The sequence below is a fragment of the Microcoleus sp. S13_B4 genome (genome assembly GCF_036700885.1).
Classification (GTDB): domain Bacteria; phylum Cyanobacteriota; class Cyanobacteriia; order Cyanobacteriales; family Microcoleaceae; genus Microcoleus.
On sequence record NZ_JAUBPU010000012.1, the window covers coordinates 1 to 115,343 of the forward strand.

The following is a 115,343-nucleotide window of genomic DNA, read 5'->3' on the forward strand; positions in this document are numbered from 1 at the left end:
TAAACTTTGTCCTGTTGCTTCCAGAAATAGACCTAGCAAGGCTCGCAGACTTTTTTGTTGATATTTGCTTGGCATTAAATCCATCAAGGTATAGACTAATGCTTGGGCGTAATTAAGGATGGTTAACATTAACTTATCACATTGTTTATACGCCCTTTATTTCACATTTTGGTACAGGATGCAAGGGCTTATTGAGAATGGTGCAAGATCTCAGTTATTAAGGAATGAAAAATCAATAACTTGATGAATTATCAAATATAATGAAGAACAAGGCTAGATCGCTTACTTTACCAAAACTGAGAGCAACTTGCAACAGTTTTTTTATTACAATACTCCGGACAGTTTTTGGAACGATACTACAAGCTTACGCGGGGCAAGGAGCATAAAAAAGTCGAATTAAATATAAGTCAGGGGTGGAGCTGACATTGATTTAATTATCCACAGGGGCTGCGAAGTCAAGCGAGGATAAGCCATTGGGTCATATAAACACTGTCCGGAGTATTGTTATTACAGTACCCTATTTTATCGCAAAACCAATGTTTTATTCTAGTTCAATTGAGTCATAAATGAAGAAGTTTTATAACTCTTTATCAGAGAAAGATAAAAGAAGGTATGCAGGAATAGAGGCTCAAAAATTGGGATGAGGTGGAATTAGCTATATAATGAAACTTTGCGGATGCAGTCGAAATACTATTGTCCAGGAAATTAAAGATTTAGAAACAATGAATGAAACGACTATTAATAATTTAAGGATTAGAAAAAAAGGAGGAGGAAGAAAAAGTATTTTAGCTACCAGGAGCGGTATTGATGAAGCCTTTTTAGAAGTCTTAAAATTCCAGACAGCGGGAGACCCAATGAATGAGCTAATTAAATGGACTAATTTGACGTATAAAGAAATAGCTGTCGGACTGAAAAACGCCGGATTTTGTGTGAGTCTTTCTCTAGTAGGACAACTTCTAAAGAAACATGGATATGTGAAGCGAAGAGCACAAAAGAAACAGACAACAGGAATTAATAAAAATGGTAATGCTCAATTTGAAAATATTGCTATACTCGATACAGAGTATAGAGAGGCGGCTAATCCCATCCAACCGTTTTGATACAAAAAAAAAGAAGTTTTAGGGAATTTATATCGTCCGGGAGCTCTCTATACAACCGAGCCTGTCACTACTTTCGATCATGATTTTTGGAGATTAGGTCACGGAAAAGTAATTCCACATGGGATTTATGATGCTCAAGAAAATCGAGGATATATAACATTAGGCAACAGTAAAGATACAAGTGAATTTGCTTGTGAATTTCTGAAAAATTGGTGGAATAATTATGGAAAATTGATCTACCAGAATGCCACTTCAATTGTAGCAAAGTGTGATGGTGGAGGTAGTAACAATGCTAATCATTATATCTTTAAAGAAGATTTACAAAAGTTAGTTAATGAAATCGTAATTGAGATAAGGATTGCCCATTACCCTCCTTATACATCTAAATATAATCCCATGGAACATCGACTCTTTCCTCATGTTACGAGAGCTTGCCAAGGAGTAATTTTTACTAATATAGAATTAGTCAAATACCTGGTAGAAAAAACTCACACTAAAACCGGGTTCTCTGTAGTTGCAAATGTGCTTAATAAAGTCTATAAAATTGGTCTAAAGGTAGCTGATAACTTTAAAAAAACTAGGCAAATTATTTTTGATGAATACTTGCCAAAAGGGAACTATAGAGCCGTACCTCAAACTTAATACTTCATCAAGTTATTTATTTTTCAGTCCTTAGAGGCTTCCTGAATTTGGCTGGCAATCGGCAGTTCGATCGTAGCAAGCAGAGAATGTATCGGATCGTACAGAAGCGCGATCGCGTTGCCCAGAAGCACTTCTTTGCTGCCCTGAGCGATCGCACAAAAGGCAGGGATAGAGACACTATGAAGGCATTCAGAAGGCGAAGAGGTGCGGTTGAAGTGCAATCCTTTCAGTGGCTCAATCGTCCCATCTTGACGAATTGCTTGGGTAATGCACTCCGTCAATTCCTCTCGGTTAGCTTGATCTCTATTTTGCTACCCTTACTCCTTTTGGGCAACCAGTTCTAGCCATCAAATGGCTAAAATTGGGCTAACAGGTACTCACGATCGGAATTTGAATCACAAACTTGGTATCCTTACCTGGCGTTGAATAACACTCTAATTTGCCACTATGTTTCTCAGTGATGATTTGATAGCTGATAGCTAGTCCCATCCCAGTTCCCTTGCCGATCGGCTTGGTGGTGAAGAAGGGATTAAAAATGTACGCTTGGACGTGGGTGGGAATGCCTTTACCATTATCCTCGATCACAATCTGTGCCCACTCTGCTGCAATGGCAGTGCTAATTGTAATCCGGTTCGGATTCGCCTCAGAGGAACGCTGAGCGTTGCCTTCTTCCAAAGCATCGATCGCATTCGTGAGGATATTCATAAATACCTGATTCAATTGCCCAGCGTAGCATTCCACCAGGGGAAGATCGCCGTAATCCTTCACTACCTCAATTGCAGGGCGATCAGTTTGTGCTTTGAGGCGGTGCTGCAAAATCATCAAGGTGCTATCGAGCCCCTCATGGATATTGACAGGTTTCAGCTCGGCTTCATCCATACGGGAGAAGTTGCGTAGGGACAGCACAATCTGGCGAATGCGCTCGGTGCCGACGCGCATCGATGCTAGCGTTTTCGGCAGATCTTCCTGCACAAACTCCAGATCGATGTCCTCGGCTGCGATTTGAAGTGCGGGTACTGGATTGGGATAGTGCTGCTGATAAAGCTGTACAAACTCTAATAGATCCTGAGTATATTCCTGAGCATGGGTCAAATTGCCATGAATGAAATTCACTGGATTATTAATTTCATGGGCAACTCCGGCAACGAGTTGTCCCAAACTAGACATCTTCTCACTCTGAACTATTTGGGCTTGAGTGCGTTGCAATTCGTTCAGCGTGTTCTTCAGTTCAACAGTGCGAAGGTCTACCCGCTCTTCCAATTCTTCATTACTTTTCTCTAGTGCTTGAAAGGATTCGCGCAATTGATTTGCCATGTAGTTAAAGGAATGAGCCAGCGTATCAACTTCTTGAATGCTACTCACTTCTACCCTTTGGTCTAAGTTGCCAGATGCTATGGCTTTACTTGCCTGATTGAGCCTTTCAATGGGATTAGTAATCCAACGTGCTGTGAACACCCCCAGTACCGATGCTCCAATCAATGCTGCCAGTGAGAGCAAAAGGGTGAGACGGGTGTTGGCATCGATTTCTGCCATAAATACTCGTTCTGGCACACTCATCACGACTAACCAATCCAAACCATAGGTATCGCGCCAGGGAGACACCTGCACGTAATGAGTTTCTCCCTGCACGTCAAGCTTCAATTTTTGGGTTGCGTCAATGTGCTGAAAATGATTGAAGTGTTGTTGGAGAGATTTCGCGGTTTCCCGCACGAGCGAATTTGGACTGTCAATCGCCTTCAATCGGTGAATATCCTTATTCCGGCGGATATAAAATGGCTCTTTATCAGAGCTAGCAATCAATGTGCCATCCCGTTCCAGCAAAAACACCTGCCCCGCACGACTCACTTCTAAATTCCGTAAAAAATCACTCAGGGATAAGAGTGAAATATCAGTGCTGATCATCCCTAACAGTTGATTTTCTGAATCATACAGCGGACGAGCCGCTGCGATGGTAATGTAGACCGAGTTTGGATAATCGACCGTATAAATCTGCGACCACACAGGCTTATTCGCCTTGATTGGATTGTTATACCAAGGTTGCGCGAAATTGTCCCAATCCAACACTGCGAGAACTCGAGTGCGCTTCCCTTGGTCATCTAAGGCATAGCTATACCAATTTTTCGGTGGTCTCGGACCCCAATCATCCAGCGTGATGGTTTTACCGTCGTAGCGCCCAGTCCCAACGCCTTCCCCCGATTTTAAACCAATGCCCAGATAGCTGATGTTATTTGCATCAAATGCTTGCATTTGCCGCCAGAAATACTGACCGACTTTTTGGCGATCGCGCACATCTAGCAACCCCATCCGCACAGCATCTGCATTGAGCTGGCTGATCTTGTGTGGAATGGATAGATAGGCACTCAAGTGTTGGTTCACGGTGCTGCCAGTTCGTTCCATCAACTGATTGGCTAAATTATTGACTGCTTTCTGTCCATTCCGGAACGATAGATAGCCAACAAGACCCACCGCTCCAAAAACTTGCAGAACGAAGGGAACAATCAGAACCAGCCTTAGGGGAAGCGCCAGTCTCGGAGAAGAGCCATTTGTTGGGTTCATAATTACCAGGATAAGTGTTGAGGTACAGCTCCCTTTTAGAATTCCCACTCTATTGTGTCTTTTCGATGCAGATGGCTAAATCACCGGGGAGTAGAGAGTAGGCAATGGAAATTAGGGCAGGCGCGATCGCTGCCCAGAAACACTTCTTTGCTGCCCTGAGCGATCGCACAAAAGGCAGGGATAGAGACACTATGAACGCATTCCGAAGGTGAGGAGGAGCGATTGAAGTGCAATCCTTTCAGCGGCTCAATCGTCCCATCATGACGGATCGCCTGTGCAATCCGCTGGGTCAGTTCGTCTCTGTGGGCTTGCGCTCTATCTGCCTCACGCTTTGCCTGCGGGTTGCCCATTAAATCCATATCGGACTTTTCACTCTTTTGGCAGCGTTCATTTCTAAGTTTGCAGGATTGTACAACAATCTTAGACGATCGTCCTATTGCTTCCCCTTGAAGCTTCCTAGAATGAAGCTAAAGCAATAAAAAATGATGCCGGCGAATTGCAAGCGTCGGGATTTTTGTTAAAGAGAAAACGCAGGTTTGATTGAGCAAGAGATTCGCCTACTGACAACCAAAAGGCATCAAGGCTAACCTTGCTTCTTAAAAAATCCATCCCTATTTATAGAGCTAGCCCTAAGTGCTCAATCTCTATGATTGGGGTAGCCAAAGGAATTAAGAAATGGACATCAAAAGAAGTGGCTCACAACCTTCCGTCAAAGGACCGGCTGAGTATTTTACCGGCACTGTTCGCATTGACCCCCTATTTGAGGCGACGGCATTGGTCGAGCTACTGCGCTGGCGTTTGCTCGTGAGGGCGCTAACGTCGTGGTCGCCGACGTTTCGGAACAAGGCAATCAAGAAACGGCACGCATGATCGAAGAACAGGGCGGACGAGCGATCGCCGTCAAGTGCAACGTAACGCAAGCCGAGGACGGGAAAGCGGCTCTGGACAAGACCATCGAGACCTCCGGGCGATTGGACTTTGCTTTTAATAACGCTGGTGTAGAGCAGAAGAATGCAGCAACAGCGGAAATCGAAGCGGAAGAGTGGGATCGGATCGTAGACATCAACCTGCGCGGCGTTTTTCTGTGCGTGAAGCACGAAATCCCGCTGATGCTCAAGCAAGGGGGTGGCGCGATCGTGAACACATCATCGGGTGCTGGTGTCATAGGCATCAAGGGCGGAGCTGCATACACCGCCGCAAAACACGGCGTGATCGGACTCACCAAGTCGGCGGCGCTCGACTATGCGTCGCAGAACATCCGCGTCAATGCCGTCTGTCCCGGCTACATCGACACCCCAATGATGGGTCGCTTCACCGGCGGCACAGACGAAGGGCGCGCGAAGGTGGTCGCGGAGGAGCCGATCGGACGGATGGGCAAGCCCGAGGAGATCGCTGCAGCCGTCGTCTGGCTGTGCTCAGACACGGCTGCCTTCGTCGTTGGGCACGCCCTGGTCATGGACGGCGGTCAAACGGTGCAGTGATGTTCGTCGCCAACACGATCGAACCCTAAACGCACCCCAACAAAGCATTGTCGCGATCGCTACCTTCACCGCCAAGGGCGATGACTCATATCGCAGGTCAGCGACAGCAGTAGCAGACACCAAATGTAAACAACTAGGAGCATCAATTCATGTACAACGCCAAAGCTTATTCCGCAGCTAGCGCAACATCACAACTGGCATCTGACACGATCGCACGGCGCGACCTAACCGAACATGACGTTCAGATCGAAATCCTCTTTTGCGGCATCTGCCATTCCGATCTTCACATGGTGCGAAACGAGTGGGGCGGCGGCACGGTCTACCCGATCGTTCCCGGTCATGAGATGGTGGGACGTATCACCCAGGTTGGCTCGGCAGTGACGAAGTACAAGCCTGGTGATCTGGCAGGAGTCGGCTGCATGGTTGATTCGGATGGAACCTGTCCCCAGTGCAAAGCTAACCTTGAACAGTTCTGCCCTTCCCTGACCCTCACCTACAACTCCCCAGACAAGCACTTGGGAGGCGTCACTTATGGTGGTTACTCCGATAGCATCGTCGTCGATGAACGCTTCGTTCTGCGAGTTCCCACCAACCTCGATCTCGCCGGGGTTGCGCCGCTCCTCTGCGCCGGGATCACAACCTATTCGCCCCTGCGCCACTGGGGAGTCACCGAGGGCAAGAAAGTTGGCGTGGTCGGTCTGGGAGGATTGGGACACATGGGCGTGAAGTTCGCTCGTGCCTTCGGCGCTCATGTCGTCGTCTTCACCACTTCGCCCGGTAAGACGGAAGATGCGCTCCGCCTCGGTGCCCACGAAGTGGTCGTCTCCCGCAATGCCGACGAGATGCAGCAGCACGCTGGCAGCTTCGATTTCATTCTCGATACCGTCTCCGCCAATCATGACATCAACGCCTATCTCAACCTGCTTCGCCTCGACGGCAACATCACCCTTGTCGGTGTACCTGAGAAGCCCCTGGAGGTCGCGGCATTCAGCCTGATCATGGGCCGCCGCAGTCTCTCCGGCTCTAACATCGGCGGCATCGCCGAAACCCAGGAGATGCTCGACTTCTGCGGCGAACATAACATCACCGCCGATGTCGAAGTCATTCCCATCCAGAAGGTCAACGAAGCCTACGAGCGACTGCTCAAGTCTGATGTGAAATATCGCTTCTGTATTGATATGGCATCTCTGAAATCTGCATAACCGAGGTGGAATCTCGAAGGACTAATCATGCAGAAGCGCAAACTTGGTAATCGTTACTCGCAGAGGAGGTGAGTGTGGAGACCACCCGTTTGGAGGCATTTAGCGACGGCGTATTCGCGATCGCCATCACCCTGCTCATACTCGAAATCAAAGTGCCTCCCCCCGGTACGGCGCTCGGCGCAGAACTCCTCGGACTCTGGCCGTCCTACCTCGCCTACGTAGTCAGCTTCCTGGTGATCGGCGCAATCTGGATCAACCACCACGCCATGTTTAAACACATCGTCCGCGTGGATGGAATGCTGTTGCGGCTTAACGTCCTCCACCTGATGCTGATCGCATTCCTGCCGTTCCCAACCGCCGTACTAGCCGAAGCGTTTCACCGAGGAACGGACGAGCCAATTGCCGCCGCTTTCTACGGTGGGATTCTGACCGTAATTGGTATCTTCGTCAACGCCATGTGGCGGTACGCGGCTCGTGGGAATCGGTTGATTAGTACCCACCTCACAGCAACAAAGATACGGAAAATCAATCGGCACTTTCTCATCGGTCCGAGCGTTTACGCGATCGCTACCGTAGTCGCGCTGGTCGTGCCCTGGCTGGCGCTGCTGATCTTCGTCCTCCTCAACGTCTTCTATCTCTGGCCTCGCTGGGGTCACGAGAGCGCCCCGTCCCGCATCGGCGACCCCACTGTGAGCAGCGATCGCAGCGAAAACGACTGACAGCGGCGGGAGCGATATCAGTTCCACATCAAAGGAGAAAAACAATGCAAACGCGCAAACTTGGCAACAGTAATCTGGAAGTCTCGGCGATCGGGCTGGGCTGCATGGGAATGAGCTTTTCCTATGGCCCGCCCAAAGACAAACAGGAGATGACTGCTCTTCTGGGGGCTGCGGTCGATCGCGGAATAACATTCTTTGACACTGCCGAAGTCTACGGCCCGTACTTGAACGAAGAGCTTGTGGGTGAAGCCCTCGCTCCCTTCCGCAACCAAGTGGCGATCGCCACCAAATTTGGGTTCGACATCAGTCCGAATTCCGATCCCCGTGGCATGAAAGGTTCACCCGGGCTCAATAGCCGACCGGAGCATATCAAGGAAGCCGTGGAGGGGTCGCTCAAGCGGCTGAAGGTGGAGGCGATCGACCTGCTCTATCAGCACCGGGTTGATCCGAATGTGCCGATCGAAGACGTGGCCGGAGCAGTGAAGGAACTGATTCAGGAAGGTAAAGTGAAGCACTTTGGACTCTCTGAAGCAGGAGTGCAAACGATCCGTCGCGCCCATGCCGTTGTGCCAGTCACGGCTCTTCAGAGCGAATACTCGCTGTGGTGGAGAAAGCCTGAAGCGGAAGTGATACCGACCCTTGAGGAACTTGGCATCGGACTTGTCCCGTACAGCCCGCTGGGCAAAGGCTTCCTCACGGGCAAGATCGACGAAAACGCGACCTTTGACAGCTCCGACTTTCGCAGCACCCTGCCTCGCTTCACACCAGAGGCACTCAAGGCGAATCAAGCCCTGATCGATCTGCTTGGCAGTATTGCAGAACGGAAGCAGGCAACACCAGCTCAGATCGCGCTTGCTTGGCTGCTGGCCCAGAAGCCGTGGATCGTACCCATTCCAGGTACGACAAAGCTGCATCGCTTGGACGAAAACATCGGGGCAGCCTCCGTCGAACTCACGCCTGCCGATCTGCGTGACATCGATGATGCCGCCGCCAAAATCACAGTACAAGGCGCTCGGTATCCCGAAAAGTTGGAGCAAATGACCGGTCGCTGAGGGGCGAATAATACGTTCTCTCGTTGACATTACGGTCACCGTAGCAGACTACATACGCGAGACCAACGACTGCTGTGGCAATACCGACGAGTAGATGGAAAAGGTCAGTGATGAACAAGACTTGATTAAGATCCGAATAAAAGGAAAATAGGCGTTGCTGATTTACGGTATGCAAGGCAAAATATGCAAGTCATAGAAACCATTTTCGACACAGTTTCTGGATTTTAAACTGATTTTTTCATACCCTGAGTAAGCAACGCCTCTGTGCGAATGTTTTGTGTGGTTTAATTGCCTATTGCCATCAACCTAAGAAGCACTCTCTTGGGTTAGATTGGGTTTTGCCTCCTTCTGCTTAACCAAAACAGACGTTAGTTAAAACGGAATTTCCTCATCTTCATCTTCCACAGTTTTAGCCGTCATTCGCCAACTCGTAATATACTCAATTTGCACATCAATTTTGTTAATCGCTTCCCCTAACCGCTTTTGGATGTATTGAGTCAGCGTCACCATCAAATCTAACTCAACTCCCACAGATAGTGCAAGTTTTGCCAATCTAGCAAAATCTACCTTCAAAATCGAGGAACTGGATAACTTAAAATGGGGAGTATTTTCCTGATTTTGCACCAACATTGCTTTTTTAATGCGCTCTTTCAGATGCTCAAATTCTGAATCCAGCAACTTCCATTCAGGCAAAATTTCTTTGTACCTTTCCCCCAATGCTGTTAAATCCTCACTCTCCGGTTCCGGCGCAATTTTCTTAGGAGATTTTCGCCGCTGCTGTAAGTTGGAATTCAACCGCCAACTAGCAATCTCCTCAAGTTCCAAAGATGGATCAGCGATGAGTTGGCCTAACTGTTTTTGAATTTCTTTCGTCAGTGTCACCGGAAAATTCAACTCAATTCCCTGAGTTTGCGTCACTCTTGCCAGTGTCATAAAATCAACTTTCATCATTATTGAACTGGAAAGCTGAAAATAATAACTATCTTTGAGCTTTTGGGCCATCATCCCTGCTTTAAATCTTTCTTTAAGTTCAGCGATTTCTGAATCTAGCGGCTTCCACTTAGATTCTATTTCCTGATATTTTTCATCCAATGCTGTCAAGTTTTCCGTTGCGGGTTCGGGGTAACATTGGGCAAGGATTTCTAGCAGGCGGCGATGCACTTTAGCTAAATAAACCGCATCCATCTTGGCATATTCTAGCTGCTTCTGAGTCAGGGGACGTTTGGCCCAATCGCCGCTTTGTTCTGTTTTATCGACATAAGCAATGCCGCAAAGTGTTTCTATTAAAGTTTTGAGTTGTCGATTAGGTAATGGCAGGATGTAAGTGGGAATCTTTCTCACCATTTTTAATGTGCAAGTGACATTTTGAGCATCGTCATTGCCCAGGAATCTGATGTCATAGCTGGCGTTGTGCAAGACTTTTTCAATATTTGGATTGACCATGATTTGGTTGATGAAATTTTTTGCCAATTCAGGTTGATCCAAGACATCTAGTAGAAAAGTGGCATCTCCACTCGAATCTGTGGAGTCAGCTAACACCTGAATCAGAGATAATCTGGGGTTGGATTTATAGTCTGCTATTTCTGTGTCAACCCACAGGATTTTAGCTTGGGCCAATTTAGTGATGATTGCTGTGATGTCGTTTTGTGCTGTTAAATAAGGCATTTTTACAGACTTTGGCTATTAAATTTATGCTTATATTATGCTATGGCAATTATCGGATCGATTGTCAACGATCGCATTAAGGACACGGCAATGCCGTGTCCCTAGAGGTATTTTTTCATAATTAGTATTAAATATTGACCAGTCTTGGAGGCAGAAACCGGGAATAGACGATCGCACTTTGAACCTTCAACAGCAGTAAGGTGCACCGAAGCGCACCCTACAAACCATTAACTTTTACTCTTCTACGGCTTCCTCAGATGCCGATTCTTCGGCAGATTCCTCACCCGCAGCCGGCACCAAAGCCACAGCTACGATCGAATCATCCTCATCTAACCGCTGCACCCGCACACCCGTTGCTGTGCGCGATTGAGTAGAAATTGCACTCACAGCCTGACGGATAATAATACCTCGGTTGGTAATAATCATCAATTCGTCATCTTCGTTGACAATTCGCAGGGCAGCCACCTGATCCTTACCCTTTTTCGACTTGAATTTAGTAGCGGTCAATCCCTTACCAGCCCTTCTTTGTAGGCGGAATTGAGAAACTGGAACTCGCTTGCCATAGCCGTTGGTGGTGATTACCAACACCGAAGGAACTTCGCTGCTAGCTGTCGGAATTTCTTCGGCATCTTCGCCTTCAATTTCCTCGGCTTGCAGTTCTAATTCTTCGTCTTCCAATTCCACATCTTCTGTTTCCAATTCAGCCATTTCTGCCCCTTCAAATTCCGCTTCGCCAGTTTCTAATTGAGCAATATTAGCTCCCTCAAATTCCGACTCTTCTGTTTCCAATTCAGCAATTTCGGCAACAATTGAACTGGGCAAAATGTCCATGCTAATCAACTCATCGCCCGATCGCAATTTCATTGATTTTACACCCCGCGTCGCGCGGCCGACTGGGCGCAACTGTTCGTGATTGGTGCGGAAATGAATTGCCATGCCTTGGCGCGTACCGATGATGATGCTGTCACCCACTTTTGCTCTCCGTACCCAGCGCAGTTGGTCGCCTTCTTCTAGAGAAATCGCGATTAATCCATTAGTACGGATGTTGCCAAAAGCTGAAAGTGCGGTTTTCTTAATGTAGCCGCTGCGAGTCAGCATCACCAAGTATTCTTCGCTGGTGAATTCTGTGACTGACACCATAGAAGTGATTTTTTCTTCTATAGGAATCGGCAGCAGTTGCACCACGGGAGTGCCGCGGGCAGTCCGGGAACAGATGGGAATTTGATAAGCTTTGACAGAGTAAACTACGCCCCTGTCGCTGAAGAACAAAACGCTGTCATGATCGCAGCAGGAAAGGAAATGTTCTACTCCGTCGTCTTCTTTCATTTTCGCGCCTGCTTTGCCGCGAGTAGCGCGACTTTGGGCCTCGAAAGTGCTGACCGGCATCCGCTTGATGTAGCCTTGCTCTGTGATCAGAATAATTGCTTGTTCGTTGGCAATTAAATCTCTTTCATCAATTTCTCCTTCGGCGTGTTCGATGACGCTGCGTCTAGGAGTGGCGATTTTGGTTTGGATTTCGACTGCTTCAAATTCGGCGATTTCTAAGATGCGTTCCCGGCGCGCTAAGATATCTTCCAAATCGGTGATTTTAGCTCGCAATTCTTCGTGTTCTTGCTGAATTTTTTGCGCTTCTAATGCTGTCAAACGCCGGAGCTGCATTTGCAGAATTGCGTCGGATTGCTGTTCCGAAAGACCGTAATTATCCATCAATTCCTGTTTGGCTGCTGCGGAGTCGGCAGCGGCGCGAATTAGGTGGATAATTGCATCTAAGTTGTCTAGGGCAATTAATAAGCCTTGCAGAAGGTGGTCGCGTTCTTCTGCTTTGCGGAGCTCATATTGAGTCCGGCGAGTAATTGTCTCAATGCGGAAATCCAGGAAGACATTGAGGAATTGGGAGAGCGTAAGTAGTTGGGGTTCCCCGTTTACTAGCGCTAACATATTGGCTCCAAAGTTGGATTGGAGCGGTGTTTGTTTGTAGAGGTTGTTGAGGACGACGCGGGGATAGGCGTCGCGCTTAAGTTCGATCACGATCCGCATTCCGTCTCTATCGCTTTCGTCGCGAATGTCGGAAATTCCATCTAATCTTTTGTCGTTGACAAGTTCGGCAATTTTCTCAATTAGGGCTGCCTTGTTTGTTTGGTAAGGCAATTCGGTGATAATAATTGCTTCTTTGTCGGGGCGGCCGGGATGTTCGATGGTTTCAATGCCGGCGACTCCGCGCATTGTAATCGAACCGCGACCGGTGGTGTAAGCATCGCGAATGCCGCCTCTGCCCAGAATTTGCCCTCCGGTGGGAAAGTCCGGGCCGGGGATGTACTGCATCAATTCCAGGTCGGTAATTGCTGGATTGTGGATTAGTGCTACCAAACCGTCAATTATTTCGCCCAAATTGTGCGGCGGAATGTTGGTTGCCATCCCTACAGCAATCCCGGAGGAACCGTTGAGCAAAATTTGGGGGATGCGTGCGGGGAGTACGAGGGGTTCTTGCTGGGAACCGTCGAAGTTGTCGCCGAAATCAACTGTTTCCGAGTCGATGTCGCGCAGCATGGAGTCGCTAGTCAAAGCTGTCAGGCGACATTCGGTGTACCGCATGGCAGCGGGCGGGTCGTTGTCAACGGAGCCAAAGTTGCCGTGGCCGTTGATCAGGCGTTCCCGCATGGAGAAATCCTGAGCCATCCGCACCAGGGCGTCGTAAACCGCTGTATCTCCGTGCGGGTGATACTTGCCCAGCACCTCCCCCACGACGCGGGCGCATTTGCGGAAAGGTCGATCGGGAGTCAAGCCCAATTCGTTCATGGCGTAGAGAATGCGTCGGTGAACGGGCTTGAGACCGTCCCTGGCATCTGGTAGCGCCCGACCGACAATTACGCTCATGGCGTATTCCAAGTACGATCGCGACATCTCATTACCCAGATCCGTCGGGATTATCCGCGACTCAGAGGTGCTCATAGGTTGAAAAACTCCGTTAAAAATTTAAATTTGACCGCTATAAATCTCAAAAATGCGATAAAATCGGTTTGGATTCAGTAGAGCTGCCAAATATTGCAAATTACTCCTGAAATTATATCACAATTTGCCTTGGACTTTATGGGAAAGTGGCCAGAAAAATTAAGGGACGAAACAAGGACAATTGATAATTTGTCAGTTGGTGATTTGGTCAGCGGTTGGCAAAAGCTAGAAAGGTTTTTTTATGCGGTCGGGTTTCATGCTTTGGTAAGTTTTTTTGAGGGCTATATAAAAAATTAAAATGGTTGCCCGATCGCCATTTTAATTTCACAAAACCGCAGGCCTTCTTAAAGCAAACTAAAAATCTAAAATCTAAAATCTAAAATCTAAAATTAGCCGATGCTACCCGTCATCTACTCCGAAGATTTCTTGCTGCACAAGACTGGAATGCTTCACCCAGAGCGACCAGAACGTTTAACGGCGATCGCCAACGCTCTGAAAGCTGCTCCTTGGGCGGCTCAAATTGAGTGGCAACTGCCCACCCCAGTGGCGCAGCGCGAACAAACACTGTTCTCGGCTATCAAAAAAGTTCACTCGCAAAGATACATCAAAGAAGTCGAACATTTGGCTCATCGGGGAGGCGGCTACCTCGACGGCGATACGCCGATTTCTGCTGAAAGTTACGACGTAGCGCTGCTAGCGGCAAGTGCTTGGCTCGATGGGGTCGATCGAGTGGTGGCTGCGGGGGAACCGGCTTTTGTGCTGGCAAGGCCGCCGGGACACCACGCCGAAAACGCCCGCGCGATGGGTTTTTGCTTGTTTTCCAATGCTGCGATCGCTGCTCACTACGCCCTGGAACAGCCGGGAATCAACCGCGTCGCTGTCCTCGACTGGGACGTACACCACGGCAACGGTACTCAATCTTTGGTGGAAAACTGTCGGCAAATTGCCTACTGTTCCCTGCATCAATCTCCGTGCTATCCGGGAACTGGAGATGCCGAGGAGCGCGGTCTCTACGAGAACGTGCTGAACATTCCCCTGTATCCGGGCGGCGGCATAGCTGAATACATGAGCGCCTTTGAATCTCTTGTGGTGCCTTTTTTGTCCAAATTTGAACCGGATTTGTTGATAGTCAGCGCTGGTTATGACGCTACTGCGTCTGATCCGCTGGCGAGCATGACTCTGATGCCGTCAGATTTTGGTACTTTCACCGGATACTGCCTGCAACTCACCCGTCGCATCGCCTTTGGATTGGAGGGGGGTTACGCGCTGAAAGAGTTGGCGGAGTCGGTTGTGGCGACGATTGACCGATGCCTCAATTAGCTGGAAAATTGGGATAGGGAAAAATAAGGTTGAGAAGCTCTGAGGACGGCATGGAGAGTTGTTGAGGGCGATCGTGCTTGAGGGTCTTTTTCCCTCTGACTTCTGACTTTAGTGACAAGCATCACAAATTTAAGAGATCTAAGTCACTTGGCAGCACAGTCTGGGTCACAGATTTTTAACCAAAAAATCACACCGTGTCAATGTGTTCGATCGCCTTTGGAGTCACTCCCAGAGTGCATAATACAAATACAACAAGCCTGTTAAAATTTTATCTGTCTCAATCAAGTAGGAGGTTTATCATGTCAGTATCCCAAATGACACTCGAAGAGTTATTTGGTCAGGTCATGTTCTCCAGCGTCGTGACTCGCCACGACCGGAGACAGCTCAGATCTGCACTCTTAGAAAGAACACTGAATGAAGATGAGTATGCCATCATCAACCGACTGCTGTACAACGTTCGCCGCGGTTGGGTAAAAATTGTCGATTAAAGACATGGCAGCGGCTCCCTGTAGGGGAGTTAGTACCATTTTCGATTAAAGAATTGGTAATTACTGATAACTATCGGGGTTGAGATCACTGGCCTACAGTTACATTGTTTCGGGAACTGGTTAAAAGTAGAACTTGCCACTGCGGGAAGTTTTTTGTGTTTAATAGTTGGCTCGAAAGTGTAATGGGTTTGACCAGGGTGTTAATTATCAAAATCTCGCTCCAAATCAGCCTATAGGTAGAGATAATTATAAAATAACAGGTTTCGGGTGCATCTCTACTTGTTGAACAATTGTGAGTTTTGAGTTACTAACTGAGAAGTTATAATTAACTCAAAACTCATAATTTTTTGGAGGTAAGATTGGAGATTGGAGATTGGGAAAACTGATGAATATCAGGGTTGAAAACCACTATAAAATTAATTTTTTTAAAACTGATATTAAGAATCAAAACTATAAGCAGTTTCCGGTTGAGGAGGAGTGTGCGATCGTTACAAGCACACCGAGTCGCATTGGTCGATCGACCATTCCGGCAATTTGAGCCCGGAAGTGTCAAAATATTAACAACCAGTTCATCCCCAAAATATATGGCTCCCGCCGTTTTAATTGAAAATCTTCAGAAACGCTACGGCACTGTAGAAGCCGTTAAAGATGTTTCCTTCAAGGTAGAACCGGGGGAAATATTTGGTTTGCTAGGCCCCAACGGTGCAGGCAAAACCACAACCCTGCGGGTACTTTGTACTTTGAGTGCGCCCGATAGCGGACGCATTGAAGTGTCTGGCATTTCTGCTGTCAGTCAGCCGAGAATTGCCAGACAAAGACTAGGCTACGTCGCCCAAGAAGTGGCTCTTGATAAGGTGCTGACGGGGCGGGAACTCCTGCAACTGCAAGCAGCACTTTACCATTTGCCGCGCAATACGATTAAAGGGCGGATTGACGAAATGGTGAAACTCCTCGGTTTGGAAGAGTGGGAAAATAAAAAGACGGGTACTTATTCCGGCGGTATCCGCAAACGCCTCGACTTGGCTGCTGGGTTGCTTCACCAGCCGGATGTTTTGGTGTTAGACGAACCGACTGTCGGGCTCGATATTGAAAGCCGGGTGGTTGTGTGGGATTTCCTGCGACGGTTGCGGGAGGAAGGTACTACGGTTTTGATTACCAGCCATTATCTCGAAGAAGTTGACGCTTTGGCCGATCGCGTGGCGATTATTGACAAGGGTACGGTGATTGCACAGGGCACGCCGGAGGAGTTGAAAAATCGGGTTGGGGGCGATCGGGTGACTCTGCGGATTCGGGAGTTTTCGCCGATGGAAGAAGCCGAAAAAGCTAAAACTCTGATGCAATCTTTGCCTTTTGTGCAGGAAGTAATTGTCAACACGGCTCAAGGAAATTCTCTCAATTTAGTAGTAACACCGCAAAGCGATGCGCTGGTGACTATTCAGCAAGCTTTAAAAGATGCGGGATTGCCTACTTTTGGGATTGCTCAATCTCGGCCGAGTTTGGATGATGTGTATTTGGCTGCGACTGGTAAGACGCTGTTGGATGCTGAGTTGGCTGCTGCTAGCAACCGCGATTTGAAGGCGGAGCAAAAACAGGCGATGCGCTCGTAATTTGAAGGAAGAGGGAAGTTCGGCAACGGATTTTGTAACGGATGTAACGGATATAAGGAAGAGGGAAGAAGGAAGAGAAAACCTTCTTCCTTCTGCTATATAATCTTAAGAGGAGAGTGAAAAAATACGCTCGTAATTTTGGGCGATATTAATAAATAAATCTTGTTTTAGAAGTTGAAGCGCCTCCTTTCCGAGAAGATGCAACAGGTGCTATTCGGGTGGGAAACTCAAGAGTTTTGCTGGAATTGGTGATTAGAGCTTTTCAGGATGGTGCGTCGCCGGAATCAATTGTGCAGCGTTATTCAACTATGTCATTGTCGGATGTCTATAGTGCGATCGGCTATTATATCCCACACCAAGAATCAGTAGAAGCTTATCTCAATTATCGCGAGCAATTAGCAGATTCAGTCCGTCAGCGTTTGTTAGGCATTCAACCGGACATTATCCATTCTAGGTGAATTAGCGTTGCCTTGTCGATATAGAGCGAGCGGTGTTTCTGCCATGTCTAGATCGAAAATTCCCAGCTATGTAGAATTTATTATAATGACTATATAACCTCATCTGCTGGCTTGTGACGATCGCCCGCCCAACACCACCAATACCTCCAGACTTGCTACTGTAAAGATAGTGAGATTTAATCAACAAGCAATTATGAGCGGTACTGTTACATCCCCCAACAACCTCAACCAGCAGCGGCCACTCTCCACAGCATCCGCTGACACTTCCAGTTCCCTGCTGGCCGACTTCATCCAAGAAACTCTCGCCTTAACCAAGCGCCTGTTTATTCAATTGCAGCGCCGTCCCTCCACGCTAGTTGCAGGCATTATTCAGCCGCTGATGTGGTTGGTTTTGTTCGGAGCTCTGTTTGAAAATGCTCCCGCCGGCTTGTTCGGCGAAAGCCAGAATTACGGACAATTTCTCGGCGCTGGCGTTATCGTTTTTACAGCATTTGCCGGGGCGCTGAATGCTGGTTTGCCGATTATGTTCGATCGCGAGTTCGGATTTCTCAACCGCCTATTAGTCGCGCCGCTGGCTTCGAGATTTTCGATCGTCCTGGCTTCGGCTATTTTTATCGTCACCCTCAGCTTTATCCAAACCGGCACAATCGTTACAGCGGGGGCGTTTTTGGGCGCGGGATTCCCCGGAATTGCCGGACTAGGGGCGATCGCCCTAATTGTGCTGCTGTTAGTTTTGGGCGTCACGGGCTTGAGTCTGGGTTTAGCCTTCGCTCTTCCCGGCCACGTAGAATTAATTGCGGTAATTTTTGTTACTAACTTGCCGCTGTTATTTGCCAGCACAGCCCTCGCGCCGCTGTCATTTATGCCAGAGTGGCTGCAAGTTGTGGTGACTCTCAATCCTCTAAGTTATGCGATCGAACCCATCCGCTATTTGTACCTGCACAGCGATTGGTCGTTAGCAAGTGTGGTGATGCAAGCTCCTTGGGGTAATGTTACCTTTGGAGGAGCGCTGTTAGTATTGCTAGCTTTTGATGTCGTAGCGCTGCTGAGCATTCAACCGCTGCTGCGACGCCGATTTGCTTAGTTAGGGCGATCGTTTCACCAGCACCGTCAATTCTAGGACACGGCGCCGTGCCTTTCGTCGTGTCAACTTAACTTCAAACCTACTCAGAGACTGCTGTTTGGCGATTAGGCCCAGATCCCCCCTAACCCCCCTTTTTAAGGGGGGGACAAGAAGCGGTCAAAGTCCCCCTTCTTAAGGGGGATTTTGGGGGATCTGGTCTCAGCTCAAAGCGAGATTTTTCAATGCTTCCAGGCTGGTTGTGGACAAGAGGAAGGGCAATGCCGTATCGTTAGCCCCAGCGAAGTAATATAATATTTAGTCACAAGTCAGAATATTGTTTAGATACAATTGTTTTTTTGAAGATTCAACTAATAAATTATGAACACCAAAACTTCTAAATCGGGCAAATGGATGATTGGGATTACTGCAAGCGCGATCGCATCCTGTGCTCTGTTCTCCCCTCAAGCAAGCTTTGCTCAAGCCAGCGGTTTAAATAATGCCCAACCGCTGCAAGACTTTCAAACTCAAGACAATACCGACCCCTTTTCCGGCCGCAGCAGCGGAAGCGCAATATTTGATTTAATTCACAGATCCCAATTGGGAGGCGGCCGCAGCATGGAAGAATTTAATAGCGAACAGCGCCAAAATTTGAACGATGCGGCAGCAGAATTTCGCAACAAACAGCGCCAACTACTGGAAAAGCAAGCTGTACCTTCTGAAGGGGCGATCGCACCAGCAGAAATTACCGCCCCCGTCCCTTAAATTTACAACTGCTGTTTGCTCATTTCTCAGTCCGCGTGAGCGAAGCCAGCGCTTAGGCGGACTTCGTTTGTCTAGCAGCGATTTCAAGATCCGAATCTTATCTAAAAACCATCGCCCTTAATCCCGTTCCAACCACGCCCGCATTTTACCCGGATTAAGCAAACCGTAAGGATCGACCAACTCTTTAAACTGCAACTGTTCCACATTAATACTTTTCATCCCTCCATCTTCCAATATATAAGTGTGAGGATTAGCAATCATTGCGCCTTGCTCTTCGTGATAGCGAATAATTTCATTGAGGCGTGATTCCGTAGTGTAGCGAACTATTTGCAAAGCCGCGGCGATCGCCCTGCCATTAATCCGCAAAAACTCCAAGTGCATCAACACCTCATCCCCATAATAATTGTACAGTTCCTCAATCAATTTCAAACCTCGATCGGGGGGAAAAATCGTCTGCAAATAAGTCAGAGAGGGGTCAGCGCTGCGAGCGTGCAGAGTTGTATGATTCCAAGTAAATTCAGCAATAGCTGCACCTTTGCTCGCTGCTTGCGCGTCTTTTTGATAGCAAATTGTGCCACCATATTCGCGCACCAAATCTTGCAGCGGTTCCAGACAAGATTCTGCTACCATTAACAAAGCGCAGTGCTTACCTTCAGGAATCGCCTCGCGGAAAGCAGCAAAATAAGCAGGAATCGGCCAAGCACAAACACAAATTAGTTTTTTGATAATTCCGTCAGCATCGCCCAAAGCTTGACCGAAGTTGGCCGATGTCATAAAATCGTCAAAAGCCACGATGATTTCCGCCCAAGCATAAGCAGGGGCGAGGGGAATTTCTAACTCAGTAATAATCCCATTTGTGCCGTAAGCGTGATTGACTTTTTGCACTTCATCGCCGCGCAATTCGATGACGCGGGGTTCGTCTTCCATTGTAACGACTCGAACGGCATGAAGATTTCCCCGATCGCGCAATTGCCCGTAAGTTATCGAACCAATTCCCCCACTACCGCCGCCGATAAATCCCCCAATCGTTGCGGTGCGATAGGTTGAGGGAACCATCCGCAATTCCCAACCAGTTTCTCGCGCTTGTTTGTCGAAAACCGACATTTTCACCCCTGGTTCTACGCAAGCTAAACCCGGTTTTATCCAGCGGATACTGTGCATTTTGGTGGTATCTAAAATGACGCCGCCCTTGAGGGGAATGCACTGCCCGTAATTGCCCGTTCCTGCACCTCTAACAGTTAGCGGAATTTTGAATTTGACGCAGGCTGCCGCAATCCGCAAAACTTCGGCTTCGCTGGCGGGACGAACTACTAAATCTCCTGTTTTATCACTTAAGAGAGGTTGCAAAATTGGACTGAAGTGATAATAGTCTTGAGATAGCTTGACAACTTGCGCGCGATCGCTAATTATTTCAATTCCCGATAGTTCCGAAGAAAAAGCATCCCAGTCAATACTTTGAATCGCATTTGCAGTCATTTTGTTTTCTCAATCCTGACAGGATTATATATTTTCTCAAGCATAACTTAGTAACCTAAAATACTAACTGCAATCTTTCTTTACGCAGTAAGGTGCTGAGGTTTCATCCTACATAGCAAAGCTGGTTTTTTCAATTAATAAATCCCCCAAACACTGCCATACCGTAGTATTTCCAAGGAACTGCAACAGTCTCAAATCCAGATAAGGCAAGCATTTCCAACTGTGCCGAAACTGTAGCTAGGCGATCGGGATTAGAATACCCGTAAGAGACACTCGTCCCCACATTTGCGCGAATTTGTGCTAACGTTTCCCCCTGATTTAGCGCCCAATTTTCTCGCGCCGCTTGATAAATATCTTTCATTGCTGCTGATTCTGCTAAAAGAGGATCGGCATTCCAAAAACAGCCACCAGCATTTAAACTTTCGCCAATGCGTTGAAACAATTTCAACTTCATGTCATCCTCAAGATGATGAATTGCCAGAGATGAAATGCAAGCATTGAATTTATCGCCCAAGCCTGATAAATTTGGATTGTTCGCCCATTCTCCAAAATCCATTTCTATACCAGTCCACCGGGCTGCGTATCCTGCAGACTCTATTTTGGCGCGGGCAAAATCAAGCATTCGCGGCGAGTAATCGACAGCCACTATTTCCGCAGATGGGTAGCGTTTGAGAACTTTTAAAGTGAGTTCCCCCGTACCGCAGCCGAGTTCTAAAATGCGGTGGTTTGTGTTAGCAATGCAGCCTGCTACTACATCCAGCATTTCGTCATATTTAGGTAAAAGTCGCCGAATGCCCGTATCAAAATCAGCAGTATTGACAAAAACTTCTCCCGGAAAAATTTCCTTGTTAGTAGGTGAGACAGTAGAGTCAGAATTCACGATCGCCAACCATAGACTACAATTGCTATCCTAACCGAGATAAAGCAAAAAGTGCGTGAAGTAGGGACACGGCACTGCCATGTCCTTAACCGAGCATCTGTACTTCACTCAACAGAAAATCTCTATAAAGTTATGGGTATTCTTACGGATAAGCGAAACACTCGCGGTAAACAATAATTAACCCTCAGTTGCACTCAGAGAGTCTTGCTTTACCCCGGACGCCAGCAAAACAGTCTGAGAAAGCAGTGTTATGTTAGTAGTGCATAAATTCCAATCAAAATTAAACCTCACACTTGGGGATACCATGCGGCAGTTGATTTATCGAATTCGGGCTGCCATCAGCCAATTAATTTACAAGCGAATTATCCTTGCGGTGACAATTTTATTTTGTGTAGGTGTAGGAGTAGCGATGGCAAATATGTCTCGTCTTTCCTCCACTCTAATCGAATCGCAAGCCCTCCAAAATGCCACCCTCTATGCCCAAGCTGTTAAAGAAGCCCGCACCCTTTACAGTTCCGATGTTGTTCGTCCTCTAAACACCGCTGAAGCAATTAACTTTACCCACGACTACAACCCGACAAAAGTAACAGTTCCCGTACCAGCCAGTTTTTTAATAGAACTAGGCAACCATATCACAAAAAAAAATCCCGAAGTATCACTTCGTCTCTATAGCAACTACCCGTTTCCCTGGCGACGAAAAGAAGGCGGAGTCCGAGACGATTTTGAACGGCAAGCTATTACGTATTTGACGCAAAACCCGACACAAAAGTTTTTCCGCATTGATGATTCTCGCGGCAAACCAGCCTTTCGGTATGCCGAGGCAGATATTCTAAGTTCTAGCTGCGTTAACTGTCACAATACTCACCCTGACAGTCCTAAAACTGATTGGAAAGTGGGAGATGTGCGGGGGATATTAGAAATTACTCAACCTCTCGATACCATCACTCAACATACTCAAAGTGAACTTAACAATCTGTTTTTACTGTTAGTAGGACTTTCAATTTTAGGCATCACAGGCTTAACTGTATCTATCAGCAGGTTGCGCCAAAATGCTAAACAATTAGAACAGCGTGTCAGGGAACGCACAGCACAATTGGAAGAAACTAATGTAGAATTGCTGAAAGAACAGGAAAAAAGCGATCGCCTGCTGCTCAATATTTTACCCCAATCCATTGCTACCAAGTTAAAAGACGGTCAAAGCAGTATTGCTGACGGCTTCGCAGAAGTCACGATTTTGTTTGCAGATATCGTAGGGTTTACCGTGCTTTCATCACAAATCTCTCCCGAAGAATTGCTCAAGTTTCTCAACGAAATTTTTTCAGCCTTCGATGGCTTAACGGAAAAGTACGGCTTGGAAAAAATCAAAACAATTGGAGATGCTTACATGGTAGTGGGAGGTTTGCCAAATCCCAGCACCAACCACGCCGAAAGCATTGCGGAAATGGCTTTAGGTATGCAGGAGGAATTAGCAAAATTTAATGCCAAACATCATGCAGGAATTAACATTCGCATCGGCATCAATACCGGGCCGGCAATTGCGGGGGTTATTGGCACTAAAAAATTTATTTACGACCTCTGGGGCGATGCCGTCAATACAGCAGCCCGCATGGAATCCCACGGAATTGCCGGCGCGATTCAAGTCACACAATCAACTTACGATATCTTGCAAAATAAGTATCGGTTTGAAGACAGAGGAATTATCGACATCAAAGGCAAGGGCGATATGAATACTTATCTGCTTGCAGGCAGGCTAGTCAGCCCAGTTTCGGTTTAATTGTTTATTATATTATTAAGGGGTATGCTAGTTAGTCCGAAGTCATCAGTCATTCGTTGTTAGTCGTCAGCCAAGAACTAACAGTTAATAGCTGCTGGCTTTTGACTGCGGACAATTACAGGAATTACACAGGGGATGTGAGAACCCGGTTTCTGCGCGGTTGCTTCGTTGACCAACCAAAAATTTATTACGAGAAACCGGGTTTATTTTCTTATGTCCTACATTAGCCATTTGCAAAATAGTAAGTTTTATGTTATCGCGGATTTTATCATTCTTGAAATTTTTCAAATCTCGCTTGTCTAGGCAAATAGCTTTGTGGGTATTTGCTAGCATTCTTGTCATAGAGGGAATTATTTTAGTTCCCTCTTATTTTCGGCGAGAAAATGAACTTTTAAGTCAACTGGAACAGGTATCTCGGGCGACTGTTGATTCCCTAGAGTTTTTGCTCCAACAAGATATTTCCGATCGCACTTTCTTGCAAGAAGAAGTAAAAAATATTATTAAGGATTCTCAAGTAGTTTTAGGACTATCTATTTACCAAGCTAACGGTCAGCTAATATATACACTTGGCGAACCCCCAGAAATCAGTTTAAAGCAACTAAAAAGATCTCGTATAGTTTACAGTCACAATTTCGATGGCAAGAGGTACGATATTGCTTGGACGGAGCGACATTTTGGAGGCGATTACATCTTAATTGTTCGCCATGATGCTTCCACCGTTCAGCCGGAACTCTACGCTTTTATCGCACGGATTGCTGTTCTAGTCATCATTATATCAGCCTTTGTCACTTCTGTGACTATGTTCTTTTTAGGGGTGACAGTAATTGCACCTATCTTGAGATTGCGCGATGACTTAATCGCTGCTGGAGACGCTTTGAGCAAAGATCGAGAACAACCTGATTTCTACTCTCTGTCTGTCAAGCGTGATGACGAGTTGGGAGAACTCATGGTCGCATTCAATCAAATGTTTCACCGAGTATACAAGGAAATCGCCCAGCGTAAACAAGCTGAGGAAGTATTGCGCGCCGAACAAGAAAAGTCGGAACGTTTATTACTAAATATATTACCGGTAATGATTGCCGATCGCCTAAAACAAGGTCAGATCAATATTGCGGACGGATTTGCCGAGGTTACGGTTTTGTTTGCTGATATTGTGGGCTTTACCGAAATATCTTCGCGCACGTCTCCTGAAGAATTAGTCGAGTTGCTTAACAAAATATTTTCATGTTTCGATAGCTTGAGCGAGCAATACGGCTTAGAAAAAATTAAGACGATAGGCGACAATTATATGGTAGCAGGCGGTTTGCCGCTTCCCTGTACAAATCACGCCGAATCTATTGCCGAAATGGCCCTGGAAATGCAGCAAGAAATTATGAAATTCCGCGACGAATGCGGTGAAACTCTCAATATCCGCATTGGCATTAATACTGGGCCTGTTGTAGCAGGTGTCATCGGCACTAAAAAGTTTATTTACGATTTGTGGGGAGATGCTGTGAATACAGCAAGCCGCATGGAATCTCAGGGGCTTCCGGGTAAAATTCAAGTTAGCAGCTCAACTTATGAGTTGCTGTGCGATAAGTATTTGTTGGAAAAGCGCGGTAAAATTAATGTTAAAGGCAAAGGAGCAATGACGACTTATTTGCTGAAAGGCCGAAAATTGTAACTGACAATTTTAACCAGCGCCGGGGAATACGCGATCTGGCGGCAGACGTTGCAGGGCAGCCGCCTTCAACTCTAAACTAGATTTTTTTTAAACGAACCGCGAAGACGCTAAGGACACGAAGGAAGAGAAGAAGAAAGAATCAAAAATAAAAAGTTCATACGTGAGTAAAAATTGCTATATTAAAAGGCGACTTGATATTAGTTGTATGGGTAAAAATGACTGCGAATCAGGAACATAATTCTGCAATTTCACCGATTTGGCAGCCCTTCACGCAAATGAAAACGGCTGCCCCGCCGCTGAAGGTAATTCGCGGCAAAGGATCGGTGCTGGAATTAGCAGACGGGCGGCAAATTCTCGACTGCATTTCTAGTTGGTGGGTGACTGTTCACGGGCACAGTCATCCGGTTCTGGCTGAGGCTCTTTATGAACAAGCCCAAAATTTAGAACACGTAATCTTTGCGGGATTTACTCACGAACCGGCCCTGAAGCTTGCTAATAAATTGCTAACTCATACGCCTGCTTCTTTAACGCGGATTTTCTTTTCTGATAACGGATCGACTGCTGTTGAAGTTGCTCTGAAAATGGCTTTTCAATATTGGCGCAATCTCGGAGAAACTAACCGCACTAGCTTTATTAGTTTTGAGGGAGGTTATCATGGCGATACTGTGGGCGCGATGTCTGCTGGCAGAAGTTCGCTGTGGTGGGAATCTTTTGCACCTTTAATGTTTGCTGGGGATGTTGTTCCTTTTCCTGCGACTTTTGACGGCGACAGCCAGGTGGAAAGCAATGAGGCGGCGAGTTTAGAGAAATTGGAGTTTTTGTTAAAGCAGGGCGGCTATGCGGGTATTTTTATCGAACCTTTGGTGCAAGGTTCTGGGGGGATGCGAATGTGCCGCCCTGAGTTTTTGCAGGCGATCGCACAACTTGCCCGCCAGTTTAATGTATTGTTGATTTACGATGAAGTAATGACGGGTTTTGGTCGCACGGGTGAACTGTTTGCCTCGGTTAAATCTGGAACTTCGCCGGATATCCTGTGTTTGTCTAAAGGATTGTCTGGCGGCTGCTTGCCAATTGCTGTCACAATGGCCTCGGAGGATATTTATCAAGCTTTCTGGCGAGATGAATGGGACAAAGCTTTTTTTCACGGTCATTCTTACACCGGAAATCCCCTAGCTTGTGCGGTGAGTGTAGCATCTATGGAGCTTTTGGAGCAAAACCCAAATGTTTATCAAGGGATGGAAAAACTCCACCACAAATATCTGAATCAATGGCTGAGAAATCATCCTAAACTCGAACGGATTCGGACTTGTGGCACCATCGTAGCAATGGATGTGAAAACGGAAAGCGTTTCCGGTTATTTTAATGACATTGCTCCTGTATTGAAAGCCAGATTTCTCGAAGCGGGGTTTTTGCTCCGCCCCTTGGGAAATACGCTTTACTTGATGCCTCCCTACTGCATTTCTCCTGATGAACTAGAATCGATTTATCGGGTAATTCGTCAGGTTTTGGATACTCTGTAAACCCTTTAATTTTAGTAATGAATTTACCCAATTGGAACGATTTGGCTGACGACGCGCTGGCGGGCAAATGTATCTCTCGCGAGCAATCTTTAGCCGTATTGCGCGCACCGGATGAGGTTTTGCTGGAACAACTAAATGCAGCTTATCGGGTGCGCCGCCACTACTGGGGAAACCGAGTCAGGCTGCACTATTTGTTAAATGCTCAAAGTGGCCTTTGTCCTGAAGATTGCCATTATTGTTCTCAGTCAAAAATTTCGACTGCGGAAATTGAGAAATATCCGCTTTTAGCTAAGGAGAAAATTCTGGATGCCGCCCAACGCGCCGCAGATTTAAAAGCAGGTACGTTTTGTTTGGTGATTTCGGGCCGCCAACCTAGCGCATCTACTTTCGATCGCGTTTTGGATGCTGTCGAGACTGTGAAGGCAAATTATAACCTGAAAATCTGCGCTTGTTTGGGATTGTTGAGCGAGGAGCAAACTCATCGTTTGGCTAAAGCTGGAGTCGATCGCGTAAATCACAATCTCAATACTTCCGAATCATATCACTCGGACATTTGCACGACTCACACTTTTGGCGATCGGGTTGAAACCGTCGAACACGTAAAAGCAGCGGGAATCACAACTTGTTCCGGCGGAATTTTGGGGATGGGCGAATCGGATGATGATGCGATCGATTTAGCGCTTTCGCTTCGCAAGTTGGGCGTTACTAGCGTGCCGGTCAACTTTTTTATTCCGATTCCCGGCACACCCTTTGCAGATGTGAACAGGTTAACTCCCCGCCAATGTTTGCGAATTCTCTGTTTGTTCCGATTTTTGCTTCCCAGCCAAGAAATTCGGATTGCTGGGGGACGGGAGGTGCATTTGCGATCGCTGCAACCTCTCGGACTCTACCCCGCTAATTCTATCTTTGTTGGCGATTATCTGACAACTCCCGGACAAGCTGCCCATCAAGATTGGGACATGATTCGAGATGCGGGATTTGCGATCGAATCCCCCGAAGGTTCTCTCTTAGAAGTTGATTCAGCAGTTACCAAATCCGAACCAAAACCCCTGGCTGTTTAACTTTTATACCAGTAGTCAATCGGATGAAATAGAGTAGGATACGGCAGTGCCGTGTCCCTACCCAATATCTATATTTCACGTTTACGCATGGGCAAGAGAAACCTGGTTTCTGAGGTAGCAAATGTGTAAGCCGTAAGTTCTTACATTGTAGTCATAAACCCTTATTCTACGGTTGACATTCTTCAATCTAAAATCTAAAATCTAAAATCTAAAATCATACAAGGGGGGAAATTGTGGACAAACGCGAAGAAATTACGATCGCAGAATACCAGCTAACTGCCGAATCTTTCCGAGAAGGAACTTGGCATCACGACGTATCCCAAAATCGATCCGCACTGACGGCTGCTATGCCCCGCAATCCCGGTAAAATTCTCGATATAGGATGCGGCCCGGGACGAGATTTAGTAGCGTTCAAGAGCCAAGGACACACAGTTGTAGGCTTAGATGCAACTCCAGCTTTTGTAGAAATAGCTAAGAAGTTATCGGGATGCGAAGTTTGGCAGCAATCCTTTCTGAATCTCGAGTTGCCAAAGGCAGAATTTGACGGTATTTTTGCCAATGCTTCCCTGATTCACGTTCCCAGCGACGAGATGGTGAAAGTGCTGCAAGATTTGCACAAAGCCTTAGTTGTTAGCGGTGCAATTGTCATGTCAATGTGCCGGGGAAATTGGGAGGGATACGACGAGCGGCCAACGGGAAAACGCTATACAGCCGGATGGGAATATCATACTTTAGCACATTGTTTAGAACAAGCGGGATTTGCCATTGTCAATCACTACTATCGCCCCCCCGGCTTACCCCGCGAAGCTCAATCTTGGGTAGTAATAGTGGGCAGAAAAATCTAACGTAAATTGGAAATAGGCAATCGGTAATTGCAAATCATTCCCCTCTCTTACTCTGCGTACTCTGCGCCCTCTGCGTTTAAAGAAAAAAACTACTTTACAACCAATTGACAGAAAATTGTTGTATAATAATCCCCAGTCAAATAAACCAATTTTTGCACCCTTAAATCAAAATTGATATGACAGAGAAATTCCACATTTTTTTAGCTGGTGCTAGTCGAGGAGTCGGCTTAGAAATCGCGAAATGTCTGACAGCACAAAAGATGCAAGTAACTGCACTTTTGCGATCGCCCGCCACCAGCACCGAATTAGAAGCAATGGGCATCAAAGTCGTGACTGGCGATGCTTTGGATGCAGCAGCTATGGAAGCTGCGATGGCTGGCGGCGATCCAATTCATGCCGTAATCAGCACAATTGGCGGCTTGCCAAAAGATGGAGAAAGAGCCGATTATTTGGGAAACAAAAACTTGATTGAGGCGGCTGTCAAAGCAGGCGTGCAAAAATTTATTTTAGTTTCATCCATCGGTAGCGGTAAGAGTGCCGCTGCTTTGCAACCGCAGGTTTTGGAAACTTTGGGTTCGGTATTAATTGAGAAAGAAAAAGCCGAAAATCATTTGATAGAAAGCGGGATAATTTATACAGTGATTCGTCCCGGCGGACTCAAATCGGAACCTGCCACAGGCAACGGTATTTTAACAGAAGATTGTCGAGTTGCTGGAACTATTCACCGGGCGGATGTAGCGCAGCTAGTTTGTGAGTGTTTAGTTTCTGATGCTGCTAACAATAAAGTTGTGTCGGCGGTAGATAAACAGATGGTTTACGGCAATCCAGAATTTGAGGTATTAAATCTCTCGGGGCGGGTTTAGCGCAAAATAAGCTGTCTGGCATCTAAATTGTATTTTTTGGGCGGGCTAGGAGCAACGGCCCACAGGAAAATTGAACTTTTGTGGAACAGGCATCTTGCCTGTTCATAAAAAGCCTGCGCCCACCCCACAAGAAAATTGAACTTTTGTGGAACAGGCATCTTGCCTGTTCATAAAAATGCTGCAAGATTTGGCACTCAAGAATCGAAAGGCTTAATCCACGATCGCCCGATCGCCCAATCCAAAACCAAACCCGCGATCGCAAACAATACTACACTCTCGACACCGCGAACAGCAAACGGCAATAACTCCTGTAGGGCGGGCATCTTCCCGGGTTCAAAAAACAATCCAGCATCCAATTGTCCAAAAGCCCGCACCAACCCAAAAGCCAACACCGCACCAGATTTAAGCTGCGGGTTAACATCTCGGCGAATCGCATAGCGGTAAGTCACGCCGAACAAAAAACCGCCCAAAAGTGCGATCGCCCCTCGGGCGGCAAAATTTAGGTCAATTTCCCTTACCTGCAAACTCGCCAGAGAATCAAACCTATCCGCTAGAATTAAGCTATTACCAAGGGCGATCGCCCCAAAACCCAGCAAACAAGACAAAGCAGCAACACTCCCTGCCTTCAAAGATTCTACCCGTTCAGCGGCACTAAAATTTGACGAGTCCTTCACGGCGCCCTCATTCTTAAAATGGCTCAAATTGATTTATCATCAGAAAATTGGGTAGAAACCTCGTCCTTTTAGGACGGCTTTATATTACAATATAATTGGTCAACGACCCACCCGAGACGATGGATCAAACAGCCTATACGAGCGAAGTTCAGCCTTGTGCTGGCGGCGAAGCAAAATCGGTAGACCGGGAAAAGAGGATAGGGCAATGGTAAACATCCCTAGAATCAAAACTACGAAGAATTCCGTTTGGTATTTGATACGTAAAAACCGCAGGGCTTGCGGGGTTAGTCTGTGGAGCGAACATAAGACCAAATCTCTTTTAGGGTGGAGGCAGTTGCGAAGAAGCAGAAATTCAAATCGTGAGGTTTGGGAATCCCCGTACCTTCAGGTCGGGGTGGATGTCAAAAGGTTTGCAGTCACTTTGTACAGTTTGTTCAATAAATAGCTATGGATATTTTGTCACTCGGTTGGGTTTCGGTGCTAGTTCTGTTCTCCTTCTCAATTTCAATGGTCATTTGGGGACGCAACGGTTTCTAGATTCCAGAATAGCTTGCGGGGCGAGCTTTTTAACTGCCCCGCATTTTTGGTTCATGCTATTTAAGCAAATCAAAATAACACGAGTTGTAAACATGACAGCCAAAAAAATATTAATGCTAGTCGGCGACTTTGTAGAAGACTACGAAGTAATGGTTCCCTTCCAAGCACTGCAAATGGTAGGTCACACCGTCCACGCCATCTGCCCGGACAAAGCAGCAGGCCAAACAATTCGCACCGCAATTCACGACTTTGAAGGCGATCAAACCTACAGCGAAAAACCCGGTCACAACTTCACTTTAAACGCGACTTTTGACGAAATCAACCCGGCCGACTACGACGCTTTGATTATCCCGGGAGGACGCGCCCCAGAATACATCCGCCTCAACGAACAAGTGCTGCAAATTACCCGCTACTTTGCCAACAGCAAAAAGCCGATCGCATCTATTTGTCACGGCTTACAGGTTCTAACAGCAGCAGGCGTACTCGAAGGCAAACGCTGCACCGCATACCCCGCTTGCAGCCCCGACGTACTCCGGGCCGGCGGCAAATATACAGAAGTTCCAGTTACCGAAGCCGTAGTCGATGGCAATTTAGTCACCGCCCCCGCGTGGCCAGCACATCCTAACTGGCTGGCTGAATTCCTGAAAGTTTTGGGAACGAAGATCGAACATTTAGAGAAAGTCGAAGTGTGACTATTTTCACAGTCAAAGTTAAACCGAATTCCAAACAGCAAAGCATCGAAGAGCAACCCGACGGCAGCCTTATAGTACATCTCAAATCGCCGCCAGTCGATGGTAAAGCAAACCAAGAATTAATCATGCTGTTGGCAAAAAAGTTTAAAGTGCCGAAATCTGCGATCGGCATTAAATCCGGTTTTTCCTCCAGAAATAAACTTGTGGAAATTCCCATGGAACCTTTAACTTAGAAAGAAACCTAATAACAAATCTGTCTAAAGAGGGATACAGACTCAACTTTAAACTCCTATATTAATAGTTGTAGAGTTAGAATAAAAAAATATGAGCATTGAAAATAGAGTCGAAGCAACAGCGAAGAATATTGAAGGCAAAATCCAAGAAGCTGTTAGCGAAGTTACAGGCAATCAGAAAAATAAATTAGAAGGTCAAGCCAAGCAAGACCAAGCATCAGCAATTCACCTGAAAGAAGACCTCAAAGATAAAGCAAAAGAAATTGTAGACCGCGCTTAGTAACTGTATTCGCTACAATTTTCCTGCCTACTAAATCCCGCAAACGATATGTTTGCGGGATTTTTTTTATAATCAGCCTAAATCATTTGTACCAATATGTATGGGCGGGTTTTACCAACCATAATTGCCAAAAACTAACCATCTCATAAACCCGTCCCCACCCAGCCCTAAATTCCGAAAATTGAATTTAACGGTTGGGCGACGATGCTTAATCGGGGTTATTCGTTGGGTGGGAACGGGTTTATCAACATTATGGGTGCGTGGCAAAATTCATCGGCGAACCGCCCCTACAGATTCTAGTAATTCATAATGCAAAAGCATTAATTTTGTGGCGGGAATTGTTTCCATTGCATAAGTTTTGCCATCTTGATGAGAAAATTCTACCTCAAAAGCACTGCCATCAAATTCCATCACGACTGTTCCTACTTGTCCTTTATATAATTTAATGATTTGTTTTGTTTCAAAATGGGTTACTTCTAAATCTTCCGTTAAAGCAACAATATCTAGGTCTTTAATTGTTTTCATTGTTTTTACCTCACTTTTTGAGGGGATAACAACTTGTTAATCTGGGGAAAATTTCACCTGAGCGGACGATCCAAGCTGCTAGAATCAGAGATTCACCTACTTCGGTTTTCAGCAGCAAGAATTTCATGTTGTAATGTGTTCCGTATTCATTGTTTTTTTGAATAACAACATCTTCGTGGATAGCAGCTTCTTTTAAAGCCTGTTTGAGCATTTCAGCATTTTTTAGGGTAATGCCTAACTTACTGGCCAACAAAACAGCTTTATTTTTTCCTTCTTGAGGATTCGGATTTAGAGAATATTATTCTATTTTATTGCCTAAATCTGCTACATGACCCTTGGGCAGTTTCACTATTAATAACTGTTTTTGAAGGACAAAATAGAATATTAGTCGGCTACAATAATCGAGTTTTACTCATATGTCAATTATATCGTCTTTGAGTTGGGGGGCAGGTTTATCAAAATTATTGAGGGGTGGTAAAATTCATAGGTGAACGCTCCCCTACAGATTCTCCTTTTTGGCCCAATCCCTGCGCTACGCAGGGCGAAGATGCTGTTTGGCGAAGATGCTTTTTGGCCCATTCCCTGTTTTGCCGATGCCCAATTCCCCATGCCAATAAAAAAGCTAGGGATGGATATCCCCAGCTCGAAACATAGCACAATTAGTTGTTCGAGTTGGTAGGGCGATGTTTCAGAATCGACCCCACCCACTTTTACCCAAATTAAATCAGGGTAATGTCAGCAGCCGTCACGTTCGGTCTGCCATTCAGATTTGCCAGCGTAACGCCTGTGTCAGGACCAGCAGTACCGTCCGAGTCAAATCCTAGTCGTCCGGTTCCATTTTCATAAAAGAGGAACGGCTGTGACGCGCTCGCTCCGGCTGGACCAAACTGGCCAGTGTAAGCACCGCTCTCAAGCACCAAGAACGACCTCGAAGAAAGTCGATTCGTACCTTCGACGGCACTCAATCCGGGGAAGCTGTTGAATTGCAAGATAAACTTGTCTTGACCGACCACAAAATCGCCGATTTGGTCTGGCCCACTACCCAATGTGCCGCCCTCGCCGAAGTTGTTGTAGTAGAAGCTGTCATTACCCGATCCACCAAGCAGCGTGTCAGTACCAGGCCCCCCACCGAGAGAGTCGTTACCGTCACCGCCAATCAAATAGTCGTTCCCAAAGCCGCCCAGCATCGTGTCGTTCCCGCCGCCAGCATTTAAGGTATCGTCCCCGAATGTTGTGTTGGATGTATCGCCGAACAGTATGTCATCCCCGTTACCAGTAGTTATGACATCAGTGCCGTTGCCACCAATAATGAAGTTGCTGCCTAAGGTATCGGTAATCAAGTTGGCAACTGTGCCGGTAAAGGTGACGCTGCTAGCGTAGGAGATGAAGTCGTTACCGGCAACGTTGCCAATCACACGATCGAACTGGCTGCCAAAGATGATGGTGTCACTTCCCTCGCTACCGTTCATGAGGTTGGTGACGGTGAAGCTGCTGCCAGTAGTAGGATTGGTGTAGCCAATTAACAGATCGTTGCCCAGCCCGCCGTCTAAAGTAACCAAAGCAGTACCAGTAGCATTACCAAAAAAGGCCCTGGTAGCATCGATACTATCGTTGCCATCTCCACCGGCTGCATTAGTAAAGGTACCGCTCAGGCTGTCGTTGCCATCGCCGCCGATCATCGTATCGCTGGAGAAGGCAGCGACGATCGTGTCATTGCCCGTCCCGCCGTCGAGCAAGTTGCGACCCGCGAAGCCCGGAAATGCACTGGAGGCGCCTACGCTCGAGATTACATTCGGCACCGACGCCGACACGATGAAGTCGTCGCCTGCACCTCCCAACGCAGTATCAGAAGTGGCAAAAACGTTGATCGTGTCGTTACCGTCGCCGCCGTCAAAGAAGTTTCTGCCGCCGCCAAAGTCGCCGATCGCTCCCTTGAGAGAATCGTTGCCGGCACCGCCAATCAAGGTGGTTCTCTCAATGCCGATCGTAATGACGGAGGAGGTAAATGGGCTGCTTTGCGTACTGTTGGTAATGAATAAGATGTCGTCGTCATTATCGCCCGACAGGTAGCTGTTGCTGGCCACACCTCTTAGGGTATCGTTGCCTTTACCGCCAAAGAGAGTGTCTCTTACATTGATACCTACAACCAAGTCGTCGCCATTATCACCCCGCAAGTAGTTGCTGCCTTCATTGCCAGCGAAGCCAATACCCAAACCACCCTCTAAAGAGAGGTTGTTGCCACCGCCTGCGATGAAGAAGCCGATCGCGTCATTACCCTTGCCACCGTAGAGGGAGTCTCTTCTCTGCGCCCCTCCCAGCAGCGTATCTTCGTCCTGATTACCAAAAATCAGGTTAGCTTCGACTGTACCTTGGAGGAAGTCTGCTCCCTCGCCGCCGGCTATGGTAGCCTGGGCTTCGGCGACTATGGTGTCCGAGCCTGCGTCGCCAAACAGCAAAGCCGGAGTGCGCTGAGATCTGATTGAATCTTCGTCGTCGCCACCGTATATGGTATCGTTCGGGCCAACTGAAATCAGAGTATCGTTATCGGCTTGGCCAAATATTAAGCTGCCGCCCAGGGTGGAAGTTCTAACGAAATCCGCCCCAGCTCCGGCCAATACTGTATCCGGGCCTAGTCCCGGAAGGTTTAAATCTAGTTGATTAGGATTGTCATCTAACGTTGTCATAAAGCTTCACTCCTCTACTTGTTGGTCATCGCTGGTGCGACTACAGACACTGCCTAGAACACCGAATGTTTGGATTCCGCTGTAGTTTAACCTGTTTGCCAGCCGCAAGTCTAGCCTACTGGCGTTAACCCTGTCTAGACTTTCTCCCTCGCGGATTTTTTGCTTGTAAGCTTTTATTTTCAAAGTCTTCACCCTTTAATAATCCTGGTGCACTGTCTCAGGTGCTCACGCTCCATAAGACGCGGCTCATATTCTTAATGTTCCATTCTGGATTGGCGGTCGGGGATCGCGTCCGGGGAAGGAAATTAAAGATTAAAAAAGGCAGATCTGGGTGATCGGGAAGACAAGGGAAATGGCGAGATTTGTTACTTGGTAACAAGGCTTTGTGGCAATTTCCGGTTTTCCAGGCAGGGCCATCATTTAATAATTCTGACCCGGATTGAACTGCGTACCGCTCCGGGCTTTAAAAGTCTACGCCCCGCTTTAGTTCTACGCCCCGATCGCCGTAGTGTTTGTGACAGTATACCTCGGAGTGTACGCTTGCCAAGTCAAAGTAAGCATGGGGTTTGTGGCAGCGCCCGGTGATAATAATTTCTGTATCCCGCGGCTTGCGTAGCAGGGCTTCTACGATCGGCTCTACCGGCAGCAGTTCTAAGTCTACTGTGGGATTGAGTTCGTCGAGAATAATCGTTTTGTACCAGCCGCTGGCGATCGCACATTTGGCGATTTCCCAGCCGCGTTCTGCTTCTATGCAGTCTAGCTCTTGCTGTTGCCCCCGCCAAACTATAGCATCTCGGCCGCACCGCTGGTGGTCTACTAGCTGCGGATAGCTTTGGCGCAAAGCTGCGATCGCCGCATCTTCTGTATAACCCGTGCCACCTTTTAGCCACTGCACGATTAACACCCGGTGAGATTGGTCTTGACTGATACCCCTACCTATTGCCTGCAAAGCTTTGCCCAAAGCGCTCGTAGACTTGCCTTTCCCCGCTCCAGTGTATATTTCGATACCGGAAATATGATGCTCTGCCGCTGCGGGGTGATAGTGGGGTTTCATTTCTGAGTGTAAGTCGGCAATCTCCAGCAAAGCTTCCGGGGCCGCTCGGCCTGTGGCGATGACTTCTAAATATTCTGGTTTGTTTTTGAGGGTTTGGACTACTTCGTCAACTGACAGCAAACCCAAGTCCAATACGGGGTTTAGTTCGTCTAGTACCACGACGGAATATAGCTCGCTGGCGATCGCTCCTTTGGCGATATCCCATCCTCGCTGAGCTTCGGCGCGATCGAAGCGGGTGATTGCTTCGGCCCCAAAATATTCGGCTCTGCCAGTACGCACTTGGTCGATCAAGTGGGGAAATGCCCGTTGCAAGGCTTCTATTGCCCCGTCTTCGTCGTAGGAGCGGCCGGGGCCTTTGAGAAAGCGCAGCAACAAGACTCGCGTGGGCGAGTCAGAATTAATACCCAGCCCGATCGACCGCAACACTACTCCCAAAGCTGCCTGAGACTTGCCTTTACCAGCGCCGTCGTAGACGTGAATCTGACCCGCGGCGCGTTCCGACCGGGATGAGGCTGTCCGAATACCAATGCCATTCCTTACCATAATCAGCAGTTGTTTGAGTCTGTAGCGGGGTGGGTATTCGATCGCGCGCCTTGAATGTTTAATTTTTCCATTCTGTTGGCGGATCTCAACAGATTATACGATAACTTCTAACCCCCAATCTTTTAAGCAGCGAGCTAAAGCAATCAGGTACTCAAACCTCCGGTTAAGATTATTCCGCTTGTGTTGTACAATTAAAATTTAACACGGACTGATATACCTAAAGGCTTATGATTGCGAGTGTTTTCCCATTTCGGACTGTTTTGGTGCAAATTTTAATTATGTTTTTGGCGATCGCGATCGAATCGTGGTTTTTGCAAAAACTCCTTAAACTCGGCCCCAAAACTAGCATTGAATATACAGCCATCCTCAATCTATCTTGCACTTGCGTAGGCTGGTTAGTTTTCTTCGGCATTGAAAGCGTTCTTACCAAAGATTTGCGGGAACAGCTTATCGGTTATATTTTATTAGGTAGAGGCGATAATGTTTACGCTCCAATAACTATGATAGCCCTCTCAGTATTAGCAGTAACTTTTCTAGCTAAGTGGCAGGGATTAGAATTCATAGATAACATGGTTTCCGGCAATAAAAAAGCTTCCAAACCTCAGTTTTTAGGACCACCAACCCTCACCCGCCGTCCTCCCAAAAAAACTTTTCAAGTAACTACCCAGTTTGGGGGGATTTTAATCGCCCACACTGTTAGCAATATCGTTATTTTAACCGTGTTGTTTTTGCAAAGCGTCTATTGAAATTTATGATGAAGCAATTTATTGATGTCACTCAGCAACTAACTAAGCTGACGAACAACCTTTGGGAAACCAATAAAAAAATCCAAAAGGCGATGATTCCGCCTAAAGTTGTCCACTGGAAGACTCCTTTACTGCTCAGCATCTTTTTAGCTTTGCTGACAGTGGCGGCAGTCACTGACTGGCGGACGAGAACTTTGCTTTTTGATATGAGCTGGTTATTTTTTACACTTTCAATGGGTTTGCTGACCAGCCAGCAACCTTTTGTGATTAAAGGAGTAAGTCTGAGTCCGTGGGTGACAAGCATTTTAATTGGGTTGTGGTTGCTGGTAAGATTGCCGTCGGATAGGAAGGAAATAGCGTGGATATCCGGCCCACTTATAGCAGTAGTAGTTCTTGCGACAATAGAGATTTGGAATAGCGAGTCAAAACGGGAAGGTATCAGGTCGTTGGTGCGCCCTCAGTTTTTGATGATTACTCTAGTTCACCTGCTGTTTTCCTGTTGGTTTGCTTTTCACTTTTTAATTCAAGGTTGGATAAAACAGTATCCCAGCGTTTTATCTCAGGATTTGAGGCAAAGCGATTATGTGGTGACATTTCAACAGCCAACTATTAATCGTTCCCGAGGAGTTGTCATCCTCAATGCAATGGAGCGATACCTGCAAAATGAAGCCAGAACAAAACCGTGGGCGCAGGTAGAGCAAATGTTAATAGATATTGACAATGAGCGATTTTTTCTGCGGAATCAAGCTTTAAAAACAACTGGGATAGTCCCAGAAGATGCGAGCTGGGATGTCAAAACTTCGATCGTCCAAGGAGCATCCCGCTATCAGTTAGAGATGCAGGCAACTTGGCTGGGATTGGTTTTTAGACCGGAAATATATTCGTTTACAAAATCTTGCGAGGTGTTCGAGATAGGAAATAGGGCGACTGTAACCTGCGATGCGATAAAACGCTCTCAACCCGGACAGAAAAAAGATGGAACGGCGGGGGACAGTCAAGTTTGATTCTGTCTCTGTTAACTAATTGCGATCGGTATAGCGGGAGAGTGGGAGAGTCGGAGAGTGGGAGCGTCTGAGAGTCTGAGAGGGAAAAAATCTTCACATCGATCCTCTTCCCTCTTCCTTCTTTTTACTCTGAGCGAAGCCGAAGAGCCTTCTTCCTTCTTCCTTCTTCCTTCTTCCCTCTTCCTTCTTCCTTACCTAAAATATGGCGAAATTTTTCAGCGGGTTAATAACTAGATGAATTTGAGAAGAATCTTGACAGTCGCGACCAATGTATTTTGGGAAGTAATTCGCGATCGCATCCTTTACTTAATTATTATTTTTGCTCTGTTGATGGGCGCGTCCGTACGGTTGATACCGGAATTGGCGGCGACAACCGAAAAGAAAATTATCTTAGATATCGGTTTGGCTGCTATGAGCCTCCTCGGTCTAATTGCCACAGTCTTTGTGGCTACCGGATTGGTCAACAAAGAAATTGAAAAGCGGACTGTTTATCTCTTAGTTGCTAAGCCGATAAGTCGGGCGGAGTTAATTGTGGGCAAGCACTTAGGGCTATCGGCGGTGCTGGCGGTGCTTGTAGCAGCAATGACTGTTATCTATCTGGCTATTCTGAGTTTGAGCCGCATTCCTTTCCCTTTAGAAAGCATTTTAATCGCTTCGTTGTTTGTCTGGTTTGAGCTGTGTCTAATGGCCGGTGTCGGGATTTTATTTGGGGTTTTTAGCAGTTCGCTGCTGGCAACTTTACTGACATTTGGCGTTTATTTGATGGGACATTCGACGCGGGATTTAGTGGCTTTGGGCAAGTTAACTAAAAATCCTGGAATTGAACAATTGATGATGGGACTTTATTTGGTTTTGCCGGATTTAGCCCGATTCAATTTGAGAAACGATGCTATTTACGGACAAGTTCCTTACTTGGCAGGTTTGATTACAGATGCTGGCTACGGTTTGCTGTATGTGGTGCTGCTGTTGTCAATTGCGATCGCCATATTTTCCCGCCGGGAATTTTAAACAGTTCGCAGCATCGGACTTTAGTCCTAGGATTGAGAGGACTAAAGTCCGATGCTGTGAACCACTTTTATAATCGAATTAGCGCGCTAAGATATAGACAAGGTTATCGATCGCCCATCTCGACTAAAACTCAAACTTTTATTGGTAAAATGAGGTGACTTATGACTACTATAATTCACAAACCGATATCGCAGCTCAAGATTACTTGGCCGCTGCTACCGGATGATTTCATCCTACCAGACGACCCGGTGGAAAATATAGAACATCCTTTAATCTCTAACGGTTTGTGCCAGTCTGTAGTGAATTCCCCCGAACTAATGCAAGACGCACTCATAGTTTCTAATTTTGCTTTGTGCGCTGCTGTGGACGATCGCACTATTTGCAAAGCCCCAGACTGGATGTACGTGCAGCCGGTTCAACCTTGGCCTCACAACTATCCCCGCCGCAGTTACACGCCTCATACCGAAGGAACAGTCCCTTTGGTAGTGATGGAATTTCTATCAGCTACTTACGGCGACGAATACTCTGTGGAACACACAGAAGAAATCGGCAAGTGGTTTTTTTACGAACAAGTAATCAAAGTTACTCGCTATGTCATTTTTCGACCGCATACAGGCAGAATAGAAGTTTATGCGCTTGAATCAGAGCGTTATGAAAATCAAAATCCTGATGAAAACGGCCGTTATTTAATACCTGGATTAAATCTATTTTTGGGAGTGTGGCAGGGAACTCGCGAAGGCAGAACCGGATATTGGCTGCGCTGGTGGACGGCGGGCGGAGAACTGCTTTTGTGGCCGGAAGAAAGGGAAGAAAATGAACGCCAGCGAGCCGATCGCCAACAGCAAGACAAAGAGTTAGCCGAGACGCTGCTGGGACAGGAAAGACAGCGAAATCAAGAACTTTTGGCTCGATTGGCAGCCCTCGGTATCGATCCAGAATAGCATTAGAAGTCCGATGGAAGTGGGAAAAAGGAACAGGTTCGAGGGAAAAAGGGAACCCGATCGAGATATGCTTTCCTCCTCCTTCTTTCTTGAGTTTGCTTTCTTACTTCTCTGTTTTTAACAAAAAGTTGAAATTATGTTAGTAGAAAAACTCCAACAATTACAAGATATTTTCGCACAGATGGAACGGGCTTTGATTGCCTACTCCGGCGGAATTGACAGCACTTTGGTAGCAAAAATCGCTTTTGATGTGTTGGGCGATCGCGCTTTGGCAGTAACGGCTGTTTCGCCGTCTTTACTGCCAGAAGATTTAGAAGATGCACGGATTCAAGCAGCAGAAATTGGCATTGCCCACCAGGAAGTAGAAACTCAGGAAATGGCAAATCCAAATTACACTTCTAACCCGGTTAACCGCTGCTACTTCTGCAAAAGCGAACTGCACGATACTTTGAAACCGCTAGCACTAGCAAAGGGTTATCCTTATGTGGTGGACGGGGTTAATGCTGACGATTTAAAGGATTACCGTCCCGGAATTCAGGCTGCAAAGGAACGCGGCGCGCGATCGCCTTTAGCAGAAGTAGGAATTACTAAGTTTGAAGTGCGGCAATTGGCAAAAGAATTGGGTTTGCCTTGGTGGGACAAACCGGCTCAACCTTGTTTGAGTTCGCGCTTTCCTTACGGCGAAGAAATCACTGTTGGAAAGTTGCAAAGAGTGGGGCGCGCTGAACGCTATTTGCGACAGTTGGGACTGAAAAATTTGCGAGTGCGATCGGATGGAGATACGGCGCGCATTGAGTTGCCTGCTGAGGAGATTCAGGAGTTTGTGGTAAATACGGATTTGCCTGCCTTGGTGGCGGTGTTTCAAGAGTTTGGTTTTATGTACGCGACTTTGGATTTGGAGGGGTTTCGCAGCGGCAAATTAAATCAGGTTTTGCAGCCGGAGTTGTTGCGGCCGAAAGGTTGATTAATTATCCTGAAAAGACGATCGCAATTTCGCTAAATTTGCATAAATTATGACTGCTGATTAAAGGAATAGTATAAACTAAACTAGGAGCAAGAGTAGCAGTAAGTTTTATGAAAGTTAAATTTAGGTTATTTGCCGTCGTGTTGGCTTTGTTGTTGTCGGCTTACGTCCCCTTTCGGGTTTTAGCTAACCCGCAACCTTCGGGAGATACAGTTAGTTCTGCCCTGTGGTGGCAAGTTGCTGTGTACAATCAGGTACAACAAATTAAAGAACGGCAATATCAAGGGTGTGTGTGGGGCGATTCTATTTCCTCGGCTCTGGGAGACTCTTTGGGAGCAGAAAATTTTAATTTTGCCATCGGAGGGATGAGTTCAGTTTCGCTGCTAGAACAGCTTAAACTTTTAGTACCGCAGCGGTTTACCTGCGAAAAAGCGATTGTGGCGATCGGCACAAATGATGCTATGTACGGCATTAGCGACGAGCAGTTTGTCAGCAATTTGAAACAGGCGATCGCCGTGATGCGATCGCTCGGAACCAAACAGATTATTCTGATTCCTGCTTTTTACTCAACTCTTGCTGCTAGCTACAATCCTAAATTTGCAGGAACAATTGCCAGAGTAGACGAAATTAATGTTCTCATTGATAAAGTAGCGGCAGACGAAAATATTCCTGTGGAATCTAGTGGCATACAAGCATTGTTTAAGGAAAAAGCTCTCAATGCAGATTTAACAATAGACGGGGTTCATCTCAATGCCAAAGGTTTAGATATATACAGAAAAGTTTTGTTAAATATTGTGCATCCTCCCTTAACAACTCGCAATTTTTATGAAATAAAATAGCAATCCGATCTGAGTCTCACAACACAACGCCCTCTTGTCTTCCTAGACTTCTTGTATAGCAAGACTTTCAGATTTTACATATCTAGAAAATCACTTATGATTGCTATATGTGTTTAAATTATTACTTTAAATTCCTTGCGGACTTTAATCGTGTGTTTTGAACTCAACGACCCCAATCAATTTTTTTGCAGGGAGGACTGAAGTCCTCACTACAAACTTATAAGGGTTATTTTACCTGACTAGATATCAAGGAGTGGTTGTCGTAGTTTGTGGCTGAATTTGCTGCGGCTGCTGATTTTGGAGCTGAAGTTGCTGCTGTTGAATCAGAAGCTGCTGATTCTGAAGATCTATTTGCCGCTGTCTGTCTTCAAGTTGCAGTCTTCTGTCTTCTGCTTGCTGCAATCTATCTTGACGCTGTATCTCTCTTTCTAGCTGTCTGTCTTCACGCTGCTCTTGTCTGTCTTGACGTTGTTCGCGAATCTGTCTGAGTTGATTCTTACGCTCGAAATCCCCTCCCAAAAATAAGTTTTGAAAAGCGTTGATAGTTGCTTGAAACCCCGTAAAAACGCCGCTAACAGCGCTGATCCCCGTTGCAGCTCCTGCGATCGGCTGCAAAAAACTGTTGATATTGTCTCCTACCCTAGCATAGCCCGATCGCGCTACTAGAATCACATCGTTGTTGCGAAGAGTTGGGTTATTATTAGGATTCAACCCTTGAGCAAAATCCACCTCTATCGTGCGGCGAGACACAGTACCGTTGGGGTTCAAACGCAATAGTTCTACCTTGTCTTTTTTAGCCCGCAATTGATTGAAACTGCCTGCGGTGAGCAAAGCTTGGTGCAGGGATGTACTAGGCCGCACCTGCAAAGCCCCAGGCCTAATTACTTCTCCTACAATATTGATGCTAATCGCGTTCGGAGAAAAACTGCTATTTGCGACTTGAGAAACTTCAGCTAAGTCTACATTAGCTGCCGTCGGGATAATGACGCTATCTCCTTCTTGGAGCAAAATATCTTGAGTTGCGTCGCCTTTTTGCAGCAAATCCCACAGATTTACCATGATAGTTTGTTCGGTGCCACCTCTGACTCGGCGGCGGATTTGCACGCGGCGAATGTCAGCTTCTGTAGTGATACCACCAGCAATTTTCAATGCTCTAGTTATTGTTGGTAAGCCTACAACTGCTCCTTGCTGTTGGTCGATAGATACAAAACTTAACTCTGTTTGTTGGTTGGTCGATCGCACATCCGAAGCAAATACAGTATAAGGCCCCGGTCGGTTCACTTCCCCGACAATTACCACGCCAATTGGTTTAGTAATATCAGCGGAAAAATTAGCACTGGCTCTTTGACGGACTTCTTGAGTATTAAGGGCACTTGCTGTCGGTACAAAAATTGTATCTCCATCTCGAATGGTGACATCTTGACGCAAATTTCCCGTCTCTAAAAAATCCTGCAAATCTACCGTAGTAACTTGCTCCGGCCCGCCTCTGCGGGGACGGCGAATTTGGACATTTCGCATATCTCCTGCTGATGTCACGCCTTTTGCAAGTTGCAGCATTTCCATCAAAGTCGGGAATTTTACTCCTCCTCCTTCTCTAGTGGGATTAATCTTGTAGGAACCGGGGCGAGTAACTTCGCCGGCAAGACCTATATTTAGGGGGCGGGCGACGATCACAGTCACGGTAACAACAGGAACATTGATGAAGGGTTCGTATCGCTTGGTAATCACGTTAGCGGCTTGTTGCAGCGTCAACCCTTGAATTGAGACGCTGCGAATGATTGGCAAATTGAGCGTCCCGTCAACTAATACTTGATATTCCTTGCTGAATTCAGGGACGCCGAAGATATCTAAAGCAATGCGATCACCCGGGCCTAAAGTATAAGCTGCTTCTTGTGTCAGCGAACCAAGATTGCCGATCGGCGGCAAACTCGAACCCGGAGGTGGCGGCGGCGGTACTCTCGGTTGGTTTGGGTTCCTAGCGGGCGCAGGATTTCTGATGGCAGGCAACTGAGCTCTACTGGGTAGCGAACTCAATAGCACCAGGAGTGCTGACAAACTCAGACTTGTAGCGGTTTGAACGGTATGTTTCATCTTTCTTCCCTGGTTGCAGCCTGCCAATGAACAAGAGCAATTTAGCTAGTTGATTTTAGTTTATTTTCCCTGCTGTCAAGTGTAGCCTCGGTTCGCTGCAAAATCCACAGGTGGAATCATAAAAATTGTGCGATCGCACTTAACTATTTTGCCCCCTCTTTGTAAAGAAAGTGTAAAGCCCGCCAACTGTTCTCAGGATTAGGATCTCGTTTGATCACAACTCTTGGTACATAACTCGGGATACAAATCAACCCGCCACAGAAAGGAGATAGGAAAAAAACGCCCTAATTTGAGGTAAAATATTAGATAATTCTATCTGCGGGACAAAGACAAGTGTCACTAAAATTGGATAAAGTAATTCCCTGGGGACGCTGCTTGGATGAATACATAGGAATGTTTAGCTTGACATCAAGTGACCTCAACCTAGCAATTCTTGATTGCGCGGGCGGCCCGGCGAGTTTCAATGCCGAAATGACTCGCCAAGGTAAAAAGGTAATTTCTTGCGATCCAGTTTATCAGTTTACTGCGGTGGAAATTGGCGATCGTATCCAAGAAACATATCAAACTGTGATTGATGCTGTTAAGGCAAATGTAGATGGCTATCTCTGGAATAATTTTGAATCGCCGTACCAGCTAGGCGAAGTGCGAATGAAGGCGATGCAGGAATTTTTAGAAGATTTTCCATCAGGCTTGCAGCAAGGCCGCTACCTGAATGCTGAGCTGCCAGTTTTGCCTTTCGAGAACGGCCAATTCGATTTAGCTTTGTGCAGCCATTTCTTATTTGCTTATTCTCACCTGCTTTCCGAAGAATTTCATCTAGAAGCAATTACAGAAATGTGTCGGGTTGCGAAGGAAGTCCGGGTATTCCCTCTATTGCAGAGTTTTAGCGGGGAGGAATCAGATCACTTAAACCCGATTCTCACGGAATTGAAAAAGAGAGGTTTTAGTGTAGAAATTCAAGAGGCTCCCTATGAGTTTCAAAAAGGCGGGAATAAGATGCTGCGAGTTAGGGGGCGAATGTAATTCGCGGCTCTACAAACTTTTATCCCCCCACGCGGAATGAAATAAAAATATGGTGAGTAGACTTATTTCCTAAATCTGGAAACAGCAGATTAACGCAGATGCCTTTCAAGATATTTGGCGACTTTTTCAAGATATCGAGAAAAAGCTTGATCGCGTACCTGATTTTGAATACATGGCAAAATCCATTGTAAAATTAAAAACACGATCGCACCCTATAACTCCTTACCCCATCCGCTATCCATCTGCGTCTATCTGCGTGCATCTGCGGTTAAAAAAAATCTCATCAATAGCTTCGCAACCAATCAAATTACCAAACTTTGATATAATATTACATCTAGAAGCAAAACTCAAACCAACTCATGCCCCAAACAGTCTGGATCGCACGACACGGAAACCGCATCGACTTCGTTAACCCCGACTGGTTTCTCACCGCAGAACGCCGCTACGATCCCCACCTTTCCGAAGACGGTCACATTCAAGCGAAACAACTCGCCAATCGCCTCAAAGGAGAGGGAATTTCTCATATTTTTGCTTCTCCTTTTCTGCGAACTGTCCAAACAGCTAATCACGCGGCCGAAGCTCTCGATTTGTCAATTAAACTAGAGTGGGGACTGTGCGAATGGCTGAATCCAGAATGGATGACAGAAATGCCAGAAACTGAGTCCGTCGAAGCTTTGTGCAGGCGTTTTCCCAGGATTGATGCTTCCTATAAAGGCGGTATTGCTAATTATCCCGAAACTGGGGAAGCTTGTTTCAAAAGGGCGGGGGAAACTGCTAAACGCCTCGCGGCTGAGTTTCCCGAAGATATGTTATTGGTAGGTCACGGTGCGTCGGTTTTAGGAACTGCGATCGGGCTGGTGGGCTGTGCTGAAACGGAAATTAACGCTTCTTTGTGCTGTTTGGTGAAAGTGGTGCGGGGTGAGGGAGAATGGTCGATCGCACTTAATGGCGATACTTCTCACCTGACTGACTCTGAAGCCGTTATCCGGTTTAATTAAAGTTGAGATTCGTGCTAAAAATCGCATTTTATGCTATGTGTGTAAGGTGCGCCGAGGTGCATCCTACGTTAATCTGATTAGTCCGACTCTGGGTGTTATTGTTTAATCTCGATCGCAAATTTTAAATCGAAAATCTCAAATCGGTATGGCTGGACACAGTAAGTGGGCGAATATTAAACGCCAAAAAGCTAGAGTTGATGCCGTTAAAGGCAAGGTTTTTGCTAGAATATCTCGCGAAATTATTGTCGCGGCCCGCAGCGGAGTTCCCGATCCCGCTGGCAATTTTCAACTGCGGACGGCTATTGAAAAAGCCAAGGCGGCGGATATTCCTAATGAAAACATAGAAAGGGCGATCGCCAAAGGTGCTGGCTTGGCGGGGGGAAGTTCGGAATTAGAAGCTATTCGCTACGAAGGTTACGGCGTTGGCGGAGTTGCTATCCTGATTGAAGCGCTGACAGACAATCGCAACCGCACAGCGGCTGACTTGCGAGAAGCTTTTACTAAAAATGGCGGCAACCTGGGCGAAACTGGTTGTGTGGGCTGGATGTTTGACCACAAAGGAGTTTGTACAGTACGCGGCCCGATTGATGAGGAACAATTGTTTGAAGCGTCGCTAGAGGCGGCTGCGGAATCTTATGATTTGATATTAATTGATGAGGATACTGAAGGTGCAGAGGTATTTACAAGTGTGGCTCATTTGGAACAACTGGCTGATATTTTGAAACAAAAAAAATTTGCAGTTTTGCAGTCGGAAAATCGCTGGATTCCGAGCAATACAGTGGAAATAGACACTCCTGAAAAAGCTCGATCGCTCCTTAAGTTAATGGATGCACTGGAAGATTTGGACGACGTGCAAAGCGTGACGGCGAATTTTGAAATGACAGATGAATTGATGTCTTCCGTCATGGTGTAACAATCTAAATCACCAGATTTTTGCCATCCGCAAGACAAATCCCGGTAACTCTGGATCGCCGCTGACTGTTTGAGGATTATCTAATATTTCAGGTTCGCGATCGGGACGGTAGATGTAGACTTTTCTGCTTTTGCGATCGAGCAAAAAGCCGAGTGATACACCGTTCTCAATATATTCTTGCATCTTGTTTTGCAATCCCTTGAGAGTGTCACTAGCAGACCGCAATTCAATCACAAAGTCTGGACAAATCGGTGCGAATGAGGCTTTTTGTTCTTCAGTTAAGGCATTCCAGCGCTCTAGTTTAATCCATGAGGCATCGGGAGAGCGGGTTGCTCCATTCGGCAAGGTAAAGCCTGCACTGGAGTCAAACGTTTCACCTGTGCCATCTTGTTCTGCCCAGTTCCCCAATTGTAGGGCAATCTTACCGTTTCGATTCCCTGTATCTGAAAAGGCGGGTGACATGATAATGACTTCCCCACTGGCTGTACGCTCAATTCTCAAATCGCGATTAACTAGACAGAATTCATAGAACTGTTCAACAGTCATCGATTGGATCGCAGGGAAATTGACCGTCATTGGGACGCTTTCGGTTTGGATTAGCAGCGTCGTCATGGTTTTTCCTCAGTTGGTGCAGGCGTGATAGAATACCTTGAGCTTACACTATTTTAGCTTGGCGATCGAAAGTCTTAGTCGCTCGGCGAGTCCGAGGCTTGTATCCGTTTTTGCGCGGGATCAATAATCTTTTTTCCCAGTCAGCAAATAAGTAACCATGTATCCCTTGCCCTTGATTTGAATGGCACCGCGCTTCTGAAAAGTATATTTATCTTTTAATATCTCGTAGGTTTCGGCGGTCACTTGAATGCAGCCGGTAATCCCGTGGGATTCCATGCGCGAAGCAATATTTACTGTGTCGCCCCAGAGGTCGTAAATAAACTTTTTTAAGCCGATGACGCCGGCAACGACAGGGCCACTGCTAATCCCGATCCGAATGCTGAAAGGTTCCAAATGCTCTAAACTCAGGAGCCGAATTTCGTGCAACATATCGATCGCCATGTTCGCAACCGCCTCCGCGTGATCCTCTCTGGCCGTAGGCAAACCGCCGACAACCATGTAAGCGTCACCAATAGTCTTAATTTTCTCCAAACCGTGGCGATCAGCCAAGTGGTCAAAAGCCGAAAAAATATCGTTGAGCACTTCCACCACCGCCGTCGCTGAAATTCTCGACGAAAGCTCTGTAAACCCCACAATGTCGGCAAACATCACAGTTACTTCCGCAAAACTTTCGGCGATATTGTGTTCATTGTCCTTCAAACGCAGGGCGATCGCTGCCGGCAAAACGTTCAGCAGCAATTGCTCAGATTTAGCTTGTTCGAGTTCCAACTGTAGGTAAGCAGCCTGCAACTGTTCGGCTTGGCGAATTCTTTCTCGGGCTAGCTTTTCGATTTGGGCGGTGCGGCTCAAAGCTGTCAGCATATATGTCACCGGAATCAAAGTCCACAGCATCCCCATCGTCAGAGTTCCCCAAGAGCGCCAGTGCTTGCGAATCCTCCGAATTTCCGGCGTTGCAGACACGTACATAGACCACTGGCGGCCGCTAATTTTCAGCCGCCTTCTGCAAGCTGTATAGTTCGGGCCTGGATTGTCAAGAATCGGGCAGTTTTGCATCAGGGATCGGTCAGCAGTGGCTGATGCTGGAAGCACTTGTTGGCTCGCGGATTGGAACTGCACCGCAAATTGCTGAATTTGGCGCTCAGCAGGGAGATTTTTGAGAACTGGTTTCCCCGTTTGGGGTAACAGCGACGGTGCTTCTTGCTTGTCTGGAGTCTCGCTAACGAGATAAATATTGAGGTAGTCAGTATTGCGTCCTTTTAAAGAGATTTGGAAAATATCTTTGTCTCGAAATACGCCCAGAACAAATCCTTGTAGCAGTTGGCGACGGGATTCCAGGGTAGTGGGTTTACTGCTGTTTTCGTAAATCGGAACTATGCCCAAAAGACCCTGTTCGGGGGAATTGCCATGAGTTAAGCCGATGTAGTTGGTGACCATCATTTCTCCTGTATCGCGCCCTCGATCGAGCGCGACGCGGATTTCTGGGTGGGAGGCGAGGTCAAAGCCTAATACTGTCTCGTTTCCGGCTGGTGGTTCGACGTAGAAAGCCGGGAAGTATTCGGAACGCTGGAGGGCCTTGCGGAGTTCTCCTCGCGGGCCGCGCTCTGTAATCTCGAAGCTGGGCTCTGTTTCGGTTCTAGCTTTGGTTTCGTAGTTGCGCCGCTGCGAATTGGGGACGCGGGGGGCCCAAGCCAGGAGTTGCAGGCTGGGGTGGACGGATAGGGGCCGAGCAACAAACCGGGCAAAAGAGGAACGCTCGACGGCGCTGAAGGCTTTCATGTAGTCGCTGAGAGCGAGAACAGTATCTAAGTCGGAGTTGAGCTGGCGTTCGATGCCGATCGAAATATCGTCGATGCGGCGCTGCATTTCGTAGTCGCGGCGCTTGTCTTCCCAGTCCCAAACCAAGGCGAATGCCAGGATCGACAGTCCGACACCCAAAGCCAGCGTCAACCCGGCTGGAATGTAGCGAGACCAGGATAAAGGTAGTTTTTTCAGCATAATTGCCTAGCGAATAAGGGCAGCAGATTAGCACACCGCTGAGTGCGATTTGTTTCGGCCTATAGATTAATGGACGATCGCTCAGCAGGGGATTTCAATCCAGAATTCCGCTCCCTGTCCGGGCGCTGAGATGCACCGCAGGCTTCCCCTATGTTTTTCTACCACAATTTGATGGCTGATGGATAATCCTAAGCCAGTTCCAGACCCTACGGGTTTGGTGGTGAAGAAGGGGTCAAATAGTCGCTTGCGAACCTCTTCGGTCATTCCCGGGCCACTGTCGGCGATGCAAACGACGATACGATCGCAATGACTGAGCTGACTTTTAGGGTCGCAGTTCAACCCGCCTTTTTTCATGAGGGTGCGAATCACGATCGTCCGAGGTTGCGGTTGGTTTTCTAGAGCGTCGATCGCATTGCTGATAATGTTGAGAAATACCTGATTTAACTGCCCCGGACAACAGTAACTTTTCGATATTTTTCCGTATTCTTTAATAATTTCAATTCTGCTTTTTTGACTTTCCTGATGCAAGCGGTGCTGCAAAATTAACAGCGTGCTATCAATTCCTTCGTGAAGGTTTACCAACTTCATTTCGGATTCATCCAGTCGCGAAAAGTTCCGCAGCGACAACACAATTTTACTGATTCTTTCTACTCCTACTGTCATGGAATTTAGCATTCTTGGCAAATCTTCTTTCAGGAAATCTAACTCTAGATCCTTAACTTTTTCAGCAATCTGAGGAACTGGGGACGGGTAGCATTCCTGGTAGAGATTCAACAGTTCTATTAAATCCTGAAAATAGTTGTATGTGTGAGAAATATTGCCGTTAATAAAAGTTGCTGGATTGTTGATTTCGTGGGCGATCCCAGCCACCATCTGACCGAGGCTCGACATTTTTTCTGATTGAACTAATTGGATTTGAGCGTTTTGTAGCTGTTCGTAGGCTTCTTGCAATTGGGCTGCTTGTTTTCTTAATTGAGATTCGGAAGCTTGCAGTGCGGCGGCGGAAATTTTGCGGTTAGTTATATTTTCAATCATCCCTAATTTATAAATAGCTTTTCCTTCCGCGTCTCGAATCAAAGTAGCTGTCACGTTTACCCAAACAATTTTACCTGTACCGGCAAGCTGGCGGATTTCAATTTGATAGCTAGTAATTTCTCCCCGCTCAAGAGAATCAGCAACTTGGATATCTTTTTGATTATCTTCGGGGTGCCCAAGTTCTATAAATGTTTTGCTCAGCAATTCTTCGGCGGTATATCCCAGCATTTCGCAGTAAGTTTTATTGACTCGCACTAACTTGTAATCGTCTAAGTTGGCTAAGTAGATAGCGATGGGTGCATCTTCAAAAATTGTGCGAAATAGTTCCTCGCTGGCCCGGAGTTGAGCTGCTAGGGAAAGCCTGTCGGTGATGTCTTCAAACGTAGACAAAATGCCGACAACATTGCCGTAATTGTCGTGTAAAGGTATTTTATTTGTATCCAGACAGCGCTGGGTACCGTCGGCTTGCATTTGGAATTCTATGATGTGATATTCGGGGGTGTTTGTTGCCATGATGCGCCGATCGCAGGATCGAAAAAATTCTGTTTCTTCGGGCTTCCAAGGCATATCGAAGTCGGTGAGACCCGCTATTTCACTGGGGTGATTGAAACCTGCGACGTTGGCAAAGTTTTTGTTGCCTCCCAAGTAAACTAAATCTCGATCTTTCCAGGCGATTAACTGAGGAATGTTATTGATTACCAACCACAGCATTTTTTGGGATGTTTCCAAGGCCTCCGTGCGTTCTAGGACGCGCTTTTCAAGTTCTTGATTGGCTTGTTGCAGGGCTATTTTTGATTCGCTGAGGGCGATTTCTGCTAGCTTGCGATCGCTGATGTCGATTGTCACTCCTTCCCACAGTATATCGCCGCCCGGTTGCAGTTCGGGGCGAGCGATGCCGCGAATCCATTTTAGTTTTCCCGATCCGGTTACGATCCGCCCTTCATATATCCAAGGTTTTAAAGTTTTGCCGGAAATTGCGATTGATTCTAACAGGGTTTTTAGGTCTTCTGGATGCACCGTTGCCCAAATCAAATCGGAGTTTTGTTGAACTTTTTCGGGATCTAATTCGTAGAGTTCCCAACAGCCGGAACTGACATAAATGAATTGATCGGAACCGTCGGGATGCAGCAAGTATTGATAAATCATTCCCGGCACGTTGGCGGCCATTTTTTTGAATCTGGCTTCGCTTTGCCGCAGTGCTAATTCTGCAAGTTTGCGATCGCTAATGTCAATCAACAAGCCGTCCCAAATAATGTCATCTTTTTCGCCCGGTTCTGGCCGGGAAGCCCCGCTAATCCACTTAATCCGATCGCCCGGAAAAACTAATCTGCCTTCCCACCGCCAAGGTTCTAAAGTTTTAGCTGATATAGCAACTGATTCGTGGAAGCTGGGCGCATCCTCTGGATGAATGATTTCGATAGCGGGAATAGCTGAATTTTGGAGTACCTCTGGTTCTAATTCCCAGAGTTCGCGGCAGCCGGAACTGACGTAGGGGAATGACACAGTGCCGTCTGTTGCTAACTGAAATTGATAAATCATTCCGGGAAGGTTGGCGGCTAGTTTTTGAAACCTTGCTTCGCTTTGCCGTAGTGCTGTTTCTGCTTCTACGCGATCGGTAATATCGTAAAATGCCGATAAAATTGCGGTTTCGCCATTAAAATTAATCGCTCGCATAGACATTTTTACCCAAAACAAACTGCCGTTTGGTTTCTTGAGGCAGATTTCTTCGCTGTCACTAAAGCCGTTTTCTTTGACTAATTCTATCAATTGACGGCGGTCATTGATATTGGCATAAAGTTCAATTTTTTTGCGTCCGATAAGTTGTTCGGGACTCAAACCTAAACTTTCTCCGAGGGCAGGGTTTGCATACAGAATTACGCTGTCTTCTAGGCGCGTAATTGACATGGGAACGGGAGTCACAGTGGCGATCGCCCGCAATTTTTCTTCGCTTTCTTGGAGGGCTGTTTCGGCTGCGACTCTTTTGCTAATATCGTTCTGAACTCCGATAAAATGAGTTAATTTTCCCTCATTGTCTAAGATGGGGGAAACCATTAATTCGTTCCAAAAAGGAGTTTGGTCTTTGCGATAATTTTTGAGAACTACCTGAATTTCCGTTCCCGCTCGCAAGCTGCTGCGGAGTTTGTCTAATTCGGCCTGATCGGTATCGGGACCCTGCAAAAACCGGCAGTTGCGTCCCATAACTTCTTCGACACTGTAACCGGTCAGTTTCTCAAAAGCAGGATTGCAGTAGATAATAGGTGTGTCAGGCTTGCGAGCATCGGCGATGAGGATGCTGTTGCTCGACGCTGCGATCGCCCGCTCTAGGAGAGACAGGTTAAAAGAGTCTGTTGTCATCTGTGGCAATATTCACGCTTCTTCGGAGCGGACAGAAGAATAAAAAATTATAAACACCTTAAGGCTATTCTTATTCTATAATCTTATTTTTAATTTAGCTTTGTTAACAAAGTCACCAGCCCACAAAAGTCGGCGATGGAGACGACTAATACTATTTTAGATGTTAGATTTTAGATTGGCAAGGACTGATTCCATTATGGTTTGGGGCACGGGCCTACTTCCCTTTTGGTTTGAAAGTAGTACAACCGAAGGCATTAGGCACTAATCCCGAAAACAGAAGGTGAAAATACCGAAGGCTCAAAGAAAACAGAGGGTGAAAATACTGATATATTGAACTTTTTTTCTTCTCCTCCTTCCATCCGGCTCGTCAACCCTTTTAAATTGATAAGCTGATGGAAGAACCTTGAGCAGTTTTGCTTACTTCAATCCTGGCTTGAAAAGCTTCTTTCAGGTGAGGCATATGGGTAACGGTGAGGATGCAGGCGAAGTCGGAGGCGATCGCATTAATTGCAGCAATCAGCCGATCGCACCCTTCAGCATCCTGAGTCCCAAATCCCTCATCAATAATCAACATTTGCAAAGCCGTACCCGCCCGCTGAGACAGCAGTCTCGCCAGCGCCAGCCGAATCGCAAAATTAATCCGAAAAGCTTCACCGCCCGAGTAAGTTTCGTAGGCGCGAGTACCACGAGCATCAGCAATTAAAATGTCTAAAGTGTCAATCAATTTAGTTGCTTTTTTAGAAGCAGCCGCCCGCTGAGTAATAAATTGAACGTGCAATTGATTCGCGCTCAATCTCGACAATATCTGATTAGTTTCTGCTTCGAGTTGAGGCAAAACATTTTCAATCATTAAAGCTTGAATGCCGTTTTTACCAAATGCTTGACCCAACTCTTGATAAACTCGCTGCTGGCGTTTAGCAACTTGCATTTGCTCTTTTTGAGCTACTAGCTGAACTTGGAGATTTTCCAGATTTTGCTGCTGCTGCTGGAGGCGTCCGAGATTTCCCAAATGTTGGTCTAACTGCTGGCGGCGGCGACCCATTTGCTGTTCGATCGCACTTATGCGGGCTGTGGGATCGGGATGTTCTTGCAATTGCTGGTTCATCGCGGAAGTTTGAGCGCTGACAGCTTGCAAATCTTGATCGCGCACAGCGATGGAATTTGCTATTTCATTAACCCGCTGCTGCACTTGCGGGTACTGCACAGTTGCCGATCGCAATTTTTCGGCGCGGGCGATCCAAAACTGCGATCGGCGCATTTCGCTGCGGACGTGTTCGTGCTGTTCCAAATTATAGCCAACTTCCGCAATGTATCTATCTAAAGACAGAATTTTCTGCTGTATTTCCGAGCTATTTTTTTGCTGTTCTAACTGTTGCTGTACTGTGACTAATTGAGTTTGCAAATCCGGGCGGCGGGCATTAATTTTATTCAGTTTCTGGTGAGCGTCTTTGATTTGAGCTTGCTTAATTTCCGCCCACCGCAAGCGCTTTTCATCGCTGCGGGCGAGGGAGTGGCTGCGATCGCTGTAATTGAGCTGTTGCAGTTGCTGTTCGATTTGCTGGAGTTCGCCCAAGTCATCGGCTGCATATTCGCCGGTGCGTAGCAACCGCTCTATTTCTGCCGCGTCTTGACGCATACTTTGCAGCCGATTTTCATCTTGGCTGAGTCGATCTAATTGTGCTTGTAAATGGCTGCGACGTTCTCGCAATTCTTGGTAGGGCGCTAATTCCTCTTCTAGTTCGCGGTATTCATGTCTGAGAACTTGAATTTCGCGCTCAGAGACGGCCAACTGTTCGCGCACAACCCACAGTTGATTCCAAATTTCCTGCTGTTGCGTGTGGTGTTTTGTGACTACCAAATTCCAGTAGTGTTCGTCTAAAGGTCGATCGCACAAAGGACAATTGCCAAAATTTGCATCCCGCACCATTAAAGGCGAATTCGATGGCTCGTTTTCCGCAAAATTCGAGGCTTTACCTTCACCTGCGCTGGTTTCTCCTTCATGTTTCCGCAGCAGTTGCAGTTTTTGGTCGATCTCGGCGAGTCTGGTTTGATAGTCGCGGCTTTTGGCTTGCAGGTTTCCGAGAAAGTCGTGCCTTTCTTGACCTTTTTCGCGAACGCGCTGCTGATAAACTCGCTTGTTTTCCAACTGCAAAATTTGATTGGCGATGGCCGAGATTTCCTGCTGTAATTGTGGCTGTCGCTGCTGCTGCTGAACTTGCACCTGTCGGTTGATTTCGTCTAAGCGGGCGGTTAAACCGGCGCGGGCGCGATCGAGCTTTTGTTGCTTTTGCTGCTGCTGTTGTAGCAGCGGCGAAACTTGCAGTTGCAGTTGCTCTAGTTCGTTGAGGCGCGATCGAACTGCTTGCAACTGCGCGAGTCCTTTGTCAACCTCCGGCTGCTGTTTGAGAATTTCCAGAACATCTTTTTCATCTTGTTCTAAAACCTCTAATTGAGCTTCTAACTGCTGAATTTTGCTTTGCAAAAAGCTGAGTTCTTGCCGTTGCTGTTCTTGCAATTGCTGACGCTGATTTTGGGCTTGTTGATTGGCTTTGAATTTACCAGCCAGAGTTTCTTCTGTGGCTTGCAAGCTTTGGAAATACGCGATCCCTGCTGTTATTTCCTTTTCTTGCCCTAGGAGGGCTTGCAGCTCATTTTGCTGCTGTTTGGCTGCGCTGAGTTCTTGCTGCAAGCGGCGGCATTCTTGAGTGATATTGTAGTGCTGTTGCTGGTGGCCGGCGAGGAGTTTTTGCCAAGTTTGGCGGTTGTGGTGCTGGAGTTGAAGTTGCTGCAACTCGGTTGTGTCGGCTTGCTGCTGCTGCTGAAGCAAGTCGGTTGCTTGCTGCAATTGAGTTTGTTCTGAAACGATCGCTTCTTTTTGTTGCAGTTGCTCTTGTGTTGTCTGCAAGCCGTGTTTGAGAACTTCTACTTGGGCTTTAAATTCTCTCGACTTTTCCTTGGCTTGTTCCGATAAAGTATCGTAGCGATCGAGCTTGAGCAGGTTGGCTAAAACTTGTTTGCGTTCGATCGGCTTTTTGAGCATAAATTCATCAGCTCGCCCCTGCCGCAAATACGCCGAGTTGATGAAAGTATCGTAATCGAGTTTGATGTGTTCGAGGATTTTTTGCTGAGTTGTTCTCAGACCTTTGTCTGTGAGCGTGCGAAAATTAAGTTTTTCCTCGCTCTCGGCAGAATTCAAGCTAACTTGAAATTCCAAACTTCCCGATTGTCCACGCCTGCGGTTGCGAATCACGCGATAGATTTGGCCGCCGGTGGAGAAAGTGAAATCAACGCGCACATCAGTTTCGCCGATGTGGATGATATCGTCTTCCGTATCGCTGCGACAACAGCCCCAAAGTGACCAGGCCATCGCTTCTAACAGGGAAGATTTGCCAGCACCGTTAGGCCCGCAAATGCAAGCGGTGTGCAAGCCGCGAAAGTCTAAAGCAGCTTCGCGATAGCTGAGAAAATTTTTGAGTGTAAGTTGTAGAGGAATCATTTAGGCCATCGCGCCATACAATCTATCTATAAATAACACTATTTGTACGCTGTTGCCTAGTTATTCAATCCAGATCCAGAACAATTGTCAGTGCTTCTGCACTTTCTTCCATAATTGTCTCGGACAAGGTTCCGAGTTGTCGGACAAATCTTTGTTGGGAAACGGAACGGACTTGAAAAGCATCGGCGGCGGAAAGTTTCGCCAAGCCATTTTCTGATGTCGGTTCGAGCTGCACCATCCAATCAAGCGGGGAAAAAAGATCGTTCCATGCTGTAATTGGAACAATTACTTTGAGCCGCAAATTTCCCACTTCATCATCGCTGACAACCACAACTGGTCTAGTTTTGCCGATTTCATCTCCCACCGTTGGATCGAGTCTGACAAGCCAAATTGCGCCCTTACGCATTAGTTTTCACCCCTGCGTTCAGGTATTCTTCCTCTGAATCGAAATACGGTTCGCTGTCGGGCGACCACAAATCGTGAAGCGGCCCTCCTGGTTCATACAAGGGGACTGCTGCTTCGGCTGCGGCTCTGAGTCTCCGTTTTCTCTCAACTTTGCGCTGGGCTTTTTCTTCTATTTCTTCGCGCATCATCCGCGAAGCTGTTTCGATGATTTCTAGGCGTTCTTCTGCTGTCAGATTTTTGAGTGCTGCTAAGATTTCTGTTTTGGTCACGGTTTTTTCGGGTGATTGGTGAGAAAGTGCGATCGATCCGGGAGCATCCCGATACTCGGCTACAAAGGAGATTTGTGCGGTTTTTACTGTACGGGCTTGCGACCTTACGGGTAGTTGTTGGGATTTTCAACTATCAAACCCTCACTTGTTGCTGCTGCATTCAGCTCCCCGTCAGCAGATACAAAAGTCATCGCAGGCAAACTGTTAGCTGTGCAAAGGTTATTTATGCCACAGCCTGTTGCTAGCTGCACAGCATCATAGCCTCGCAATCCGTAGGTTTCAGCTAATGCCATTGCAGAGTTAATAATGCTTTCGGTGAATTCTACAACCTGATACTCAGATTGTAGGTCACTCCTGAACTGATTGCACGCTGCTGTAGCATCTGTCGCATTGATACTTCGGCCGCGCGACTTTCTGGTAATTGCAGCAACAATTTCAACACTTGTAATAGCAGCAATCAATATATCGTTGTTAAGTGCAGGATCGCACAAACTCAAAACCCATGCCGAACCTATTTCATTAATGTAGCGTTTGACCAGCGCACTGCTATCTACAAAATAAATTGTCATCTAGCGGCGTTCCTCAATAATTGTCTCAGAAACAGGCTTGCCCTGTACCTGAATTAGTCGCCGTTCTGTTTGCTGACTCCCAGAAGAATGCTTGATTTTTTTTACTAAACCAGAAGTTAACAGCGCTTGGTGCAATTTTGTCCGTTGAGCAGTTTGTTCTTTCTGGGCCAGATATATCCCTATAGCGCGCTCTAGTTGCTGTAGTTCTAGCAGTTCCAGAGTGTCAAGCTGATTGAGGATTTTGTTGAAGATTCCCTGCGGCATAGGATTCTACTTTTTACGCTTGGCTAGTCTGTCTATTATATAACTATCAGACTTGCACGCTGTCATGAATATTCCGGCTTTCTGGACTTAGATTGATGGCTGAAACGACCTATTATCCTTCATCTATCGGGGTTGTGCGTCCAGGACGAGTAAAGAAACCCGGTTTCTACGAAGATTTCAAACCCTACATTACTGGTCTGTGCTTATGGCGCACCCTACATTGATCGCATAGGCAGGCAGATTTTCCATCATCAAAAAGGGTTGACTGTATTCCTACAGCCAACCCCGCGCCTATTTATTTATTTGTCCTGCGTTTGCTCAAACAGCAACACTACCGTGTCATATTGGGGAACGTATAGCCGACACCGACTAACAATCCCACGTCAGCTCCGTCAACAAAACCAATATTCAGTCCCGCTGTTGCTGTAAAATTTCTCGTCAGCGGCACATCTACACCCCCCGAAATCAGGAAGCCAAAATTACCGTCATCCCCGGTAGTAACTATCACGCCAGCACCTGCATAGGGAGCAGCACTAATCACAAAATCTTCGCTGACTTCGACGGTCTCTTGAGATACAAAATCGAAGGTAACGGGAACTAAAAGAGTTAAGTTATCGCGGAACAAAACAGTCGGTCTCACCGACAAATTGTTCGTCAAACCGATTTTGCTAATAATCGCAAATGAACCGTCGCCTAAAGCTGAATCTCCGCCAAAACCTACATTGCCGCCAATGCCGATGTAGCTGGGCCCAGAACGGGTTGCTCGGCCTGGTCGGATTTGAGTTCCTTGAGCCACTTTTTTAGTTGGTTCTGAAGCAGTTGCTGGTTTTTCAGCAACTTTCGGTTGGTTTGTCAAAGCTGAGGCGGAAGTGCTGACAGGATTGCTCAACAATTCTTGTGCTGTTTTGACTTCTTTTTCTTCCTTCGTTGCTGTTACTTCAAGATTATTGCTCTCGGCAACAATTGAGGTAGGTCGATCGCTCTTTTTGGCAGTCTCGACTTTTGACTCCACTTTGACACCATTATCAGCAATTTTAGCGGTTTCTTCCGACTTTTCAGTCTCAGCAGCAATGGAGGTATTGGGCGCTGTTTCTGTTCCACCAATTTCAGATGTTGCTGCTGCCGATTTTTCGGGTGCAGTAATAGATACTGGCAAGTTGGCTGCCGGTTCAGAGGCTGCTGGCTCTGCCGCTTCTGTTAGTTCACTCCAACTGATAGAATCAATTTTTTTATTACTAGCCGTTGTTTCTGCGTCGGGTTTAACTGCTGAAGTTGCCGCAGGCTCAGAAATTTGGTCAATATTTTGAGCGGCTATTGTTGCAGTTGTAGCGACATCGGGCAAGTTGCCAGTTTCAGCTTTCGCTGACATGGGACTGCAACAAACAGCTAAAGCTGCAAGATTTATTAACGCAAAAGTAGACTTGGAAAATAGACTATTCATAGAAACTCCTCAATGAAGGGTGTGTTAAAAGTGTAAGTGTTTGAGGGCGACCGTCAAGAGCTTTGCTAAAAAAAGACACAAATATGAGTTGTGTTGTTCCTAGATTGGCATTTTACCGTTGAATAGTCAACTCTCAAGCTGATTAGATTCAAGAACGGACGCCCGGTTTTGAGGCTAATTTTAATTTACAGATCGATCGGCAAAAAATCAATCCTAGGGGTGATTGCACCCTTGCTCCTGTTTAATTGAGGGGTCGATCGCGCGTCTGGCTTGCATTCTACAATACTGTACTTGGGGGCGCTGCACTCCCAGCCACGCCGGAAAAATCCGGTTTTTGAGGGCGCACCAGCTCGAAACCAAGAGACAACAAGCTTTCAAAACAGTTTTGCCACCCCCGCCGTCCAAAGCAAGTGCAGTTAAAACAACGTGATCGGCTGCTGCACAGTCCCTGACAATTAATGTAGAATAATACCACCGATTCGAGAAATATTTGTGGCTCGATCGTGTCAATATTACTTAATTTTATGAAAATTGTGTAAAATTTAGTGTTCTATTTGTAAAGTTTAGCCTTCGCTTTCGCTCAGGGTCTGACCATCTAACAACAGCACGCAACTAAACAAGTAAAAAAATACAAATTATCTCATCTCAACCTGACTTTATGAGCAAAGTTCTAGTCATATTAGGCGAATTGAGCGATCGCGACATCGATTGGATGCTCGCCAACGGCACCCGCACCCAAATCCTCCCCGGCACCACCCTCATCACCGAAGGTAAGCCCTTAGACGCCCTGTACATAGTTCTGGAGGGAACTTTGAGCGTTGCTGTATCATCTTTGGGCGACAAAGAAATTGGAAAAATTATTTCCGGGGAAGTTTTGGGCGAAATGTCTTTTGTAGACGGGAGGCTTCCTTCTGCTAGCGTCACGGCAATTGAAGAGTGCCTCATCCTGTCAATTCCGAGGCGGCTGCTAACTGAAAAACTAGAGCAAGACGTGCTTTTTTCCCTGCGGTTTTATCGCGCGATTACCAAATTTCTTTCGTCGAGACTGCGGGGTACAGTCCAGCGCTTCGGCGATGATAGTGAGGGTTTAATATATCAAGAACCCGACGACGAGGGGGCTATCCCGGAAAATGTCGAAAATCCCGATTTGGCTGAATCGAGATTTCAATGGCTGTTGGAGCGTTTGAAGGGGAGTTGAAGGAAGAAGGAAGAAGGAAGAGGGAAGAAGGAAGAGGGAAGAAGGAAGAAGAGAAAAGAACACCTATTTTCAATTTCCTATTGCCAATTGCCAATTCCCAATTCCCAATTAAAAAACATATTTTTCAGCGACGCGCCAGTAGCGGGAAAAACGCTTCAAATCAATGTAACCATCGTAGCGGACAAAGGGTTCCGGTGGCAAAACTTCTACAGGGATCGATCGCTTAATTTCCCCGCAAATATCCTGAAACCGAGGACTGGGACTTTCCGCAGTCACCACTTGATTAGCGCCGGATTCGATCGCAAAAGCGATAACTTCCGCAGCCACATCGCCCCGCCGAATAACTACAGGCAACTCCAGCAAACATTCGTAAATAAACACCATTCGTTTGAGACTCAACTGCCATTCATCAATGAGTGCATCATCCCAAACCCAGATGGCGGGTGCCTCTGGGTGCGCTTGAAAAGCGGGGCCTTCAGGACTCAAGCAGTCGCCGTGCAGCCAAATAATCGGATTGTTCATAAATTAGTAATTGTTGACTGTTGACGGTTGGCTGTTGACTGTTGACTGTTGGCTGTTGATTGTTAACTTATGACAACTGCCAACTGACTTTTTAATTTCTGCTACCTTTTTTATGGCCTTGCCAACTTTTAGAACCGCCGCTACGATCGACCTTTTCTCCCGAAGGAAACAACTTCCCTTCCAAATATTCGTAAGTTCCCTCAAAATCGCATTGCCCGTAGAGAGGACAATCGCGACAATAAACCCCCTTAGTGTAACGCTCCAAATTTTCCCGATTAAAAAAATAAGACTTGTGGCTAAAAGTGCTGGCTACCCACTGCCAAGAAAGATTATTGCTCGCCGGATCTCCATCTAGCAAATGTTGCAAAAACCAGCGAGCTCCGGCTTGCCAACGAACGCGCCGCCAGTGTACGAGATAAGCGGCCATCCACATCCGCTGGTGGTTGTGCAAATAACCAGTTTCTCGCAACTGGCGACTGAAACTGTCGATGCACACCAAACCAGTCGTGCCCTCGACGACATCCTGTGGCAGAGTTTCGCTGTAATCTTTAGCAGTGTAACCAGTTTTGTAGGGTTCCTGGTCTTGCCAAATCCCGTTGCCCAATTCGGCGTACAGTCGCTGCCAATAATCCCGCCAACCCAACTCGTTGACGAGTTTTACAGCCTCTTCTGGATGTCGCACCTTCTCCAGTACGGCATCCCGGACTTCCGCAAGACTCAAAACTCCGTAGCGCAAATATGGCGACAAGCGCGTTACTCCACCGTTGAGGAAATTGCGGGTTGAGGCGTACTTGCTGGGGTCTATTTGTTGTAGGGCTGTCTCGGCTGCTTTCCGCCCGCCTGGGGTTGGGGGTACGCTGCTGTCCCGGGCGGCGGCTTCGGGGAACTGTTGGCGCACGTAGGCAATTAATTCGTCGCGGTTGGCAAATTCCCGCTTCATGTCCTGACTCATGGTTTTTTCAAGCGCCTGCTATTCTTTCCTCATGTTAAAGCTATTCGATCGGGCGTGCGGGTCGATCGCCCTACATTGCCCTTCACTCCTGGTAACTCAGATCTTGCACCATTGTCAGCAACAGGCTTTCGGGCCTGTTCCACAAAAGATAAATATTTCTTGTGGAACAGGCCCGAAAGCCTGTTCATAAAAGGCTAATTGAGAATGGTGCAATATCTCAGTGGTAACGTACAGTTTGCCCCAGCCACAATCGATCGTCGGATCGCAGGCAAAATTACCATCAAAGTGAATACACTTTAATCGTAAATATACGATGCTGCTTTTATAGTAGTTTCTAGCAAAGTACATCTATCCCTCGATTCACCGAGATTTGATAGAAATTTGATAGAAAGCTGAAACCCTTACAGAACCTTGAAAAATCAATATGTACGCTAAAAAACCAGCCCTACCAGAGACGATTACTGTTCAGTCCGATAAAGGTAGCCTTCGGTTACAATTCAGCACTAAGTACAATCCCATTTTTGGCGGGAAGCGGAAGCATCAGGGTTTAGGGATGAAAGACACACCCGAGAACTGGCAAAAAGCAGTTGCGATTGCTTACCGGATTGAAGGTGACTTGCAGCACCCAGACTGGCAACAGTTGTTTGACCCCAGTTTTGCTAAGTACGGTTTAAAAACCAAGTACACCGCTGAATTGAAATTAGCAGCACCAATACCTGAGCCTGAACCTGAGATGACAGTAGGGGCAATGTGGGAGGATTACTTGATTTGGAAACAACCACAATTGCAGCCGACTACGTTTGAGACTATTTTTCGCGGAACTTACACCAACATCATCAAAGGATTGCACTGGGATTATTCCCGACATGAATTTATTGACAATGGAAGTGAAATATATAGCCTCTTGCTTTCAGACAGCAATCTAGAGCAACGGATTACTCAACAAACTGCAAGTGTTAGAAATAAAGTACGGGTTCAAGCCGAACTTTCTCAAGCTTTTGCCAGATTACAATCTATGGGTAAAACAAAGCTTACTGTTAACCCGTTTGTGAGTATCGGTGGAAATACAGAAAATAAAACGGATAAGTACAAACCAACAATTAACGCAGCAGGAGAAGTTAAAGAATGGTGGGAGACTGATAATACTGACATTGATTCTAATGAAAGCGACCGTCGCGCTTTTACTAAGGAAGAGCGAGATACTATTATCAAGGCATTCTATGAGTCTTCAAGTCGGAGACATCGCCAAGCTGCGCCGTTAGTTGAATTTCTGTTTTTAACTGGATGTCGTAGTGGTGAGGCTTTCGCAATGCGATGGCAAGATGTATTTATTGGACGTAACAAAAACTATGTCATATTTAGTAAGTCTTATAACGGACGATTGAAAAACACTCAAGTTACTAAAACGGGTGAGGTGCGACTGTTCAAAATTTACCCTAAGCTTAACGATTTGTTGAATCGGATTAAGCCTATTAACGCTAAATACACTGATTTAGTTTTTGTTAATACACAAGGTAATTCTTACAACACGAATACTTTTGGTGACTTATGGCAAGAGGCCCGTTGCGGTGCAAAAGATAAAGTTTATTGCTATCCCGGCATAGTTACACAACTTGCAGAATCTGGCGCAATCAGTTGCTACCTCAGTCCTTATCATACCCGCCATACGTTCATTACCCTTATGGCAGAGGCTGGCACAGACTTACTTCTGTTAGCTACTGCTTGTGGTAACAGCGTTGAGATAATACAACGACATTATTTAGGGGTTAATACAGAAGCAAACTTCCCAGATATCTAACCTGTTTTTACCTGTAGAGAGTGTTAAAGTAAGTACACTCAGGGATAGATATAATACCAAAATCTTATGGAAACTTTTCCGGCGGACGCTCAAGCGATCGCCAGCTTAGCTAACCGACAGCAGCAAGGTACAAAACAACTCGACAACAGCGAAGTTCAAGAGTTCGATCGAGCCATGATGCGCCGCTGCATAGAATTGGCTCGCCGTGCTCTCGGCAAAACCGCACCCAACCCCCTTGTCGGTTCTGTAATTGTTCGAGACGGCAAGATTGTCGGCGAAGGGTTTCATCCCGGTGCCGGTCAACCTCACGCCGAAGTTTTTGCGCTCCGGGAAGCGGGGGAACTCGCCGAAGGAGCGACCGTCTACGTGAACCTGGAACCCTGCAACCACTACGGCCGGACTCCCCCCTGTTCCGAAGCTTTAGTTAAGGCCAAGGTGGCAAAAGTAGTGGCTGGCATGGTCGATCCGAATCCTTTGGTAGCTGGAACTGGTCTGGCCCGGCTGCGAGAGGCTGGCATTGAAGTGGTGGCGGGAGTGGAAGGGGAAGCTTGCCAGAAACTCAACGAGGCTTTTGTACACCGGATTTTGTACCGTCGGCCTTTTGGAATTTTGAAATATGCGATGACTTTGGACGGTAAAATTGCTACCACTACCGGCCACAGCGCTTGGGTGACAGGCAAGGAGGCTCGGAGCGAGGTACACCGGGTGCGCGTCGGCTGCGATGCTGTGATTGTTGGGGGAAATACGGTGCGTCTGGACAATCCCCTACTGACGAGTCACAAGCCTGATAGGAATAATCCCCTGCGGGTGGTGATGAGCCGCACTCTGGATTTGCCGAAGTCGGCTTGGTTGTGGGAAACCTCTGTGGCGGCTACTTTGGTGCTGACTGAACCTGGGGTTAACCCGGAATTTCAGGAATTTTTGATCGCAAAAGGGGTGGAAGTTGTGGAATTGTCGCCGCTGACGCCGACTAATGTTATGGCTTATTTGTACGATCGATCTTTTCTTTCTGTACTCTGGGAGTGTGGCGGCACTTTGGCGGCCGAGGCAATTGCTGAGGGTGCAGTTCAAAAAATTATGGCTTTTATTGCTCCTAAAATTGTCGGCGGCCAAGGAGCTCCAACTCCTGTAGGAGATTTGGGGTTTTCGGTAATGACTGATGCTTTGACTTTAGAGCGGGTTTCTTGGCGCGCAGTGGGTGCAGATTGTGTGGTGGAAGGCTATTTGAAAATTAAAGATTGAAAGTTAAAAGCGAGTCTTTCTAGTTTTTGATTTTTAACTCTTTTTATGGTTGAAATTCTGATTTGGAGTTTGATGGTTGGCAGTCTCGGCTTGGAGGCGGCGCTCGCGGGTGTATTGGTGAGCCGCGAGCAATTGGCTGCGTGGCAAAAATACAACGAGGAGGAGGAAGTTTTGACTCGGTACGAATCTCAAGAAGATAATTTTAATGGGCCTGAAAATGCGCCCTCGAATGGCAATCCCAAAACCGCTCCTAATGCTGTTGATTTGACGGTTTGGGAGTACAAGATTGTGCGGGCTAGCAACGATTTGTTTCGCAATCCTGCGATTTTTCACAAGCTGTGCCAAGAAGAGGCGGAAGTTGGCTGGATTTTGCTAGAAAAGCTCGACGACAGGCGAGTGCGGTTCAAACGTCCGATCGCGCTGCGGGACGCCCCAAGGCCTAATTTACCCACCTTTGACCCTTACCGCACTCATTACGGCCCGATCTCTAATGCGATGAGTTGGGCTGCGGCGATCGTGTTTCTGAGTGCGATCGTGCTTCCTGCGGTTTTGGGCTATGCTTTGGTGTCTACTACTCTAACCAGAAGTCGCTCTAATTGGCCTCCGACACCTGTTCAATCTTTGCCCTCTCCAAGGAGGGGGTAAGAAACTAATAAGTGAAAGATCGGCCCCATGGAAGATGGAAGATGGAAGAGAGAATTGTTTGTTTTAATATCAAGTACGGTAAAAAATTTATAATTAGGTTTGTAGTGAGGACTTAAGTCTTCTCTTCTCTTAAGAGGGTGACAACAAACAATTATATTATAAGTCATTAACCGGACAATATCTAACTGACAAACCCGCAGAATAATTTAATTATAAATTTTTATTTAATTCTGCATTCTGTCTTCCACCTTCAGATTTGGATCGCCTTCGAGTGTAAACCCTCATGTCATAGAAGCGGTGTGGGAGAAGGAGCGGAAAGCAATCTCAAGTCATAATTGGTATCGCCTTGAAATTGAGAAACGCGGACGACATAAGTCCCCGCAGGTAAAGGCCCATTGCTGACAATTGTTTCTGAAGACGTGCCTAACTTGTTAGACGAAGCAATAATATCGTCTAATCCAACTGCGCCGTTGCCGTTGAGATCTTGAATTAATTCAACATCAACATCTGCACTCAAACCGTCAACAGTGACACTGAAAAGGCCGGGAGTATTGAGGATGAAACTGTAAATGTCGGCTGGTTGGGCAGCGCCCACAAAATCGCTCGCAATTAGACTGTCTGTGAGAATACCCAGGCTTTTTGCTGCGTTCAAATTGTCGGCGGGATCGGGGAGAGCGCTCAACAGTCCTTCTTGTTGACCGAATTGAATGTAGTGGTCGATCGCACTTTTAACTGCGCCGCTATTGACTGCTGCTGCTACCAGCGGATATTTTTCTAGATAAAAGCTGGGATCGAAGAAAACGCTGGCTTTGCGGTTTTCTAATTGACCGGCTTTGAAGTAGTGTTCAAATGGGGTAAATTGATTTGTTTGGACTGCTGTCTGCACGTCTGGGTTGCTTGCTAGATAGAAACCAACATCGAAGAAAGGGTTGGGGTTGCGTCGTTCAAATTGACCGAATTTAATAAAGTGATCTGCTGCTGAAAAGCCATTGAGTTTGGCTGATACCGCTACATCTGTATTGGTGTCTAAATAATAGCTGGCGTCGAACAGGGCATTCGGGTCGCGATTTTCAAATTTGCCAATTTTTCGGTAGTGATCGAAGGGACTCGATACCGTGCCTCTGGCAACTGCTACGGCGACATCTGGGTTGTTTTCGAGATAAAATTTGCTGTCGAACAGTGTTCTGAGGGTTAGCATTATTAAAAAAATCTCTCTGGACTTTAGTCTGGAAATTGCACGATCAAGAATCCAGTTTACATCAAAGTTTTGTTTTGTGAGGAGGTCTTAATTATGGCTAAATCTGCACTGATGGCAATGCTGCGCCGCGCTGCGACTATTGCCCAGAAATCAAGGGAAACGGGCATTCCGGCTGATGAACTGCTGGGGATGCTGAGCGATCGCACTCCCAATTCTCCCATATCTCGGCGCCGCTTGCTGCACGGGGGCTTAGCTGCTGCGGGGGCTGTCGCTGCTGCCACTTTTACTAGGGAGGGAGGGGGAGCTTTTGCTCAACAGGGCGGACGATCGCCGATTTTGGTTGTGGGTGCGGGAATTGCGGGTTTGACGGCGGCTTATCGCTTGCGCCAAGGGGGCGTGCGCGCCGATATAATCGAGGCAACTAACCGCGTGGGGGGGCGGATACGCACTATACCCAAGGTGGCTGGAACGCTGATTCCGGCTGATGTGGGGGGAGAATTTATTGACACCGGCCACACTACTTTGATTTCCCTGGCGTCGGAATTGGGCCTGCGCGCGATCGACTTAGCCCAAGTGCAGAATGGACTGGTGAAGGATACTTTTTTCTTTGAAGGGCGCCGCTTTTCTCTTGAGCAAATAATCGCGGAATTTTCGCCACTAGCGAGTAAAATTACTGCTGATTTGCAGGCGGTTGGCGATGAAATTAGCTATCAAGATTTTACAGAAGCAGCGGAAAGATTGGACAATCTTTCGATCTCTGAATATGTAAGCCAAGCTGATACTAGCACGATTGTCCGGCAGTTACTCCGCATTGCTTACACGACTGAATACGGTCGAGATCCCGAAGAACAGTCGGCGTTAAATCTGTTGTTTTTAATCGGTTCTAAAGCTGGCAGTTTTGAATTGTACGGCAACAGCGATGAGCGTTATCAAATTGACGGTGGCAACAGTCAAATTATCAACAGTTTAGCAAGTCAATTGTCGGGCTCGATCGAAGCGGGGACGGTTTTGGAAGCGATTACTCTTTTACCGGATGGCCGCTATCGGGTAAATTTGCGATCGGGACAAAGCGCGTTCGATCGCACTTACGAGCGAGTTTTGTTAACTTTGCCGTTTAGCACTCTGCGAGACGTTAGAATTAACGTACCTTTGCCCCAACCAAAGCGTAGGGCAATCGAGCAATTGGGTTACGGTACTAATTCTAAGTTAGTTACCGGCTACCGCAGCCGCATTTGGCGAGAACTTTACCGATCGACTGCTTCTGTTTATAGCGATTTAGGATTCCAGAATACCTGGGAAGCTACGCCTTTTGCTCCTACTCCTAACGGTTTAGTTACTAATTTTACAGGAGGAAAGCAGGGTTTGTCGCTCGGTGCCGGAACTCCAGAAGACCAAGCACAAAGATTTTTGAACCAATTTGAAAGAGTTTTTCCCGGAGTGAGAAATTTGCGATCGGGCAAAGCTGTGCGAGCTTATTGGCCGGGAGAACGCTTTTCTAAAGGTTCTTATGCCTGCTATTTAGTCGGACAGTGGACGCAAATGTACGGGGTTGAAGGCGAACGAGTTGGCAATTTATATTTTGCCGGGGAACACACTTCGCTGGAAAATCAAGGTTACATGGAAGGCGGTTGCGAAACTGGACAAAGGGCGGCTGTTGAAATCTTGCAAGATTTGGGTTTGATACCTGCTGCTGATTCTGTGAATGCTCGAACTGCGAGCAGTTTGAACAGTCGCCGTTCGAGCCGAAAAGTTCCTGGAGCGCGGAATCTTGGGAATAGAAAGCCGAGTATTAGATAATCTCGTAAGGCGCGCATCTAAATTCTTGTGGGCCGTTGCTCCTAGCCCGTGCATCTAATTCTTGTGGGGTGGGCTTATAGCCCGCCCAAAAATTTAAATTAGTCGTAAGGTACACCATACAGAGAGATATGCAAACGTAAAATTCATGTGAATTATTATGTACAAATTCTTGCCAAAAAACATGATTATTTTACCTTTAACACTAGCTTTATCTAGTTTGCTAATGTCGCCGATATCGGCTCGCCCTTTGCTTACAGACTTTACAAATACACTTGCTCAAAATTCACCAGTTGATGAACCTTTTTGCTACATGAAAACCCCCGACGGCAAAACAGTAGACTTGGGCAAATTGTGCGAGAAAGAGCCAGCTTCTGGAACTTCCCCAACTTGTATTTCCGGTTCCAACATTTCTGCAAAAGTGTCAATTGCGGCGGCAAATTATGACGGCAAGTTTTTCAGCGGTCAAGTGCTTAATCAAGGCTGCAAAACAATCAAGAATGTCAAAGTCAATTATGAAGTTTTGGACGAGTCAGGCAATTTAATTGACAACGGATTTATCTACGCTGAACCAGTTACTCTTGCACCCGGACAGTCAGCCGCGTTTCGGGGTGCAGTTGTAGCGGGGGCTAAGGTAGAGGCTACTCATGCCGACGGTCAAGAATGATGGTTGAGATTGGCCCGATCGCTGTTATCATATTTTGGCTCAGATATCTCTAAAAACAGAACTTGCGAGGGCAAAATATCTTGAAAGCTCGATCGACATACTGGCAAATCTTACCCTACCTCCGTCCCCAAAAACAAACCATCGGTAAAGCATTAGCTTGTACCGTAGTATTTACCATATTTTGGCCAATTATAGCGTGGCTAGTTGGCGAAACAGCAAAATTTATAGGTAAAGGAGATTTACAAGGGTTTGCTCAAATTGCTGCACTCAGTGCCATTATATTTCTAATTCGCGGTACAGCCCAGTATGGTCAAGATACGCTGATGGCCAAAGCTGCTTTGACTATTGCTTTAGAAATTCGCAAAAAAGTCTACTCCCATCTTCAAACTCTCAATCTCGGCTACTTTGAAACTGCCAAAACCGGAGACTTATCCTACCGCCTCACCGAAGATATTGACCGCATTGGCGAAGTAGTAAATAAATTTTTTCATCAGTTTATTCCTTGTGTTTTGCAGCTAATTGCCGTCCTGGGATATATGATTTATCTCAACTGGCAATTAACTCTAGGTGCATTAATTATTGCACCGCTGATGGCTATTTTAATTGGTTGGTTTGGTGAAAAACTGTTAAGTTACTCGCGGCAAAGTCAAAATCGTATCTCTGATTTATCCGCTTTGCTGACAGAAGTATTCAGCGGTATTCGTTTAATCAAAGCATTTGTGGCTGAAGACTACGAAATTGCCCGCTTTGCAGAAGAAGCAGAACAGAACCGCCGCGCTAAGTATTTGTCCGAACGAGTAAAAGCACTTCAGTTCGTTGTAGTTGGCTTTCTGGAAGCGATGAGCGTAATTTTGCTCTTTTTCCTAGGAGGTTGGCAAATTTCTCAAGGAAACCTCACAGGTACTCAATTTATCAGTTATATCGCAGGGGTGGCACTTTTAATTGACCCCATCGCTATTACAACTGCTAATTACGGGGATTTTAAGCAGGGAGAAGCTTCTAGCGATCGCATTTTTGAATTATTAGCAATTGAACCCACAGTAGTCGAAAAGCCTGGGGCGATCGAACTTCCCCATGTTACAGGCAAAGTCGAATACCGCAACATTAATTTTGCCTATAACTCAGAGACACCCATTCTGCAAAACATGAGTTTGTTGGTGCTTCCCGGAGAAATGATTGCCCTTGTTGGTGCATCCGGTGCGGGTAAAACTACTTTAGTAAACTTGTTACCGAGATTCTACGATCCCCAAGCGGGACAGATTTTAATTGACGGTATTGATATTCAAGATGTCACCTTAAATACTCTGCGGAGGCAAATCGGAATTGTACCGCAAGAAACTATTTTATTTTCGGGTACGATTGCTCAAAATATTGCTTTTGGGCGATCGTATTATGAACTAAAAGATGTTGAAAAAGCGGCGCAAATTGCTAACGCTCATCAATTTATTAGTGAGTTTCCCGACGGTTATCAAACTTGGGTAGGAGAAAGGGGTGTAAATTTATCTGGGGGACAGAAACAAAGAATTGCGATCGCCCGTGCAGTTTTGCTTAATCCGAGAATATTGATTTTGGATGAAGCGACATCGGCGCTGGATTCGGAATCCGAAGGTTTAGTGCAAGAAGCGCTGGAAAGATTGATGCGCGATCGCACTGTGTTTATTATCGCGCACCGCTTGGCTACTGTGCGGAGAGCCGATCGCATTTTAGTTTTGGAAAAAGGCAGAATTGTCGAATCTGGGACGCACGAGGAGTTGCTGGAAAAGGGATCTCGATATGCTGGCTACTACGCTCAACAGTTTAGTCAGTAGGCTATGTTAAAAACCGAACCGGGTTTTTGGCCGTTTCTGCTGGCCTCAACGAAGTATTATCGAAAAAACCCGGTTTCTGGCTACCCGTGCGTAAGTCCTGTTCTAGATGAATAGCGCATATACTTAAAATACAACAACTACCCAAGATATTAAACACAACGAGTCAGTATAGCCATGCCTGCTAAAGATGCCTTTCACGAAGTCGTTAAAATCGCTCTCCAGAAAGATGGATAGCAGATTACTCACGATCCCTACACTTTACAGGCAGGAACTCTCGAACTTTACATCGACTTGGGTGCCGAAAAGGTGGTTGCGGCAGAAAAAGACGGACAGAAAATCGCCGTTGAAATCAAAAGCTTTATTGGCCCATCCAAAATATCCCAATTTTACACAGCTTTAGGACAGTTCATTAGTTATCGAGCAGCTTTACAACAACAAGAAACTGACCGCATTTTATACCTGGCAGTACCCAGTAATGTCTACGATAGTTTTTTCACAATGGGGTTTATTCAGTCTTTAGTTCAACAAAATCAAGTTCATTTGATGATTTACGATATAGACCAAGAGGCGATCGCACAATGGCAAATGTAGACCTTTATAGGCAGCACATCCAAAATCTCCTCTCCCAACACGCTAGTCTTGTGTGGGATGAGCGCATTCAGGCTCAAACTATCTTTGATGTCGAGCGCGATCATTATCAATTAATATATGTCGGCTGGCGCAATCAGCGACGAATTTATGGCCCGGTTTTGCACCTGGATATTAGGAACAATAAAATCTGGATTCAGCAAGATGGAACTGAGGTGGGTATTGCTAACGAACTCGTAGAATTGGGAGTTCCCAAAGAAGATATTGTACTTGGGTTTGACCCGCCTATTCTGCGAAAATTGAGTGAATTTGCAATAGAATAAATTAGGTTTAACTGTTCCAGTAGTTTCTTTATTATTGAAGTTCCCGGTCAATTTCTTCAACAGTTCTGGAAACATGACGGCTGCGGATTTCTGTAAGCAATTCCAACACTTTACGCCGCCACGGAGGCTTTTCTGGTATAATCACAAAAACTTCAACCTCTTCGCCCACAGATCCAGGCGGCACTTGAATTTCAAGTTTATTTCCTGCAAGAACTTTGGTTGTAATCCGTATTGCTGACTGCATACTTCCTCCTTTTCGATGATTAATTTTCAACAGCACCTAAAGCTTTGAGCGTGGCTTTTTCAACTTCCGTTAAACCCGTAACGCCCGCGATATTCATCTCCTCATAAAGTCCGTCTGTGAGAGTCTTGATGCACTCTCCTGTATTGACATCCCAGAGTTTAATCGTGTTGTCACTACTACCACTGGCAAGCCATTTACCGTCTGGACTGAAGGCGACTGAAAGAACGGCGTTTTCATGTCCGCTTAAAGTCCGCAAACACTCTCCCGTATTGCTATCCCAAAGCTTAATAATGTTGTCATCACTGCCACTTGCAAACTGTTGATTGTCGGGACTGAATGCGATTGAATAAACCGAATTATCATGTCCGGTGAAAGTCCGCAAACACTCTCCGGTATCGCTATCCCAAAGTTTGATAGTATAGTCATCACTGCCACTTGCAATCCATTTACCATCAAAACTAAAAGTGACTGAATTTACCCAATTATTGTGCCCGGTAAAAGTCCGCAAACACTCTCCAGTATGACTGTTCCAAAGCTTGATAGTATTGTCACTACTGCCACTGACTAGCCATTCACAACCGGGACTGAAAGCAACTGAACGCACTCTACATTCACGATCGGTGAGAGTCAGAAAACACTCTCCGGTATGGTTATCCCAGAGTTTAATAGTAGTGTCATAACTACCACTAACTAGCCATTTACCGTCAGGACTAAAGGCGACTGAATAAATCCAACTTTTATGTCCTGTGAAAGTCTTAATACACTCTCCAGTATGGATATTCCAAAGTTTAACAGTGTTGTCCCAACCGCCACTGACAAGCCATTGACCATCGGGACTGAATGCGACTGAACTCACTCTATTTTTATGTCCTTTGAAAGTCTTTATACACTTTCCGCTATGCCTATCCCAAAGCTTGATAGTATTGTCACTACTACCACTGGCAAACCAGTCACCGTCGGGACTGAAGGCGACTGAAAAAACCGCATTTTCATATCCGGTCAAAGTCCGCAAACACTCTCCGGTATGTCTATCCCAAAGCTTGATAGTATTGTCAAAACTGCCACTGGAAAGCCATTCACCGTCGGGGCTAAAGGTAACTGAACTCACCCCATTTTCATGTCCGGTGAAAGTCCGCAAACACTCTCCAGTATGCCTATCCCAAAGCTTGATAGTATTGTCAAAACTGCCACTGGAAAGCCATTCACCGTCGGGGCTAAAGATAACTGAACTCACCCCATTTTCATGTCCGGTGAAAGTCCGCAAACACTCTCCGGTATGGCTGCTCCACAGCTTGATAGTTTTGTCATAACCGCCACTGGTAAGCCATTGACCGTCGGGACTGAAAGCCACTGAAAGAAGCGAATTTTCATGTCCGGTGAAAGTCCGCAAACATTCTCCAGTATGCTTATCCCAAAGCTTGATAGTATTATCAAAACTGCCACTGGCAAGCCATTTACCATCGGGACTAAAGGTAACTGAGCTTATAGAATTTTTATGTGCTTTTAAAGTCCGAAAACACTCTCCTGTATGGCTATTCCAAAGCTTGATAGTCTTGTCATAACTGCCACTGGCAAGCCATTCACCATCGGGACTAAAAGCAACTGAACGCACTGAATTTTCATGTCCGGTGAAAGTCCGCAAACATTCTCCTGTATGACTATCCCAAAGCTTGATAGTATTGTCAACACTGTCACTGGCAAGCCTTTCACCATCCAAACTGAAAGCAACTGAATGCACTGAATTTTTCCGTGCCCGACAAGTTAAAAGTTCTTCGGCACTGACTGCATCCCACAAACGAACAACACCATCACTACCACCTGTAGCAAATTGTTTGCCATCTGGACTAAATGAGACCGAATTAACTGTACGAAAGGCTTTAGCAAAAACTGACTCTGCTAAATTTGCTTCAGCAAAATTGACGCGGCGCAGACTAGCATTTGTAAAATCAGCACCTAAAATAACTGCACGAGAAAGGTCTTTTGCTTCTAACGCAGTTCGATCGATTTTCACCAACAGCGTCGCCGCATTCCCTCCCACATAACCTACCTCACTTTCTGTTTTTCCCCGCGTTGCTTCCACAATTTCCAATAATTCCTCCGTAGCTGCCCCTACATCGAGGCAGGGCCGGCACGAGGACACCGCCCCTACCATTGGTAACAACAAATCCATTACTGCTTTTGTCAGCGGCGCGTGTCCGAAACTCTGACGGAGTTGCCCTAAATCTTCAGCAACAAATCCCTGCAAAGGCGCAATAAGTTCACCATTATTTCTCTTTTGGGCTTGCAATCGACAATAATTAGACCAAGCATATTTTTGAGGCGCTGCATTAGGATCTAAACAAGACTGTTCAGGCGCAACTAATTCGGTAAAATCTGCGGCCAAAACTCCCAATTCCGCCGCAAATTTGTAAGCGACAAAAAACTCTAATAACGAACGGTGCGCCGGAGTATAATCGCCATCTGCATTGCGAATTAGCATCGTTTGACCCATCATGTCGTAGTGCCAGTGGTCTAAGTCTTTTTCCTCCTGCACGACGGAACCAAACAGGCCTCGAATGCGATCGGGAAAACCGCGATAATTGAGACTCATTTGGTTGGTAGACAGCATTTCCCAAGACAGTTCGCACAAAAAGTAAAGCTTATCTGCTACAGAAGTAAAAGTGCGTTCTGCTTTGATATCTCTTTCTATCTTCCGCCGCACCGCATACAGATAGATCCGCGACATATCGACTGGTTTTCCAGCTTCAATATCGGGCAATGCTTCCAAAATTAACTCGGTCATCACCGGGCGGCGCGCTAAATCCAATAGTTGCAGGTTCCCCATCACTTTTTCGACAGTTGCGGCTTCTGTTTGAACTGACAGCGCTTGCCGAATTTGCTCGTCGTTAAATTTCTCTAATTCTAAGACTTCAAATTGGGGAGTTTCGCCTGTTAAAATGGTTGTTGATGCTTGCAGTTCTGCATTGAACAATGCCCGTCCTTCCTTGCCTTCAGGAAAGTGTTCGGTACGGCAAGTAAGGATGACTTTTGCGCCGGGAACGACGGTTTTTGCTAGTTCCCAGAAGTTGTTGATGGTTTCTTGCCGATCGCACTTAGCGGCCATTTCATCAAAACCATCGAAAATCAGCAGAAATTTGCCCATGCGATTGAGTTGTTCAAAAGCCGAATAACCCGCCAAAGGTATCTCGTGCTTCCGAAAGAAAAACTCGGAAAACAGCGACTCGACACTAACTGCTTTGGCGTAATCTCGCAAAGGAATTACTAACGGCAAACGCGGACGTTCTAAGCCGCGCTTTTGAGCTTTTTTGTAGCGTTGCAGCGCCATCCAAGCATAGTGCATCGCAAACCAAGTTTTACCCGTCCCAAATTCTCCTAAAACAGAAATATGTTCTTTAACTGGGTCATCTAACCACAGGTCAATATAACCTTCGATCCAGCCCTCTCGATCGCCATAATGACTCACGCCTATCTTACACTGAGTATCGGGGTCAAGTTCTTCTTTTGTACAAGCTAACGGCACATATTTAGTATCAATTCCTCGGCTGGTGATTTCAGTTTCTAGCCAATCCAGATAAGCAGTAAAATCGGCATCTTGGTCGAGTAATTCATCAAAAGTATAGCAAGCTAAATTACTATTTTCGGCTTTTTCTACTTCAATCCGTGCGGCGCTACTAATGCGGCGGGCAGTGACTAACCAGCCTTCATCGGTGCGCTGTTTTTCCACCGACTCGCGCAAGGCTGAGATGTCTCTGAGTCCTGCTTCTCCGGCAATTCCGCGCACTAAAATGCGATCGTACCGATTGCGTCTGACGGGGACATTGATAATCCATTCAAAATAGTTATCTTCCGAGATTTGATATGGCTCAAACTTATAACTTAATGTTTCAAACCAACCTCGAACTTGTTGCGATAAAATAAAAACTTTAGACTTTTGAATATTTCTTGATTCGGCTGCTGGAAGTACGGGATAATCTTCACATTCCAGTCGTGCAAATTCGGTGCGAATTCCTTCGAGTGTGGGGAGGCGTTCGATGCGATCCATTACCATAGATAGGCGTTTTTGCAAAGAGGCGATCGCATTTCCCACCATTACATCTCCCAGCGTCCGCGTCCGCTTTGCTACTTCCATAAACACAGCGGCAAATGCCATGAATTCCCGTCTGGGGTCAATGCCTAAATCTCGAATTTCTTTGCCTAAAGCACTCTCATTCAGATAGTCATCGCCTGCTTTAATTAAAATGGCGGGGCTATCGGACTCGAAGGCTTGGCGAAATGCTGATTCAATCTCTTTTTGGCGAAACAGTTCTAAAATCTGTTTGGGTTTGCCAGCGCCGTATTCTACTAAAGTATAAACATAAACTCCGCTAAAATCTGCGGGCGGAGCATCGGGGTCGAGATTAAATCTTTTTAAGATTTTGATGACAGTTTCGTTGCGCTGAAACTTGTCTTTGATAGTGCCGAAGGGAATTGCCGTCACGATGCTGATAACTAAGTCGAGACTAATTAACATGATTTAGGCTTTCCTGTTTTTCCGTGGAAGTAATGCTCAAATCTAGAATCGGTAGGCTGTGTCCCTGAAATGCGCTGCGGGTCGTAAATTGCTCTAATTCTATGTTAACAGAAGTTACGCACTCCGGCAAAAGAAACCGGTTTTTTACAGACTCTGCTGGCTGGAAGGAAATATTTTCCGAAAAAACCAGGTTTCTGACTACCCGTGCGTAGGTTATATTCAGTTAATTAGCTTAGCAAATTTTACAAAGAATGACAAGAATAAAAGAGAGCAAAAACCGACATATTTTGTAGTAAAATTAACGATCATATTAGTTGTTATATCCTGAATGCAAAAGTTAAAATATAGATAACTAACAAATAAAACTTGCTATCTATGAAAATACAATCTTCGGTCTTAGTCCACCTGGGATTTGGCAAATATGTACGATCGGACAAAGTGACAGCAGTAATCCCAATCGAAGCAGAACGCGGCCCCGGACGACGCACTTTCGTCCACGTAGACGGCGAAGCAGACCCGATTGTTGCTTCGCGCGGTGAAGATACGATCGTGCGCGATTTGGTGCAAGAACCGCGCGAAATTACTCAAGCTCGCCAACAACAAGAAATCCTGCAAGATTTACTGGCAGATTTGAGCAATGTCAATGTCACCGTCCGCCGCATCAGCCGCGATGAAGGTGGACTCGATCTAGAACTTTTAGAGCGTCGGATTCGCCAAATCTTAGACGCCTAAAAATTAAAGACCGCCCGGGCGGTCTTTCTTATTGTTTGTGTCGCTAAAAATTTTAAGTTATGGGTTTCAATGTAATTTCGAGATCCGCTAAACCAGTGAGTTTTTCCACGACTGGCTCTTCTTCAACTCGCGGTACAAAAATAGTTAAAGCTCCCGGGATGCACTCAATAGAAACCGGAGTCATGCCGAAGATTTCCCCGTCTACAACCACTTTTTGAGGCGGATCGGCACTAATCGTTACTTTTTTTGCCCGCAAATAACCGATGTCGTCGCGATCCGTAGGATTGCCACTCAAAGCTGTTTGCAATAGATGATAAGAAGCCGCGATCGCCCCTGCTTTATTCTGAGGTGCAACCAGCGTCACATCCAGCAAGCCGTCATCAAAAATAATCCCCGCCGGGCCTTGAGCTAAAATGGAAGTAGCCGGCGCTGCATTCGCCACCGTCACCGCCACAGCAGTAACGCTGATAATTTTATCCTCGGTTTCGATTTCCGCTTCAAACCTTTCTAAATTGTTTAACTGTTTAATTCCCGATAGAATGTAAGCCAACATTCCCCAGCGATTCTTCATTTCGCGATCGGCTAGTTCGACGGTTTCTGCCTCAAAGCCCACTCCAGCTAACAAAACCATCGGCATTTCACCGTTGCAAATCGCCGCATCCACCACCCGCGTCAACCCTCCCAAAATATTTTCGCAGGCGGTGTCAATAGTATTAGGAATGTCTAAAGCATTAGCAAAAGCATTAGCAGTTCCCCGCGAAATAATTCCTAAAGGAATATTTGTGCTGACAATCGCGCCGGCAACCGCTGATAATGTGCCGTCGCCCCCGGAAGCAATAATTGCCTCAACTCCCCTAGCAACTGCTTCGCGGGCGATTTGATCGGCGTCTAATTCTGGGGTTGTCAGCCGAATGTCTAAGTCAATAAAAGGCTCTAAAAGTTCCTGAATTCTAGCTAAGTCTTGGTCGGGGTCGCTGTTGCCGGCGACGGGATTAAAAATTAGGCAAGCTGAACGGTTCATATTTGGTAATAGGTAATTGGTAATGGGTAATGGGTGAACTGAAACCCTCGATTTTTTTCGCTTGTATCGAAGTTTCGATCGCCCTAAATCCCCCTAAATAAGGCCCACTTTGAGTGTTCTTGTCCTCCCCCCTTATTAAGGGGGGTTAGGGGGAATCAACACTCAACTATAACCCTGATTTAGACATGGTTGTAACCTTAAGTTTACACAAATGCAAGGCCCGCCAAACTCGGACAACCACCCTCACCTATTTTTCAAAGGTTTAATTAAGACTTGACAAAAGTCCACTCTAAGACTTCGCGCGGAGCTTTGTGCAGCGCTTCCTTGATTTCCTCGTTGCTGTCGAACTGCACTCGATCCAAATGACACGCTTCGACGTTCACAGTAAATTTATCGTCTTCAAAAGGCCAAGGAGTTACAGTCACGAGTTCGTTGCTGTTCTGTACAATATCGTAGCGCTTGCCGTCGGGGCCGACACTAATTTCTAAAGCTCGTTCTCCGGCGGGTAACTCGCGACTGCAAAGAATTAATGATAGCCGATCGCACCACTGGAAAAAAGCATAAGCTGCTGTAGCATCTTCCTCAGAAATTTGCAACTCTTTTTGCCATTTTTTTTGATTTTCCAGTTGTTCGTCCAAAAACTCGTCGAGTTCCTTCGACTCTCCCCGCTTTCCTTCATTGAGAAAGCTCATGTGCATAGAAATCAGCATGGCTACCCACCTACCGCGATATAGCGCATTTTGCGCCATGGCTTTAATTTTCGGCAGAGACGTTTCCGTCTGCAACGTAAAATCTAAGGGCGCGCCCGCTTCAGTCAATATATGTTCTTCCCACTCTTTCTCTAAATCGTCGTGATGAGAAATCGCTGCGATGGTTTCATATAAGCGAAGCGGAGATTTCGAGCGCTTCCACTGGCCGCCAAGTTGGGCGGCGAGCAAAGCGTGGGCGCGGTGGTAAATAATTTCCCAGCCGGTGGCGGTTAAGTTAGCAATCATTGAATTTTTCTCCTCAATTAAGTTAATACGAGTATTTTGTGAAAGCATTCGGCTCTCCCTCCCCCTAACCTTAAAAACGGGGGAATCGGTCAAAGTCTACCTTTTCAAGGTGACTCGATACTTGCAGAAAAACTCAAGTTAAATCACAAAAGGTTCGATCGAGATATCCTGCCATTTCCCCTCAAATCGTTCGACAATCAAAGGTCGGATGCGGAACTTCGGGGGACACCCATCGAGAACATCAATCCGCAAACACGAATAAGGACGGCGTTTGTGGGAACCTTGGCCGCTGCGGCCGACAAATAGCAAAGATTCCGCTATCCGCCGATCGCCTTTTTGCGATCGCCCGCCCTCACGCGCCAATCGATCGGCTTCTGGACTCCATACTTCCTCCAACACCGGCCCTTCCGGGCGCTGGCGGCGGAGACTGTGGCCGCTTCCCCCGCATACAAGCCAATTAATCCCAGAGTCGCCGTGGCCGGTATTCCCTGTCCGCAGGTATTCCAAACAGTGGGCGTGGCCCGTCAGCACCAAATCTACTAGCGGACGCCCCCGCGCCTCCTCCCCAACTGCATCGGCCACTCCGTCGAGCACCTCGCGCAATCGCAACCGCACCGCCAAAGTTTGAGCTTGATTCCACTTTGTCGCCTCTGTCACGTAGGGGGGGTGGTGCAGGTAAATTACCCGCCCCCGCACCTCGGAATCGCGCCAAGAGTTAATCAGCCTTTTTTTGAGCCATTCGAGCTGTTCAACGTCTGTGGCGGCCGTTTTGTCGGGGGACAGTTGTTTGTCAATATCTATCAGCATTTCGTCAACTTGCTCTAATTTGGCGGCCAAGTCGTCTAGCTGTTCGGCTTCCTCAAGAATTTGGGGGTTGAGCCGATCGCAGATTTCGAGCATTGCCAATTTTTCTTGTTCCAATTTCTGCCGATCGAGTTCCAAATTCTGGCGGCGAATGTCGCCCTGTTTGGTTTTCGGGATCGGCAATGGCTCGTTGAAGGTGTTGGAGTCAAGGGCGAAAAAGTCTATGCCGCCGCTGCGGAAAGTGTAGTAGCGGTTGGGTAAGCGGGTAAAGCGTCCGGGTTGGTAGCGGATGCAGCGGCCTGTGCTGCTGCTGGCGGTGTAGTGGGCGTCTAGGTGGCGATCGAGCTCTCCCGGCATTTTGTGAGCTTGCAGGTAGTCGAGAAAGGCTTTGGCGTAGGCATTTCCGCGATCGGAACCGTGCCAGCCGACATCAAGATCCAACTTGGAACCCAACAGCCGGCGCAGCGGCAAAGCTGTCGCCGACAGAATGCCGTAGACTATCGGCAAGTCGTAATAGTCGTGGTTTCCCGGTACGGGCAAAAACGGAAAATTAAACACCATGCGATCGTAGGCAATCCGAGAGGGATGCTCACCGCCGACTATAAATTCTCGGTAGGGGCGAATAAAGTTTTGCAAGTAATATTCGCTGGAACCGACGAGATAAACTACATCGCCCGTGTGGAGGACGAAACGGCAAGTTTCGCGTTCGGAGAGCATCTGTTCGGCAATCTGCCGCTGGGGATTGTGGCCGCGGTGATTGCCCGTGCCGCTGTCGCCTACGACTAAAAACGAAAACTCTGGAGAGTCGGTGGTTGGAGATTCCAAAACCATCCGAGTTTGGTCGATTCCCCGATCGACGATCGAGTGTTCTTGCCACCGCACCCGCTCGTTCATTTTGCGGATTTTGACTTTTATTTGCGGGTCGGAAACGAATTTCAATTCACCTCTTCTCCAAAATTGCTGAGTTCCTAGTTAATAGTGTAGCGATCGGACGAGTTTTTACATCTCTCTAAAAGCTGAAAATCGACGCGCGGGTGGTCAGAAACCGGGTTTTTGACGACAATACTGCCTGACAACTGACATATTGCACCCTTCTCAATCAGCCTGTTATGGGCGGGCTATGGGGTTCACCCCACAATAAAATTCACTCTTTGTGGAACAGGTCGTCGGGCCTTTTAAGCGAGAATGGTGCAATGTGTGAGACGATCGCACTCTCCGACTCCAAGCGCGATCGAGTCCTACACCCTGCCCCAAGTGGGCAACATCAGATAGAACGCAGTAAACAAATATAAAATGGAAGCAATACAACTGTCTTTGTTCTCAAATGAGTCAGAACCAATTCCTGCCAAAAAGCAGAAGAAAGCAAAATTAGGGCGTTACGAACGCATCCAACGCGAACTAGAAGCAAATGACTGCGATCCTTACAAGATATTCATTGATGTTGAATCTCAGTCACTGCCAAAACCCGACTATACATTTGTCGATCTTTTTTGCGGTGCGGGCGGCATGACCCAAGGTTTATTGCAAGCAGGTTTTCGACCAGTAGCCTGTGTAGAAATTAATCCTATCGCCTCGGCAACTCATACAAAAAACTTTCCCGATTGCCATCACTTGTGCGACGATATAAAAAACTTAAATCCCCAAAAGTTGCTCGCTGAAATTGGTTCGCCAGAAGTTCATGTTGTTGTAGGCGGGCCGCCGTGTCAAGGCTTCTCAGTTGCAGGAAAACGCGACCCCAACGACCCTCGAAATCGCTTATTTAGAGAGTTTGTCCGCGTTGTCTCTGAAATACGTCCTTGGTATGTTGTCATGGAAAACGTACCGGGAATATTGACTCTACAAAAAGGATCTGTTAAGCAAGCCATTTGCGAGGCTTTTGAGGAAATTGGCTATCCCCATGTGTCCGTTGCTGTTCTGGAATCCGCAACCTATGGAGTTCCGCAAATCCGCCCGCGAGCTATTTTTATTGCCAACAGATTTGGGATGCAAAATCCCTATCCGAAGCCGCAATAGTTGCCGGAACAATACAAAGCGATTGAGTCAGCAATTGATGATTTACCAGAGTATACTCCCATCCCAGAAATTAACCACCAATGGACTCGTCATTCTGTTGAGTACATGGAAAGACTTGCTAAAGTTCCACCAGGCGGTTCTTTGTATGAAAGCTACGCCGATGCTTTCAAGCGACAGTATCCTGGAAAACCCAGTATGACTGTTAAAGAAAATCACGGTGGCACTCATATTCATCCTTATCTTAATCGCGTTATTTCTGCTCGCGAAATGGCTAGATTGCAAACTTTCCCAGATTCATTTATTTTTGAAGGTTCAATGAAAAAGGCAATGTGGCAAATTGGAAATGCCGTGCCGCCCCGTTTAGCAGAGTGTATCGGTTTTGCACTTATTCCATATTTGAGCGATATTGCTTTGAACAGACATAGCTCAGTTAGTATGTTCCTCCTACTAAAATCTTAAATCTTAAATTAGTAAAAAACACAAGCGCATCTCAACTTGCTATTAATGGTTTTGTCAGATTCAGAAGTCCATTAGCCTTCTCTTTCAGCTTATCAACCTGTCATTTATCATTACCTACTAAATTTCTCACTTAATTATCCAAATAGGAAAATGCTTTTTGAGATAATTGTTCATCGGTAAATATCCCTACTTCTTTCAAAACATTACTCAATACTTTTTTACTCAAACGTAAAAGCTTTTCATCAAAAGATTTCCAATCAGTATCCGATCGTTCTTTTATTATACGAATATGCACTTTATTTCGACTGTTCCTTAATTCATTTATATTATCATAAATTTCTTTGTTTTCACCTAAAAGCTTTTTGTTCCTTGCTTGATCGAGCATTTGGTATAAAGTCATCTCTTTCAGGATGGGATCTTTAAGTTTGAAAGATATGTCACTTTCAATCTTATAGTATTCTCCGCGAGAATTTTTTTTAATACCCGAAACTTTACCCGTAACTGATTTCCACTCAATAGTATCTGTTTCATCATTGTTAATTCTTTCAAAAATTTCATTTTCAATTTTATACTCTTTGCCCCAAGAAGCTTTTTTAGTATTTTCTATCTTCATAACTGATTCCCACTGAGTAGTTGCTGGTTTACCCCGAGTCAATATTAAATAGTATAATATTCCCTCAATTATTCCTACAGTAATAACAACAATACTTTTAATTGTCTGTCTTTGTAAAACATTTGTTAGCCTCAAGTATTGATTTTTATCGCTAACCAGAAAATCAAGATATTCCAAATGTTGCAGATTGTAGCAAATATTACTTGTTAAAGCCTCCCGATATTGATATTTTGTATCATCTTTTTTTATAAAATGCTCCATCAAGCATCTTAAGTCATCTATCGGCGTAGGGAAATACTTTGGCACTTGTTGTTGGTTAATTTGACCACTTTCTACTGTTCCCATAATTCTTTACCATTCTATAATAATTTTCATTTCCTAATTCATTAACCCATATAAATGAGCTACCCCTATCATCTATCTTAGCTTCTCAACCTTTTACTAGCAATCTTTCGCGTCTAGACATTCTGGACTAGGATTGCGCTCGCTAACATTCACTACATATCAACAGTGTATTATTATATACTGTTGTACTCATAAATTTTTACATTTCTTAACCAACTCATCAATATAGCAACAATTTCATGCAGCCTGAAATAATCGTTCTAGCAACTTATTAATACATCTCCTATCAGTACAGGATGATTGTTGATGTAGACAGATTCTGGTGATGGTTTTTGTTGCAACATAGTATCTCTTGTTACGCTATCTGTAATGGTTTCCCCAACGTCTTAGGTTCTGGTAAAGGTTGGCCATCTTCTTGATAGATTTCAATCAAGGTTTCTAACAATTCTTGTCCGTGTTGTGCCGCTTCCTCGTAAGTGTGTCCGTGAGTGCAAGGCTGCATGACATCGGTAAACTCCGGCAAGCTGACAACAAAAAGTCGATCTTCTTTTGACCACTGAATGATGAGACTGTAATGGCTATTCATTTGGAACCATTTATTGGCGAATAGAGAAGAATGCCAGCTAACGAGGTTTAGCATATTGTAGCCGATCGCCCGAAATTCCCCCTCCCGACTGAAGACGGATGCTTCGCAGATGTACAATAAGACGATCGCATTCCCCAACTCCCACCGTGATAGAGCGCTACACTTTGCCCGAAATGGGCAACATCTGGACTGAAACCGCCAAACTGAAAAGCTGGCTGCAAGTAGAAATCGCTGTCTGCGAAGCTCAAGCCGAACTCGGCTACATCCCCGCCGCCGCAGTCGAAGAAATCAAAGCTAAGGCTAATTTTGACCCCAAACGAGTCCTCGAAATTGAAGCCGAAGTCCGCCACGACATGATCGCCTTCTTGACAAATGTCAACGAATATGTAGGCGATGCCGGCCGCTACATTCACCTCGGCTTAACCAGTTCCGATGTGCTCGATACCGCTTTGGCGCTGCAATTAGTCGCTAGCGTCAATATCTTGTTAGAACGTGTCGAAGAATTGAGTCAAGCTATTCGCTATCAGGCTCAACAGCATCGCAATACCGTCATGGTTGGCCGATCGCACGGAATTCACGCCGAACCCATCACCTTTGGCTTTAAACTAGCAGGATGGCTGGCAGAAGTCTTTCGCAACCGCGCCCGATTAGTGAATTTGCGATCGTCCATTGCAGTCGGCAAAATCTCCGGCGCAGTCGGAACCTATGCTAATATTGACCCGCGAATAGAAGCGATCGCCTGTCAAAACCTCGGACTCGAACCCGATACCGCATCCACTCAAGTCATTTCGCGCGATCGACACGCCGAATACGTCCAAACCTTAGCACTCTTAGCAGCATCGATCGAGCGTTTTGCAGTAGAAATCCGCAACCTGCAACGCACCGACGTTCTCGAAGTCGAAGAATTCTTTTCCAAAGGGCAAAAAGGCTCATCCGCCATGCCCCACAAACGCAACCCGATTCGATCGGAAAGACTCACAGGGATGGCGAGAATCGTCCGCGCCAACGCCGTCGCAGCCTTAGAAAATGTGGCGCTTTGGCACGAAAGAGACATCTCTCACAGTTCCGTAGAACGGATGATTTTGCCCGACAGTTCCACTGTCACTCACTTCATGTTAGTAGAAACCACAGACTTAGTAAAACACCTGTTAGTCTATCCCGAAAACATGAAACAAAACATGAACATTTACGGCGGAGTCATCTTCAGCCAGCGAGTGATGTTAGCCTTAGTAGAAAAAGGGACCAGTCGCGAAGACGCCTACAAAATTGTGCAATCTTGTGCTCACGAAGCTTGGAACAAACCGGGCGGCAATTTCTACAATTTAATTGCTAAGGACGATCGGGTAACAGCTAAGATGACGACCAAAGAAATTGATGATTGTTTCGATCCACAGTATCAATTGAGGCACTTAGATTTAGTGTATCAGCGCTTGGGAATTTGAGGATAATTAACAATTAAAAATGACGCATAGAGAACAGATCGAGCGTTCTCGCGCTTGTCCCACAGTCCGCCGGGGGTTAAAACCCCCGTCTCATAGCTAAAGTCGGTTAAAACCGACTGAAAGACTCATAAAATAAAAGTTTTAGAGAAATATTTCAGTCCTCTTCAGAGGACTTTAGCTATGAGACAGGGGTTTCAACCCTTGTCGGTCTGGCGGGCTGGCAGACAAGAGGAAAAAGGCGAAAATCCCCGAAGATGTGAATTGTGAAAACCCATATAAAAGCTCAAATTAACAGAGTGATGAAAATTCGTCGATTTACAAGATATCTAATTGTATTCATCCTCGTATTACTATCTACAACCACACTGAATTATACAAGATCGATTCGCGCCCAGGAGCCGCCACAAGTGCAAATTACCCAACCAGAACCAAACCCAGTAGTACCTGAAAGTATTTTCATGAGTCAACTTCCGCGTTCGGCGCGACTGGTTGACATCCGCACCGTAAATCCCAACATTCGCCTCGATATCCGATACGCCACTACTAATAATTTCTTGAAACGAAAACTTTACCCTATATCCAAATGCGCTTTGAGAAGTTCTGTTGCTCAACAGTTAGGGCTAGTTCAAACAGATTTGGAAAAAATCGGATTGGGTTTGAAAGTTTACGATTGCTACAGGCCTTTCTCTGTCACTAAGCAAATGTGGCAAGCTTGGCCAGATCCGCGCTATGTTGCTAATCCTGCTAGGGGTTCGCGGCACAATCGCGGTGCTGCTATTGATTTGACTTTGGTCGATCGCACTGGCAAAGAATTAGAAATGCCTACACCTTACGATGATTTTACCGAAAAAGCTCATGGAGATTATCAAGGCGGCAGCGCAGAATCTCGGAAAAATCGTCAAGTGCTTAAGGATGCAATGAAAAAACAGGGACTTATCGGTATAACAACTGAATGGTGGCACTTTGATTCGGAAGATTGGCAGAAGTTTGCGATTCTGGATATATCGCTTTCGGAGATTCCTTAATTATAGTAGCCGCTTTGACCGTAAGGCTATAGACTAGAAGCAGTTTCTTTTCCTTTACAGCTATCTGAAGGAAAGCAATCGCGGGCAGTTATGATAGCTTTACATTCTGTGACGAGAATGTAAAGTTTATTTGCCCCTACCTACTTATCTAAAAAGCCACTGGAAAATTTTATGTTTAGTTATTGGTTGGTGAATCAAAATTTACTAGCTTTGGTCGTTAATAATGCAGTAGACAATAGGAGTATATTAACTACATTTACTATTTTGTCTATATTAATTTTAATTAGCTTCAAAAAAAGTGTAAGAGAGCAACCTTTATCAATTTTACAGACTAATCAAATGAAAGGAATTGCCATCCTGATCATCATTGTTCATCATGTAGCTCTTGCTCTGGGCAATCCGGGTTATTTATCTCTTCTTCATCACCTAGGTTTTCCCAGTGTATCTATTTTTTTGGTACTTTCGGGATATGGAATCTTTTTATCTATACAAAAAAAAGGATTAAATAACTTTTTTTCCAAAAGAGTAATGAGAGTTTACATACCATTTATCTTAGCCATGACTTGTAAAATTTTAATATTTGATTATTTTATATTAAACAAAAGGAGTAGTGTTGGAAATTCTTTACTCAATATATTTTTGGCTCCCTCAACTTTGGATATGAATATGTGGTTTATAGTATATATTCTTTTTTGGTATTGCATTACTTATGTAATTTTTAGTTTGAATAAATTGAATAAATCTAAAATATCTTATTTTTTTTTAACGGCAATACTTGTCGGTATTTCACCAGCACCCGACACCTGGGTTGATAATTCTTTTAGTTTTCCGTTTGGTTGTTGGATAGCGGCAAACTCCAAAATAATTATTGAAAAATTGGAAAACTTACTCGGAGGGAAAAAGCCAAAATTATCTGGTATTTTTGCTCACCTAAAAAACCACCTCAATCATTATATTGAAACTTTTACTTTATATCTATCCTTTGGTATTGTATGTTTACATTTATGGGTATGGATGAAATCCCCCAGTGCTAATGCCAACATTTATTCTCCTCTAATTAATGTTATTGCTCACGATATTATAGGTATTTCCTTCTCTATTTTGATAATTGGGTTAATAATCTTATTAGGGAAATTCCAAATTCGCTCTCCCTTTCTAAACTTTTTAGGCGAAAACTCTTTTGAACTATATTTAGTTCATGGTACATTGCTGAGTTTATTCACGCTCATGTCAGGAGTGGATTTTGCGGTTACTTTCTTTGTTTATTTCATTATTGTCTGTATCAGCAGCATAGCTTTGAAAAAGCTTAGCTCCTTAGTCTCTGACTTATTATTAAAAAATGTTAGTAATAGTTAATGTTAATTCAGGACTAAACTCCTTACTAGGAACCTGCACATTTATCGCACTTGTACTAAAAATTCGTATTCGTATCCCCGGAAATTGGAGTCTAATTGTAATTTGTAATTCCCAGTAACTGGCACTTTTCCAGTCCACTCTGTTTCATTGCCTTGATAAGGATCTTCAGCTAAAAGTTTGCCACTAGGAGTTATAATTTGCGGGAAAACCTCTTTCCGATTCCTAACAGTCATTGTTTGACCTTTTCTGGCGCGAATCCGGTAAGAGTGGCTGCCGCCGCCGATAATTCGACCTTTGACGATCGCCTCATCTCCTCCCGGCAGAAAATTAATCTGCTGGTTGATGTTAGAACAACTGCTTTCGGTGCGTCTTTTCGCAACCCAACCGGGAACTGGATCGGTAATTCGCAGCCAACCGTTTTGTTCTTCGGCGACTGAAACAAAGGTATTATTTTTAAGTTTTCCTACTATTTGGCTGTCGCTTAGTTGCGGGATCGATCGCACATTTAGCGGTGGATTGCGATCCCTGACTACAGCCTGGGTGATTTTGCAACCAGAATTTGGCGGTGTGACAACTACTGGCTCAACTTTTCGCGGAGAGACTCCTGCAACTAGCGAGGGTTGAAGTGCTGGGGTTTTGGCTGGTTGAGATTGAGATAGGGGAGATTCCGGGGCCTGGGTTTGTGCTTGCAGAGATTCTGGTTGCCGAGATTCGGGGTTGTTGCTCGGCACCGGTGCAATCTGGTTTCTGGTGGATATCGGCGATTGTGCAAGGGGAGGATTGGATTGTTTCATCGCACCCGACTGTATAGTTGCAACAGCCACTCCCACCGCTGTTGCCAGTCCTGCTAAGCTTACTGTGATGATTTGAGCCTTCGTAAATGACATAAAAAACCCTCTGTGTATCTATACTAATAATTTTTGTTTGGGAGTTGAGGCGATCGCGAGTAAATTTATAGTGGAAATACCTAGTGCGGGCCCCAGGGTCAGGATTTTTAGATAAAATTTCAGACCCATAATTGTCGCAATAATTTGAGTCAATATATACTGGACGCCTATACTGATGGTAATCTTGCTCTGGGTTATTTGCGCGCCAATTTACGAAAGTAAGCGTTCAGCGCGAGGTACATAAAATGTCAAAATTGATTCCTCTGAGATTACAACCACCTCGCGATCGATTATTGGAGGAGGTGAAGCAGGAAGTCCAAGCAGGACGATCGCAGTCTTTGCACGCCGCTGTGCTGGCTAATCTCAGTCAAGACTCGTCGTCTGTTGGTGTTAACCGCTGTTGGGATGTGGAAGTGAAAGCGGGCAACCGTCCGAGTTTTCGGCTTCCTCCCAAAGCAAGCGTTGCTAAAGTGTTTGATCGCAGCGGCGGCAAATTGGTAATTTTGGGAGCCACGGGTGCAGGCAAAACTACGACGCTGCTAGAATTAGCTCGCGTGTTAATTTCCCGCGCCCAAAAAGATGTTAGTTTGCCAGTACCAGTGCTGTTTGAACTCGGATCGTGGAAAGCAGAATCCGGGGCGATCGCCGATTGGTTAATTGTTCAACTTCAGTTCAAATACGGCATCTCTCCTGCTGTCGGCAAAAAATGGATCGCCGAACAAAAATTGCTGCCTCTCCTCGACGGCTTGGACGAAGTGGAAACCCACCGCCAAAATATCTGTATTCAAGCAATTAATGAGTTTGTTGAAAGCGAATTTAAACCCAAACATTTAGTAGCTTGCAGCAGTTTTGAAGCTTACAAAAACTGCGAAACGAGATTTCGCCTGCAAGCCGCAGTTTTATTGAAACCTTTAACAGAAACTCAAATTCAAAATTATCTGCTAGAAGCCAGAAGCCGCGAACTTTGGTACAGCATTGAGCGCGAGCCGGAGTTGTTGAAATTGGCAAAAGTTCCCTTGCTTCTGAGCATGATGGCTCTGGCTTACGACGATATTTTAATTGAAGCTTGGAAGCGCATAACTTCCGCAGAAGAACAGCGCAAATATCTGTTAACTGCCTATATTCGCCACCAAATGACCGGGCAAGTCAAGCAGTATCCCAGAGGTAAGGAACTGCGGCCGGAACAAATTCGCCACTGGCTGGGATGGTTGGCCAGAAGGATGGAACAGCAAGGAATTCAAGAATTTTACCTCGATCGCATACCGTCTAGCTGGCTGCAAACAGCCGATGAACGGCGCAAGTATCTGTTTGGAGTTAAGCTGGTTGGCGGGCTGATTTGGGTGATTTTGGGATTAATTGCCAGCCTAGTCTCCGGGTCGATTTGGGAATTAATTGCCGGTGCTGTTGCGGCGGTAATTAGTGCTTTGTTGCCGGGAATTCCGGGGATTGAAAAGTTTATATTGCACCTCGTGCTGTGGTCGAAGGGCTACATTCCTTGGGATTACAGGCGTTTTCTGGATGCTGCGAGCGATCGCTTGTTGCTGCAAAAAACTGGCGATCGGCGCTATCGATTTATTCACGATTTACTGCAAAAACATTTTTCGGAAATCTAAAAACCGGGACTTGACAAAATCAAATAATTATGATATCCGTCTTGCCAATCGTGCAGGGTTCAATTGCCGAATTTGCGATCGACTCCTAGATCGACACCCCCAAAAGGTTAAGATTCTAATCTGACCCTCCTGCAATCATTGCTTCACCTCTTATGGCAGAAACCTTATTGTTCAACGCCCTCCGCGAGGCGTTAGACGAAGAAATGGCCCGCGACTCCGCCGTATTCGTACTCGGCGAAGACGTAGGCCAATACGGCGGTTCCTATAAAGTCACCAAAGACCTATACAACAAATACGGCGAACTTAGAGTGCTCGACACCCCGATCGCCGAAAATAGCTTTACAGGCCTGGCAGTAGGCGCAGCAATGACGGGACTGCGGCCAATCATCGAAGGCATGAACATGGGCTTTTTGCTGCTGGCCTTCAACCAAATTTCCAACAACGCCGGAATGCTGCGCTACACATCCGGCGGCAACTTCAAAATGCCAATGGTAATTCGCGGGCCAGGCGGCGTGGGCCGGCAACTCGGCGCGGAACACTCCCAGCGCCTAGAAGCATATTTCCAAGCAGTACCCGGTTTGAAAATAGTCGCCTGTTCGACTCCCTACAACGCCAAAGGACTCTTAAAATCAGCCATCCGCGACGATAACCCGGTTCTGTTTTTCGAGCACGTCCTTCTTTACAACCTCAAAGAAAATTTGCCAGAAACAGAATATTTAGTGCCGCTGGACAAAGCAGAAATTGTGCGATCGGGCAAAGATGTCACAATCCTGACTTATTCCAGGATGCGACACCACGTCATGCAAGCCGTGCCCACCCTGCTAAAAGAAGGTTACGATCCAGAAGTAATCGACCTAATTTCTCTCAAACCCCTGGACATGGAGACCATCGGCGCATCCATTCGCAAAACTCACAAAGTAATTATTGTAGAGGAGTGCATGAAAACAGGAGGCATTGGTGCCGAACTAATTGCTTCGATTAGCGATCGATTTTTTGACGAACTCGACGCACCAGTTTTACGCCTGTCTTCACAAGATATCCCCACACCATACAACGGTAATTTAGAAAGACTGACAATTGTGCAGCCCACGCAAATTGTCGAGGCAGTCCAAAAAATGGTAGCTTTGCGAGTATAAATAGTGATTAGTCAGTAGTCATTGGTGGACTGTTGACTGTTGACTGATGACTGTTGACTGATGACCGATGACTGATGACTGTTGACTAAAATCAGCCAACTGCCAACTGACAACTGACCAATGACTAATAATTAAATATGCAAAAACAACGTTCAATATTAGCCCTAATTTTTGTTTTAATCATCGCCGCCATTACTGTAACAGTAACAATTCCGACGCGGCTGGGATTAGACTTGCAAGGAGGGTCGCAACTCACAATTCAGGTAAAAACTACCCCCACAATTCCCAAAATAGACCAGGGAATGTTAGAAGCAGTGCGGCGGATTGTCGAAAACCGGGTTAACGGTTTGGGCGTTTCCGAAGCATTAGTCCAAACAGTAGGAGAAGACCAAATTCTCGTGCAGTTGCCCGGAGTAAATGACCCGCAGCAAGCAGAACGAGTTTTGGGTGGCACGGCCAAGCTAGAATTTCAGGAACAACTGCCCGGAACAGAAGCACAATTAGGCATTGAAAGGCAGTTGCAGCAGGAATTGCTGGTCAAACAAACAGCATTGAAAACTAGCAACAATGAGGCCGCTATTAAAGAAAATCAGGCTGCTTTGAAAAGAAGCAATGAGGCGATCGCCAAACTCTTCAAAAGCAGCGGACTCGGTGGCGAAAACCTCAAAGACGCTCAACCTCAACCCTTGGCGGCTGGGAAGAACTGGAACGTTGCTCTCCGTTTCGATACCAAAGGAGGCGAACTCTTTGCCCAAATAACGAAAAATTTAGCCGGCACCGGACGCAGTATCGGTATTTTCCTAGACGAAAGAATGATCAGTTCTCCAGTCGTCGGCGTTGAATTTGCCCAGACAGGAATTACTGGTGGGAGTGCCGTAATTCAAGGCAACTTTACAACCCAAGAAGCCAACGATTTGGCAGTGCAATTGCGCGGTGGCGCTTTGCCTGTGCCTGTCGAAATTGTAGAAAACCGCACCATCGGCGCTAGCTTGGGTAGAGACAGCATTCAAAGCAGTATTAACGCAGGTATCGGCGGCTTAGCTTTAGTCTTGATTTTCATGGTTGCCTACTATCGACTCCCCGGCGTAATTGCCAATATTGCTCTGTTAATTTATGCTCTGTTAACTTGGGCAGCTTTCGTGCTTTTGGGAGTGACATTAACGCTGCCGGGAATTGCTGGTTTTGTGCTCAGCATCGGGATGGCCGTGGATGCTAACGTGCTGATTTTTGAGCGCACGCGGGAAGAGTTGCGGGCGGGGAAATCACTTTATCGATCGGTAGAATCGGGTTTTTACCGAGCTTTTTCCAGCATTTTAGATGGCAACGTAACTACTCTCATCGCTTGTGCTGCTTTGTTCTGGTTGGGCGCTGGTTTAGTTAAAGGGTTTGCTGTAACGCTGGCCTTGGGCGTGGTAGTAAGTATGTTTACTGCTATTACTTGCAGCCGCACTCTACTTTTGGTAGTGTTGGGCTTTCCAGCATTGCGGAAACCTCAGTGGTTCTGTCCTAATTTGTCGAAAACTGCTAATAGTTAACAGTTAACGGTTGACAGTTGGCTGTTGACTGTTGACTGTTGACTTCTTTTCTCTTCCTTCTTCCTTCTTCCTTCTTCCTTCTTCCTTCAAATTATGAAATTCAGTGTTATCAAACAGCGATCGATCTGGTGGAGTATGTCCGCCGCTATTATCCTCGCAGGTATAGTGTCGATGGCGATTTCTTGGACTCGTCCCGACATCCGCGCACCGCTGCGCCCAAGTTTAGATTTTATCGGTGGCACTCGCCTGCAATTTGAACTCGACTGCACGAAACCGGAAAATTGTAAACCTATCGATCTTGCTGCTGTGCGCGAAGTCCTGGACGCCCAAGGTTTGGCAGGCAGCAGCATTCAAGTTATCGGCAAAGAACAGCGCGGTTTGTCGCTACGCACGAAAACTTTGGATGTCGAACAACGTACAAAGTTGCAAACAGCATTGAACGAAAAAATAGGCGCTTTTGCCCCGAAATCTACTCAAATTGATACGGTTGGGCCTACCCTCGGTAAACAATTATTTACTTCGGGATTGTTGGCTGTATTTCTTTCGTTTGCTGGCATTACTATTTATCTGACAGTCCGATTTCAGTTAGATTACGCCTTTTTTGCTTTTGTAGCTCTGTTTCACGACGTGTTCATTACTGTTGGTATTTTCTCAATTTTAGGTTTAGTTCAAGGTGTGGAAGTTGACAGTTTATTTGTAGTGGCAATCTTGACAATCATCGGTTTTTCTGTTAACGATACAGTGGTAATTTACGATCGCGTGCGCGAAGTAATCAAGCTAAATCCGGGACAGTCGATCGATCAGATTGTCGATGATGCGGTCATGCAGACCCTGGGAAGGTCAATTAACACGACGATGACAACGCTGCTGACATTGTTTTCAATCTTTTTGTTTGGGGGCGAAACCCTCAAATACTTTGCTTTAGCATTGATTGTCGGCTTTATTGCGGGTGCGTATTCGAGTATTTTCATTGCCAGTACGCTGCTAGCTTGGTGGCGCAGTCGCACGGGCCACTCTATCCCCGTCCCCGTAGAAGGAATCAACCAGTCAGAGGAAGTTTAATTGACTGTTAACTGTTGACTGTTGACTGTTGACTGTTGACTGTTGACTGACTAATAACTAATGACTAATAACTAATGACTAATGAAAGCGACGCAAATTTTAAAATAGAAGTCCAAAGGCTTCACAAACTAACAGTTTACGGCCGCTGGTTAACTGTGATAGTGCTGTGGATTAGCGTCGGTTCTTTGAGCGTTTGGGGTTTGCGCCGCGAAATCGCTTTGTGGTTAGAACACCTCACTTGGGCGGCGGTGCGCTACGGTTTATCTTTTCATCGCTGGCCGACTCTCGGTTTGGGTTTGTGCTTGGGAATGACTTTAGCTGTGCTAACTTGGCAAAGTCGTAATAGAGTGCGAGGATTGCCCCAGCGGGAACAACAGGGTTTGGAACAACAAGTGCGCCGCATTCGCCAGCGCGGGCCAAGCCATCCTTTGTGGAAGTGGGTTTGCAAAGGTTCGCGGTAGCGATGGGCTTTATTCTTTAGTCTCAAGCCAGAGGAACCAAAGTTTGACTCTTAAGTGCTTTCAACGGCCGAGTCCCTAACTTTTATTGCTTCTTCCTTCTTCCTTCTTCCTTCTTCCTTCTTCCTTCTTCCTTCTTCCTTCTGTTGTATCACGCAAAGCGAGGCAAAATATGTGCTGCGGAAGACTGTTGAAGCGGAATTTCGATCGCAAATTCTGCTCCTTTTCCCGGTTCCGAAAAGCACTTCAATTCGCCGCCGTGTTGGTTGACAACAATTTCATAGCTAATCGACAGTCCCAAACCCGTTCCTTGGCCGACAGGCTTAGTAGTAAAGAAAGGGTCAAACAACCGCTTCCGAACATCTTCTGTCATCCCCGGGCCGTTGTCAGAAATCTTAATTAGTACCTTTTTCTTCTCAATTAACTCCGTGCGAATCCGAATCGCAGGAATCAGGCGGGTAGAGTTAGAAAGTGGTGATTGACTATTTGTACAAGGCTGCTTTTGCTTGCAGGACGACTTTTTATGGCTTTTTTTATCGGTATTTTCCTGTTGGTTCGACTCAACCAGAGCGTAAATGGCATTAAGTAAAATATTCATAAATACCTGATTGAGCTGTCCGGGATAGCACTGCACCAGCGGCAAGTCGCTGTATTCTTTGTGAATTTCTATCGCCTCCTGCCCCGGTTTCCCTTTAAGCTGGCTTTGCAAAAGCATAATCGTGTTGTTGATACCGTCGTGAATGTTGACGTGCTTCATTTGAGCTTCGTCTAATCTGCAAAAATTCCGCAGCGACAAAACGATGTCGCGCACTCTTTCTGCACCTTGCTGCATAGAATTTAAAACTTTCGGTAAGTCTTCCACTACATAATCGAGTTCGATTTTTTCTGCTTCCGCTTCAATTGCTGCGATTGGTTCGGGACAGTGCTGTCGATAGATCTCGATCATCCGCATTAAACCTTGCGTGTACTCTTTAGCGTGGTGCAAATTGCTATAAATAAAGCCGATCGGATTGTTAATTTCGTGAGCTACTCCTGCTACTAACTGCCCCAAAGAAGACATTTTCTCTGTTTGAATTAGTTGAGTTTGAGTGCGCTGAAGTTCCAGCAAGGCAAGTTCGAGGTGTTGGGCTTGATGTCTCAATTGCGCTTGCGATTCTCGCATCGCCACGGTTGATAACTCGTGAATTTGCAACTGAGAAAGCAGCAGTTGGTGTACGTCTAAAAGTTTGTAAGTTTCCGGTTCTACTTGTACTACAATTGGTTCGTGGATTAATTCGGGCGATCGCTCCAAAGACTGCCGCACTGCGGTCATAATTGAGGTTTCGCGATCGAGAACCAACATATCAGTTTTAGTAAAGCGGTAGAGTATGACCAAAGGCTGTTGAGAAAATAACTCCAAGCTGTAGGGGCGGCTCATGTGTTCAAAATAACGCCGCCGCGAAATCATCCCTATAAACTTTCCTTGCTGAGTGATGATAATACCCGGAACTAAAGGGTTTCCTTGAAAAATTTTAGCAACTTCGTCCCCCGGACACTCAGACTCTAGAAGAAAGTCGTACAGGGTTAATTCCTGTAGAGTCGATCGCAAACCCAGTGGCGATTTTAGGGGACTCAACCCGTCAGTTTCATACACGGCTCCCTCCTTTGGTAATTGGCAGTTGCGGTTGGCTGCTGGAGTCTTGCCTACTATTTAGACTGCCTTTTCAACTCTTTTTAGAGCTTAGTTATCAACTTTCCTCTGCTCCCTGGAATCCAGTTAATTCAGCAGGATTTTTTTGGCCTTAAATCGTGCTGGTGTCCCCCGAAACGATATTGCAAATTAGATTGATTTAACAGTAAACACCTCTTTGAAACCTGACTATGTATTAAATTTTAGATATCCAAGATTTTACCAATCCGAATATAGCAGTCATAACTATTTTTAATGTTTGATGACCTTAATGTGGTTCAGATGGATAGACATCTGCGACCTGTGGCAGTACATTTCGTATTACCCCTTGCGTAAAATTATATTATAATAAGACAACAATAGCGACAACTCGGCAGCCGATCGCCCGATTTTAAAATTCAGGCAAAACAGGTTTCCGGCAATTGCCCATAAATCTCAATTGTCAGTTTTTTTGCACAAATACCGATCGCACTCAACCCGCAGATTGTATTGTAGGTAGTCTCCGAGCTAGGGACAGCCGATTGCGAGCAATTTGTCAAGTTCGGCAGCTTATACTTTAGCCACATCGAGACTCCAAAGCTGCACCGACGAAATTTTTCCCAGCCGATGCTAAAGTTGTGCGATCGTAACTAAAACTCACTTTCCACACATCCGCTTAATGTGCCTTAAAAGTTTCCACAAAACTACCGTCGGGCCACGAACTTGAGATTCAAACTCTGTCGCTGGCAAATCCGACACCGAGAATCAAGAGGAAGCAGAAAGAAATAATTCTATTTTACCCGACTTTTCCCCAACTTCAACTTCAATTTGAGGAAGTTGGTTTGGTTACGATAATATTTCGATCATTATTATTTCTCCTCCCCCTTGATTTTAGGCAATTCTCATTAGAAACTCTAAGATGTTGATTTGAGGAACATCGGGGGGTGGGGTTTGGTTGGGCGATCGCACTGAGCTAAATTGAAATGACATTTGAGGAAAGTAAGCGACGGTTTCCATGTGCGGTTTGCCGAACTAGAGGTGGTAACTCTATAGACAACGGGACGATCGTACTTTCAGTACAATGTCAGTATTTCAACCGGTACACCTGTTGAGTCTGAGTCTCTAAGAGTGTGAAAGTCCCTTTAATCCTTGGGCTGTCTGGATCGGAGGTTTTTGAAGAGTAGGGCGGTGCGAGGCCCAGAAGCAGACTGTTAACCAAGCGGCACTAGGGAAGTCGGCAGCTAGGGCCTACCGAGGAAGGATTTTAGGCGATCGCCGTTAAAGATCAAGAGAGAAAAGCACGATAGTACCAGCAGCAATATCACCCAAAAGAATGATTGATTGACAAAAAGTGGCGTGTTATATTTCTAAATAATTCTATACAAAAATACTTTTACCTAAAAGGAGAACAAAAAATGGACACCCCTACAGAGCGCCTACAAGAACCGGTCGGGACAAGAGAACTCGAATCAATACCTGTATCTGATAAAGTTTCTTCCCAAAAAGTTACTGAGGTTAATTTTGAAACGACTCCTTTAGAAACCCCAGCTTATACTCACGACAAAGTTAGCGTCGAGGAGTTGAAGATTAACGGCAACGATTTGGTTGCTAAAGTTAAAGAACTAATTCACGAAGGCAATATCCGCCGCATCATTATCAAAAATGAAGAGGGACGGATATTGGTAGAAGTTCCTCTGACGGTGGGAGTAGTCGGGGGAGTCATTGGTGCCGCATTGTTTCCAGTCATTGCAGCAATAGGAGCGATCGGTGCATTAGTCGCTCACATGACCATCATCATTGAAAGAACCGAGTAAAAAAACTCAGTTCTTAGTAATAGGTGATGTCCGGTTAATTTCCCGTAATCAAGCTTGTTGGTAGTGAGTAAGACCCTCCTCTCTTTATGCAGGAGAAAAAATGGTTTTTATTACTACTAACTTAATTGTGGTTATCTAACCGGACTTAAACAAATTTCAAGCCCAAACAGCCTTTATAAATAGAAAGCAAGTAACTGTTACTAATCTCTTCTCTTTTTTCCCGATTTATCTGATGAATTGTCTTGCCCCTCCGGCCGTAAAGTTGCCACTTTTAAGGGTGTCATGAATCATCTATAGCCCGACTAAATCATTTGTGAATTTCTTACTCCCGAGCGAGCGGGTTCCGGGAGGGTTGGGGTGGGGTCAAAAATTTACGACTCCTGCGATTGCTATATGCTTGCTCTGCAAGCATTATAAATAATTCATTTAGCCGGTATTCTTTGTTGAAGTCCGGCTACTTCTATTCCTTTAGGGACTGGGGCAATCACTCTGAGGGTAGAGCCTGCTTAATACCTTGGCGAGTTAGATTGGATACAAATGAAGGAAAAACCAAAAGTTCTCTAAACTCCCTAAGCAGAAAGCTGTTAAGCATTTAAACTGGCATGAGCCAAACACCCAACGCTTATACGTGAATCTTGACAGTAAATCAAAATAAGTGATTTAACTGCTCAACAGCTGAGCTCAAGTTTTCAAACCAGAGCATCTCCTACAGACAAAAATTTTTTGAATAGTTGTGGCTAAGATAATTATGAAACCTAACGAAGAAAATAGCTCTAGCCGTGAAATTCATCAAGAAGTTCACACCGATGCAACTAACGGTCACGTCAGTACAACGCGAACTACTACAAGTGTTCCGAGTACAACAGAGAAAGCTTCTAAAGAAGCGGCTCATCACCAAGGTTATGTACAGGGTGAAACGGCCGAAAACCACCGCCAACTTGGAGTCCAAGAAGTCCGCGATAATGAGAATGCTGGTCGCGGGTTACTGTTAGGGATTCTTCTTACTTCTTTGGTAGGCTTAGTTCTGGGCAGTGTATATTACTTCAATCGGGGTGAGGAAGCTCCTACTCCTACTGCTGCTCCTGTGATTGTTGTACCGAAAGCGAATCAGCCTTCACAAACACCTGCTCCGACTCGGACTATAGAGAGAGAAAAAACGATCATTCAAAAGATTGTTCCGGTTCCGGTTCAACCATCTCCAGTTCAAAAGGCAAGTCCGGCTCCTCAAGCAAGTCCTGCTCAAAAGGCAAGTCCGGCTCCTCAAGCAAGTCCTGCTCCCAATATCAATATTACAATTCCAAATTCACAGCAGCAAGCAGCACCATCTCCATCTTCGCCGTCAAATAATAGCAATACTACGGTTCCGAATTCGCAGAGGGAGCCAGCTTCCACTCCGCCAACTCCAGCACCTGAGAGTTCAGCTACTCCATCTCCAACTCAAGATGAGGGCGCTCCGGGAGCAGGTACCAGCGGCGGAACTAATACCGAAAGCCAGAGCGATTCTAATTCTACGAATACGCCTGTACCTGAGCGCAACTCCGGCGCAGAGGGTGCGACTGGTTCACCGCAATAGAAGTTGGATGTCGAATTAGTCCGCTAGGGGTTCAAATCCCAGACTCATAGCTAAAGTCCTTTAAAGAGGACTTTTTTTGATGGTTTAAACTGAGATATTGCACCATTCTCAATAATCTTTTTTTGGGCGGGATCTCCTGCCTACCCCACAAGAAAACTCATTCTTTGTGGAACAGGCCCGAAAGCCTTTTAAGCGAGAATGGTGCAACATCTCAGACTAACCGGACATTGTGGCTGAACTCAAGAAACCTGGTTTCTGCGATGGAAAACGTTTTAAGAGTGTGCCAACCTATCCTAAGAAACAGTTTGGTGAACTAATTTAACTTTCCCTAAAGCCGTCTTCCTGCTGTCAAAGAGTTTCATCACGCCGGAGGAGATGGTCTCGATGACATCGGGAGCGCAGTAAGAGAGAAACTCTTCCGACGAAGTAGGCTCTGCAAAAAACTCTTGAGCTTTCTTCAAAAAGTTTTCTGTTTCAGAAAAGCCGATAGATTTGATAATAAACGTAGCTACGGGAGAGTTTTTAATATCATAGGGAGATTCTTGATTTCGTCCTATTGCTAACAAATTTAAAACCTCTTTTTCCAACTGAGTTTCTAATGGGTAGGCGATCTGTTTGTTGGGCAAGTAATCCTCCAAAACCGAGGTCTTAAATCCGGGTGCACGCAATTCTCCCATCATAGTAGAAAGGGGAATATCGCGCCCCAAACGGTAGGAAAGAGCTTCTAGAATGGCGATGGTAATTAGCTTGACCCCCAGATAAAGTTTAGCAACTTCGATATTTTTGCGAGTTCGGGCAATCAGGTTAGCGTAGGTTGCATCGTCCGGCTCTTGCATAAACTGCTGGAAAACGAGTTCTGGTTTGAGGAAGTTCAAAAATCCTTCCATTTTTTGCAGAGACTTGCGATATCCGGCAACAGTATAGGAATTTACATGGATCAATTCGTGGTTTGTTTCTGGCATCAAGTTCCAGGTATTGTCTAAGAAATTAGAGGACTTGGGAGAGGCAAAATTCTCTACATCCCGATTTGCTAACCTGACCGCTCGCTTGACAATTTCTACGGTTTGGGTATCGCTCCATCCCAATTTAAAATCGCGGTTCGCACTTACCAAACGCTGGTGCAACAGTTCGATAGCACTCAAACCGCTGGGCGAAAGCGGACGAAAAGGAATAGTAGCTTCGATACAAGCGGCGATTTCGGCGATCGTACTAGCTGGCAAAAAAGGCTCCAAACATTTGGCAGCAATAACGGCACTCAAAAATTCGTTTTGACCGGCAAACGGAGAGAGAGTCTTGCCGGGAATAAACCCAAAGACTGAGGCCACGAGGTGATACATGACATCGTTCGGTAGTTCGGTTTCATCTCTAATAACTAACTGCGATCGCACTTCTTTGACAAAAGGACAAAGGGCGCTGCTAATATTAAAACTAACGCCCTGATCGACTTGCACGTACACGAGGTCGTGAAACAGCGCAGCCAGCACCTCGATCGGATCGACTGACCCCCCGACCTCAAAAATGTGTTCCGACGTGTGAAAGTAGCGCCAAGGCCCTCTCATCGTTTGAATGATTAGCTCAGCTATCTGCTCCAGCTTGGGAATGTCTACTCGACCTCCCAATTGCTTGATCGAGCTTACCAAGCAATCCAAGCACCGTTTTTGTTCTGCCAAAAGCTCCATTTACACACCTCCAGTGCATTCCCTGATTGTCTTGCGCTTGATTGCATGGTATCAAAACGCGCTGCGATCGTGCCATGATTTGTCACTCAAAAATTTTAAATTTTAGGGTGAAACACCGAGAGGGGGCCAGGGAAAGAGGAAGAGAGAGCAAGAGGGAGGGAGAGGGAGGGAGAGGGAGAGCGAGAAATTAAATATTAAAAATTAGGTCGTTGTGGAGATTAGGGCTACTTGGGCGATCGGTATCCTAAATTACACTAAAGATGACAAAAAGTGGGTAAAAAATTGATGAATTCTTGAGGAAATTATGATGATTTTTTGACAAAAGCTGTGCCTGGGTATCATTTACACCAGCTTCAAACTGCGTTGGTATAAATACTGCGTCCGACCTCAGAATAAGATTCCTAGACGTGCTGATAAACCTCTTGATATTTGCGGTGATACACTTCAGTTGAGTAGCTTTCGGGCAGTTGGCCTAAAACTGCCGCGATCGCCACTTTACCTGCTGCTTTGGTTTGCTGTCGCATCCCCCAATCTAACACTAACAGAACTTACGCAACTGTCACAAGTCATCCTGGTACCATGCAGCACAAAATCAGGCAATAAACATGGGAATATGGGGACGTTTCACTGGCTCAATTAAATAATTAGACAACATCAATCGAGCTTAAATACCTCCTTAATCCCTCAGTCCCCCTCTGCTGGGAATTCGTATGTTTAGAAGCGATTTAAATCGCCGAATCAACTGTTATCTTCCCAACTTCTTTAAGAAGTCGGGGATCGGGGGATTGTGTCTTTTGAGCCGTTGCTGACTTACTGCATCCGATCGATCGTCCGATACTGCACCGCCTCCCCCACATGATTCGTTTTCAAGCTTTCATCCCCCGACAAATCAGCAATAGTTCTAGCGACCTTCAAAATGCGATCGCTAGCCCTCGCCGACAGCCCCAACTTCCGAATCGCCATCTCCAATAAATTCCGAGAAGCATCATCCAACTGACACCATTTGTTAATGTGACTGCTTTGCATCTCCGCATTACAGCGCAAACTAGATTCCGACTGAAAACGGCGAGTAGCGATCTCTCGCGCCCGCTGCACCCTCACCCGCACCGGTTCCGACTCCTCCCCCGTCGGCTGTCGCGTAATTTCCTCGGGTTTCAAACGATTAACCGCCACTTGCAAATCGATCCGATCCATCAAAGGCCCCGAAAGTTTTGCCCAATATTGCTCCCTCTTTTGCGGCGAACAAGTACACTGTTGGATCGAATCGCCGTAATAACCGCAAGCGCAAGGATTCGTACTCGCAACTAAAGTGAATTGAGCCGGAAACATCACCGATTGTCTAGTTCGAGAAATCGTCACATAACCATCTTCCAGCGGTTGTCGCAAAAACTCTAAAACATCTCTTTTAAACTCAGTTAATTCATCCAGAAAAAGAATGCCGCGATGTGCTAAAGAAATTTCACCCGGACGCGGAAAACTGCCGCCACCTACCAAAGAAGGCCCCGATGCCGAATGGTGAGGACTGCGAAAAGGCCGATCGCCCACCAAGCTCCCTTTATCCTTCAACAACCCAGCCACCGAATGAATTTGAGTTACATCCAAAGCTTCATCAAAAGTCAGCGGCGGCAAAATACCCGGCAAACGCCTCGCCAACATAGTCTTACCGCTCCCTGGCGGTCCCACAAAAATTAAATTGTGTCCCCCCGCCGCCGCAATTTCCAAAGCCCGCCGCGCGTGAGTTTGCCCCTTTACATCCTTTAAATCTAGACCTGAAAACCGCGTTTTTGCTAACTCTTCTCGACCGTTTACTTCTACAGGCGAATAAACTTCAGGATTGTTCAAAAAATCAGTAACTGCAAAAATATTCTCAAAACCATAAACAGATATTCCGTGTACTAAAGCCGCTTCCTGCGCGTTACCAGCCGGTACAACCAACCCCGAAATACCCATTTTTTGAGCAGCAGCGGCGATCGGCAAAACCCCAGCCACAGCCCGCAAACTTCCATCTAAAGAAAGTTCCCCTAAAAACAAATAATCTCCCAAAAGTTGACCGCTGACTTGTTCCGATGCTGCTAAAATGCCAATGGCGATCGGCAAATCAAAACTCGGCCCTTCCTTCCGCAAATCCGCCGGAGTCAAATTAATCACAATACTCCGCATCGGAAAAGCATATCCCGAATTTTTCAGCGTAGCCCTAACCCTTTCCTTAGCTTCTTGCACCGCAGAATCGGGCAATCCCACAACCACAATTTTCGGTAGCCCCCCTGACACATCAGCCTCAACACCCACCTTTACCGCGTCAATTCCTACGATCGATGCACTCCAAACCCTAGCAAGCATTTTTCTTAATCCTTAATTTGCCTGTCCTTGATTCATCATCTATTATGATTAACAATGACTAATGAATATCGGGAGAGGCAAGAAAAACTTTTCCTTGCCTCTTCTTTTTCTCCTCTTCCCTCTCTCCTGCTGGGTCTTCCCTCTTCCCTCTTCCCAACATCCGTTACATCCGTTACAGAATCCGTTGCCGAACTTCCTTCTTCCTTCGTTAACAACCCATGACAACTCAAGAAACGCTTTTCAGCAAAATCATCCGCAAAGAGATTCCGGCAGACATCGTTTATGAAGACGACTTGGCCCTCGCGTTTAGAGATATCCATCCGCAAGCACCCGTCCACATCCTCGTCATTCCCAAACAGCCTATTGCCAAATTAGCCGATGCCGAGTCGGAAGATCATGCTCTCATGGGACACCTGCTGCTGACTGTCAAACGGGTAGCAGAACAACTCGGACTTAGCAACGGCTATCGCGTCGTCATTAATAGCGGCAGCGACGGCGGCCAAACTGTAGACCACCTGCACCTTCACATTCTCGGCGGACGGCAGATGAAATGGCCCCCAGGCTAAAGCCTAATTTTTACGCTGAACTTGCGGACTCATCCTCAGAAACCCGGTTTATTTCTATTGCCCAGCGCTTCAGAAACCGGGTTTCTTTTTTCGTCAATAAACCCGGTGGATTCGCTCTGATTGAGAATGCAGCCCGATCGCACTAGAAACCCGGTTTTCAGTATTCTCTCGATAAAAATTTCCCCTCGCAGAATCCACCGATGATATGTAAATAAATATTAAAAATCATCTCTTCACGACCTAATTAACAGATATTTAAATAGAAAGAGAATCGACCTGAACAAAAATAATTTGCTCGAACTGCTGAACCAAGCTACAGACAATAGATTCAGTTCTTCTGGCCGCTGTATTTAACCGGTTAGGTGTGTAATTTTACTTTGTAAAAAAATACAAATATTTACTAATAATCAAGTTTTTGTAAAAGTTTGTAAAATGTTTAAATTGTCAGCAGGAATCCCTTGGCAAACTTTAGTGAAGGGTGTTACTAATATAAGCGTGGGGCATCCCCACAACGAACCTTGAAAATTCAATTAAGCAATCATAAACCAAATGACAACAACCGTACAGCGTCGCGAAAGCGGCAACGTTTGGGAGCAGTTTTGCAACTGGGTAACTAGCACCGAAAACCGCATTTATGTGGGTTGGTTCGGCGTTTTGATGATTCCCACCTTGCTGAGTGCCACCATTTGCTACATCATAGCCTTCATCGCTGCTCCTCCAGTGGACATCGACGGCATCCGCGAACCAGTTGCAGGTTCCTTGATGTACGGCAACAACATCATCACAGGTGCTGTTGTTCCTTCATCGAATGCGATCGGGCTTCACTTCTATCCCATCTGGGAAGCAGCTTCCCTCGATGAGTGGTTGTACAACGGCGGCCCCTACCAATTGGTAGTTTTTCACTTCCTCATTGGCGTTTTCTGCTACATGGGTCGTGAATGGGAACTGTCCTACCGCTTAGGTATGCGTCCTTGGATCTGCGTCGCTTACTCTGCACCAGTTGCAGCAGCCACCGCAGTATTCTTGATTTACCCGATCGGACAAGGCAGCTTTTCTGACGGTATGCCCTTGGGTATCTCCGGCACATTCAACTTCATGATCGTGTTCCAAGCCGAGCACAACATCCTGATGCACCCCTTCCATATGTTGGGAGTTGCTGGTGTCTTCGGCGGTGCTCTGTTCTCCGCCATGCACGGTTCCTTGGTAACATCTTCTTTGGTTCGCGAAACAACCGAAACTGAATCTTTGAACTACGGTTACAAATTCGGTCAAGAAGAAGAAACCTACAACATCGTTGCAGCCCACGGCTACTTCGGTCGTTTGATTTTCCAATACGCGAGCTTTAACAACAGCCGTTCTTTGCACTTCTTGTTAGGTGCATGGCCAGTTGTCGGTATCTGGTTTACCTCTTTGGGTATTTCCACGATGGCGTTTAACTTGAACGGTTTCAACTTCAACCAATCCGTTATCGACTCGCAAGGTCGCGTCATCAACACTTGGGCTGATGTCATCAACCGCGCTAACTTGGGTATGGAAGTAATGCACGAGCGCAACGCTCACAACTTCCCCCTCGACTTGGCCGCTGGTGAAGTCACCCCAGTAGCAATGGTTGCTCCTTCCATCAACGGCTAAATTTTAGCTATCGATTAACACAAAGCGCTCCTAGAAATAGGGGCGCTTTTTGTTTTGGCAAGTAGAATTTGATAGATTTTTTTCTGTTAAATCTGTTAAATCGCATACACTGCGCGTTGCCTAGCTTCCTTCTTCCGGATTAATCTGATATATTAATTAAGAATTATTATTTTTGGCAATCATCAAAGTGGCGATATTTAACAGGCACAAATTTGAAAAACTCGCGGTTCATAAATCCAAAACATTAGCCTGGGCGATCGCATTTTTTAGTGGCATTTTGATGGCATTGACAACCGCACCCGTAAATGCTTGGCTATTGGCTTGGGTAGCCCTAGTTCCCCTCTGGATTTTGGTTGTTAGTTATGAAAGACCTCTTCCAGAAGTAAAACAACAAAAATTCTTCCTTCTTCCTGCTTCATTCTTCCTTCTTCCTTCACTCTGGGGAATTGGCTATCACGGATTAGCTTTATCTTGGATTATGGGAATTCACCCGATGACTTGGTTGGGAGTTCCTTGGTGGCCGAGTTTGGCGATCGCACTTTTTTGCTGGGCATTCATCACCCTCTGGGGAGCCGCCTTAGCCGCCATTTGGGCGTGGCTATTTGTAATTCTCAACTCCCTAACTTTACCAGGCAAAAATCCTATTCTTATTCTTAACTCCCCCCCTTTACAAGGGGGGGCTGGGGGGGATAAAGCTCATTTATTAGCATTAACTCGCGTTTTAATTGGCACAGCTTTGTGGTGTGCCTTAGAAAGTATTTGGAGTACAGGTTCGTTGTGGTGGACATCACTATCTTACACGCAAAGCCCTCACAATTTAGCAATATTGCACCTCGGTCAACTCTCCGGGGACAGCGCAGTAACAGCCGCTATTGTAGCAGTAAATGGCTTAATCGCCGAAGTTTTTATAGAAGGAAGAAGGGAGAAGGAAGAAGGAAGAAGGAAGAATTGGATTGGTTATATTTTGCCTGCTAGTTTGTGTGTAGTTTTGCATATTGCAGGATGGAGCTTATACAACCGCCCTTTGAATCAAGAAGCTGCAACCGCTTTAAAAATTGGCATTATTCAAGGCAATATTCCTAACGAGATTAAGTTTGACTCAGCGGGTTGGGGGCGCGCTTTGGAAGGTTACACCACTGGATACAAACAGTTAGCCGACAGGAAAGTCGATGCTGTGTTAATTCCAGAGACAGCTTTGCCTTTTATCTGGACAAACGAGTATCAGCGTTCTACTCTTTCTTTTTACCAAGCTATTCTCGAACGCGGCGTTGTGGCTTGGGTTGGAGGATTCGGACAGCAAGATGATAGTATCACTAACAGCTTATTGGCGATCGATCGCACAGGAGAAATTGTCGATCGCTACGATAAACTAAAGCTAGTGCCTTTAGGGGAATATATCCCTTTTTACGAAATTTTAGGCGGGATTATTAATCGGCTTTCTCCCTTAGATGCTCACTTAGTACCCGGCAATTCTAAACAATTGTTTGATACGCCGTTTGGCCGCGCCATTGTCGGAATTTGTTACGATTCCGCGTTTGCGGAAATTTTCCGATATCAGGCGGCGAATGGAGGCGAATTTATGATCACCGCTTCCAACAATGCCCATTACAAACCGCCAATGTTGGCTCAACATCATGCTCTCGATGTGATGCGAGCAATTGAAACTGATAGATGGGCAGCTATCGCAACTAATACGGGTTACTCTGCTTTTGTAAATCCTCGCGGCGAGACGGTTTGGAAGTCGGGAATTAATACCTATGAAATCCGAGATGCTACTATTTATCGGCGGCAAACTCGAACTTTGTACGTGCGGTGGGGAGATTGGCTGACACCTGTATTGTTAGTATTGGCTGGGTTAATGCGGTTTATTGTTAAAAATTAACCCGTAGGTTATACCATTTTAGATTTTCGATACCAATCTAAAATCTAAAATCTAAAATCTAAAATGGAATGACTCTACTTCTCTTTCACGTGTTCGTGAACGCTAGGAGATAAAGAAATTAAATCGTCCATATTGCGCTGCATGGCAGCACACATATTGTCCAAAGGCAAATCATTGGCATCGTGCCCGAAGGGATTTTCTATTTCAATGCCGATTTCTTCGATGCCGAACAAAGTAAAACTAATTAAAGCCACAACAGCGCCGGTTCCCCAACCCAAATCCTTCACCATTTGAAAGGGCAGTGCCAAACAGTAAAGCAACAATAGTTGTTTCAAGTGAATCGCGTAAGCCAAAGGGATAGGCGTCTTCAAAATCCGCTCGCAGCCGCCTAATACATCAATCATAGAGTTGAGCAACTCCTTCATAGCAGTTAACTGATAAACATCCAGGCAATTGCGCTCGTACTGCTCGTGCATATAATCCTCAATCCAAAAGGCAATTTCTAGGGGTGGATTGTTCATTGATTTGAGCTTTTGGTACCGCGCTGGGGACATTAACGGCTCCAACTCTGGATTGACTGATTCTTGCCGCAAGTGCAGTTTCATTGCCACTGCCAAGGCAACTAATAGGCGCAGTGCTGACTTTTTTTCTATGATATCCTGCGGGTCTTTTTCCTCAATTGCTACCCAGATTTGACGAGCCAAATTGCGGATGTTATTGTTTAAAATACCCCAAAATCTCCGACCTTCCCAAAATCGCTCGTAGGCTGTATTTGTCCGAAAAACTAACAGTAAACCCAGGACAATACTCGGTACAATACTCGACAAAATTGGCATGGAAACCGGCAACTTAAAAAAGTGCAGCAGGGAAATAAAAACTCCAAAGCCGCCGCACAGCAAAACGCGGGGCAAAATTGAGGGAATGACAGACCCCCGAACCTGTAATGCAGTTTGAAACCAAGGTCGTCGATCGACACTCATGCAAGTCTCCTCATTAAATTAGTAGTCTGCGCCCTAGTGCGGGCAGCGCAAATGCCTGCTACACTTAGTTCTTCGACTCCCGCCAGTCGATTTGAGATTCGAGATTTTAGATTGACTCCACAGATAAATCTGGGGGGTTGGGACTTTGGTCTAAAATTTTTTGGTTTCCACGACTGCTGTCAGGGCTTGTATCCCTATTTGGGTGCGGTGAGAGGTTCCGAAAAAAGCTTTCCTACAAACAACCTTTGGATTTTACCCAAAAAACTCATCTTTACGCTCAATCTAAAACCTAAAATCTACAATCTACAATTGATTGACGCAGTGACTTAATTCGGTAAGATTAACTATGTATCTTTAAACCTCAGCTTCCGTGCAAGAGCTACCGACATCTGTGCCCCCGCATTTTCACCGATTGCCAAACCAACGGTGGCAAATTTATTCGCCTCAACCACAGCAAGCCGAACAGTTTGCCACTGAAATCGGTTTGTCGCCCTTGCTGGCACAGGTACTGATTAACCGGGGAATCGATTCTCTTAAAGAAGTGCAAGGGTTTATCGAACCCGAATCTCTGGTTTTGCCCGCGCCAATGGATGAGTTTCCCGATTTGGCTGCGAGTGTCAAATTGTTGCGGGAGGCGATTTCGGGAGGGCGAAAAATTGCGATATGCGGCGACTACGATGCTGACGGGATGACGAGCACCGCTTTGTTGCTGCGAGCTCTGAGGCTTCTGGGGGCGAATGTGGATTATGCTATTCCCAGCCGGATGCGAGAAGGTTATGGGATTAACGATCGCATTGTAGAAGAATTTCACTCGGAAGGTGTCGCTCTCATTCTCACGGTTGACAACGGAATTGCAGCCTACGGCCCGGTTGCCAGAGCGCGAGAACTCGGTGTCAAAGTTATTATTACAGACCACCACGATTTGCCGCCAAAACTGCCGCCGGCTGATGCTATTCTCAACCCGAAATTAATTGCAGAATCTTCGCCTTATCGCGGTTTGGCTGGCGTAGGCGTTGCTTATGTTTTGGCGATTACTTTGGCTCAGGATATGCAAAAAGTTGGCGGGTTGGTGAATCCGCTGCTGGAGTTATTTACGTTGGGAACTATTGCGGATTTAGCGCCTTTGACTGGAGTTAACCGCCGCTGGGTGAAGCGTGGTTTACGGCTGTTGCCTCACTCGCAATTGGCGGGTATTCAGGCTTTGATTCATGTGGCGGGAGTGCAGCCGGGGAGTGGGGAAAGCCCCTCAATTCTTAACTCGCAAAATAAAACTAATAATTCCTTAAAGCCTGAAGATATTGGTTTTCGACTTGGGCCCCGGATTAATGCTGTGGGGCGCCTGGCTGACCCTCAAATTGTGATAGAGTTGCTGACTACGGACGATCGCGAATTGGCTCTCAAAAACGCAATGCAGTGCGAACAAATTAATCAACGCAGGCAGGAGTTGTGCCAGGAAATTGAGCAGGAAGCCATCGCTTGGTGCGAGAAAAGTGATCTCAACTTGCAGCAAGAACGAGTTTTAGTTGTCGTGCAACCGGGTTGGCACCACGGGGTGATCGGGATTGTGGCTTCTCGGTTAGTGGAACGCTACGGCGTACCTGTGTTTATTGGTACTTTTGAGGATGAGGCTGGCGAAAACGAGGCTGTAGGGACGGTAGCCCATAAAATTGTCCGGGGTTCGGCGAGGGGAATTCCTGAGTTTAATGTATTTGACGGGCTGAATTTTTGCGCGGATTTATTAACTAAATTTGGCGGACACAAAGCGGCGGGCGGTTTTTCTATGCCAGCCCATAATCTTGAACAATTCCGCAATCAACTGTCAATTTTTGCTAATCAATGTTTGCAGCCGGAACACCTAAAACCCCTGGTTTCAGTAGATGTGCGAGCGGATTTGGCTGAGATTAATCTCGACCTTTACCGACAAATTGATGCTCTGGAACCTTGCGGGATCGAAAATAAGGCTCCTGTATTTTGGACGCCTAATGTGTGTATAACTGAACAGAAAATTGTTGGTAAAGGAGGTCACGTTAAACTAACTGCAACTCAAGATGGAAATGTATCGGCTAGTGTGAAGGCGATTGCTTGGCGTTGGGGCGAATATTTTCCTTTGCCTCGGCGGGTTGATATTGCTTACCGATTGCGGGAAAATAGTTTTAATGGCAAGACATCGGTTGAGTTAGAATTGTTGGGTGTCCGGCTGCCGGCAAATGCTGCTAGTTCCAGGCCGCCGATGTTCGGAAAAGTTGAGTTTCATTACTGCGATCGCACTTATTCTTGCAGTCTATCTCCCGCCGGGTCGATCGAAGAATTGAGAATTCGCAACTCTCAAGGACAAGTTTTGGCTGTTGCACCCGGACAAAACATCGGTTTGTTAGGCAACTCCCGCAAAGATGCTAGAGAAGTAGATGTATCTCTACCTTTTTTTGAGAATTTGATTCAAACTGCTAAACACGCCCTGGGTATTTGATAACTCGGTATTTGATAAGAAAGCTCGTGCTTCTGGGAAAATTGGCGATCGAGCGTTGTGAATTTTGAATAATTTAAAACTCAAAACTCCCAACTCTCGATCGCCCCGGAGCGTGCTATAATTACAGGTCGCCGCCTTTAGCTGCCAAGAGAAAAATCACGATCGGGCCCGAAAGCACGACGGCTGCGAGTAAAGCTACCTGAACAATGAGTTGGTAGTCTACACCAGCCATACCACTGAAAAGATCGGTTATAAAGTCCATGTGTCCTCCTGACTGTAGTGATTAAGTCTAGATTGTTGAATTAGAAAATCCGCTTCTGATTTTACCGGGCGATCGACCATATTTTTTAAGGAACTTTACAAAATTCAACAAAATGTAAACTATGATCGACCTCTCAGTGACAGCAAACCAGGGACTTGATGCCCCTTCCCCGAAAGTGAGCGGAATCTAAAACCTAAAATCTAAAATCGAACGCCCCTGGAGGAGATCCGCCTCGGGCACTGGCAATTGATATACTTGAAGAACCCCCAATCTCCTAAAGTTTGGTATTTTCCAGATAATGCTCCGAATCTAAAATCTAAAATCTAAAATCTAAAATCTAAAATCAAACTATGGCTACTTGGCGTTGTGTAAAGCAGTGCGGTGCTTGTTGTTACCTCGACCCAACAGAGCGCCCCGACCTAGACGAGTATTTATCTGAAGACGAATTATCGCTCTACTTGAGCTTAGTCGGAGATGACGGTTGGTGTATCAATTTTGACAGAGCGACGCGAGAATGCGGAATTTATGCCGATCGACCGCGCTTTTGTCGGGTAGACTCAGAGGTGTTTCAGGATATGTACGGCGTTGAGCCGGCCCAATTGAACGATTTCGCGATCGAGTGCTGCTTGGAACACATTGAAGATCTTTATGGCGATCGATCTTTGGAAATGATCCGCTTTAACTCTGAAGTCGGAATTCTCGCCTTACCTGACGGTGTTGCATAATTGCGGGATGATTTTGATTGTTTTGGCTGATGGGCCCCTGATCCCGAAGGCGTGTATTTTCACAGCAGGCGGGACACCCCACAACCATCCTCCTCAAATTTTGCAACGCCTACCTGACAACTAACAATCTCCCGGTTTCTCACCGGGAGAATGTCAAAATAAACAAATCAAGGAAATATCGCGCAGTTGAGTTGAGCTATGAGTAATCGAGAGGGTTTTACAGGGGGATTTATTGCCGGAGCTGCCGTTGGCGGCTTGGTGGGTGCAGTTTTGGGTGCGGTGCTGTCGCGGCGCGCTGCTGAAGCTTTGCTGAGTGAACCTTCAGACCCAAAAACCAGAAAAATCCGCCAGAGGAAAGCCAGCCAACTCGAAGCCGAAGGGATGGAAGTAGCAAGGCTGAGTTTAGAAGATAAAATTGCCCAGCTAAATCAGGCAATAGATGACGTGCGGCTGCAACTCGGCGACGTAAACGGCAACGCGCAGCCGCACAACAATGAGGGTTCGATCGCCCAAGACTCCTGAATCGATTTAAAATTTTAGATTAGGCTGGCAGATCAATGCGGGCGATCGGTCAACTGTCGCACATTTCTCTCTTCATCTTTCCAGGTAAAAGGGGGAGACAGAAGGAACAAGGAACAACAAAAAACGCTCCTGGTCTCCCCAACTCCCACTCCCCCCACTCCTCCAGCTATGCTAAACTCACAGTTAAAGTGTCTGTAAACTTTACTCAAACTACAAGCAAAATTTATGAGTTCTTCAATAGGCCTTTTGGCAACCACGCTAGCGACATTTCTGCAAATCTATCTAGTCCTGATGATTTTTCGGGTGCTGTTAAGCTGGTTCCCCAATATCAATTGGTACGATCCCCCGTTTTCGATTTTGAGTCAGTTAACAGATCCTTACCTGAATCTATTCCGCTCGATTATCCCCCCCTTGGGAGGGATTGACTTTTCGCCAATGATTGCGTTTTTTGTACTTCAGTTCGGCTCAGAATTCTTGATCGGTCTTTTGACCAGCTTGCAAACATCCTTGTAGTTTGAAAAGCTTAAGTTTTTAAGCATCGAGCGTAAATTGTTTGGCAGACCTAGCTGCCTGCAACTAAATTTTAGATTTGACATTTTTAGATTAACTCCCCGGTTGAAAAGCTGGGGAGTTAATCGTACATTAGAAATGAGAAATTACCACCCACTCAACAATCTCAAATCTAAAATCTACAATCGAAAACTGCATTGCGGTTTCACGGGCACCCAACCCAAAATCTCTTTCTCAGCAATCTAAAATCTCAAATAGTTTTGTTAACGGCGAACCACGCCAGTAAAACCTGTAGCTTTAAATTGCTTGAGCTTCAAAGGTGTTCGTTGATTGGCAGCAACGGAAATTCTGAGCTGAAAATCGCTAACTCCGGGAGGAACTTCTTCTATCGAACCTAAGCGAGTTCGGTTTTGCATCACCGGATTGTCGTCGGCATCATAAATGCGGCCGAAAATATCGGCATTGACAACTGGTTTGCCGGTGCTATTTTCAGCTTTCCCAGTAATCAAAAAGCAGGTAGCTTCCATAGAACTGCCGCTGGTGACTGTTCCTTCTCCCATTTCTGCCGGACATTCGCGATAGGAAAGGTCGGAAAGTTTAATCTGCGTCAGAGCCCAAGCAGGTGGAGTGAAGACCAAACTAAAAATTCCGATTAGGCAAGTAGCAAAAAAAAGGCTGATAGCTCGAAATTTCATAAATTGCAGCGCAAGTATATTTTAATTCTCAGCTTAGCGCGAATTCAGCCTCAAATTCCTACTTATACGAATGCTGAAAACTACAGCTACTTTTTGAAGAAATGGCATTAGTCTAGACCTAAATGCTGGCGCAAGGCTTGGCGCATCACATCAACTGGGACTGATTCTTGATCCAGCCAAATTTTTAAGGCGGCTGCTCCTTGTTGAACTAGCATTTCGAGTCCGTCAATAGCTCGCGCTCCCCGAAGCTTCGCATCTTTGAGAAACTGGGTAGGATTAGGGGTGTAAATTAAATCATAGACGATCGCACCTGCTGAAATTCGATCGATCGCACCATCCGCAACCGGCGACTTTTCCCCCTGGGGATACATCCCCACAGGCGTCGTGTTCACCAGCAAATCTGCCTGCGAGATTAACATTGACAAATTATCCCAAGTATGAACCTGCAAATTCTGCACGGGCATCGGAGAATTGACCCAACTCTGCTGAAATTCCGCTAAATTTTGTTCGCTGCGGCCGACAACGTGAATCTCTGCACATCCCAATTGAGCGCATCCAGCCACAACAGCTCTCGCCGCCCCGCCATTCCCCAAAATTACCGCTACTTTCTGACTCCAATCGGAACCCCCCCTAGCCCCCCCTTGGTAAGGGGGGGGACAGGATTCGACAGCCGTATTGCCCCTTTCTAAGGGAGAAATTGAGTCTTTAGCCTCTCCTTGATAAGGGAGGGTTTGCAGGGGCGCGAGAAAGCCTTCAACGTCAGTATTTGTGCCGCACCAACCTTTGTCAGTCAGGTATACGGTATTGACTGCGCCGATCGCTCGGGCGATCGGGGAAACTTCCGACAGCAGCGGTAAGATTGCTTGTTTGTGCGGAATCGTGATGCTAAATCCCCGAACGCCGATCGCCGCAAATCCTGCAAGAGCAGCTTTTAAACCCCCTGGTTTTACCGGAAACGGCAGGTAAACAAAATCGACTCCCAAGTGGGAAATAGCAGCATTGTGCATCGCCGGCGACAGAGAATGTTCGACGGGATGACCAATTACTCCCAACAGTTTAGTAGTGCCTTTAATCATTTTTGTTAGTTGACTTGACTGTTGACTGTTAACGGTTGAGTTTTGTTAGTTTTCATACCAGATCC

At 46.1% G+C, this 115,343-nt stretch carries 99 protein-coding genes and 5 pseudogenes; 60 read left to right on the forward strand and 44 right to left on the reverse strand.

Going from position 1 to position 115,343, the window contains the following annotated elements; all coding sequences use genetic code 11:
* Positions 1–129: pseudogene (locus QT994_RS09470) on the reverse strand (IS701 family transposase); the annotation flags it as partial.
* A 593-nt stretch (positions 130–722) separates the two neighbouring features.
* On the opposite strand from QT994_RS09470, the pseudogene QT994_RS09475 reads away from it, so the two are divergent.
* Positions 723–1,742 (forward strand): annotated as a pseudogene (locus tag QT994_RS09475) (ISAzo13 family transposase).
* Positions 1,743–1,765: 23 nt separating this feature from the next.
* Here the strand turns inward: QT994_RS09475 and QT994_RS09480 are convergent.
* The 3 genes from QT994_RS09480 to QT994_RS09490 all read right to left on the reverse strand — a co-directional run bounded on the left by QT994_RS09480 (position 1,766) and on the right by QT994_RS09490 (position 4,657).
* Positions 1,766–2,023, reverse strand: a complete 258-nt coding sequence (locus QT994_RS09480; RefSeq protein WP_333173728.1) for an AraC family transcriptional regulator — start codon at positions 2,021–2,023, stop codon at positions 1,766–1,768.
* Positions 2,024–2,108: 85 nt separating this feature from the next.
* Positions 2,109–4,298, reverse strand: a complete 2,190-nt coding sequence (locus tag QT994_RS09485; protein ID WP_333173732.1) for an ATP-binding protein — start codon at positions 4,296–4,298, stop codon at positions 2,109–2,111.
* Between the two features lie 80 nt (positions 4,299–4,378).
* On the reverse strand, positions 4,379–4,657 hold the full coding sequence (locus tag QT994_RS09490) for an AraC family transcriptional regulator N-terminal domain-containing protein (RefSeq protein ID WP_333173734.1): 279 nt from the start codon (positions 4,655–4,657) through the stop codon (positions 4,379–4,381).
* A gap of 414 nt (positions 4,658–5,071) precedes the next feature.
* Between QT994_RS09490 and QT994_RS09495 the strand changes: the two genes are divergently transcribed.
* The 4 genes from QT994_RS09495 (at position 5,072) to QT994_RS09510 (ending at position 8,752) form a co-directional block, all read left to right on the forward strand.
* Positions 5,072–5,779 carry an SDR family oxidoreductase gene (locus tag QT994_RS09495; protein WP_333173909.1) on the forward strand — a complete coding sequence of 236 codons (708 nt, stop codon included), beginning with the start codon at positions 5,072–5,074 and terminating at the stop codon, positions 5,777–5,779.
* Between the two features lie 149 nt (positions 5,780–5,928).
* Positions 5,929–6,981: an NAD(P)-dependent alcohol dehydrogenase gene (locus QT994_RS09500; protein WP_333045558.1), complete on the forward strand. Its 1,053-nt coding sequence runs from the start codon at positions 5,929–5,931 to the stop codon at positions 6,979–6,981.
* A gap of 74 nt (positions 6,982–7,055) precedes the next feature.
* A complete protein-coding gene (locus QT994_RS09505; protein WP_333173737.1) occupies positions 7,056–7,700 on the forward strand; it encodes a TMEM175 family protein in 645 nt (214 codons plus the stop codon).
* A 44-nt stretch (positions 7,701–7,744) separates the two neighbouring features.
* On the forward strand, positions 7,745–8,752 hold the full coding sequence (locus QT994_RS09510; protein ID WP_333173739.1) for an aldo/keto reductase: 1,008 nt from the start codon (positions 7,745–7,747) through the stop codon (positions 8,750–8,752).
* A 372-nt stretch (positions 8,753–9,124) separates the two neighbouring features.
* Here QT994_RS09510 and QT994_RS09515 read toward each other — a convergent pair whose 3' ends face one another.
* Positions 9,125–10,417, reverse strand: coding sequence for a ribonuclease D (locus tag QT994_RS09515; RefSeq protein WP_333173742.1), 1,293 nt, complete (start codon positions 10,415–10,417; stop codon positions 9,125–9,127).
* Positions 10,418–10,651: 234 nt separating this feature from the next.
* Positions 10,652–13,366 carry a DNA gyrase subunit A gene (gene gyrA / locus QT994_RS09520; protein ID WP_333173744.1) on the reverse strand — a complete coding sequence of 905 codons (2,715 nt, stop codon included), beginning with the start codon at positions 13,364–13,366 and terminating at the stop codon, positions 10,652–10,654.
* A gap of 93 nt (positions 13,367–13,459) precedes the next feature.
* Between gyrA and QT994_RS09525 the strand changes: the two genes are divergently transcribed.
* The 8 genes from QT994_RS09525 (at position 13,460) to QT994_RS09560 (ending at position 19,064) form a co-directional block, all read left to right on the forward strand.
* Positions 13,460–13,663, forward strand: a complete 204-nt coding sequence (locus QT994_RS09525; protein ID WP_333045552.1) for a hypothetical protein — start codon at positions 13,460–13,462, stop codon at positions 13,661–13,663.
* A 99-nt stretch (positions 13,664–13,762) separates the two neighbouring features.
* Entirely contained in the window at positions 13,763–14,686 is a 924-nt protein-coding gene (locus QT994_RS09530) for a histone deacetylase (RefSeq protein ID WP_333173746.1), read from the forward strand.
* Between the two features lie 299 nt (positions 14,687–14,985).
* On the forward strand, positions 14,986–15,174 hold the full coding sequence (locus QT994_RS09535; RefSeq protein WP_015175516.1) for a hypothetical protein: 189 nt from the start codon (positions 14,986–14,988) through the stop codon (positions 15,172–15,174).
* Between the two features lie 385 nt (positions 15,175–15,559).
* A complete protein-coding gene (locus QT994_RS09540) occupies positions 15,560–15,712 on the forward strand; it encodes a hypothetical protein (protein WP_333173748.1) in 153 nt (50 codons plus the stop codon).
* A gap of 46 nt (positions 15,713–15,758) precedes the next feature.
* Positions 15,759–16,781, forward strand: a complete 1,023-nt coding sequence (locus QT994_RS09545) for an ATP-binding cassette domain-containing protein (protein ID WP_333173749.1) — start codon at positions 15,759–15,761, stop codon at positions 16,779–16,781.
* 218 nt (positions 16,782–16,999) lie between these two features.
* A complete protein-coding gene (locus QT994_RS09550) occupies positions 17,000–17,239 on the forward strand; it encodes a DUF433 domain-containing protein (RefSeq protein ID WP_333173751.1) in 240 nt (79 codons plus the stop codon).
* Positions 17,240–17,432: 193 nt separating this feature from the next.
* Positions 17,433–18,323: an ABC transporter permease gene (locus QT994_RS09555; protein ID WP_333173911.1), complete on the forward strand. Its 891-nt coding sequence runs from the start codon at positions 17,433–17,435 to the stop codon at positions 18,321–18,323.
* A 357-nt stretch (positions 18,324–18,680) separates the two neighbouring features.
* Positions 18,681–19,064, forward strand: coding sequence for a hypothetical protein (locus QT994_RS09560; RefSeq protein WP_333173754.1), 384 nt, complete (start codon positions 18,681–18,683; stop codon positions 19,062–19,064).
* 117 nt (positions 19,065–19,181) lie between these two features.
* Here the strand turns inward: QT994_RS09560 and QT994_RS09565 are convergent, their stop codons facing one another.
* A complete protein-coding gene (locus QT994_RS09565) occupies positions 19,182–20,540 on the reverse strand; it encodes an FAD-binding oxidoreductase (RefSeq protein ID WP_333173758.1) in 1,359 nt (452 codons plus the stop codon).
* Positions 20,541–20,670: 130 nt separating this feature from the next.
* Complete coding sequence (locus tag QT994_RS09570; protein ID WP_333173762.1) at positions 20,671–21,420, reverse strand: class I SAM-dependent methyltransferase; 750 nt, start codon at positions 21,418–21,420, stop codon at positions 20,671–20,673.
* A 454-nt stretch (positions 21,421–21,874) separates the two neighbouring features.
* Here QT994_RS09570 and QT994_RS09575 point away from each other — a divergent pair.
* The 6 genes and pseudogenes from QT994_RS09575 to QT994_RS09600 all read left to right on the forward strand — a co-directional run.
* A pseudogene (locus tag QT994_RS09575) lies at positions 21,875–23,194 on the forward strand (adenylate/guanylate cyclase domain-containing protein); the annotation flags it as partial.
* 250 nt (positions 23,195–23,444) lie between these two features.
* Positions 23,445–24,857 carry an adenylate/guanylate cyclase domain-containing protein gene (locus QT994_RS09580; protein ID WP_333173764.1) on the forward strand — a complete coding sequence of 471 codons (1,413 nt, stop codon included), beginning with the start codon at positions 23,445–23,447 and terminating at the stop codon, positions 24,855–24,857.
* 215 nt (positions 24,858–25,072) lie between these two features.
* On the forward strand, positions 25,073–26,377 hold the full coding sequence (gene bioA, locus QT994_RS09585; protein WP_333173766.1) for an adenosylmethionine--8-amino-7-oxononanoate transaminase: 1,305 nt from the start codon (positions 25,073–25,075) through the stop codon (positions 26,375–26,377).
* Positions 26,378–26,394: 17 nt separating this feature from the next.
* On the forward strand, positions 26,395–27,438 hold the full coding sequence (gene bioB, locus QT994_RS09590; RefSeq protein ID WP_333173768.1) for a biotin synthase BioB: 1,044 nt from the start codon (positions 26,395–26,397) through the stop codon (positions 27,436–27,438).
* Between the two features lie 233 nt (positions 27,439–27,671).
* The gene (locus QT994_RS09595) at positions 27,672–28,283 is read left to right on the forward strand and encodes a methyltransferase domain-containing protein (RefSeq protein WP_333173770.1); all 612 of its coding nucleotides are present in this window, start codon (positions 27,672–27,674) and stop codon (positions 28,281–28,283) included.
* A 176-nt stretch (positions 28,284–28,459) separates the two neighbouring features.
* Positions 28,460–29,146: an SDR family oxidoreductase gene (locus QT994_RS09600; RefSeq protein ID WP_333173773.1), complete on the forward strand. Its 687-nt coding sequence runs from the start codon at positions 28,460–28,462 to the stop codon at positions 29,144–29,146.
* Between the two features lie 194 nt (positions 29,147–29,340).
* Here the strand turns inward: QT994_RS09600 and QT994_RS09605 are convergent, their stop codons facing one another.
* Positions 29,341–29,820 (reverse strand): hypothetical protein, encoded by a 480-nt coding sequence (locus tag QT994_RS09605; protein ID WP_333173776.1) that lies wholly within the window; start codon positions 29,818–29,820, stop codon positions 29,341–29,343.
* Positions 29,821–30,267: 447 nt separating this feature from the next.
* Between QT994_RS09605 and petN the strand changes: the two genes are divergently transcribed.
* The 4 genes from petN to QT994_RS09625 all read left to right on the forward strand — a co-directional run bounded on the left by petN (position 30,268) and on the right by QT994_RS09625 (position 31,562).
* Positions 30,268–30,357, forward strand: a complete 90-nt coding sequence (petN, locus tag QT994_RS09610) for a cytochrome b6-f complex subunit PetN (protein WP_071883976.1) — start codon at positions 30,268–30,270, stop codon at positions 30,355–30,357.
* A 92-nt stretch (positions 30,358–30,449) separates the two neighbouring features.
* Positions 30,450–31,049, forward strand: coding sequence for a DJ-1/PfpI family protein (locus QT994_RS09615; RefSeq protein ID WP_333060307.1), 600 nt, complete (start codon positions 30,450–30,452; stop codon positions 31,047–31,049).
* Entirely contained in the window at positions 31,046–31,282 is a 237-nt protein-coding gene (locus QT994_RS09620) for a DUF167 domain-containing protein (protein WP_333173779.1), read from the forward strand. Before QT994_RS09615 ends, QT994_RS09620 begins: the two co-directional genes overlap by 4 nt.
* A gap of 91 nt (positions 31,283–31,373) precedes the next feature.
* Positions 31,374–31,562, forward strand: a complete 189-nt coding sequence (locus tag QT994_RS09625; RefSeq protein ID WP_333173780.1) for a CsbD family protein — start codon at positions 31,374–31,376, stop codon at positions 31,560–31,562.
* Positions 31,563–31,832: 270 nt separating this feature from the next.
* Here QT994_RS09625 and QT994_RS09630 read toward each other — a convergent pair whose 3' ends face one another.
* From QT994_RS09630 to QT994_RS09645, 4 genes and pseudogenes are all read right to left on the reverse strand, one after another.
* Positions 31,833–32,087 (reverse strand): DUF4926 domain-containing protein, encoded by a 255-nt coding sequence (locus QT994_RS09630; protein ID WP_333173782.1) that lies wholly within the window; start codon positions 32,085–32,087, stop codon positions 31,833–31,835.
* 10 nt (positions 32,088–32,097) lie between these two features.
* Positions 32,098–32,373: pseudogene (locus tag QT994_RS09635) on the reverse strand (DUF6883 domain-containing protein); the annotation flags it as partial.
* Positions 32,374–32,806: 433 nt separating this feature from the next.
* Positions 32,807–34,771, reverse strand: a complete 1,965-nt coding sequence (locus QT994_RS09640; protein ID WP_333173784.1) for a calcium-binding protein — start codon at positions 34,769–34,771, stop codon at positions 32,807–32,809.
* 463 nt (positions 34,772–35,234) lie between these two features.
* Positions 35,235–36,368 (reverse strand): cob(I)yrinic acid a,c-diamide adenosyltransferase, encoded by a 1,134-nt coding sequence (locus tag QT994_RS09645; protein WP_333173788.1) that lies wholly within the window; start codon positions 36,366–36,368, stop codon positions 35,235–35,237.
* 227 nt (positions 36,369–36,595) lie between these two features.
* Between QT994_RS09645 and fraC the strand changes: the two genes are divergently transcribed.
* The 6 genes from fraC to QT994_RS09675 all read left to right on the forward strand — a co-directional run bounded on the left by fraC (position 36,596) and on the right by QT994_RS09675 (position 41,870).
* Positions 36,596–37,114, forward strand: coding sequence for a filament integrity protein FraC (fraC, locus tag QT994_RS09650; protein WP_333173790.1), 519 nt, complete (start codon positions 36,596–36,598; stop codon positions 37,112–37,114).
* 5 nt (positions 37,115–37,119) lie between these two features.
* A complete protein-coding gene (locus QT994_RS09655; RefSeq protein ID WP_333173793.1) occupies positions 37,120–38,118 on the forward strand; it encodes a DUF5357 family protein in 999 nt (332 codons plus the stop codon).
* A 234-nt stretch (positions 38,119–38,352) separates the two neighbouring features.
* Complete coding sequence (locus QT994_RS09660; RefSeq protein ID WP_333173796.1) at positions 38,353–39,126, forward strand: ABC transporter permease; 774 nt, start codon at positions 38,353–38,355, stop codon at positions 39,124–39,126.
* 161 nt (positions 39,127–39,287) lie between these two features.
* A complete protein-coding gene (locus tag QT994_RS09665; RefSeq protein WP_333173799.1) occupies positions 39,288–40,067 on the forward strand; it encodes a Uma2 family endonuclease in 780 nt (259 codons plus the stop codon).
* A 136-nt stretch (positions 40,068–40,203) separates the two neighbouring features.
* Complete coding sequence (larE, locus tag QT994_RS09670) at positions 40,204–41,031, forward strand: ATP-dependent sacrificial sulfur transferase LarE (RefSeq protein WP_333173802.1); 828 nt, start codon at positions 40,204–40,206, stop codon at positions 41,029–41,031.
* Between the two features lie 110 nt (positions 41,032–41,141).
* Positions 41,142–41,870, forward strand: a complete 729-nt coding sequence (locus tag QT994_RS09675; protein ID WP_333173804.1) for an SGNH/GDSL hydrolase family protein — start codon at positions 41,142–41,144, stop codon at positions 41,868–41,870.
* A 246-nt stretch (positions 41,871–42,116) separates the two neighbouring features.
* On the opposite strand, the gene QT994_RS09680 is transcribed toward QT994_RS09675, so the two are convergent.
* Complete coding sequence (locus tag QT994_RS09680; RefSeq protein ID WP_333173806.1) at positions 42,117–43,961, reverse strand: polysaccharide biosynthesis/export family protein; 1,845 nt, start codon at positions 43,959–43,961, stop codon at positions 42,117–42,119.
* A 333-nt stretch (positions 43,962–44,294) separates the two neighbouring features.
* Between QT994_RS09680 and QT994_RS09685 the strand changes: the two genes are divergently transcribed.
* The 3 genes from QT994_RS09685 (at position 44,295) to QT994_RS09695 (ending at position 46,895) form a co-directional block, all read left to right on the forward strand.
* Positions 44,295–44,984, forward strand: a complete 690-nt coding sequence (locus QT994_RS09685) for a class I SAM-dependent methyltransferase (RefSeq protein WP_333173809.1) — start codon at positions 44,295–44,297, stop codon at positions 44,982–44,984.
* A gap of 359 nt (positions 44,985–45,343) precedes the next feature.
* Positions 45,344–45,982 carry a histidine phosphatase family protein gene (locus QT994_RS09690; protein ID WP_333173811.1) on the forward strand — a complete coding sequence of 213 codons (639 nt, stop codon included), beginning with the start codon at positions 45,344–45,346 and terminating at the stop codon, positions 45,980–45,982.
* Between the two features lie 145 nt (positions 45,983–46,127).
* Entirely contained in the window at positions 46,128–46,895 is a 768-nt protein-coding gene (locus QT994_RS09695; protein ID WP_333173813.1) for a YebC/PmpR family DNA-binding transcriptional regulator, read from the forward strand.
* Between the two features lie 9 nt (positions 46,896–46,904).
* On the opposite strand, the gene QT994_RS09700 is transcribed toward QT994_RS09695, so the two are convergent.
* The 10 genes from QT994_RS09700 to QT994_RS09745 form a co-directional block, all read right to left on the reverse strand.
* Positions 46,905–47,507, reverse strand: a complete 603-nt coding sequence (locus tag QT994_RS09700; protein ID WP_333173815.1) for a Uma2 family endonuclease — start codon at positions 47,505–47,507, stop codon at positions 46,905–46,907.
* 120 nt (positions 47,508–47,627) lie between these two features.
* Positions 47,628–49,502, reverse strand: coding sequence for an adenylate/guanylate cyclase domain-containing protein (locus QT994_RS09705; protein ID WP_333173817.1), 1,875 nt, complete (start codon positions 49,500–49,502; stop codon positions 47,628–47,630).
* Between the two features lie 81 nt (positions 49,503–49,583).
* Positions 49,584–52,892: a PAS domain S-box protein gene (locus QT994_RS09710; protein WP_333173820.1), complete on the reverse strand. Its 3,309-nt coding sequence runs from the start codon at positions 52,890–52,892 to the stop codon at positions 49,584–49,586.
* Positions 52,893–53,268: 376 nt separating this feature from the next.
* Entirely contained in the window at positions 53,269–56,388 is a 3,120-nt protein-coding gene (locus QT994_RS09715) for an AAA family ATPase (protein WP_333173822.1), read from the reverse strand.
* A 64-nt stretch (positions 56,389–56,452) separates the two neighbouring features.
* Positions 56,453–56,794 carry a type II toxin-antitoxin system PemK/MazF family toxin gene (locus QT994_RS09720; protein ID WP_333048127.1) on the reverse strand — a complete coding sequence of 114 codons (342 nt, stop codon included), beginning with the start codon at positions 56,792–56,794 and terminating at the stop codon, positions 56,453–56,455.
* Positions 56,787–57,062: a hypothetical protein gene (locus QT994_RS09725; RefSeq protein WP_333173825.1), complete on the reverse strand. Its 276-nt coding sequence runs from the start codon at positions 57,060–57,062 to the stop codon at positions 56,787–56,789. Before QT994_RS09725 ends, QT994_RS09720 begins: the two co-directional genes overlap by 8 nt.
* Positions 57,063–57,166: 104 nt before the next feature.
* Positions 57,167–57,631, reverse strand: a complete 465-nt coding sequence (locus tag QT994_RS09730; RefSeq protein ID WP_333173827.1) for a type II toxin-antitoxin system VapC family toxin — start codon at positions 57,629–57,631, stop codon at positions 57,167–57,169.
* Positions 57,632–57,895, reverse strand: coding sequence for a hypothetical protein (locus QT994_RS09735; protein WP_333025420.1), 264 nt, complete (start codon positions 57,893–57,895; stop codon positions 57,632–57,634).
* Positions 57,896–58,226: 331 nt separating this feature from the next.
* Complete coding sequence (locus tag QT994_RS09740; protein ID WP_333173830.1) at positions 58,227–59,336, reverse strand: hypothetical protein; 1,110 nt, start codon at positions 59,334–59,336, stop codon at positions 58,227–58,229.
* Between the two features lie 213 nt (positions 59,337–59,549).
* Positions 59,550–59,846 carry a hypothetical protein gene (locus tag QT994_RS09745; protein ID WP_333173833.1) on the reverse strand — a complete coding sequence of 99 codons (297 nt, stop codon included), beginning with the start codon at positions 59,844–59,846 and terminating at the stop codon, positions 59,550–59,552.
* A gap of 148 nt (positions 59,847–59,994) precedes the next feature.
* Here QT994_RS09745 and QT994_RS09750 point away from each other — a divergent pair, with 148 nt between their 5' ends.
* Positions 59,995–60,534: a cyclic nucleotide-binding domain-containing protein gene (locus tag QT994_RS09750; RefSeq protein WP_333048137.1), complete on the forward strand. Its 540-nt coding sequence runs from the start codon at positions 59,995–59,997 to the stop codon at positions 60,532–60,534.
* A 108-nt stretch (positions 60,535–60,642) separates the two neighbouring features.
* On the opposite strand, the gene QT994_RS09755 is transcribed toward QT994_RS09750, so the two are convergent.
* Both QT994_RS09755 and QT994_RS09760 read right to left on the reverse strand, forming a co-directional pair.
* Positions 60,643–61,056, reverse strand: coding sequence for a hypothetical protein (locus tag QT994_RS09755; protein WP_333173835.1), 414 nt, complete (start codon positions 61,054–61,056; stop codon positions 60,643–60,645).
* Positions 61,057–61,147: 91 nt separating this feature from the next.
* Positions 61,148–62,008 (reverse strand): FAD-binding domain-containing protein, encoded by an 861-nt coding sequence (locus QT994_RS09760; protein WP_333173838.1) that lies wholly within the window; start codon positions 62,006–62,008, stop codon positions 61,148–61,150.
* 424 nt (positions 62,009–62,432) lie between these two features.
* On the opposite strand from QT994_RS09760, the gene QT994_RS09765 reads away from it, so the two are divergent.
* From QT994_RS09765 to QT994_RS09775, 3 genes are all read left to right on the forward strand, one after another.
* On the forward strand, positions 62,433–63,806 hold the full coding sequence (locus QT994_RS09765) for a tyrosine-type recombinase/integrase (protein WP_333173840.1): 1,374 nt from the start codon (positions 62,433–62,435) through the stop codon (positions 63,804–63,806).
* A 66-nt stretch (positions 63,807–63,872) separates the two neighbouring features.
* Complete coding sequence (gene ribD, locus QT994_RS09770; RefSeq protein WP_333173842.1) at positions 63,873–65,048, forward strand: bifunctional diaminohydroxyphosphoribosylaminopyrimidine deaminase/5-amino-6-(5-phosphoribosylamino)uracil reductase RibD; 1,176 nt, start codon at positions 63,873–63,875, stop codon at positions 65,046–65,048.
* Positions 65,049–65,093: 45 nt separating this feature from the next.
* Positions 65,094–65,693, forward strand: coding sequence for a hypothetical protein (locus QT994_RS09775; protein ID WP_333173845.1), 600 nt, complete (start codon positions 65,094–65,096; stop codon positions 65,691–65,693).
* A 286-nt stretch (positions 65,694–65,979) separates the two neighbouring features.
* Here the strand turns inward: QT994_RS09775 and QT994_RS09780 are convergent, their stop codons facing one another.
* Positions 65,980–66,891 carry a PPC domain-containing protein gene (locus QT994_RS09780; protein WP_333173848.1) on the reverse strand — a complete coding sequence of 304 codons (912 nt, stop codon included), beginning with the start codon at positions 66,889–66,891 and terminating at the stop codon, positions 65,980–65,982.
* 93 nt (positions 66,892–66,984) lie between these two features.
* Between QT994_RS09780 and QT994_RS09785 the strand changes: the two genes are divergently transcribed.
* From QT994_RS09785 to QT994_RS09805, 5 genes are all read left to right on the forward strand, one after another.
* Positions 66,985–68,688 (forward strand): NAD(P)/FAD-dependent oxidoreductase, encoded by a 1,704-nt coding sequence (locus QT994_RS09785; RefSeq protein ID WP_333173851.1) that lies wholly within the window; start codon positions 66,985–66,987, stop codon positions 68,686–68,688.
* 181 nt (positions 68,689–68,869) lie between these two features.
* Positions 68,870–69,352 (forward strand): FxLYD domain-containing protein, encoded by a 483-nt coding sequence (locus QT994_RS09790; RefSeq protein ID WP_333173854.1) that lies wholly within the window; start codon positions 68,870–68,872, stop codon positions 69,350–69,352.
* A gap of 80 nt (positions 69,353–69,432) precedes the next feature.
* Complete coding sequence (locus QT994_RS09795; RefSeq protein ID WP_333173856.1) at positions 69,433–71,160, forward strand: ABC transporter ATP-binding protein; 1,728 nt, start codon at positions 69,433–69,435, stop codon at positions 71,158–71,160.
* A 237-nt stretch (positions 71,161–71,397) separates the two neighbouring features.
* Positions 71,398–71,751, forward strand: a complete 354-nt coding sequence (locus QT994_RS09800; protein ID WP_333048165.1) for an element excision factor XisH family protein — start codon at positions 71,398–71,400, stop codon at positions 71,749–71,751.
* Positions 71,739–72,071, forward strand: coding sequence for a XisI protein (locus tag QT994_RS09805; protein WP_333173859.1), 333 nt, complete (start codon positions 71,739–71,741; stop codon positions 72,069–72,071). The genes QT994_RS09800 and QT994_RS09805 overlap by 13 nt, the downstream gene beginning before the upstream one ends.
* Positions 72,072–72,102: 31 nt before the next feature.
* Here the strand turns inward: QT994_RS09805 and QT994_RS09810 are convergent, their stop codons facing one another.
* Positions 72,103–72,315, reverse strand: a complete 213-nt coding sequence (locus QT994_RS09810; protein WP_333173862.1) for a hypothetical protein — start codon at positions 72,313–72,315, stop codon at positions 72,103–72,105.
* Between the two features lie 19 nt (positions 72,316–72,334).
* On the reverse strand, positions 72,335–76,825 hold the full coding sequence (locus QT994_RS09815; RefSeq protein ID WP_333173864.1) for a WD40 domain-containing protein: 4,491 nt from the start codon (positions 76,823–76,825) through the stop codon (positions 72,335–72,337).
* A 375-nt stretch (positions 76,826–77,200) separates the two neighbouring features.
* Here QT994_RS09815 and QT994_RS09820 point away from each other — a divergent pair, with 375 nt between their 5' ends.
* Positions 77,201–77,557: a hypothetical protein gene (locus QT994_RS09820; RefSeq protein WP_333048155.1), complete on the forward strand. Its 357-nt coding sequence runs from the start codon at positions 77,201–77,203 to the stop codon at positions 77,555–77,557.
* A gap of 52 nt (positions 77,558–77,609) precedes the next feature.
* Here the strand turns inward: QT994_RS09820 and QT994_RS09825 are convergent, their stop codons facing one another.
* The 3 genes from QT994_RS09825 to QT994_RS09835 all read right to left on the reverse strand — a co-directional run bounded on the left by QT994_RS09825 (position 77,610) and on the right by QT994_RS09835 (position 81,316).
* Complete coding sequence (locus QT994_RS09825; RefSeq protein ID WP_333048156.1) at positions 77,610–78,578, reverse strand: YegS/Rv2252/BmrU family lipid kinase; 969 nt, start codon at positions 78,576–78,578, stop codon at positions 77,610–77,612.
* Positions 78,579–78,844: 266 nt separating this feature from the next.
* Positions 78,845–79,621 carry a DUF3891 family protein gene (locus QT994_RS09830; protein WP_333048157.1) on the reverse strand — a complete coding sequence of 259 codons (777 nt, stop codon included), beginning with the start codon at positions 79,619–79,621 and terminating at the stop codon, positions 78,845–78,847.
* A gap of 90 nt (positions 79,622–79,711) precedes the next feature.
* Positions 79,712–81,316, reverse strand: coding sequence for a metallophosphoesterase (locus tag QT994_RS09835; RefSeq protein ID WP_333173865.1), 1,605 nt, complete (start codon positions 81,314–81,316; stop codon positions 79,712–79,714).
* A 354-nt stretch (positions 81,317–81,670) separates the two neighbouring features.
* Between QT994_RS09835 and QT994_RS09840 the strand changes: the two are divergent.
* Positions 81,671–82,849, forward strand: a pseudogene (locus QT994_RS09840) (DNA cytosine methyltransferase).
* Positions 82,850–82,979: 130 nt separating this feature from the next.
* Here the strand turns inward: QT994_RS09840 and QT994_RS09845 are convergent.
* Together QT994_RS09845 and QT994_RS09850 are read right to left on the reverse strand one after the other, a co-directional pair.
* A complete protein-coding gene (locus tag QT994_RS09845; protein WP_333173867.1) occupies positions 82,980–83,807 on the reverse strand; it encodes a hypothetical protein in 828 nt (275 codons plus the stop codon).
* A 355-nt stretch (positions 83,808–84,162) separates the two neighbouring features.
* Entirely contained in the window at positions 84,163–84,510 is a 348-nt protein-coding gene (locus tag QT994_RS09850) for a type II toxin-antitoxin system HicB family antitoxin (protein WP_445243891.1), read from the reverse strand.
* Between the two features lie 29 nt (positions 84,511–84,539).
* On the opposite strand from QT994_RS09850, the gene purB reads away from it, so the two are divergent.
* From purB to QT994_RS09865, 3 genes are all read left to right on the forward strand, one after another.
* Positions 84,540–85,835 (forward strand): adenylosuccinate lyase, encoded by a 1,296-nt coding sequence (gene purB, locus QT994_RS09855; protein WP_333173918.1) that lies wholly within the window; start codon positions 84,540–84,542, stop codon positions 85,833–85,835.
* A 299-nt stretch (positions 85,836–86,134) separates the two neighbouring features.
* On the forward strand, positions 86,135–86,860 hold the full coding sequence (locus QT994_RS09860; protein WP_333173920.1) for a M15 family metallopeptidase: 726 nt from the start codon (positions 86,135–86,137) through the stop codon (positions 86,858–86,860).
* Between the two features lie 171 nt (positions 86,861–87,031).
* Positions 87,032–88,216 carry an acyltransferase gene (locus QT994_RS09865; RefSeq protein ID WP_333173870.1) on the forward strand — a complete coding sequence of 395 codons (1,185 nt, stop codon included), beginning with the start codon at positions 87,032–87,034 and terminating at the stop codon, positions 88,214–88,216.
* Between the two features lie 41 nt (positions 88,217–88,257).
* On the opposite strand, the gene QT994_RS09870 is transcribed toward QT994_RS09865, so the two are convergent.
* The gene (locus QT994_RS09870) at positions 88,258–89,103 is read right to left on the reverse strand and encodes an SH3 domain-containing protein (protein WP_333173872.1); all 846 of its coding nucleotides are present in this window, start codon (positions 89,101–89,103) and stop codon (positions 88,258–88,260) included.
* Positions 89,104–89,348: 245 nt separating this feature from the next.
* On the opposite strand from QT994_RS09870, the gene QT994_RS09875 reads away from it, so the two are divergent.
* The 5 genes from QT994_RS09875 (at position 89,349) to QT994_RS09895 (ending at position 94,910) form a co-directional block, all read left to right on the forward strand.
* Positions 89,349–90,716 carry an NACHT domain-containing protein gene (locus QT994_RS09875; protein ID WP_333173874.1) on the forward strand — a complete coding sequence of 456 codons (1,368 nt, stop codon included), beginning with the start codon at positions 89,349–89,351 and terminating at the stop codon, positions 90,714–90,716.
* Between the two features lie 152 nt (positions 90,717–90,868).
* Positions 90,869–91,852, forward strand: a complete 984-nt coding sequence (locus QT994_RS09880; RefSeq protein WP_333173876.1) for an alpha-ketoacid dehydrogenase subunit beta — start codon at positions 90,869–90,871, stop codon at positions 91,850–91,852.
* Positions 91,853–91,989: 137 nt separating this feature from the next.
* Complete coding sequence (gene secD, locus QT994_RS09885; protein WP_333173879.1) at positions 91,990–93,387, forward strand: protein translocase subunit SecD; 1,398 nt, start codon at positions 91,990–91,992, stop codon at positions 93,385–93,387.
* A 93-nt stretch (positions 93,388–93,480) separates the two neighbouring features.
* Complete coding sequence (gene secF, locus QT994_RS09890; RefSeq protein WP_333173881.1) at positions 93,481–94,449, forward strand: protein translocase subunit SecF; 969 nt, start codon at positions 93,481–93,483, stop codon at positions 94,447–94,449.
* A 74-nt stretch (positions 94,450–94,523) separates the two neighbouring features.
* Positions 94,524–94,910 (forward strand): hypothetical protein, encoded by a 387-nt coding sequence (locus QT994_RS09895; protein ID WP_333173884.1) that lies wholly within the window; start codon positions 94,524–94,526, stop codon positions 94,908–94,910.
* 148 nt (positions 94,911–95,058) lie between these two features.
* On the opposite strand, the gene QT994_RS09900 is transcribed toward QT994_RS09895, so the two are convergent.
* Both QT994_RS09900 and QT994_RS09905 read right to left on the reverse strand, forming a co-directional pair.
* On the reverse strand, positions 95,059–96,540 hold the full coding sequence (locus QT994_RS09900) for an ATP-binding protein (RefSeq protein ID WP_333173887.1): 1,482 nt from the start codon (positions 96,538–96,540) through the stop codon (positions 95,059–95,061).
* 906 nt (positions 96,541–97,446) lie between these two features.
* A complete protein-coding gene (locus tag QT994_RS09905) occupies positions 97,447–97,572 on the reverse strand; it encodes a hypothetical protein (protein ID WP_333173889.1) in 126 nt (41 codons plus the stop codon).
* A 398-nt stretch (positions 97,573–97,970) separates the two neighbouring features.
* Here QT994_RS09905 and QT994_RS09910 point away from each other — a divergent pair, with 398 nt between their 5' ends.
* On the forward strand, positions 97,971–98,369 hold the full coding sequence (locus tag QT994_RS09910; RefSeq protein ID WP_333048401.1) for a DUF4342 domain-containing protein: 399 nt from the start codon (positions 97,971–97,973) through the stop codon (positions 98,367–98,369).
* A gap of 748 nt (positions 98,370–99,117) precedes the next feature.
* Entirely contained in the window at positions 99,118–99,942 is an 825-nt protein-coding gene (locus tag QT994_RS09915) for a hypothetical protein (RefSeq protein WP_333173891.1), read from the forward strand.
* 293 nt (positions 99,943–100,235) lie between these two features.
* On the opposite strand, the gene QT994_RS09920 is transcribed toward QT994_RS09915, so the two are convergent.
* From QT994_RS09920 to QT994_RS09930, 3 genes are all read right to left on the reverse strand, one after another.
* Positions 100,236–101,621, reverse strand: a complete 1,386-nt coding sequence (locus QT994_RS09920; protein ID WP_333173894.1) for a hypothetical protein — start codon at positions 101,619–101,621, stop codon at positions 100,236–100,238.
* 401 nt (positions 101,622–102,022) lie between these two features.
* The gene (locus QT994_RS09925; protein ID WP_333048398.1) at positions 102,023–102,145 is read right to left on the reverse strand and encodes a hypothetical protein; all 123 of its coding nucleotides are present in this window, start codon (positions 102,143–102,145) and stop codon (positions 102,023–102,025) included.
* Between the two features lie 286 nt (positions 102,146–102,431).
* Positions 102,432–103,961, reverse strand: a complete 1,530-nt coding sequence (locus QT994_RS09930) for a YifB family Mg chelatase-like AAA ATPase (RefSeq protein WP_333048397.1) — start codon at positions 103,959–103,961, stop codon at positions 102,432–102,434.
* Positions 103,962–104,179: 218 nt separating this feature from the next.
* Between QT994_RS09930 and QT994_RS09935 the strand changes: the two genes are divergently transcribed.
* From QT994_RS09935 to lnt, 3 genes are all read left to right on the forward strand, one after another.
* Entirely contained in the window at positions 104,180–104,527 is a 348-nt protein-coding gene (locus tag QT994_RS09935) for a histidine triad nucleotide-binding protein (RefSeq protein ID WP_172188364.1), read from the forward strand.
* A gap of 549 nt (positions 104,528–105,076) precedes the next feature.
* Positions 105,077–106,159 carry a photosystem II q(b) protein gene (psbA, locus tag QT994_RS09940; RefSeq protein ID WP_333173897.1) on the forward strand — a complete coding sequence of 361 codons (1,083 nt, stop codon included), beginning with the start codon at positions 105,077–105,079 and terminating at the stop codon, positions 106,157–106,159.
* A 187-nt stretch (positions 106,160–106,346) separates the two neighbouring features.
* Positions 106,347–108,041, forward strand: a complete 1,695-nt coding sequence (gene lnt / locus QT994_RS09945; protein WP_445243892.1) for an apolipoprotein N-acyltransferase — start codon at positions 106,347–106,349, stop codon at positions 108,039–108,041.
* 74 nt (positions 108,042–108,115) lie between these two features.
* Here lnt and QT994_RS09950 read toward each other — a convergent pair whose 3' ends face one another.
* The gene (locus tag QT994_RS09950) at positions 108,116–109,021 is read right to left on the reverse strand and encodes a bestrophin family ion channel (RefSeq protein ID WP_333173900.1); all 906 of its coding nucleotides are present in this window, start codon (positions 109,019–109,021) and stop codon (positions 108,116–108,118) included.
* Between the two features lie 370 nt (positions 109,022–109,391).
* Between QT994_RS09950 and recJ the strand changes: the two genes are divergently transcribed.
* Positions 109,392–111,488, forward strand: coding sequence for a single-stranded-DNA-specific exonuclease RecJ (recJ, locus tag QT994_RS09955; RefSeq protein ID WP_333173902.1), 2,097 nt, complete (start codon positions 109,392–109,394; stop codon positions 111,486–111,488).
* Positions 111,489–111,609: 121 nt separating this feature from the next.
* Here the strand turns inward: recJ and psb30 are convergent, their stop codons facing one another.
* Positions 111,610–111,750, reverse strand: a complete 141-nt coding sequence (gene psb30, locus QT994_RS09960) for a photosystem II reaction center protein Ycf12/Psb30 (protein ID WP_190740284.1) — start codon at positions 111,748–111,750, stop codon at positions 111,610–111,612.
* A 350-nt stretch (positions 111,751–112,100) separates the two neighbouring features.
* Here psb30 and QT994_RS09965 point away from each other — a divergent pair, with 350 nt between their 5' ends.
* The 3 genes from QT994_RS09965 to QT994_RS09975 all read left to right on the forward strand — a co-directional run bounded on the left by QT994_RS09965 (position 112,101) and on the right by QT994_RS09975 (position 113,510).
* On the forward strand, positions 112,101–112,475 hold the full coding sequence (locus tag QT994_RS09965; RefSeq protein ID WP_333048392.1) for a YkgJ family cysteine cluster protein: 375 nt from the start codon (positions 112,101–112,103) through the stop codon (positions 112,473–112,475).
* Between the two features lie 198 nt (positions 112,476–112,673).
* Positions 112,674–112,997, forward strand: a complete 324-nt coding sequence (locus QT994_RS09970) for a hypothetical protein (RefSeq protein ID WP_333048391.1) — start codon at positions 112,674–112,676, stop codon at positions 112,995–112,997.
* A 225-nt stretch (positions 112,998–113,222) separates the two neighbouring features.
* Entirely contained in the window at positions 113,223–113,510 is a 288-nt protein-coding gene (locus QT994_RS09975; RefSeq protein ID WP_333048390.1) for a YggT family protein, read from the forward strand.
* Between the two features lie 260 nt (positions 113,511–113,770).
* Here the strand turns inward: QT994_RS09975 and QT994_RS09980 are convergent, their stop codons facing one another.
* The gene (locus tag QT994_RS09980) at positions 113,771–114,202 is read right to left on the reverse strand and encodes a hypothetical protein (protein ID WP_190657424.1); all 432 of its coding nucleotides are present in this window, start codon (positions 114,200–114,202) and stop codon (positions 113,771–113,773) included.
* A 107-nt stretch (positions 114,203–114,309) separates the two neighbouring features.
* Positions 114,310–115,278 carry a shikimate dehydrogenase gene (locus QT994_RS09985; protein WP_333173905.1) on the reverse strand — a complete coding sequence of 323 codons (969 nt, stop codon included), beginning with the start codon at positions 115,276–115,278 and terminating at the stop codon, positions 114,310–114,312.
* Positions 115,279–115,343: the final 65 nt, after the last annotated feature.

Excerpts from the sequence above, each read along its gene's own strand:
- secF (WP_333173881.1), top strand. The coding sequence starts at position 93,481 with ATGAAATTCAGTGTTATCAAACAGCGATCGATCTGGTGGAGTATGTCC.
- larE (WP_333173802.1), top strand. The coding sequence starts at position 40,204 with ATGTTAGTAGAAAAACTCCAACAATTACAAGATATTTTCGCACAGATG.
- QT994_RS09680 (WP_333173806.1), bottom strand. The coding sequence starts at position 43,961 with ATGAAACATACCGTTCAAACCGCTACAAGTCTGAGTTTGTCAGCACTC.
- QT994_RS09950 (WP_333173900.1), bottom strand. The coding sequence starts at position 109,021 with ATGAGTGTCGATCGACGACCTTGGTTTCAAACTGCATTACAGGTTCGG.
- QT994_RS09655 (WP_333173793.1), top strand. The coding sequence starts at position 37,120 with ATGATGAAGCAATTTATTGATGTCACTCAGCAACTAACTAAGCTGACG.
- QT994_RS09705 (WP_333173817.1), bottom strand. The coding sequence starts at position 49,502 with ATGCTGAAAAAACTACCTTTATCCTGGTCTCGCTACATTCCAGCCGGG.
- QT994_RS09975 (WP_333048390.1), top strand. The coding sequence starts at position 113,223 with ATGAGTTCTTCAATAGGCCTTTTGGCAACCACGCTAGCGACATTTCTG.
- QT994_RS09920 (WP_333173894.1), bottom strand. The coding sequence starts at position 101,621 with ATGGAGCTTTTGGCAGAACAAAAACGGTGCTTGGATTGCTTGGTAAGC.
- QT994_RS09785 (WP_333173851.1), top strand. The coding sequence starts at position 66,985 with ATGGCTAAATCTGCACTGATGGCAATGCTGCGCCGCGCTGCGACTATT.
- fraC (WP_333173790.1), top strand. The coding sequence starts at position 36,596 with ATGATTGCGAGTGTTTTCCCATTTCGGACTGTTTTGGTGCAAATTTTA.
- QT994_RS09535 (WP_015175516.1), top strand. The coding sequence starts at position 14,986 with ATGTCAGTATCCCAAATGACACTCGAAGAGTTATTTGGTCAGGTCATG.
- QT994_RS09805 (WP_333173859.1), top strand. The coding sequence starts at position 71,739 with ATGGCAAATGTAGACCTTTATAGGCAGCACATCCAAAATCTCCTCTCC.
- QT994_RS09895 (WP_333173884.1), top strand. The coding sequence starts at position 94,524 with ATGACTAATGAAAGCGACGCAAATTTTAAAATAGAAGTCCAAAGGCTT.
- QT994_RS09485 (WP_333173732.1), bottom strand. The coding sequence starts at position 4,298 with ATGAACCCAACAAATGGCTCTTCTCCGAGACTGGCGCTTCCCCTAAGG.
- QT994_RS09560 (WP_333173754.1), top strand. The coding sequence starts at position 18,681 with ATGAACACCAAAACTTCTAAATCGGGCAAATGGATGATTGGGATTACT.
- QT994_RS09665 (WP_333173799.1), top strand. The coding sequence starts at position 39,288 with ATGACTACTATAATTCACAAACCGATATCGCAGCTCAAGATTACTTGG.
- QT994_RS09775 (WP_333173845.1), top strand. The coding sequence starts at position 65,094 with ATGGTTGAAATTCTGATTTGGAGTTTGATGGTTGGCAGTCTCGGCTTG.
- QT994_RS09565 (WP_333173758.1), bottom strand. The coding sequence starts at position 20,540 with ATGACTGCAAATGCGATTCAAAGTATTGACTGGGATGCTTTTTCTTCG.
- QT994_RS09510 (WP_333173739.1), top strand. The coding sequence starts at position 7,745 with ATGCAAACGCGCAAACTTGGCAACAGTAATCTGGAAGTCTCGGCGATC.
- bioB (WP_333173768.1), top strand. The coding sequence starts at position 26,395 with ATGAATTTACCCAATTGGAACGATTTGGCTGACGACGCGCTGGCGGGC.
- QT994_RS09720 (WP_333048127.1), bottom strand. The coding sequence starts at position 56,794 with ATGCGTAAGGGCGCAATTTGGCTTGTCAGACTCGATCCAACGGTGGGA.
- QT994_RS09530 (WP_333173746.1), top strand. The coding sequence starts at position 13,763 with ATGCTACCCGTCATCTACTCCGAAGATTTCTTGCTGCACAAGACTGGA.
- QT994_RS09905 (WP_333173889.1), bottom strand. The coding sequence starts at position 97,572 with ATGGAAACCGTCGCTTACTTTCCTCAAATGTCATTTCAATTTAGCTCA.
- QT994_RS09675 (WP_333173804.1), top strand. The coding sequence starts at position 41,142 with ATGAAAGTTAAATTTAGGTTATTTGCCGTCGTGTTGGCTTTGTTGTTG.
- QT994_RS09780 (WP_333173848.1), bottom strand. The coding sequence starts at position 66,891 with ATGCTAACCCTCAGAACACTGTTCGACAGCAAATTTTATCTCGAAAAC.
- QT994_RS09845 (WP_333173867.1), bottom strand. The coding sequence starts at position 83,807 with ATGGGAACAGTAGAAAGTGGTCAAATTAACCAACAACAAGTGCCAAAG.
- petN (WP_071883976.1), top strand. The coding sequence starts at position 30,268 with ATGGATATTTTGTCACTCGGTTGGGTTTCGGTGCTAGTTCTGTTCTCC.
- QT994_RS09935 (WP_172188364.1), top strand. The coding sequence starts at position 104,180 with ATGACAACTCAAGAAACGCTTTTCAGCAAAATCATCCGCAAAGAGATT.
- QT994_RS09790 (WP_333173854.1), top strand. The coding sequence starts at position 68,870 with ATGATTATTTTACCTTTAACACTAGCTTTATCTAGTTTGCTAATGTCG.
- QT994_RS09750 (WP_333048137.1), top strand. The coding sequence starts at position 59,995 with ATGAGCAAAGTTCTAGTCATATTAGGCGAATTGAGCGATCGCGACATC.
- QT994_RS09690 (WP_333173811.1), top strand. The coding sequence starts at position 45,344 with ATGCCCCAAACAGTCTGGATCGCACGACACGGAAACCGCATCGACTTC.
- psb30 (WP_190740284.1), bottom strand. The coding sequence starts at position 111,750 with ATGGACTTTATAACCGATCTTTTCAGTGGTATGGCTGGTGTAGACTAC.
- QT994_RS09645 (WP_333173788.1), bottom strand. The coding sequence starts at position 36,368 with ATGGTAAGGAATGGCATTGGTATTCGGACAGCCTCATCCCGGTCGGAA.
- QT994_RS09880 (WP_333173876.1), top strand. The coding sequence starts at position 90,869 with ATGGCAGAAACCTTATTGTTCAACGCCCTCCGCGAGGCGTTAGACGAA.
- QT994_RS09925 (WP_333048398.1), bottom strand. The coding sequence starts at position 102,145 with ATGCGACAGCAAACCAAAGCAGCAGGTAAAGTGGCGATCGCGGCAGTT.
- QT994_RS09660 (WP_333173796.1), top strand. The coding sequence starts at position 38,353 with ATGAATTTGAGAAGAATCTTGACAGTCGCGACCAATGTATTTTGGGAA.
- bioA (WP_333173766.1), top strand. The coding sequence starts at position 25,073 with ATGACTGCGAATCAGGAACATAATTCTGCAATTTCACCGATTTGGCAG.
- QT994_RS09695 (WP_333173813.1), top strand. The coding sequence starts at position 46,128 with ATGGCTGGACACAGTAAGTGGGCGAATATTAAACGCCAAAAAGCTAGA.
- QT994_RS09810 (WP_333173862.1), bottom strand. The coding sequence starts at position 72,315 with ATGCAGTCAGCAATACGGATTACAACCAAAGTTCTTGCAGGAAATAAA.
- ribD (WP_333173842.1), top strand. The coding sequence starts at position 63,873 with ATGGAAACTTTTCCGGCGGACGCTCAAGCGATCGCCAGCTTAGCTAAC.
- QT994_RS09830 (WP_333048157.1), bottom strand. The coding sequence starts at position 79,621 with ATGCTTTCACAAAATACTCGTATTAACTTAATTGAGGAGAAAAATTCA.
- QT994_RS09765 (WP_333173840.1), top strand. The coding sequence starts at position 62,433 with ATGTACGCTAAAAAACCAGCCCTACCAGAGACGATTACTGTTCAGTCC.
- QT994_RS09740 (WP_333173830.1), bottom strand. The coding sequence starts at position 59,336 with ATGAATAGTCTATTTTCCAAGTCTACTTTTGCGTTAATAAATCTTGCA.
- QT994_RS09555 (WP_333173911.1), top strand. The coding sequence starts at position 17,433 with ATGAGCGGTACTGTTACATCCCCCAACAACCTCAACCAGCAGCGGCCA.
- QT994_RS09545 (WP_333173749.1), top strand. The coding sequence starts at position 15,759 with ATGGCTCCCGCCGTTTTAATTGAAAATCTTCAGAAACGCTACGGCACT.
- QT994_RS09540 (WP_333173748.1), top strand. The coding sequence starts at position 15,560 with ATGAATATCAGGGTTGAAAACCACTATAAAATTAATTTTTTTAAAACT.
- QT994_RS09615 (WP_333060307.1), top strand. The coding sequence starts at position 30,450 with ATGACAGCCAAAAAAATATTAATGCTAGTCGGCGACTTTGTAGAAGAC.
- QT994_RS09870 (WP_333173872.1), bottom strand. The coding sequence starts at position 89,103 with ATGTCATTTACGAAGGCTCAAATCATCACAGTAAGCTTAGCAGGACTG.
- QT994_RS09875 (WP_333173874.1), top strand. The coding sequence starts at position 89,349 with ATGTCAAAATTGATTCCTCTGAGATTACAACCACCTCGCGATCGATTA.
- secD (WP_333173879.1), top strand. The coding sequence starts at position 91,990 with ATGCAAAAACAACGTTCAATATTAGCCCTAATTTTTGTTTTAATCATC.
- QT994_RS09930 (WP_333048397.1), bottom strand. The coding sequence starts at position 103,961 with ATGCTTGCTAGGGTTTGGAGTGCATCGATCGTAGGAATTGACGCGGTA.
- QT994_RS09980 (WP_190657424.1), bottom strand. The coding sequence starts at position 114,202 with ATGAAATTTCGAGCTATCAGCCTTTTTTTTGCTACTTGCCTAATCGGA.
- QT994_RS09715 (WP_333173822.1), bottom strand. The coding sequence starts at position 56,388 with ATGATTCCTCTACAACTTACACTCAAAAATTTTCTCAGCTATCGCGAA.
- QT994_RS09965 (WP_333048392.1), top strand. The coding sequence starts at position 112,101 with ATGGCTACTTGGCGTTGTGTAAAGCAGTGCGGTGCTTGTTGTTACCTC.
- QT994_RS09985 (WP_333173905.1), bottom strand. The coding sequence starts at position 115,278 with ATGATTAAAGGCACTACTAAACTGTTGGGAGTAATTGGTCATCCCGTC.
- QT994_RS09760 (WP_333173838.1), bottom strand. The coding sequence starts at position 62,008 with ATGAGTCAGGACATGAAGCGGGAATTTGCCAACCGCGACGAATTAATT.
- QT994_RS09580 (WP_333173764.1), top strand. The coding sequence starts at position 23,445 with ATGTTATCGCGGATTTTATCATTCTTGAAATTTTTCAAATCTCGCTTG.
- QT994_RS09735 (WP_333025420.1), bottom strand. The coding sequence starts at position 57,895 with ATGCCGCAGGGAATCTTCAACAAAATCCTCAATCAGCTTGACACTCTG.
- gyrA (WP_333173744.1), bottom strand. The coding sequence starts at position 13,366 with ATGAGCACCTCTGAGTCGCGGATAATCCCGACGGATCTGGGTAATGAG.
- QT994_RS09630 (WP_333173782.1), bottom strand. The coding sequence starts at position 32,087 with ATGAAAACAATTAAAGACCTAGATATTGTTGCTTTAACGGAAGATTTA.
- QT994_RS09825 (WP_333048156.1), bottom strand. The coding sequence starts at position 78,578 with ATGAACCGTTCAGCTTGCCTAATTTTTAATCCCGTCGCCGGCAACAGC.
- QT994_RS09490 (WP_333173734.1), bottom strand. The coding sequence starts at position 4,657 with ATGGATTTAATGGGCAACCCGCAGGCAAAGCGTGAGGCAGATAGAGCG.
- QT994_RS09515 (WP_333173742.1), bottom strand. The coding sequence starts at position 10,417 with ATGCCTTATTTAACAGCACAAAACGACATCACAGCAATCATCACTAAA.
- QT994_RS09970 (WP_333048391.1), top strand. The coding sequence starts at position 112,674 with ATGAGTAATCGAGAGGGTTTTACAGGGGGATTTATTGCCGGAGCTGCC.
- QT994_RS09910 (WP_333048401.1), top strand. The coding sequence starts at position 97,971 with ATGGACACCCCTACAGAGCGCCTACAAGAACCGGTCGGGACAAGAGAA.
- QT994_RS09865 (WP_333173870.1), top strand. The coding sequence starts at position 87,032 with ATGTTTAGTTATTGGTTGGTGAATCAAAATTTACTAGCTTTGGTCGTT.
- QT994_RS09500 (WP_333045558.1), top strand. The coding sequence starts at position 5,929 with ATGTACAACGCCAAAGCTTATTCCGCAGCTAGCGCAACATCACAACTG.
- QT994_RS09640 (WP_333173784.1), bottom strand. The coding sequence starts at position 34,771 with ATGACAACGTTAGATGACAATCCTAATCAACTAGATTTAAACCTTCCG.
- QT994_RS09820 (WP_333048155.1), top strand. The coding sequence starts at position 77,201 with ATGAAAATACAATCTTCGGTCTTAGTCCACCTGGGATTTGGCAAATAT.
- QT994_RS09915 (WP_333173891.1), top strand. The coding sequence starts at position 99,118 with ATGAAACCTAACGAAGAAAATAGCTCTAGCCGTGAAATTCATCAAGAA.
- QT994_RS09625 (WP_333173780.1), top strand. The coding sequence starts at position 31,374 with ATGAGCATTGAAAATAGAGTCGAAGCAACAGCGAAGAATATTGAAGGC.
- QT994_RS09860 (WP_333173920.1), top strand. The coding sequence starts at position 86,135 with ATGAAAATTCGTCGATTTACAAGATATCTAATTGTATTCATCCTCGTA.
- QT994_RS09710 (WP_333173820.1), bottom strand. The coding sequence starts at position 52,892 with ATGACAACAGACTCTTTTAACCTGTCTCTCCTAGAGCGGGCGATCGCA.
- QT994_RS09700 (WP_333173815.1), bottom strand. The coding sequence starts at position 47,507 with ATGACGACGCTGCTAATCCAAACCGAAAGCGTCCCAATGACGGTCAAT.
- QT994_RS09815 (WP_333173864.1), bottom strand. The coding sequence starts at position 76,825 with ATGTTAATTAGTCTCGACTTAGTTATCAGCATCGTGACGGCAATTCCC.
- psbA (WP_333173897.1), top strand. The coding sequence starts at position 105,077 with ATGACAACAACCGTACAGCGTCGCGAAAGCGGCAACGTTTGGGAGCAG.
- QT994_RS09755 (WP_333173835.1), bottom strand. The coding sequence starts at position 61,056 with ATGAACAATCCGATTATTTGGCTGCACGGCGACTGCTTGAGTCCTGAA.
- QT994_RS09730 (WP_333173827.1), bottom strand. The coding sequence starts at position 57,631 with ATGACAATTTATTTTGTAGATAGCAGTGCGCTGGTCAAACGCTACATT.
- QT994_RS09600 (WP_333173773.1), top strand. The coding sequence starts at position 28,460 with ATGACAGAGAAATTCCACATTTTTTTAGCTGGTGCTAGTCGAGGAGTC.